General features: G+C 41.2%; 84 protein-coding genes, 1 tRNA gene, 1 other RNA gene and 2 pseudogenes. 72 read left to right on the forward strand and 16 right to left on the reverse strand.

Annotated features, from left to right (window positions below; translation table 11 throughout):
• Window positions 1-82: 82 nt before the first annotated feature.
• Window positions 83-156 (forward strand) — tRNA-Asn (locus H7T97_RS03635).
• Between the two features lie 94 nt (window positions 157-250).
• Here H7T97_RS03635 and H7T97_RS03640 read toward each other — a convergent pair.
• Window positions 251-1,606, reverse strand: coding sequence for an aspartate kinase (locus tag H7T97_RS03640; RefSeq protein ID WP_003010473.1), 1,356 nt, complete (start codon window positions 1,604-1,606; stop codon window positions 251-253).
• A gap of 240 nt (window positions 1,607-1,846) precedes the next feature.
• Between H7T97_RS03640 and H7T97_RS03645 the strand changes: the two genes are divergently transcribed.
• The 13 genes from H7T97_RS03645 (at window position 1,847) to H7T97_RS03705 (ending at window position 12,515) form a co-directional block, all read left to right on the forward strand.
• Window positions 1,847-2,638, forward strand: a complete 792-nt coding sequence (locus H7T97_RS03645) for an enoyl-CoA hydratase (RefSeq protein ID WP_191904617.1) — start codon at window positions 1,847-1,849, stop codon at window positions 2,636-2,638.
• Window positions 2,639-2,734: 96 nt separating this feature from the next.
• The gene (gene fabT / locus H7T97_RS03650) at window positions 2,735-3,169 is read left to right on the forward strand and encodes a fatty acid biosynthesis transcriptional regulator FabT (RefSeq protein WP_003003993.1); all 435 of its coding nucleotides are present in this window, start codon (window positions 2,735-2,737) and stop codon (window positions 3,167-3,169) included.
• Window positions 3,169-4,143 carry a beta-ketoacyl-ACP synthase III gene (locus tag H7T97_RS03655; protein WP_201089454.1) on the forward strand — a complete coding sequence of 325 codons (975 nt, stop codon included), beginning with the start codon at window positions 3,169-3,171 and terminating at the stop codon, window positions 4,141-4,143. Before fabT ends, H7T97_RS03655 begins: the two co-directional genes overlap by 1 nt.
• 58 nt (window positions 4,144-4,201) lie before the next feature.
• Window positions 4,202-4,426, forward strand: coding sequence for an acyl carrier protein (locus H7T97_RS03660; RefSeq protein WP_003003892.1), 225 nt, complete (start codon window positions 4,202-4,204; stop codon window positions 4,424-4,426).
• 114 nt (window positions 4,427-4,540) lie between these two features.
• Window positions 4,541-5,506: an enoyl-[acyl-carrier-protein] reductase FabK gene (gene fabK / locus H7T97_RS03665; protein ID WP_118228673.1), complete on the forward strand. Its 966-nt coding sequence runs from the start codon at window positions 4,541-4,543 to the stop codon at window positions 5,504-5,506.
• Between the two features lie 22 nt (window positions 5,507-5,528).
• Window positions 5,529-6,449 carry an ACP S-malonyltransferase gene (fabD, locus tag H7T97_RS03670; protein ID WP_118228674.1) on the forward strand — a complete coding sequence of 307 codons (921 nt, stop codon included), beginning with the start codon at window positions 5,529-5,531 and terminating at the stop codon, window positions 6,447-6,449.
• A gap of 12 nt (window positions 6,450-6,461) precedes the next feature.
• A complete protein-coding gene (gene fabG, locus H7T97_RS03675; RefSeq protein ID WP_003010456.1) occupies window positions 6,462-7,196 on the forward strand; it encodes a 3-oxoacyl-[acyl-carrier-protein] reductase in 735 nt (244 codons plus the stop codon).
• Between the two features lie 61 nt (window positions 7,197-7,257).
• Entirely contained in the window at window positions 7,258-8,490 is a 1,233-nt protein-coding gene (gene fabF / locus H7T97_RS03680; RefSeq protein ID WP_003010454.1) for a beta-ketoacyl-ACP synthase II, read from the forward strand.
• 3 nt (window positions 8,491-8,493) lie between these two features.
• On the forward strand, window positions 8,494-8,982 hold the full coding sequence (gene accB / locus H7T97_RS03685) for an acetyl-CoA carboxylase biotin carboxyl carrier protein (protein WP_201089456.1): 489 nt from the start codon (window positions 8,494-8,496) through the stop codon (window positions 8,980-8,982).
• On the forward strand, window positions 8,979-9,404 hold the full coding sequence (gene fabZ, locus H7T97_RS03690) for a 3-hydroxyacyl-ACP dehydratase FabZ (protein ID WP_003004019.1): 426 nt from the start codon (window positions 8,979-8,981) through the stop codon (window positions 9,402-9,404). The genes accB and fabZ overlap by 4 nt, the downstream gene beginning before the upstream one ends.
• Before the next feature lie 13 nt (window positions 9,405-9,417).
• Window positions 9,418-10,782, forward strand: a complete 1,365-nt coding sequence (locus H7T97_RS03695; RefSeq protein ID WP_201089458.1) for an acetyl-CoA carboxylase biotin carboxylase subunit — start codon at window positions 9,418-9,420, stop codon at window positions 10,780-10,782.
• A 103-nt stretch (window positions 10,783-10,885) separates the two neighbouring features.
• Window positions 10,886-11,752, forward strand: a complete 867-nt coding sequence (accD, locus tag H7T97_RS03700) for an acetyl-CoA carboxylase, carboxyltransferase subunit beta (protein WP_003003810.1) — start codon at window positions 10,886-10,888, stop codon at window positions 11,750-11,752.
• A complete protein-coding gene (locus H7T97_RS03705) occupies window positions 11,745-12,515 on the forward strand; it encodes an acetyl-CoA carboxylase carboxyl transferase subunit alpha (RefSeq protein ID WP_003012573.1) in 771 nt (256 codons plus the stop codon). Before accD ends, H7T97_RS03705 begins: the two co-directional genes overlap by 8 nt.
• Window positions 12,516-12,557: 42 nt before the next feature.
• Here the strand turns inward: H7T97_RS03705 and serS are convergent, their stop codons facing one another.
• The 7 genes from serS to H7T97_RS03740 form a co-directional block, all read right to left on the reverse strand.
• Window positions 12,558-13,835, reverse strand: a complete 1,278-nt coding sequence (serS, locus tag H7T97_RS03710; protein ID WP_201089460.1) for a serine--tRNA ligase — start codon at window positions 13,833-13,835, stop codon at window positions 12,558-12,560.
• A 217-nt stretch (window positions 13,836-14,052) separates the two neighbouring features.
• Window positions 14,053-14,421: a DUF956 family protein gene (locus H7T97_RS03715; RefSeq protein ID WP_023920226.1), complete on the reverse strand. Its 369-nt coding sequence runs from the start codon at window positions 14,419-14,421 to the stop codon at window positions 14,053-14,055.
• Between the two features lie 78 nt (window positions 14,422-14,499).
• On the reverse strand, window positions 14,500-15,411 hold the full coding sequence (locus H7T97_RS03720) for a PTS system mannose/fructose/sorbose family transporter subunit IID (RefSeq protein WP_201089462.1): 912 nt from the start codon (window positions 15,409-15,411) through the stop codon (window positions 14,500-14,502).
• Window positions 15,412-15,429: 18 nt separating this feature from the next.
• Window positions 15,430-16,233, reverse strand: coding sequence for a PTS mannose/fructose/sorbose transporter subunit IIC (locus H7T97_RS03725; protein WP_201089464.1), 804 nt, complete (start codon window positions 16,231-16,233; stop codon window positions 15,430-15,432).
• A gap of 27 nt (window positions 16,234-16,260) precedes the next feature.
• Window positions 16,261-17,250, reverse strand: a complete 990-nt coding sequence (locus tag H7T97_RS03730) for a PTS sugar transporter subunit IIB (RefSeq protein WP_003010431.1) — start codon at window positions 17,248-17,250, stop codon at window positions 16,261-16,263.
• Between the two features lie 373 nt (window positions 17,251-17,623).
• Window positions 17,624-18,646, reverse strand: a complete 1,023-nt coding sequence (gene adhP, locus H7T97_RS03735) for an alcohol dehydrogenase AdhP (RefSeq protein WP_003003874.1) — start codon at window positions 18,644-18,646, stop codon at window positions 17,624-17,626.
• A 190-nt stretch (window positions 18,647-18,836) separates the two neighbouring features.
• Entirely contained in the window at window positions 18,837-19,649 is an 813-nt protein-coding gene (locus H7T97_RS03740; protein WP_195529441.1) for a Cof-type HAD-IIB family hydrolase, read from the reverse strand.
• Window positions 19,650-19,824: 175 nt separating this feature from the next.
• Here H7T97_RS03740 and H7T97_RS03745 point away from each other — a divergent pair, with 175 nt between their 5' ends.
• The 4 genes from H7T97_RS03745 to lytR all read left to right on the forward strand — a co-directional run bounded on the left by H7T97_RS03745 (window position 19,825) and on the right by lytR (window position 23,610).
• On the forward strand, window positions 19,825-21,246 hold the full coding sequence (locus H7T97_RS03745; RefSeq protein WP_195529442.1) for an NCS2 family permease: 1,422 nt from the start codon (window positions 19,825-19,827) through the stop codon (window positions 21,244-21,246).
• A gap of 178 nt (window positions 21,247-21,424) precedes the next feature.
• Entirely contained in the window at window positions 21,425-21,880 is a 456-nt protein-coding gene (tsaE, locus tag H7T97_RS03750; protein WP_031575203.1) for a tRNA (adenosine(37)-N6)-threonylcarbamoyltransferase complex ATPase subunit type 1 TsaE, read from the forward strand.
• Window positions 21,873-22,403, forward strand: coding sequence for a GNAT family N-acetyltransferase (locus H7T97_RS03755; protein ID WP_155125302.1), 531 nt, complete (start codon window positions 21,873-21,875; stop codon window positions 22,401-22,403). Before tsaE ends, H7T97_RS03755 begins: the two co-directional genes overlap by 8 nt.
• Before the next feature lie 13 nt (window positions 22,404-22,416).
• Window positions 22,417-23,610 (forward strand): glycopolymer--peptidoglycan transferase LytR, encoded by a 1,194-nt coding sequence (lytR, locus tag H7T97_RS03760; protein WP_003010418.1) that lies wholly within the window; start codon window positions 22,417-22,419, stop codon window positions 23,608-23,610.
• Window positions 23,611-23,631: 21 nt separating this feature from the next.
• Here lytR and H7T97_RS03765 read toward each other — a convergent pair whose 3' ends face one another.
• Together H7T97_RS03765 and H7T97_RS03770 are read right to left on the reverse strand one after the other, a co-directional pair.
• Window positions 23,632-23,922 (reverse strand): hypothetical protein, encoded by a 291-nt coding sequence (locus H7T97_RS03765; RefSeq protein WP_195529443.1) that lies wholly within the window; start codon window positions 23,920-23,922, stop codon window positions 23,632-23,634.
• A 12-nt stretch (window positions 23,923-23,934) separates the two neighbouring features.
• Complete coding sequence (locus tag H7T97_RS03770) at window positions 23,935-24,348, reverse strand: HIT family protein (protein ID WP_195529444.1); 414 nt, start codon at window positions 24,346-24,348, stop codon at window positions 23,935-23,937.
• Window positions 24,349-24,415: 67 nt separating this feature from the next.
• On the opposite strand from H7T97_RS03770, the gene H7T97_RS03775 reads away from it, so the two are divergent.
• From H7T97_RS03775 to H7T97_RS03865, 20 genes and pseudogenes are all read left to right on the forward strand, one after another.
• Entirely contained in the window at window positions 24,416-25,147 is a 732-nt protein-coding gene (locus H7T97_RS03775; protein ID WP_070589996.1) for an ABC transporter ATP-binding protein, read from the forward strand.
• Window positions 25,144-26,199: an ABC transporter permease gene (locus tag H7T97_RS03780; RefSeq protein ID WP_201089466.1), complete on the forward strand. Its 1,056-nt coding sequence runs from the start codon at window positions 25,144-25,146 to the stop codon at window positions 26,197-26,199. The genes H7T97_RS03775 and H7T97_RS03780 overlap by 4 nt, the downstream gene beginning before the upstream one ends.
• A 40-nt stretch (window positions 26,200-26,239) precedes the next feature.
• The gene (gene ccrZ / locus H7T97_RS03785; RefSeq protein WP_003003852.1) at window positions 26,240-27,034 is read left to right on the forward strand and encodes a cell cycle regulator CcrZ; all 795 of its coding nucleotides are present in this window, start codon (window positions 26,240-26,242) and stop codon (window positions 27,032-27,034) included.
• Window positions 27,031-27,666: a tRNA (guanosine(46)-N7)-methyltransferase TrmB gene (trmB, locus tag H7T97_RS03790; RefSeq protein WP_024056398.1), complete on the forward strand. Its 636-nt coding sequence runs from the start codon at window positions 27,031-27,033 to the stop codon at window positions 27,664-27,666. Before ccrZ ends, trmB begins: the two co-directional genes overlap by 4 nt.
• 97 nt (window positions 27,667-27,763) lie before the next feature.
• Window positions 27,764-28,243 (forward strand): ribosome maturation factor RimP, encoded by a 480-nt coding sequence (gene rimP / locus H7T97_RS03795; protein WP_201089467.1) that lies wholly within the window; start codon window positions 27,764-27,766, stop codon window positions 28,241-28,243.
• 44 nt (window positions 28,244-28,287) lie between these two features.
• Entirely contained in the window at window positions 28,288-29,430 is a 1,143-nt protein-coding gene (gene nusA / locus H7T97_RS03800; protein ID WP_031575236.1) for a transcription termination factor NusA, read from the forward strand.
• Window positions 29,431-29,444: 14 nt separating this feature from the next.
• Window positions 29,445-29,741 (forward strand): RNase P modulator RnpM, encoded by a 297-nt coding sequence (gene rnpM, locus H7T97_RS03805; protein ID WP_155125296.1) that lies wholly within the window; start codon window positions 29,445-29,447, stop codon window positions 29,739-29,741.
• Window positions 29,734-30,033 (forward strand): YlxQ-related RNA-binding protein, encoded by a 300-nt coding sequence (locus H7T97_RS03810; protein ID WP_045760253.1) that lies wholly within the window; start codon window positions 29,734-29,736, stop codon window positions 30,031-30,033. The genes rnpM and H7T97_RS03810 overlap by 8 nt, the downstream gene beginning before the upstream one ends.
• Before the next feature lie 16 nt (window positions 30,034-30,049).
• Window positions 30,050-30,173: pseudogene (locus H7T97_RS10410) on the forward strand (translation initiation factor IF-2 N-terminal domain-containing protein); the annotation flags it as partial.
• A gap of 95 nt (window positions 30,174-30,268) precedes the next feature.
• Window positions 30,269-32,764 (forward strand): annotated as a pseudogene (gene infB, locus H7T97_RS03815) (translation initiation factor IF-2); the annotation flags it as partial.
• A 73-nt stretch (window positions 32,765-32,837) separates the two neighbouring features.
• Window positions 32,838-33,188 carry a 30S ribosome-binding factor RbfA gene (gene rbfA / locus H7T97_RS03820; RefSeq protein ID WP_003003976.1) on the forward strand — a complete coding sequence of 117 codons (351 nt, stop codon included), beginning with the start codon at window positions 32,838-32,840 and terminating at the stop codon, window positions 33,186-33,188.
• A gap of 450 nt (window positions 33,189-33,638) precedes the next feature.
• The gene (locus H7T97_RS03825; RefSeq protein WP_070594441.1) at window positions 33,639-35,270 is read left to right on the forward strand and encodes a Na/Pi cotransporter family protein; all 1,632 of its coding nucleotides are present in this window, start codon (window positions 33,639-33,641) and stop codon (window positions 35,268-35,270) included.
• Between the two features lie 152 nt (window positions 35,271-35,422).
• A complete protein-coding gene (gene nagA / locus H7T97_RS03830) occupies window positions 35,423-36,580 on the forward strand; it encodes an N-acetylglucosamine-6-phosphate deacetylase (RefSeq protein ID WP_070594461.1) in 1,158 nt (385 codons plus the stop codon).
• Window positions 36,581-36,711: 131 nt separating this feature from the next.
• Window positions 36,712-36,930 (forward strand): hypothetical protein, encoded by a 219-nt coding sequence (locus tag H7T97_RS10275; protein WP_049498094.1) that lies wholly within the window; start codon window positions 36,712-36,714, stop codon window positions 36,928-36,930.
• Entirely contained in the window at window positions 36,927-37,769 is an 843-nt protein-coding gene (locus H7T97_RS03840; RefSeq protein ID WP_070594442.1) for an aldo/keto reductase, read from the forward strand. The genes H7T97_RS10275 and H7T97_RS03840 overlap by 4 nt, the downstream gene beginning before the upstream one ends.
• A 269-nt stretch (window positions 37,770-38,038) precedes the next feature.
• Window positions 38,039-42,457, forward strand: a complete 4,419-nt coding sequence (locus H7T97_RS03845; RefSeq protein ID WP_201089469.1) for a S8 family serine peptidase — start codon at window positions 38,039-38,041, stop codon at window positions 42,455-42,457.
• Window positions 42,458-42,965: 508 nt separating this feature from the next.
• Complete coding sequence (glyQ, locus tag H7T97_RS03850) at window positions 42,966-43,883, forward strand: glycine--tRNA ligase subunit alpha (protein ID WP_002886077.1); 918 nt, start codon at window positions 42,966-42,968, stop codon at window positions 43,881-43,883.
• Window positions 43,884-44,165: 282 nt separating this feature from the next.
• Window positions 44,166-46,202 (forward strand): glycine--tRNA ligase subunit beta, encoded by a 2,037-nt coding sequence (gene glyS, locus H7T97_RS03855; RefSeq protein WP_201089471.1) that lies wholly within the window; start codon window positions 44,166-44,168, stop codon window positions 46,200-46,202.
• 33 nt (window positions 46,203-46,235) lie between these two features.
• The gene (locus tag H7T97_RS03860) at window positions 46,236-46,493 is read left to right on the forward strand and encodes a DUF896 family protein (RefSeq protein WP_003012632.1); all 258 of its coding nucleotides are present in this window, start codon (window positions 46,236-46,238) and stop codon (window positions 46,491-46,493) included.
• A gap of 163 nt (window positions 46,494-46,656) precedes the next feature.
• Window positions 46,657-48,039 carry an amino acid permease gene (locus tag H7T97_RS03865; RefSeq protein WP_049472465.1) on the forward strand — a complete coding sequence of 461 codons (1,383 nt, stop codon included), beginning with the start codon at window positions 46,657-46,659 and terminating at the stop codon, window positions 48,037-48,039.
• 260 nt (window positions 48,040-48,299) lie between these two features.
• Here H7T97_RS03865 and H7T97_RS03870 read toward each other — a convergent pair whose 3' ends face one another.
• A complete protein-coding gene (locus H7T97_RS03870; RefSeq protein ID WP_037599920.1) occupies window positions 48,300-48,479 on the reverse strand; it encodes a hypothetical protein in 180 nt (59 codons plus the stop codon).
• A gap of 150 nt (window positions 48,480-48,629) precedes the next feature.
• Here H7T97_RS03870 and rsmH point away from each other — a divergent pair, with 150 nt between their 5' ends.
• From rsmH to pepC, 13 genes are all read left to right on the forward strand, one after another.
• Window positions 48,630-49,580 (forward strand): 16S rRNA (cytosine(1402)-N(4))-methyltransferase RsmH, encoded by a 951-nt coding sequence (gene rsmH, locus H7T97_RS03875; RefSeq protein WP_070589978.1) that lies wholly within the window; start codon window positions 48,630-48,632, stop codon window positions 49,578-49,580.
• A gap of 11 nt (window positions 49,581-49,591) precedes the next feature.
• Complete coding sequence (gene ftsL / locus H7T97_RS03880; RefSeq protein WP_003003929.1) at window positions 49,592-49,927, forward strand: cell division protein FtsL; 336 nt, start codon at window positions 49,592-49,594, stop codon at window positions 49,925-49,927.
• Window positions 49,920-52,202, forward strand: a complete 2,283-nt coding sequence (gene pbp2x / locus H7T97_RS03885; RefSeq protein WP_155125291.1) for a penicillin-binding protein PBP2X — start codon at window positions 49,920-49,922, stop codon at window positions 52,200-52,202. Before ftsL ends, pbp2x begins: the two co-directional genes overlap by 8 nt.
• Before the next feature lies 1 nt (window position 52,203).
• On the forward strand, window positions 52,204-53,196 hold the full coding sequence (gene mraY, locus H7T97_RS03890) for a phospho-N-acetylmuramoyl-pentapeptide-transferase (RefSeq protein WP_201037378.1): 993 nt from the start codon (window positions 52,204-52,206) through the stop codon (window positions 53,194-53,196).
• 134 nt (window positions 53,197-53,330) lie between these two features.
• The gene (locus H7T97_RS03895; protein WP_023920282.1) at window positions 53,331-54,674 is read left to right on the forward strand and encodes a DEAD/DEAH box helicase; all 1,344 of its coding nucleotides are present in this window, start codon (window positions 53,331-53,333) and stop codon (window positions 54,672-54,674) included.
• Between the two features lie 196 nt (window positions 54,675-54,870).
• Window positions 54,871-55,671, forward strand: coding sequence for an amino acid ABC transporter permease (locus H7T97_RS03900; RefSeq protein ID WP_070506166.1), 801 nt, complete (start codon window positions 54,871-54,873; stop codon window positions 55,669-55,671).
• On the forward strand, window positions 55,671-56,414 hold the full coding sequence (locus tag H7T97_RS03905; RefSeq protein WP_003014934.1) for an amino acid ABC transporter ATP-binding protein: 744 nt from the start codon (window positions 55,671-55,673) through the stop codon (window positions 56,412-56,414). The genes H7T97_RS03900 and H7T97_RS03905 overlap by 1 nt, the downstream gene beginning before the upstream one ends.
• An 81-nt stretch (window positions 56,415-56,495) precedes the next feature.
• Complete coding sequence (locus H7T97_RS03910; protein ID WP_003003995.1) at window positions 56,496-56,723, forward strand: DUF4059 family protein; 228 nt, start codon at window positions 56,496-56,498, stop codon at window positions 56,721-56,723.
• A 58-nt stretch (window positions 56,724-56,781) separates the two neighbouring features.
• Window positions 56,782-57,693, forward strand: coding sequence for a thioredoxin-disulfide reductase (gene trxB / locus H7T97_RS03915; RefSeq protein ID WP_201089473.1), 912 nt, complete (start codon window positions 56,782-56,784; stop codon window positions 57,691-57,693).
• A gap of 139 nt (window positions 57,694-57,832) precedes the next feature.
• Entirely contained in the window at window positions 57,833-59,293 is a 1,461-nt protein-coding gene (locus tag H7T97_RS03920; protein WP_003010364.1) for a nicotinate phosphoribosyltransferase, read from the forward strand.
• Window positions 59,290-60,114: an ammonia-dependent NAD(+) synthetase gene (gene nadE / locus H7T97_RS03925; RefSeq protein ID WP_003010362.1), complete on the forward strand. Its 825-nt coding sequence runs from the start codon at window positions 59,290-59,292 to the stop codon at window positions 60,112-60,114. Before H7T97_RS03920 ends, nadE begins: the two co-directional genes overlap by 4 nt.
• 209 nt (window positions 60,115-60,323) lie before the next feature.
• Window positions 60,324-60,875 (forward strand): GNAT family N-acetyltransferase, encoded by a 552-nt coding sequence (locus H7T97_RS03930; protein WP_031575284.1) that lies wholly within the window; start codon window positions 60,324-60,326, stop codon window positions 60,873-60,875.
• A 67-nt stretch (window positions 60,876-60,942) separates the two neighbouring features.
• Entirely contained in the window at window positions 60,943-62,277 is a 1,335-nt protein-coding gene (gene pepC, locus H7T97_RS03935; protein WP_009732326.1) for an aminopeptidase C, read from the forward strand.
• Window positions 62,278-62,710: 433 nt separating this feature from the next.
• Here pepC and pbp1a read toward each other — a convergent pair whose 3' ends face one another.
• Window positions 62,711-64,825, reverse strand: coding sequence for a penicillin-binding protein PBP1A (gene pbp1a, locus H7T97_RS03940; RefSeq protein ID WP_021154545.1), 2,115 nt, complete (start codon window positions 64,823-64,825; stop codon window positions 62,711-62,713).
• Window positions 64,826-65,419 (reverse strand): Holliday junction resolvase RecU, encoded by a 594-nt coding sequence (gene recU / locus H7T97_RS03945; RefSeq protein ID WP_003010355.1) that lies wholly within the window; start codon window positions 65,417-65,419, stop codon window positions 64,826-64,828. It abuts the gene before it with no gap.
• Between the two features lie 64 nt (window positions 65,420-65,483).
• Between recU and H7T97_RS03950 the strand changes: the two genes are divergently transcribed.
• The 5 genes from H7T97_RS03950 to H7T97_RS03970 all read left to right on the forward strand — a co-directional run bounded on the left by H7T97_RS03950 (window position 65,484) and on the right by H7T97_RS03970 (window position 69,464).
• The gene (locus H7T97_RS03950; RefSeq protein WP_023920293.1) at window positions 65,484-66,011 is read left to right on the forward strand and encodes an SLOG family protein; all 528 of its coding nucleotides are present in this window, start codon (window positions 65,484-65,486) and stop codon (window positions 66,009-66,011) included.
• Between the two features lie 69 nt (window positions 66,012-66,080).
• The gene (gene gpsB / locus H7T97_RS03955) at window positions 66,081-66,422 is read left to right on the forward strand and encodes a cell division regulator GpsB (protein WP_049496141.1); all 342 of its coding nucleotides are present in this window, start codon (window positions 66,081-66,083) and stop codon (window positions 66,420-66,422) included.
• A 16-nt stretch (window positions 66,423-66,438) separates the two neighbouring features.
• An RNA gene (gene rnpB / locus H7T97_RS03960) (RNase P RNA component class B) lies at window positions 66,439-66,804 on the forward strand.
• 66 nt (window positions 66,805-66,870) lie between these two features.
• The gene (locus tag H7T97_RS03965; protein ID WP_151191396.1) at window positions 66,871-68,028 is read left to right on the forward strand and encodes a THUMP domain-containing class I SAM-dependent RNA methyltransferase; all 1,158 of its coding nucleotides are present in this window, start codon (window positions 66,871-66,873) and stop codon (window positions 68,026-68,028) included.
• Between the two features lie 11 nt (window positions 68,029-68,039).
• Window positions 68,040-69,464, forward strand: coding sequence for a cell division site-positioning protein MapZ family protein (locus H7T97_RS03970; RefSeq protein WP_201089475.1), 1,425 nt, complete (start codon window positions 68,040-68,042; stop codon window positions 69,462-69,464).
• A gap of 77 nt (window positions 69,465-69,541) precedes the next feature.
• On the opposite strand, the gene H7T97_RS03975 is transcribed toward H7T97_RS03970, so the two are convergent.
• Window positions 69,542-70,024: an S-ribosylhomocysteine lyase gene (locus H7T97_RS03975; RefSeq protein WP_061455957.1), complete on the reverse strand. Its 483-nt coding sequence runs from the start codon at window positions 70,022-70,024 to the stop codon at window positions 69,542-69,544.
• A 234-nt stretch (window positions 70,025-70,258) separates the two neighbouring features.
• On the opposite strand from H7T97_RS03975, the gene H7T97_RS03980 reads away from it, so the two are divergent.
• The 13 genes from H7T97_RS03980 to H7T97_RS04040 all read left to right on the forward strand — a co-directional run bounded on the left by H7T97_RS03980 (window position 70,259) and on the right by H7T97_RS04040 (window position 84,563).
• Window positions 70,259-71,866 (forward strand): ribonuclease Y, encoded by a 1,608-nt coding sequence (locus tag H7T97_RS03980; RefSeq protein WP_049492366.1) that lies wholly within the window; start codon window positions 70,259-70,261, stop codon window positions 71,864-71,866.
• Between the two features lie 106 nt (window positions 71,867-71,972).
• Window positions 71,973-72,605 carry a guanylate kinase gene (gene gmk, locus H7T97_RS03985; RefSeq protein WP_003003905.1) on the forward strand — a complete coding sequence of 211 codons (633 nt, stop codon included), beginning with the start codon at window positions 71,973-71,975 and terminating at the stop codon, window positions 72,603-72,605.
• Between the two features lie 25 nt (window positions 72,606-72,630).
• Window positions 72,631-72,945, forward strand: coding sequence for a DNA-directed RNA polymerase subunit omega (rpoZ, locus tag H7T97_RS03990; protein ID WP_003010339.1), 315 nt, complete (start codon window positions 72,631-72,633; stop codon window positions 72,943-72,945).
• Window positions 72,946-73,008: 63 nt separating this feature from the next.
• The gene (locus H7T97_RS03995) at window positions 73,009-75,417 is read left to right on the forward strand and encodes a primosomal protein N' (RefSeq protein ID WP_150905428.1); all 2,409 of its coding nucleotides are present in this window, start codon (window positions 73,009-73,011) and stop codon (window positions 75,415-75,417) included.
• 11 nt (window positions 75,418-75,428) lie between these two features.
• On the forward strand, window positions 75,429-76,364 hold the full coding sequence (gene fmt, locus H7T97_RS04000) for a methionyl-tRNA formyltransferase (protein WP_150905430.1): 936 nt from the start codon (window positions 75,429-75,431) through the stop codon (window positions 76,362-76,364).
• The gene (rsmB, locus tag H7T97_RS04005; RefSeq protein ID WP_201089477.1) at window positions 76,354-77,667 is read left to right on the forward strand and encodes a 16S rRNA (cytosine(967)-C(5))-methyltransferase RsmB; all 1,314 of its coding nucleotides are present in this window, start codon (window positions 76,354-76,356) and stop codon (window positions 77,665-77,667) included. Before fmt ends, rsmB begins: the two co-directional genes overlap by 11 nt.
• A 21-nt stretch (window positions 77,668-77,688) precedes the next feature.
• A complete protein-coding gene (locus tag H7T97_RS04010) occupies window positions 77,689-78,429 on the forward strand; it encodes a Stp1/IreP family PP2C-type Ser/Thr phosphatase (protein WP_021154558.1) in 741 nt (246 codons plus the stop codon).
• On the forward strand, window positions 78,426-80,297 hold the full coding sequence (pknB, locus tag H7T97_RS04015) for a Stk1 family PASTA domain-containing Ser/Thr kinase (RefSeq protein WP_201089479.1): 1,872 nt from the start codon (window positions 78,426-78,428) through the stop codon (window positions 80,295-80,297). The genes H7T97_RS04010 and pknB overlap by 4 nt, the downstream gene beginning before the upstream one ends.
• A 116-nt stretch (window positions 80,298-80,413) precedes the next feature.
• The gene (gene liaF / locus H7T97_RS04020) at window positions 80,414-81,109 is read left to right on the forward strand and encodes a cell wall-active antibiotics response protein LiaF (RefSeq protein WP_201089481.1); all 696 of its coding nucleotides are present in this window, start codon (window positions 80,414-80,416) and stop codon (window positions 81,107-81,109) included.
• Window positions 81,106-82,122: an envelope stress sensor histidine kinase LiaS gene (locus H7T97_RS04025; RefSeq protein ID WP_201089483.1), complete on the forward strand. Its 1,017-nt coding sequence runs from the start codon at window positions 81,106-81,108 to the stop codon at window positions 82,120-82,122. Before liaF ends, H7T97_RS04025 begins: the two co-directional genes overlap by 4 nt.
• Complete coding sequence (locus tag H7T97_RS04030; protein WP_155127850.1) at window positions 82,119-82,751, forward strand: response regulator transcription factor; 633 nt, start codon at window positions 82,119-82,121, stop codon at window positions 82,749-82,751. The genes H7T97_RS04025 and H7T97_RS04030 overlap by 4 nt, the downstream gene beginning before the upstream one ends.
• Before the next feature lie 44 nt (window positions 82,752-82,795).
• Window positions 82,796-84,196 carry a bifunctional Cof-type HAD-IIB family hydrolase/peptidylprolyl isomerase gene (locus H7T97_RS04035; protein WP_201089486.1) on the forward strand — a complete coding sequence of 467 codons (1,401 nt, stop codon included), beginning with the start codon at window positions 82,796-82,798 and terminating at the stop codon, window positions 84,194-84,196.
• Window position 84,197: 1 nt separating this feature from the next.
• Complete coding sequence (locus H7T97_RS04040) at window positions 84,198-84,563, forward strand: S1 RNA-binding domain-containing protein (RefSeq protein ID WP_003003962.1); 366 nt, start codon at window positions 84,198-84,200, stop codon at window positions 84,561-84,563.
• Between the two features lie 50 nt (window positions 84,564-84,613).
• On the opposite strand, the gene cysK is transcribed toward H7T97_RS04040, so the two are convergent.
• Window positions 84,614-85,537 (reverse strand): cysteine synthase A, encoded by a 924-nt coding sequence (cysK, locus tag H7T97_RS04045; protein WP_003004014.1) that lies wholly within the window; start codon window positions 85,535-85,537, stop codon window positions 84,614-84,616.
• Between the two features lie 122 nt (window positions 85,538-85,659).
• Complete coding sequence (locus H7T97_RS04050; protein ID WP_021154565.1) at window positions 85,660-86,301, reverse strand: YigZ family protein; 642 nt, start codon at window positions 86,299-86,301, stop codon at window positions 85,660-85,662.
• Between the two features lie 55 nt (window positions 86,302-86,356).
• Here H7T97_RS04050 and H7T97_RS04055 point away from each other — a divergent pair, with 55 nt between their 5' ends.
• The 3 genes from H7T97_RS04055 (at window position 86,357) to hpf (ending at window position 88,941) form a co-directional block, all read left to right on the forward strand.
• The gene (locus tag H7T97_RS04055; RefSeq protein WP_201089488.1) at window positions 86,357-87,655 is read left to right on the forward strand and encodes an ATP-dependent helicase ComFA; all 1,299 of its coding nucleotides are present in this window, start codon (window positions 86,357-86,359) and stop codon (window positions 87,653-87,655) included.
• On the forward strand, window positions 87,652-88,317 hold the full coding sequence (locus tag H7T97_RS04060; RefSeq protein ID WP_201089490.1) for a ComF family protein: 666 nt from the start codon (window positions 87,652-87,654) through the stop codon (window positions 88,315-88,317). The genes H7T97_RS04055 and H7T97_RS04060 overlap by 4 nt, the downstream gene beginning before the upstream one ends.
• A gap of 81 nt (window positions 88,318-88,398) precedes the next feature.
• Entirely contained in the window at window positions 88,399-88,941 is a 543-nt protein-coding gene (hpf, locus tag H7T97_RS04065; protein WP_021154569.1) for a ribosome hibernation-promoting factor, HPF/YfiA family, read from the forward strand.
• The last annotated feature ends 223 nt before the right edge of the window (window positions 88,942-89,164 follow it).

Consider the following 89,164-nt stretch of genomic DNA (forward strand, 5'->3'; position numbering starts at 1 on the left):
CCGAACACAGCAGTTAAGCCCTAGAACGCCGGAAGTAGTTGGGGGTTGCCCCCTGTGAGATAAGGTAGTCGCTTAGCTTGATTCCGCCATAGCTCAGTTGGTAGTAGCGCATGACTGTTAATCATGATGTCGTAGGTTCGAGTCCTACTGGCGGAGTATAGAATAAAAGAGATCAAGTAATTGATCTCTTTTTTACTTTTCATTTTAATGTTAATTAAAGCTCCGTTTAGTTAACGGAGCTTTTCTCTATTTAGTTATTTGGGAAAAATGCTTGATATAAGGCTTTAATTGCTTTTTCTTCTTGATCTTTACTTACAACAAACATGATGGAAACTTCACTAGAACCTTGCGAGATCATTTGAATATTCACTTCATTCTCTGATAGTGCTTTGGCTGCAGTGGCAGTAACCCCCACTTGACTCTTCATTTTCTCACCAACAATCATAATGATGGAAAGATCATGTTCAATTTCGGCTGTGTCAACTTCGAGCTTTTGCGTTAATTGTTTTAAAATTTCTTGTTCTTTGATTGGAGTCAGTTCACGAGAACGCAAAATGATGGACAAGTCATCGATTCCTGTTGGCATATGTTCCCAACTGATATTGAGATCTTCTAAAATTTGAAGGACTTTTCGACCAAAACCGACTTCACGGTTCATAAGGTATTTTGTAGTGTTAATACTAACGAATCCTGAATCACCTGCAATTCCTACAACAGTCACATGATCATTTGAATGTTCCAAAACAATGCGGGTTCCAGGGTGGTCTGGATTATTTGTATTTTTAATAACTAATGGAATTTTACCTCTGTATGCTGGAACGAGTGCTTCATCATGCAAGACTGAAAAACCAGCATAGGCTAATTCACGCATTTCTTTGTAGGTTAATTCGGGAATAGAATGTGGGTGTTTAATAATACCTGGATGTGCTGCAAAGATACCATTTACGTCTGTAAAGTTTTCGTATAAGTCTGCTTTTACACCTGCTGCAATGATCGATCCTGTAATGTCAGATCCACCACGAGAAAATGTACAAATGTCGCCATCTTGAGTAACACCAAAGAAACCTGGAATGACAATCACTTCACTTGAATCTTTTAGTTCTTCAATTTTATCGTAACTAGATGGTAAAATACGAGCGTTGGAAGGTTCTGCAGTGACCGTAATTCCTGCTTCTTTTGGATGGATATATCTTGCTTCTAATCCATTTTGATTGAAATAGGCAGCAATGAGTTTAGCATTGTTATTTTCACCTGCTGCTAGGAATGCATCGTATGTAAATGGATTCCCTTTTTTAGGTAAATTTGTTAAATCATAGATATCTTCAGCAATTTCCTGAATAATAGAATCTTTGAGACCCAATTCCTCTGTAATGGCACGATAACGTTCAATAATCCACTGTTGTGTTTGTGTGACATCCTTATCTGAAGTAAATTCTTTATAATACCGGATCAGAGCGTCTGTTACTTTTGTATCTTCAGCGTTGCGTTTGCCTGGAGCTGATACAACTACAAATCTTCTTTCTGGATCATCTTTAATGATATCAAGTACTTTTTTTAATTGAGAAGCTGATGCTAGAGAACTTCCACCGAATTTAGTTACTTTCATATTTTCTCCTTAATAGTTTCATTAATACATTATACCAAAGTTCAGTTATTGATACAATGTATTTACAGATAGGGCATAAAATAATTGATTCTGTAGAGGAGAGAAATTGTAATTATTCAAATTTTACAATTTTGTTACATCTTATAGATATATTTTACTATTTTACTTTTTTGTGGTATGATATGTTATAATTCAAAAGTTTTAATATCAAAATATTTTATATTTAAACAAAAGGAGTCTGTGATGTTTGAAACAATTTTGTATTCTGTCGAAAACGACCTCGCGACAATCTCTTTAAATCGTCCTGAAGTATCCAATGGTTTTAACATTCCAATGTGTCAGGAAATTTTAGCTGCCCTGGAAGATGCAGAAAAAAATGAGGAAGTAAAATTCATTATTCTATCAGCAGAAGGGAAAATCTTTTCAGTTGGTGGAGATTTGAGCGAAATGAAACGCGCAGTCGATGCGGATGACATCGAGTCTCTTGTTTTAATTGCCGAATTAGTTAATACGATTTCAAAGAAAATCAAGCAATTGCCAAAACCGGTTATTATGGTGGCAGATGGAGCGGTTGCTGGAGCAGCTGCTAACATTGCAGTAGCTGTTGATTTTTGTATTATTAGTGATCGTACTAAATTTATCCAAGCCTTTGTTGGGGTTGGTTTAGCACCGGATGCGGGTGGGTTATTCTTATTAGGAAAAGCTATTGGTATGTCTCGGGCTACTCATTTAGTAATGACAGGTGAAGCTTTGACTGCAGAAAAAGCATTGGAGTATGGCCTAGCTTACCGCGTTTGTGAATCTGAAAAACTTGAGAAAACGGTTGATCAATTGCTTAAAAAATTAAGAAGAGGATCTTCAAATTCTTATGCTGCTATGAAAGAAATGGTTTGGGAAGCCTTCTTGAAAGAATGGGACCAATATGCGAATCTTGAATTAAATTTGCAAAAGAAACTAGCATTTACAGAAGATTTTAAAGAGGGGGTTATTGCCTACTCTGAAAAACGTCGGCCACAATTTAAAGGAAAATAAATTTGTATCTTTTCCATGTTTTGTGAAAAAAAGCTTGCAAATTATTTTCATTTTTGATAAAATTTGACTATCAAAGTAAAATTAGGAGGTGGAGTTTTGAATTACCAATTAGTTAACGACTATTTAACATCCATCTTTAATAATGTTTTGGTTATTGAGGAGTCGAGCCTAAGAGCAAGTCGATTCAAAGATGTTTCTATTAAAGAAATGCATACGATCGATGTGATTGGTTCGACACCGAATGCAACCCCGAGTGATATTTCACGGGAGTTGATGGTGACTTTGGGGACTGTCACGACAAGTTTGAATAATCTTGAGCGCAAAGGGTATATCGAAAGAAGAAGATCGGAAGTTGATCGCCGGGTTGTACACTTGAGTTTAACGAAGAACGGTCGTCTACTTTATCGTCTTCATCAGCAATTCCATAAACGGATGGTCAACCAGATTATTGGAGATATGAGTCCCGAAGAGAAGAAAGTGATGCAAAAAGGATTGCAAAATCTGTATCGTTTCTTGGAGGAAATTAAATAATGGTCTTTGCTAAAATTAGTCAAGTTGCTCATTATGCACCTGACCAAGTCGTATCAAATGATGATTTGGCTGAGATCATGGATACAAGTGATGAATGGATCAGTAGTCGGACAGGTATCCTTCGGCGTCACATTTCAAAAGATGAGACGACAAGTGATCTAGCAACAATTGTTGCACAAAGATTATTAGCAAAAGCAAACTTAGATGCTGAGGAAATTGATTTCATCGTTGTTGCTACGATTACTCCAGACAGCTTAATGCCATCAACTGCAGCCCGAGTACAAGCTAATATTGGAGCTTCTCGAGCTTTTGCATTTGATCTGACTGCAGCATGTAGCGGATTTGTATTTGCATTAGCCACTGCTGAAAAATACATTTCTTCAGGTATGTACCGGCGAGGAATTGTGATCGGTAGTGAGACGCTTTCAAAAGTATTAGACTGGTCAGACCGTTCCACTTCAGTCCTTTTTGGAGATGGAGCTGGTGGTGTCTTGCTTGAAGCAAGTGACCAAAAATCGTTTTTGGCTGAAAATCTTTTTACGGATGGTAGCCGAGGTACTAGTCTTGAGTCTTGCTATTTGGGTCTCTCTTCCCCATATTCAGAGGAAGTTTCTGATCGAAGATATCTGACGATGGATGGACGGGCAGTTTTTGATTTTGCCATTCGTGATGTCACGAAAAGTATTCAAAAAATGATAGCAGACGCCTCTATGGAAGCAGAAGAGATTGACTATTTTCTGTTACACCAGGCGAATGACCGAATGTTAGATAAGATGTCAAAGAAGCTGGGTGTCTCTAGAGAGAAAATCCCAGCAAATATGATGGAATATGGGAACACTAGTGCTGCTAGTATCCCCATTCTATTATCGGAGTGTGTCGAGAATCATCGAATCAAGATGGATGGAAGTCAAAAAATTCTTCTAACAGGATTCGGTGGAGGTTTGACATGGGGCACACTTCTTGTTACAATCTAGTTAAACATGTGGAAACACATTTTAAAAATTTATATATTATTTTTTAAGGAGGCCTATCATGGCAGTATTTGAAAAAGTACAAGAAATTATCGTTGAAGAACTTGGTAAAGAACCATCAGAAGTAACTCTTGAGTCTACATTCGAAGATTTAGAAGCAGATTCATTGGATTTGTTCCAAGTTATCTCTGAAATTGAAGATGCTTTTGACATCCAAATCGAAACTGAAGAAGGATTGTCTACAGTTGGTGACCTTGTCGCTTACGTAGAAGAAAAAACAAAATAATGATAGATGAGAGTATCGAAAGATATTCTCTCTTGTTTAGGTAATAGTTTGAGGCTCAAAGAAACAATCTTTTAAACTCAAACTATTACTTAAGCGAAAAAAGAGGTAGGTATAATGCAAACACGAATTACTGAACTATTGAATATTAAATATCCAATCTTCCAAGGTGGGATGGCATGGGTCGCTGATGGTGACTTGGCTGGAGCAGTATCAAACTCCGGTGGTCTTGGAATCATTGGTGGCGGGAACGCTCCAAAAGAAGTTGTAAAGGCTAACATTGATAAAGTGAAGTCTATTACAGATAAACCTTTTGGTGTAAATATCATGCTTTTGTCCCCATTCGCGGATGACATTGTTGACCTGGTGATTGAAGAAGGTGTAAAGGTTGTTACAACTGGTGCTGGAAATCCTGGGAAATACATGGATCGTTTCCATGAAGCAGGGATCACTGTCATTCCTGTTGTTCCATCTGTTGCCCTTGCAAAACGGATGGAAAAATTGGGTGCCGATGCGGTGATTGCAGAAGGGATGGAAGCTGGAGGTCACATTGGTAAATTGACGACCATGACCTTGGTTCGTCAAGTGGTTGAAGCTGTTTCTATTCCAGTAATTGGTGCTGGAGGTGTCGCTGATGGTGCCGGTGCTGCAGCTGTCTTTATGTTAGGTGCCGAAGCTGTTCAGGTGGGAACTCGTTTCGTGGTTGCTAAAGAATCTAATGCTCACCAAAACTTTAAGAATAAAATCTTGAAAGCGAAAGATATTGATACGGTAGTTTCAGCATCAGTTGTTGGACACCCTGTTCGTGCGATCAAGAATAAATTGGCTTCTGCCTATAACCAAGCTGAAAAAGATTTCTTGGCAGGTAAGAAGACTCAAGAAGAAATTGAAGAATTAGGGGCAGGTGCTCTTCGCAATGCCGTTGTTGATGGAGATGTTGACAATGGATCTGTAATGGCAGGTCAAATTGCTGGTCTTGTGAGCAAGGAAGAAACCTGTGCTGAAATTCTAGAAGATATCTATTATGGTGCAGCCAAGGTAATTCAAAAAGAGGCTGCTCGTTGGGCAGATGTAAACGTCTAAAAACGTCGAAAGGATTAGGATAGTGACAAAACGTGCGTTCTTATTTGCTGGTCAAGGGGCTCAGAAATTGGGCATGGCGAGCGATTTGTATGCGGCTTATCCCGTTGTTAAAGAGACATTTGATACGGCTAGTCGTATTCTAGGTTATGATTTGCGTGAATTGATTGATTCTAACGAAGAAAAACTGAATCAGACACGCTATACTCAACCAGCTATTTTGACAACGTCAGTAGCCATTTATCGTCTCTTAGCAGAAAATGGTATCACTCCTGATATTGTTGCCGGCCTCTCTTTGGGGGAATATTCTGCCTTAGTTGCGGCTGGAGCTCTTTCGTTTGAAGATGCAGTAGCTTTGGTTGCGAAACGTGGTGAATTCATGGAAACGGCAGCTCCTGCTGGAAGTGGGAAAATGGTTGCTGTTATGAATACAGATCCAAGTTTGATCGAAGAGATTTGTCAACAAGCATCCGAAAAGGGTGTAGTAACACCAGCTAACTACAATACGCCAGCACAAATTGTGATTGGTGGTGAGGTTGCGGCTGTGGACTATGCTGTGGAACTATTGAAGGAAGCAGGTGCCAAACGCTTGATCCCTTTGAATGTGTCAGGTCCATTCCACACAGCCTTACTGGAATCTGCTAGTCAAAAATTGGCGGCTGAACTAGAAAAAGTATCATTTAATGATTTTGATCTTCCTTTAGTTGGGAATACAGAAGCGACTATCATGAAGTCAGAAGATGTGAAAGCACTTTTGGCCCGTCAAGTAAAAGAACCGGTTCGTTTCTATGATTCAATTGCTACGATTCAAGACTTTGGTGTAGATGAGGTCATCGAGATCGGACCTGGAAAAGTCTTGTCAGGATTCTTGAAGAAAATTGATAAAACTCTTCCAACTCATAACGTCGAAGATCAGGCTAGTCTAGATGCACTTCTGAATGCTTAAAACGAGGTAAAGATGGAACTTAAAAATAAAAATGTTTTTGTAACAGGTTCAACACGCGGAATTGGATTGGCTGTGGCTCATAAATTTGCGAGTCTCGGTGCCAATGTTGTCCTAAATGGACGTTCTGAAATTTCTGAGGACTTGCTTGCACAGTTTGCTGACTATGGTGTGACTGTTGTTGGTATTTCTGGAGATATTTCTAATGGCGAAGATGCGCAACGTATGGTGGCTGAAGCAATTGAAAAGCTTGGAAGTGTTGATGTTTTGGTCAATAACGCTGGCATTACAAACGACAAGTTGATGTTGAAAATGACTGAAGAAGATTTTGAACGGGTCTTGAAAATCAACTTGACCGGTGCCTTTAATATGACTCAAGCTGTCTTAAAACCGATGTCTAAGGCTCGTCAAGGTGCCATCATCAATATGTCATCTGTTGTTGGTCTAATGGGGAATATTGGTCAAGCGAACTATGCAGCTTCAAAAGCTGGATTGATTGGTTTTACCAAATCCGTTGCGCGCGAAGTTGCGGCTCGTGGCGTTCGTGTGAATGCCATTGCACCTGGTTTCATTGAATCAGATATGACAGACGCTATTCCAGAGAAAATGAAAGATGCCATGCTAGCTCAAGTGCCAATGAAACGAATTGGTCAAGCTGAAGAAGTGGCAGAAGTTGCGGCTTTCTTGGCAGGTCAAGAATATTTAACTGGTCAAACAATTGCCATTGATGGCGGCATGACTATGCAATAATGAATGCTTACTGATCGAAAATCACTTACTTAAATATCCATCCGACAAAAGGAGAATATATATGTCTACAAATCGTGTTGTTGTTACAGGTTACGGTGTAACCTCACCAATCGGAAATACACCAGAGGAGTTCTGGAATAGCCTTCATGAAGGAAAAATTGGAATCAAGCCCATTACGAAATTTGATGCTTCTGAAATTCCAGTCTTTAATGCTGGTGAAATTCAAGATTTCCCATTCGATAAATATTTCGTGAAAAAAGATCAAAATCGTATGGATACTTACTCATTGTATGCAATCTATGCTGCGATGGAAGCTATTGAAAATTCAGGCTTGAACATGGAAGAAGAAGACCGCGATCGTGTAGGTGTGATTGTATCATCTGGTATCGGTGGTTTACAAGAATTGGAAGATCAAATTATCCGGATGCATGAACGTGGGATGAAGAGAATCCAACCAATGTTTATTCCAAAAGCTCTTTCAAACATGGGTGCTGGAAACATCGCACTTAAGATTGGGGCTCAAGGGGTATGTAAATCCGTGACAACAGCTTGTGCTTCTGCTAATGATGCAATTGGTGAAGCTTTCCGTGAGATTAAATTTGGTATGCATGATGTTGTTTTGGCAGGTGGTGCTGAAGCTTCGATTACTAAGATTGGTATCGGTGGTTTCAATGCTCTTACGGCCCTTTCAACAACGGAAGACCCAGAACGTTCCTCTATTCCATTTGACAAAGACCGCAATGGTTTTGTGATGGGTGAAGGTGCAGGGGTTCTTGTCATCGAAAGTTTGGAACATGCTCAAAAACGTGGTGCTAATATTTTGGCTGAAATTGTTGGTTACGGTTCAAACTGTGATGCTTACCATATGACAACACCAACACCAGATGGTTCAGGTGCGGCCAAAGCGATTAAATTAGCGATCAATGAAGCGGGTATCAAGCCTGAAGATGTCGATTATGTCAATGCGCATGGTACATCTACACCTGCCAATGAGAAAGGTGAAAGCGGAGCTATTGTTTCTGTACTTGGTAAAGAAGTTCCTGTATCATCTACTAAATCATTTACAGGACACTTGTTAGGTGCTGCTGGTGCAGTTGAAGCGATTGCTACTATCGAAGCGATTCGTCACAGCTTTGTACCAAAAACTGCTGGTACTAAAGAATTGTCTGACTATATCGAAGCAAACGTTGTTTATGGTGAAGGTCAAGAAGCGGATATTCAGTACGCTATCTCAAATACCTTTGGTTTTGGAGGACACAATGCTGTTCTGGCCTTTAAACGTTGGGAGGGTTAATTCATGAATATTTCTGAAATCAAAGATTTGTTGGCTCAATTTGATGCGTCAACTTTGCGTGAATTCTCATATAAAAATAATGGCGAAGAATTGAATTTGAGTAAAAACCAAACGAGTTCAGTTGTGGCTACACCGGTTGCTCCTGCTGTTGAAGTGGTAGCAACTCCTCAAACTCCTGTAGTAGCCCCTGTTGTTGAAGCAACAGCAACTCCAGCTGTAGCGGCTGAACCAGTTGCTGCTCCAGCTCAGGCTGCAGAAGGTGATGTGGTTGAAAGTCCATTGGTTGGGGTGGCTTACTTGTCGCCAGCTCCGGATAAACCAGCCTTTGTATCTGTAGGAGATAAGGTCACTAAGGGTCAAACACTCTTGATTATCGAAGCCATGAAAGTGATGAATGAAGTCCCAGCACCAAAAGATGGGGTAGTCACTGAAATTTTGGTAACGAATGAAGAAATGGTTGAATTTGGAAAAGGATTGGTTCGAATCAAATGACAATTGATATTAATGCTATTCGTGAGGCTTTGCCGCATCGTTACCCAATGCTTTTGGTGGATCGCGTTTTAGAAACAAGCGAAGATACGATCGTTGCCATTAAAAACGTGACAATTAATGAACCATTTTTTAATGGACATTTTCCACAATATCCTGTTATGCCAGGTGTTCTCATCATGGAAGCTTTGGCACAAACAGCAGGTGTATTAGAGTTGTCAAAACCTGAAAATAAAGGGAAATTAGTCTTTTATGCAGGGATGGACAAGGTGAAGTTTAAAAAACAAGTCGTTCCAGGAGATCAACTGGTGATGACAGCTACTTTTGTCAAACGTCGTGGAACAATTGCTGTTGTTGAAGCGAAAGCAGAGGTAGACGGTAAGCTTGCAGCTTCAGGAACGCTTACTTTTGCAATTGGAAATTAAGAAAGGCCTATCTATGTTTCGTAAGATCTTAATCGCCAATCGTGGTGAGATTGCAGTGCGCATTATTCGTGCGGCTCGTGAACTTGGCATCGAGACGGTTGCGGTGTATTCTACTGCTGATAAAGAAGCCTTGCATACCTTACTAGCGGATGAAGCAGTCTGTATTGGCCCTGCTAAATCAACAGAATCTTATTTGAATATGAGTGCTGTCTTGTCTGCAGCTGTTCTAACAGGAGCAGAAGCTATCCACCCTGGTTTTGGATTTTTAAGTGAAAACTCAAAATTTGCGACCATGTGTGAGGAAGTGGGCATTAAATTTATTGGTCCTTCTGCTAAAGTCATGGATTTGATGGGGGATAAGATTAATGCTCGTAAACAGATGATCAAAGCAGGAGTGCCTGTTATTCCTGGATCAGATGGTGAAGTGTATACTGCTGAAGAAGCTCTCGAGATTGCCGAACGCATCGGTTATCCTGTGATGTTGAAATCATCTGCAGGAGGCGGTGGTAAGGGAATTCGGAAGGTTGAAAAACCAGAAGATTTGGTTGCTGCTTTTGAATCTGCTTCCTCAGAAGCTCAAGCTGCTTTTGGGAATGGTGCTATGTATATGGAGCGGGTGATTTATCCGGCACGCCACATTGAAGTACAGATTTTAGCGGATCAGCATGGACATGTCATTCACTTAGGTGAACGCGATTGCTCTCTTCAACGGAACAACCAAAAAGTTCTAGAAGAATCCCCTTCAATTGCTATCGGAAAAACTCTTCGTAATCAAATTGGTTCTGCTGCTGTTCGGGCTGCTGAATCAGTTGGGTATGAGAATGCTGGAACGATTGAATTCTTGTATGATGAAGGCAAGGGTGAGTTCTACTTTATGGAAATGAATACCCGTGTGCAAGTGGAGCATCCTGTCACAGAATTTGTAACAGGAGTTGATATCGTTAAGGAACAGATTAAAATCGCAGCTGGCCAAGAATTATCCGTTACTCAAGAGGATATTGTCATTAAAGGCCATGCGATTGAATGCCGGATCAATGCGGAAAATCCTTCCTTCAACTTTGCACCAAGCCCAGGTAAGATCACTAATCTCTATCTTCCAAGTGGTGGGGTTGGCTTGCGTGTGGATTCTGCTGTGTATCCTGGTTATACGATTCCACCATACTATGATAGTATGATTGCCAAGATCATTGTCCATGGTGAAAATCGCTTTGATGCACTGATGAAAATGCAGCGTGCTCTTTATGAGTTGGAAATCGATGGTGTCACAACCAATAGCAGTTTCCAGTTGGATTTGATTTCAGATTCACATGTGATCGCTGGTGATTATGACACTGCATTTTTGATGGAACAATTCCTTCCAAATTATAATAAGGAATGATGAAAAAGCCTGGACTTGTGAGGGAAGTATGAACATCATCTTCACAGTTTCAGGCTTTTATAGTAATGCTGCAGATACTGTAGCATATTATAAGGAGTAAGTAATGGCATTATTTTCTAAAAAAGATAAATATATTCGGATCAATCCGAATAGGTCAGCCTGGAAGGAGCCTCAGCCAAAACCTGAAGTTCCTGATGAACTATTTTCACAATGCCCAGGTTGTAAACATACCATTTACCAAAAGGATTTAGGTAGTGAACGGGTCTGCCCGAATTGTGGCTATACCTTCCGTATTTCTGCTAAAGAACGCCTGGCGCTGACAGTGGATCCAGCTAGCTTTGAAGAAATGTTTACAGGAATCGAAACGACAGATCCTTTGAATTTTCCTAATTATAAGAAGAAACTAGCAGCAGTGCGGGAAATGACGGGACTGGATGAAGCTGTGCTAACTGGAACTGCCTTGATTAAAGGGCAAAAAGTTGCGCTTGGGATCATGGATTCCAACTTTATCATGGCTTCAATGGGTTCTGTAGTAGGTGAAAAAATTACTCGTTTATTTGAATTTGCGACAAAAGAAAAATTGCCAGTTGTTCTTTTTACCGCTTCTGGTGGTGCTCGGATGCAAGAAGGAATCGTGAGTTTGATGCAAATGGCAAAAATTTCTGCGGCTGTTCAACGTCATTCTAAAGAAAAATTATTCTATTTGACGGTATTGACAGATCCGACAACCGGTGGGGTAACGGCTTCATTTGCTATGGAAGGTGATATTATCATGGCAGAGAGTCAGGCCTTGGTTGGTTTTGCAGGTCGTCGCGTGATCGAATCAACTGTGCGTGAAAAATTGCCAGATGATTTCCAAAAAGCAGAATTTCTACAAGAACATGGATTTGTAGACTTGATCGTGGAGAGAAGCCAAATCCGAGCAACAGTTGGACAATTATTGGCCCTTCATGGAGGTAAACATGAGTAAAATAACACAGATTATTAAAGAAGCACGTGACCAAGGAAGATTGACTGCTCTTGATTTTGCTCAAGGAATTTTTGATGATTTTATCGAATTGCATGGAGATCGAAACTTCCGTGATGATGGTGCGGTGATTGGTGGGATTGGACGCTTAGGCGATCAAACGGTTACAGTCGTTGGGATCCAAAAAGGGAAAAATCTTCAGGATAATCTAAAACGTAATTTTGGACAACCCCATCCAGAAGGCTATCGAAAAGCTTTGCGCCTCATGAAGCAAGCAGAGAAATTTGGCCGTCCAGTTGTGACCTTTATCAATACAGCGGGTGCTTATCCTGGTGTTGGTGCTGAAGAACGAGGACAAGGTGAAGCCATTGCCCGTAACCTTATGGAAATGAGTGATTTAAAAGTGCCGATTATCGCGATTATCATCGGAGAAGGTGGTTCTGGTGGTGCCTTGGCTCTTGCTGTAGCAGATAAGGTCTGGATGCTTGAGAACTCTATCTATGCAGTCTTGAGTCCAGAAGGTTTCGCCTCTATTCTTTGGAAAGATGGAAGTCGTGCCATGGAAGCAGCAGAGTTGATGAAGATTACTTCTCACGAATTGTTAAATATGGAAATTGTCGATAAGGTGATTCCCGAGCATGGATTTTCAAATGGAGAACTACTGGCTAACGTGAAGAAGGAATTACAGGAAGAGTTAAAGGTTTTACAAGCCTTGCCTCTCGAAGATCTTCTGGAGCAACGCTACCAACGTTTTCGTAAATATTAAAAAACTGAGCTTGCAATTTGCAAGACTCAGTTTTTTTAAACTTTATTTTGGTGCGATGACTTCTACGCCACCCATGTATGGGCGAAGGACTTCTGGAATGGTCACAGAACCGTCTTCGTTTTGGTAGTTTTCAAGAATAGCAGCGACGGTACGTCCGACAGCCAATCCAGAACCGTTCAAAGTGTGAAGGAGTTTTACCTTGCCATCTGCTTCGTCACGGTAGCGGATTTGCGCACGACGAGCTTGGAAATCTTCTGTATTGGAACAGCTTGAGATTTCACGGTAGGTATTTTGTGCTGGGATCCATACTTCTAAGTCGTAAGTCTTAGCAGCTGAGAAGCCCATGTCTCCAGTGGAGAGAGCTACCACACGGTATGGAAGGTTCAGTTTTTGAAGGATATTTTCAGCATTGACAACCATTTTTTCCAATTCATCATATGATTCTTCTGGTTTGGCAAATTTCACCATTTCAACCTTATGGAATTGGTGCAAACGGATCAAGCCACGGGTATCACGACCGGCTGAACCAGCTTCTGAACGGAAAGATGGACTCATAGCGGTGAAGTAGATTGGAAGATCTTTCCCATCAAGAATTTCATCGCGATAGTAGTTTGTCAAAGGAACTTCAGCAGTTGGAATGAGGACATAATTGGTATCGCTAAGCTCAAAAGTATCTTCCTTGAATTTTGGATACTGACCAGTACCAAACATAGAATCATGGTTGACCATGTAAGGAGGGATGACTTCAGTGTAGCCTTCCTTGCCATGTTCGTCTAACATGAAGTTGTAGATAGCGCGTTCTAAGCGAGCTCCAAGTCCTTTGTAGAAGAGGAAACGAGCACCAGTGACTTTAGCCCCGCGTTCCCAGTCAAGGATACCAAGGTCTTCACCTAAATCCCAGTGAGCTTTTGGTTCAAAGCCAAATTCGCGCGGTGTTCCCCAACGGCGAACCTCAACGTTGTCATCCTCATCTGCTCCAACAGGGACACTATCAGCAGGGATATTTGGAAGGGTAGTAGTGAATTCAGTTAATTTGGCATCGATTTCAGCCAATTCTGTATCCAATGCTTTGACTTCTGCAGAGAGGGTTTGCATGGCAGCAATCTTATCATCTGCATTTTCCTTGTTGCGCTTAGCTTGTGCGATTTCAGCAGATACAGTATTACGCTCTGCTTTGAGATTTTCTACTTTGACTAAGATATCTCGACGTTTGGCATCGATTTCTTTCATTTCATTCAAAATAGCTGCATCTACGCCACGTGTTGCCAATTTTTTAGCAACCGCATCAAAGTCTGTACGAATCCGTTTAATATCTAACATAGCTTCTCCTTTAACAAAAAACACACCTGTTAGAGTGTTGGAGTGGCAGAGCCACGGTTCCATCCAACTTCACAGGTGTGCACTTGATTCAATATTGTATTTTAAAGAAACGGTAGAATTTCAATTAAGATTTCTATCTGCTCGCAGCAACCGCAGACTTTCTGAAAGAACCTCTTAACTTACTTATCCGTTTGCGTCTATTATACAAGAAAAGATCCTATTTTGCAAATAGATTTTTAATTTTAGCCGTGATGATTTGGATCAACGTAGGAAGTTTGACAATTTTATCATTTCCCAGATGTTCCCGAGCAATCTTTAAAATTTTTCCAGAGTCTTTTGAAGCAAAGAGAAATTTTGATTCTCTGGTATAGATTTCAAAATGGCGGCTAATTTTACGTCCGGATACATTGGCTCCGATTCGCTCGATTTCTTGCCAGGGAATTTGGATGTAGTCTTCTACATTTGCATCCGCATAAAATTCAAAAGCGGCATTCCCGACTAGGATTTTTCCAACCTTTCCCCCCACTCCAAGGTAAGAAACCCCTGTAGTATGGAATTCAACTGTTTTATTCAAAGATTGAGCCATGAGATCCTCCTGTATTGTTATTCATTCTATTATATCATAATAAAAAGAAGGCCAAAACCTTCTTTTCTTGCACTTTGATTACATCAAGCCCGCAACGTGTGCTAATACACCGATTACAAAGAGGGCGATAATGATAGTGATAGGAGATACTTTTTTCTTCAACAACCACATGCAGGCAAAAGTAAGAAGCAATCCCATCAATCCAGGAATCAATGAATCCAAGTTTTGTTGGAAAGTTGTAACTTTTTCAGGTGTTTGAGATAGGCCTGAACCAACTTGAGCGAAGGCTTCTTGGATACCCTTGTATCCTTCAGGAAGTTTATCCCAGTGGATATAAGCTTTGTCGTCTAATTTGACAGAAGAAACATTAAAGATGAATTTAATAGATACCCAACGTTCTACCAAGACAGCGAGCATGAACATCCCAAGGATAGAAGCTCCTTTAGTGATGTCTTGCAAGATCCCACCAGACATATCTTTGGTAATTTCAGAACCTGCTTTGTAGCCAAGTTCTTGCGTGTACCACAAGAAGGCCATACGAATCGCATTCCATGCGATAAAGAAGATGAGTGGACCAAGGATGTTACCAGACGCAGCAAGTGATGCACCAAGGGCCCCAAGGATAGGACGTACTGTAAACCAGAATACTGGATCTCCGATACCCGCCAAAGGACCCATCATACCAATTTTAACCCCTTGGATGGCAGCATCGTCAATCGCAGCACCGTTTGCTCTTTCTTCTTCAAGAGCAAGTGTTACCCCGATGATAGGAGCGGCAACGTATGGGTGAGTGTTGAAGAATTCCATGTGACGTTCAAGAGCAGCCGCTTGGTCTTCTTTCTTCGTGTAGAGTTTTTTGATAGCTGGGATCAATGAGTAAGCCCAACCCAAGTTTTGCATCCGTTCATAGTTCCAAGAACCTTGCAAGAAGGTTGAACGCCACCAAACTTTTTGACGATCTGATTTAGATAATTGTAATTTTTCAGTCATGATAGTGTCACACCTTTCTTAATAGTCTTCGAGAATGTCGCCGATTGGATCGTTAGAAGTAGTGGCTCCGCCACCTCCATTGCCACCTTTCTTAGAAAGAGTAAGGTAGATCAAGGCAAGGGCAACACCAATTGCTCCAAGAGCGATCAAAGTTAATTGGCTAACGGCTGCAAGAGCAAAACCGATGGCAAAGAATGGCCATACTTCACGGCTCGCCATCATGTTGATAACCATGGCATAACCAACGGCTACAACCATACCACCACCGATTTGCATTCCATCAGAGAGCCATTTTGGCATTTGTTCAAGAGCAGTTTTGACAGTTTCAGCAGGAATCATCAACAAGAGGGCTGCAGGAATGGCGATACGAAGACCTTGAAGAAGAAGGGCCACAAAGTGAGCGCGTTCTACACCTTTGATATCCCCTTTTCTAGCAGCAGCGTCGGCAGTGTGAACCAAACCAACGGAAAGGGTACGGACGATCATGGTCAAGAAAAGACCAGCAACTGCAAGTGGAATAGCGACACCTTGAGCGACAGCGATTCCTTTTGTACTGAAGTCTCCCCCAAGTACCATGATGATGGCAGCAGCGACAGATGCAAGGGCAGCATCGGGTGCAACTGCGGCACCAATGTTTGCCCAGCCAAGTGCAATAAATTGAAGTGAACCACCAAGCATAATGCCAGCAGTCAAGTTACCTGTTACCAAACCGATTAAGGTACAAGCAACAAGGGGTTGGTGGAATTGGAATTGGTCAAGGATACCTTCAAGACCTGCTAAGAAGGCAACAACGACCACTAATACCATAGAAATAATAGACATGTTTAAAATCCTTTCGTAAGTAATCGATTATTGAACGTTAGCTTTGTTAATTAAGTCAAACAAATCTTTCTTAGAGTCATTTGGCACTTTACGGACGTCAAATTCAACTCCAAGATCACGCATTTTTTCAAATGTAGCCACATCATCTTTATCCATTGACAACACATTGTTAACCATGGTTTTACCAGTTGAGTGGGCCATTGAACCAACGTTCAAGGTTTTAATCGGAACACCACCTTCGATGGCGCGAAGAGCATCTTGAGGTGTTTCAAATAAGATCAAAGCATGGGTATTTCCAAAACGTGGATCTTTAGCAACGTCGATCAATTTTTGAATTGGGACAACGTTTGCTTTCACACCATTTGGTGCCGCTTGTTTGATCAATTCCTTACGGAGTTCATCTTTGGCAACAGAATCTGAAGCAACAATGATCCGATCGGCTTTTGAATCAGGTGTCCAAGCAGTTGCGACTTGTCCATGAAGAAGACGTGTATCTAAGCGGGCAAGGTTAATCTTGAGTTTTCCATCTCCGATAACCGTTCCTTCTGGAATAGCAGCTTGGGCTACAGGAGCAGCAGCGGCAGTACTAGCTTCTTCAACAGGATTCAATTCTTCTGGAAGGGCTTTGACACCGTCTTTTGCTTCCTTGATGATGTTTGCAGCGACTTGATCAACGCCGGCATTTGCATCCATCAAACGTTCTGTATAAGCTTGAATCAACATCGGAAGGTTCAATCCTGTGATGATCGCAAATTTACGATCTGGATTTTCTCCCATGACGCGACTTGCTTGGTTAAATGGAGAACCACTCCAAAGGTCAGCCAAAACCAAGACTTCATCTTCTGCATCAAATGCGGCAACAGCTGCATTAAATTTAGCATAGAGATCATCCGGGCCTTCACTTGGCATGAACGTAACCACTTGAACTTTCTCTTGATCCCCAAAGATCATCGAGCCGGATTGGTGGATTCCAGCTGCAAATTCACCGTGGCTAGCAATAATGATACCAATACTCATTATTGACATTCCTCCTTATAAAATTTGTTTGACTTTCAGTTTAAGAAAACTTTAAGCTACTTTATTATAAATCGTTTCCACACTTAAGTCAATTTTTCTATCAAAATCTCGATGTAAAAACATTGATTTATTATATTAAATCATCGTTAGATAGAAAAAGAATGCTCTTGAATGAATTTTGTTTATTACTTGTTGATGCTTAAAAAATCAATAATAGATATGTTTTATAGGATTTTGTTCTCAATGAAAAGTTTCCGAGAATCAAACGATATTCTCGAAAACAAAAATAAATATATAACAAATTGTATATGAGAGTGATTGAGAGCACTCAAAAAGACTAGCCCAGTTGGGCTAGTCCTGTAGGTTCAGTTGTTTAGTTTGTAAAGTCAAGTACCATACGTCCTTGAATGGTTCCGGCTTCCATTTCGTCAAAGACTTTGACAGCATCTTCTACTGGACGTTTTTGAACGACAGGGACTACCAAGCCTTCTGCACCAAATTGGAAGGCTTCTTCCAAGTCTTTACGAGTTCCTACAAGAGAACCAATGACTTGGATACCATCTAATACAGTTTTCACAATGCTGAGATCCATCATTTCAGAAGGAAGACCAACTGCAACCACGCGGCCGCCTGCACGAACAGAATCTACTGCTTGGTTGAAAGCTACTTTAGAAACAGCTGTTACGACAGCAGAGTGAGCTCCACCATTTGTTTTTTCTTTAATCAATCCTGGGACATCTTCAACTTCGCGACCGTTGATGACAAAGTCTGCACCAACTTCTTTCGCCAATTCTAGTTTATCATTGTTGATATCGACAGCGATGACATGTGCGTTGAAGACTTTCTTAGCATATTGAACAGCCAAGTTTCCTAGTCCACCAGCTCCATAGATAACAATCCATTGTCCTGGTTCAGCTTTGGCTTCTTTGATGGCTTTATAAGTGGTAACACCTGCACACGTAATAGAAGATGCTTGGGCTGGATCTAATCCTTCAGGTACTTTCACTGCGTAATCTGCAGTAACGATACATTGTTCAGCCATCCCTCCATCAACAGAGTAACCAGCATTTTTTACAGTACGGCAAAGAGTTTCACGACCAGTTGTACAGTATTCACAAGTTCCACATCCTTCGAAGAACCATGCGACACTGACACGATCCCCAACTTTTAGGCTCTTGACATCTGGAGCAACTTCTTTAACAATACCGATTCCTTCGTGTCCAAGAACACGGCCTGGAACTTTACCGAAGTCTCCGTGAGCAACGTGCAAGTCAGTGTGGCAGACACCACAGTATTCGATTTGAACAAGAGCTTCCCCTGTTTCAAGTGGACGCATGTCTTTGTTTGCAACGATTTCAACACCAGTACCTTCTGGATTTACAACAACAGCTTTCATTTTGTTCCTCCTTAAGTGAACGAGAAGCGGTTTAAAATTTTTGAAAGCGCTTCTTTAATAACTATGTTAATAATATCACAAACCAGATGACGAGGCAATGAAAAAAATGGAAAAAAGGGGCGGTATTGATTAACCGATTAAGGATATGGCGCAGAAAAAGACATGAGGGGATAACTCATGTCTGTTAGTTTTATAAGAATAATTGAATGAGTTGGCGCGCGACACCATCTTCATTATTCGTGAAATCAGTGATGGAGTCTGCATAGGGGAGAAGGATGGAGCTGGCATTTTTCATGGCGTATCCATAACCAGCAAGAGCTAGCATCTCAGTATCATTGTGCTCATCTCCAAAGGCAATCAAATCCTTCTGATCCATATTGAGTTTATCCAGAAGGTAGGTTAGAGCGGATGCTTTGGTCACATTTTTTGGATTGCATTCCAGAATATTTAAGGGACCACCCCAAGTATTGATAGACAGATTGTAGTCATAATGCCGATTCATTTCATCTGCCAGAGCATATTTGTCTTCCGCTTTCGTTTGAAAGAGGATACAGTTTGGGTCGCTCGTTACCCGTTCGGGGTTGAATTGATTTTCTGGTTGGAAAGCCTCAATACCGAATAATTTAGGATCTGCGACGTGCTCATTGGGATCGGTAATAAAGAATTTATTGCGGTATTCGCCTGCTATAAAGTCCGCTTGGATGGTGTCTCGGTTGGCGACCATATCTAGCAGGTATTTTTTATCTAAAGTCAAACATTGTTCATCCACCCATTTTTTCTCTGGGAGATGCGTAAGGGAGCCGTTAAAATTGATCATCGGAGTATCTAGCTCTAGTTGTTTGTAGTAGGTATGTGCCATACGGTAGGGGCGGCCTGTTGTAATAATGACTTTATGGCCAAGAGCACTAATTTTTTTAATGGTCTCAATGGTAAAGTCGCTCAATTTGCTTTCGGAATTCAAGAGAGTGCCGTCTAGATCTAGAGCGATCATCTTTTTATGCATATTTCAGTTCCTTTCGAGAAGAATGAGACCATTATATCAGAAAAATCGGAAAAGCGCTCAAAAATCGAGAAGAGAAGCGGGATTTCTTGAAAGACGAAAGATCTTTTGGTAGAATAGATATAACGTTCGCAAATTGATTGGGAGCGAGAATGATGAAAAAGGAGTTTATTCTGAAATGGATAAGTTTTTTAAACTTTCAGAACATGGAACCACTGTTCGGACAGAGGTTCTTGCTGGTTTGACAACCTTTTTTGCGATGAGTTATATCCTCTTCGTAAACCCTCAAATGTTGTCACAAACAGGTATGCCAGCTCAAGGGGTCTTCCTTGCAACGATTATTGGATCTGTTGTGGGGACCTTGATGATGGCTTTTTATGCCAATTTACCTTATGCACAAGCACCTGGGATGGGCTTGAATGCCTTCTTTACCTTTACTGTTGTATTTGGTATGGGCTACACATGGCAGGAAGCTTTGGGAATGGTCTTCATTTGTGGTGTGATTTCATTGATTATCACATTGACAAAGGTTCGGAAGATGATCATCGAATCGATTCCGACCGCTCTTCGATCTGCTATTTCAGCGGGGATCGGGATTTTCTTGGCCTATGTTGGGATTAAGAATGCAGGATTTTTGAAATTTACGATTGACCCTCATACCTATACAGTGGTCGGAGAAGGAGCAGATAAGGCGAATGCAACGATCTCAGCAAATGCATCTGCTGTTCCTGGATTGGTTGATTTTAACAATCCAGCTGTCCTCTTGGCTCTTGTTGGTCTTGCGATTACTATTTTCTTTGTTGTCAAAGGGATTAAGGGAGGTATTATCCTTTCTATCTTAGCAACGACTGTGCTTGGGATTCTCATCCATGTGGTTGATATCACTAAAATTGACTTTGCAAGTAATCATCTAGGAGCTGCCTTTAATGATTTAGGCACGATCTTTGGTCAAGCTTTGGGATCAAAAGGATTGGGTTCTTTGATTTCCAATACGTCTCGTTTGCCTGAGACCTTAATGGCAATTTTAGCCTTCTCCTTGACGGATATTTTTGATACAATTGGAACGTTGATCGGTACGGGTGAAAAAGTTGGGATTGTTGCGACAAATGGGGAAAACCATCAATCAGCGAAATTAGATAAGGCCCTCTATTCAGACCTTGTAGCGACTTCAGTCGGAGCTATTGCAGGAACTTCAAACGTAACGACGTATGTTGAATCTGCAGCTGGTATTGGAGCTGGTGGACGCACTGGTCTGACAGCCTTGGTTGTAGCGATTTGTTTTGCTATTTCAAGTCTCTTTAGTCCTTTGTTGGCGATTGTACCGACCGCTGCTACAGCTCCAATTTTGATTGTTGTTGGGATCATGATGTTGAGTGGCTTGAAAAATATCCATTGGGAAGATATGTCAGAAGCAGTTCCTGCCTTCTTCACCTCTATCTTTATGGGCTTCAGCTACTCGATTACACAAGGGATCGCTGCTGGATTTATCACCTATAGCTTAGTGAAAGTGGTTAAAGGAGAAGCCAAAGAAGTGCACAGCATGATTTGGATCCTAGATGTTCTCTTTATTTTAAACTACGTTAGCATGGCCTTGAATTAAGTATCAGAAAAGTGCCAAAAAGGAATGGGAGTTGTCTCCCATTCCTTTTTAGATGGATCGAGGGAATTAATGGGGGAGTTTCCTGTTTTCTTTGATTCCTTTTTCTCAAAAACAAACCGGAGTCGAACAATTTCTAAAAGAAAGAGCAGATTTTTAAAAAGTTTGGTATAATAGAGAAATGATTAGTCACAATGAAACGGAGCTGATCGCTCTAGGAAAACAGCTAGGAAAACTCTTAGAAAAGCAAGACGTGATCATCTTATCAGGTGATCTAGGGGCAGGAAAAACGACCTTTACCAAGGGAATTGCAAAGGGGTTAGGGATTGATCAGATGATTAAAAGCCCGACCTATACCATTGTTCGTGAATACGAAGGTCGCTTGCCTTTATACCATTTGGATGTTTACCGGATTGGGAATGATCCAGATTCTATTGATTTAGATGATTTTCTATTTGGAGATGGTGCTACCATTATTGAATGGGGAGAGCTGATTGAGCCGAGTCTCTCGGATGCTTATCTAAAAATTTTTATCCGAAAATTAGAAGATGGGCGAGAGTTAGCTTTTGAAGCTCATGGAGCGCGTGCAGAAGCTTTGCTGGCATCCTTTGAGCAGGTGGAAAAAACCGATGACTAAGGAAAAGGAAGTAACATTAGAAATTCGGCAAGCTGACAGTGCAGACGCGGCTCTTGTCGTTGATTTCTTAAATCAAGTTGGGAAAGAGTCAGATTACATGACGCTAGATGAAGCTGGAATTGGCATGTCTCCAGCAGACATGGAGCAATTTCTGATGGTGCAAGAGATGGCGGAAAACCGGATTTGCCTCTTGCTATTTCTAGATCAGGAACTGGCAGCTTTGTTAAATATCACTGCAGCTTCTCAACGGTCCATTCAGCATATTGGTGATGTCTTTATTGTGGTTCAAAAAGCTTATTGGAATCAAGGGCTTGGACAGATCTTGTTGGAAGAAGGAATTGAGTGGGCGCACTCGACCGGTGTTCTCAGGAAACTAGTCTTGAATGTCCAAGTGCGCAATGAACGAGCGGTTCACCTGTATAAAAAGTTAGGTTTTGAGATCGAAGGTTGCCAAGCTCGTGGAGCTTGTTCAGCTGAAGGAGAATTCTTAGATGTTTACCTTATGGGCAAACTGATAGATTAGAGAGAGATTCTATATGGTTAAAAAAATTATTTTGATGTTTTTGAGCTTATTGACGGTAACAGTGATTGGGATCGGGGCCTATGGCCTTACCATCCTAAACCAAACGACTGGGACTCTCAGTAAGACTTATAAGGGCTTTGGAAATGAGACCAATGTCATTGCAGAAAACAAGCCGATGACCATCCTTTTGATGGGGGTTGATACAGGTAGTGGTTCTCGGGAAGATCCTTGGGCCGGAAATAGTGATACCATGATTTTGGTGACTGTCAATCCTCAAACAAAAGAAACAACCATGACGAGCTTGGAAAGAGATATCCTAACCAATATTACTTCAGATGGCGAAACGGTCCAAGCAAAATTGAATTCGGCTTATGCTCAAGGCGGTGCCAAGTTAGCCATTAAGACCATTCAAGATCTTTTGAATATCCATATTGACCGCTATGTCATGATCAATATGAAGGGATTGGTTCAATTAGTGGATAAGGTTGGTGGCATCACGGTCAACAATCCATTTGACTTCGATATCTCGATCGAGGAAAATGAGCCAGAATATACGGCTAAGATCGCACCAGGACGTCAGGAGATTAATGGGGACCAAGCTCTCGTTTATTCACGCATGCGCTACCAAGACCCAGAAGGAGACTACGGACGTCAAAAACGCCAACGTGAAGTGATCAAAAAGATTGTTGAGAAAGTTTTAAGCCTCAATAGTTTGAGTCACTACAAAGGAATCATTGAGTCTGTTAGTGACAATATGCAAACCAACATAGCGCTTGACAGTAATAGTCTTCTTCAATTGTTAGGATATAAAGATGCCCTTTCAACGATTCATCAGTACCAGCTGAAAGGAGAAGATGCCACCTTAGCAGATGGCGGAAGTTATCAGATTGTCACTTCAAAACATCTCTTGAAAATTCAAAATATCATCCGCAAAGCTTTGGGTCTGAAAGAAATCAAAACATTGAAAACCAATGCTTACCTATTAGATGGAGATGAAGAGTTGAAGAATGCTTCTTCTCAAAGTGATACGCCAGCGGCATCATCTGAGGAAGCACCTGTTTACCAAGAGTTTAACCAACTACCAGTTGTACCATCGACCCAGGATACGGGAGTGGTGACGCCTCAAAGTTCTGTTGCACCAGTGACACCAGTTGCTCCAGCAGCTACAGAGTCGAGCAGTGTGACACCTACGGTACCTTCAGAATAAGAAAAAAACGATTGAGTTTTCTCAATCGTTTTTATTTGGTTTCCAGATGTCTTGAATTTCTTTTAGAGAGGCTGTTGCTTGTTGACTAAATAGTTTGGTTTTGTATTGGAAATCCGTTACCAATTCTTGAAGATTGGTTTTTTGGTCTTGGATAATATCCAGATTGCGTTGGATTTTTGCTAGGTTATCTTGAATTCCCTTAACCAAATGGCTGGATTCAGTCACCTCTGTTTTGATTTCTTTGCGGTTTTTTACTAAGTGGTAGCTAATGCTAGCTCCTGTTGCAAACCAAAAGAGATTTTTGAGTTTCATATGGCCTCCTTTTTAACTGTTTTTGATGGTTTCTGCAAGAACTGCTAGTTGTTCAAAATTAGGCTCGTGTTCAGTAAATGAAATGGCAAGCTCATCTTGATCGGAATAGCGAGGGATAATGTGGACATGTGTGTGAAAAACGGTTTGTCCAGAAACTTCTTCCATGTTGCTGATGACATTCATTCCCTTAGCTTGGGTAGCAGCTTCTACTTTTTTTGCAACTTTAGAGACACGTACAAATAGTTGAGCTGTGGCGGTTTCGTCCATCTCTAAGAGATTGCGAGCGTGTTTTTTTGGAACCACTAACGTATGACCGGGTGTAACCTGAGAGATGTCCAAAAACGCGAGGACTTCCTCGTCCTCATAGACTTTGGAGGAAGGAATGTCGCCAGCTATAATCTTACAAAAAATACAATCGTCAACCATAAATACACCTCATTTAGACTAAATTTTGTTATAATATAAGAACATTATACCAGAAATCGGAGAAAATATGTTAGAAATCAACAAGTTGACAGGGGGCTATGTCAACATCCCTGTCCTGAAAGAGGTGAGTTTTTCAGTTCCGGATGGCCAACTGATTGGTTTGATTGGACTAAATGGAGCTGGGAAGTCAACCACGATTAATGAAATTATTGGTCTCCTGCATCCTTATGCTGGTGAAGTACGGATTGACGGCTTGAGTCTGCCAGAAGCTCCAACGGAATACCGCAAGAAAATTGGTTATATTCCAGAAACCCCTAGTCTATATGAAGAATTAACCTTGAGAGAGCATATCGAGACCGTAGCTATGGCCTATGATTTAGACATGGAGCAGGTCATGGTGCGCGTCCAGCCTTTGTTGGAACGATTTCGTTTGGCTGAAAAATTAGATTGGTTCCCGACCCAGTTTTCAAAAGGGATGAAGCAAAAGGTCATGATTATTTGCGCCTATGCAGTGGATCCAAGTCTTTATATTGTCGATGAACCCTTTTTGGGATTGGATCCTGTTGCAATTGCAGATTTGATTCAGTTATTGGCCGATGAGAAAGCAAAAGGAAAATCGATTTTGATGAGTACCCACGTACTGGATTCGGCTGAAAAGATGTGTGATGGTTTTGTGATCCTCCATAAAGGGCAGATCCGAGCAAAAGGGACCTTGGACGAGCTGCGTTCAACTTTTGGGGATGAGAAAGCAAGTCTAAATGATATCTACATGACCTTGACAGAAGAGGAAACAGCATGAAAGAGTTGATGAAAAAACGGCAAGAAACGTTTCGAACTCAATGTGTAAAATATAGCCGCTATGTTCTCAATGATCATTTCGTCCTCTTTATGCTGATTTTCATAGGATTTTTGGCGGTTCAATACAGCCAATTCTTACAAGATCTCCCCAAAGATACAAGCCTGATCCGCTGGAGTCTCATGATTGGTTTGCTCCTCTTGGTTCCGATAGGCTCTATTGCGACCTACTTAGAGAAGCCCGATGCTTTATTCCTTTTGGTAAAGGAAGAGGAAGTGAAACGTTATATCAAAGGGCAGGCCAAGAAGTCTTTTGTGTTTTGGTTTTTGATTCAAAGTTTTGTCCTTCTATTATTTGTGCCTCTTCTTCTGGCAACGGGGCTGGATAAACTTGCTATTGTAGCCTATATCCTTGTCTTAGGAGTGGCTAAAGGGGCTGTTTTTAGCTGGAAGGAAGCGCGCTTCTACCAGTATGGAAATTTGAATTGGACCTTAGCCATTGCTCGTGAGAATGCAAGGAAACAATTGATTCTTCGCTTCTTTGCCTTGTTTACAACGGTAAAAGGTATTACCAACAGTGTCAAAAGAAGAGCTTACTTGGATGGTTTCTTAGGGCTTCTTCCCAAAACACATGGCAATACGTGGCTTCACTTATATATGCGCTCCTTCCTACGGAATGGAGATCTTTTCTCTATGACTCTCCGACTCTTGGCTCTTTCCATTCTCGCTATCATCTTTATTCCTCAACCTCTCGTAGTGATTGCCCTTGTAGCCTTGCTCAATTACTTGGTTATTTTTCAATTACTGGGGCTTTACAGTGCTTTTGATTACCAACCCTTGACCCTCCTTTTCCCGATGAAACAGGGCAGTAAAAAGGCAGGTTTGAACAAAACGATTCAACTGATCATGGGGATGATAACGGTGATAGAAGGGGGGATTGGCCTGGTCTTTATTTCAGATAAAGTCCTGTTGTTAGGCTTACTGGCTTACACAGTTGCTTTAATCCTACTCTATCTTCCATTTAAGATGGCGCGCTTGGTTGACGAAAGTCGTTAAAATTAGTAAAATAGATTGGAAACTTTTTACGGAGGAAAAGATGGACTCGAATGAAAAAGAGCTAAGCCTCACCCCAATTCCTGGGAAGAGTGGGAAGGCCTACATGGGGACCTACCCAGATGGTGGGCGCGTTTTTGTAAAAATGAATACGACCCCAATCCTTGCGGGTCTAGCAAAAGAACAGATTGCTCCTCAATTATTATGGAGTCGACGATTGCCAGATGGAAATGTGATGAGTGCCCAAGAATGGTTGAATGGGGAAATTCTCACGCCAAATGGGATGTCGAAAAAACAAGTCGTCAATATTTTAACGAGATTGCACCGTTCTAGACCTTTGATGACCCAATTGAAAAAACTTGGCTATCCTGTAGAATCTCCATTAGAATTGCTCAATTCTTGGAGCAATCGGTTGCCAATTGCCCTACGTCAGAACCACTATATCCAATCAGTCGTAAAGAATTTACGTAAGACAGTGCCTGCCTTCCGGGAGGATTATGCGACGATCGTTCACGGGGATGTTCGTCATAGTAACTGGATTGAGACAGAGAGCGGCTTGATTTATCTAGTCGATTGGGACTCTGTTCGTTTGACAGATCGGATGTTGGATGTGGCGCATATCTTGAGTCACTATATCCCAGATTCTAATTGGCGCGATTGGTTAGGTTATTATGGCTACAAGTACAATCAAAAAGTATTTGATAAACTCTATTGGTTTGGTCAATACTCTTTCTTGTGTCAAATTGCTAAATACTATGAAAATAATGATTTAGAAAATGTCAATCGCGAGATCTATGCTCTGCGCAATTTCCGGTTGAAATATGGAAAGGAAATATGAGAGTTAGAAATCGCAAGGGAGCGACTGAATTATTAGAAGCGAACCCGCAATATGTGGTCCTAAATCCAGAAGATGCCAAGGGAAAGTGGCATGAAATTTTTGGGAATGACCATCCTATTCATATCGAAGTGGGTAGCGGAAAAGGGGCCTTTATCACTGGGATGGCCAAGGCCAATCCAGAGATCAACTACATCGGAATTGATATTCAAAAATCAGTCTTGAGTTATGCTTTAGATAAGGTCTTAGAAGCTGATGTTCCTAATATTAAATTGCTTTGGGTAGACGGGGATAGCTTGACCAACTATTTTGAAGATGGAGAAATCGATCAACTCTATCTGAATTTTTCAGATCCTTGGCCTAAGAAACGTCATGAGAAGCGTCGTTTAACATACAAGACCTTCTTGGATACCTTTAAGCAAATTCTTCCAGAACATGGGGAGATTCACTTTAAAACAGATAATCGAGGTCTGTTTGAATACAGTTTGGTAAGCTTCTCGCAATATGGGATGACTTTGAAGGGAGTCTGGTTAGACCTTCATGCTAGCGATTTTGAGGGCAATGTCATGACGGAATACGAGAAAAAGTTCTCCAGTAAAGGACAGGTCATTTACCGTGTGGAAGCACAGTTTTAGCATATTCCTTGCAATCATTGGGGAATCGTGTTATAATACCTTAAATGAATAGAAAAGGAGAGGCGGGGAAATATCTTCGCCTCTTATCTATGAGGAGGTGGCAACCATCGCAACGATTGTTGACTTAGTAACAGAAGTGATTCAGCCAGCTATAAAGGAACCATTTGAATTGGTCGATGTTGAATATGGCAAAATGGGTGGTGACTACGTCTTAAGCATTTTCGTAGACAAACCAGAAGGGATCACACTGAATGATACAGCGGATTTGACAGAAATCATCAGCCCGCTATTGGATCAAATCAAACCAGACCCATTTCCAGAACAGTACTTTTTAGAAGTTACCAGTCCTGGCCTGGAGAGACCATTGAAAACCAAGGAAGCACTCGAGGGAGCTGTTGGCAAGTATGTCAATATCAGCTTGTATAAGGCTGTTGAAAAGCAAAAGGTCTTTGAGGGGAACTTGGTAGGTTTTGAAGAGGATGTTTTGACCATTGAGTATATGGATAAAACACGAAAGAAAACTGTAGAAATTCCTCATAACCTTGTGTCCAAAGCAAGGTTGGCTGTAAAATTGTAACAGAATGAAAGAAAGGATGCCTTTATAGTAGAGGCAAGAAAAACATGAGTAAAGAAATGCTAGAAGCCTTCCGCATTTTGGAAGAAGACAAAGGGATCAAAAAAGAAGATATCATTGAAGCCGTCACAGAATCATTGCGTTCAGCTTATCGCCGTCGTTATGGACAATCAGAAAGTGCAGCGATTGAATTCAATGAAAAAACTGGAGATTTCCGTGTTTATACGGTTCGTGAAGTGGTGGATGAAGTCTTTGATAGCCGTTTAGAAATCAGCTTGAAGGATGCCTTGGCTATTAGCTCTGCTTATGAGTTGGGGGACAAGATCAAGTTTGAAGAAGCACCAGCTGAATTTGGTCGTGTAGCAGCTCAATCTGCTAAACAAACGATCATGGAAAAAATGCGTAAGCAAACGCGCACCATCACCTATAACACTTATAAAGAACATGAAAATGAAATCATGAGTGGAACGGTGGAGCGCTTTGACAATCGGTTTATCTATGTCAATCTTGGTTCGATCGAAGCTCAATTGTCTAAGCAAGACCAAATTCCAGGAGAAGTATTCCAATCTCATGATCGAATTGAAGTATTTGTCTACAAGGTAGAAGATAATCCACGTGGTGTCAATGTCTTTGTTAGCCGAAGCCACCCTGAAATGATCAAACGTTTGATGGAACAAGAAATTCCTGAAGTCTACGATGGAACTGTTGAGATTATGAGTGTAGCGCGAGAAGCTGGAGATCGTACAAAAGTTGCGGTTCGTAGCCATAACCCAAACGTAGATGCGATTGGGACTATCGTTGGTCGTGGTGGATCGAATATTAAAAAGATTACCAGCAAGTTCCACCCAGCTCGATACGATCAAAAATTAGACCGTATGGTTCCGACAGAAGAAAATATCGATGTCATCGAATGGGTTCCAGATCCAGCTGAATTTATCTACAATGCGATCGCTCCTGCAGAAGTGGACCAAGTTATTTTTGATGATGAAGATAGCAAACATGCTCTCGTTGTGGTCCCAGACAACAAATTATCTCTTGCCATTGGTCGTCGTGGTCAAAACGTTCGTTTAGCAGCTCATTTGACTGGTTACCGCATCGATATCAAATCTGCTAGTGAGTTCGAAGAAATGGAAGCAGCTCAGGAAACTTTTGAAGACCAAGTAGAAAGTGACGAAGAGCAAGTCGATTAAGAGAGGGAGGGAAAATGGTAAAAACAAGAAAAATCCCTTTAAGAAAATCTGTCGTTTCAAATGAAATTATTGATAAGCGCGATTTGCTCCGCATTGTCAAAAATAAAGAAGGACAAGTCTTTATCGATCCAACTGGCAAAGCCAATGGTCGAGGTGCTTACATCAAGCTAGACAATGAAGAAGCGGCACTTGCTAAGAAAAAGAAAGTTTTTAATCGTAGCTTTAATATGGAAGTGGAAGAAGCTTTCTATGATGAATTGATCTCTTATGTAGATCATAAGGTGAAGAGAAGAGAGTTAGGCCTTGAATAAGCAAAAGATAAGTAATTTGTTGGGTTTGGCGCAAAGAGCAGGAAAACTCATTTCTGGAGAAGAACTCGTGATCAAAGCAATCCAGGAAGAAAAAGCAAAATTAGTTTTTCTGGCAAATGATGCAGCTAGTAACCTGACAAAAAAGGTGACAGATAAGGGTCACTATTATGAGGTTCAAGTATCTACCGTGTTTTCAACACTAGAATTAAGCACTGCAATTGGACGTTCTCGTAAGGTCGTCGCTGTTGTAGATGCTGGATTTTCAAAGAAAATGAGGTCTCTTATGGAATAGAAGAGGAGGACAGCAATTGTCTAAGAAAAGATTATACGAAATTGCCAAAGAATTGGGCAAGGAAAGTAAAGAAGTCGTCACTCGTGCGAAAGAATTAGGTTTTGACGTCAAGAGTCATGCATCTAGTGTCGATACTGATGTTGCTGAAAAGTTGATCAAGAGCTTTGCAGCGAAAAAAGAAACAGTCGAAAAGAAAGTAGCAGAAGTGGCTGCCAAGACAACGGCTGTCGCAGAGAAAAAAGAAGCAGCGCCTGTCAAAAAAGAAGGAGCAACTGAGACAAAATCAGTAACGCCAGCTGCTAAACCAAAGAGTCGTAACTTTAAAGCGGAACGAGAAGCGCGTGCAAAAGAACAGGCTGAACGTAGGAAACAACAAGACAATCGTCCAAAACGTGATCGCAAAGATAATCAGCGTCATGGTGACAACCGAAATCAACGACCACAAGAGCGAAATGAACAGCGAAATCAAGGTTCTGAGCGTCGCAATAACCGACCAGATCAAAGACGTGGTGCACAGCCCCAAGTGGCACCAAAAGTTGATTTCAAAGCGCGTGCAGCAGCACTGAAAGCTGAACAAAATGCTGAGTACGCACGTGGAAGTGAAGATCGCTACAAACAACAAGCTGCAAAAGCAGAACAAGAACGTCAACAGCGCCGGAAACGGGTAGAAGCACCAGAAGTGAAAGCACCTGTACAGGAGCCAGCTGTTGAGAACCATACAAAACCAGCTGTTGCTGCTGCTCCAGCTCAAGTCGATACACGTCGGAAGAAACAAGCGCGACCAGATAAGAAACGCGATGATTTTGATCGTGAAGAAGATGGTCCAAGAAAACAACAAAGGAATCGAAATAGTCAAAATCAAGTGAGAAATCAGAGAAATAGTAACTGGAATAACAATAAGAAAAATAAAAAAGGAAAGAACAACCGTAATGATGCTCCAAAACCAGTAACAGAGCGTAAATTCCATGAATTACCAAGTGAATTTGAGTATACGGATGGAATGACGGTTGCCGAAATCGCAAAACGCATCAAGCGTGAACCGGCTGAAATCGTCAAGAAACTCTTTATGATGGGAGTCATGGCGACTCAAAATCAATCGCTGGATGGAGATACGATTGAACTCTTGATGGTGGATTATGGAATTGAAGCCAAGAAAAAGGTTGAAGTGGACAATGCCGATATCGAACGCTTCTTCGTTGAAGATGGTTATTTGAATCCAGATGAGTTGGTAGAGCGTCCACCAGTTGTCACCATCATGGGACACGTTGACCACGGTAAAACTACCCTTTTGGATACCCTTCGTAATTCACGTGTAGCAACAGGTGAAGCGGGAGGAATCACTCAGCACATCGGGGCTTATCAAATCGTGGAAAATGGCAAGAAGATTACCTTCTTGGATACACCTGGACACGCGGCCTTTACTTCTATGCGGGCGCGTGGTGCATCTGTTACCGATATTACCATCTTGGTCGTAGCGGCAGATGACGGGGTGATGCCACAGACTATCGAAGCCATCAACCACTCAAAAGCGGCTAATGTTCCAATCATTGTGGCTATTAACAAGATTGATAAACCAGGAGCTAATCCAGAGCGTGTCATCGGTGAATTGGCAGAGCATGGAGTTATGTCAACAGCTTGGGGTGGTGATTCTGAGTTTGTAGAAATCTCAGCTAAGTTCAACCAAAATATCGATGAACTCTTGGAAACGGTCCTTCTTGTGGCTGAAATCCAAGAACTTAAAGCAGATCCAACTGTTCGTGCCATCGGTACTGTTATCGAAGCGCGCTTGGATAAAGGAAAAGGTGCGGTCGCAACCCTCCTTGTTCAACAAGGTACCTTGAATGTTCAAGACCCAATCGTTGTCGGAAATACCTTTGGACGTGTCCGTGCCATGACCAATGACCTTGGACGTCGTGTGAAGGTTGCAGGACCATCTACTCCGGTTTCTATCACTGGTTTGAACGAAGCGCCAATGGCAGGTGACCACTTCGCGGTTTATGAAGATGAAAAATCAGCGCGTGCAGCTGGTGAAGAACGTGCCAAACGTGCTCTGATGAAACAACGTCAAGCAACCAACCGCGTCAGCCTTGAAAATCTCTTTGATACCTTGAAGGCTGGAGAAGTGAAATCCGTTAATGTCATCATCAAGGCCGATGTACAAGGTTCGGTTGAAGCTCTTGCTGCTTCCCTTCAAAAGATTGAAGTGGAAGGTGTGAAAGTGACCATCGTTCACTCAGCAGTTGGTGCCATCAACGAATCAGACGTGACCCTTGCAGAAGCTTCAAATGCCTTCATCATCGGATTTAACGTCCGTCCTACTCCACAAGCACGTCAACAAGCTGAAGCTGATGAGGTAGAAATCCGTCTTCACTCAATCATCTACAAAGTGATTGAAGAAATGGAAGATGCCATGAAAGGTATGTTGGATCCTGAGTTCGAAGAGAAAGTCATCGGGGAAGCAGTTATTCGTGAAACCTTTAAGGTCTCTAAAGTGGGTACCATTGGTGGATTTATGGTCCTTAGTGGTAAGGTTACACGTGATTCCAAAGTCCGTGTCATTCGTGACGGTGTCGTGATCTATGACGGAGCTCTTGCAAGCTTGAAACACTTCAAAGATGATGTCAAAGAGATCACAAATGGTCGTGAAGGTGGATTGATGATTGAAGGCTACAATGATATCAAGACAGATGATACCATCGAAGCCTACATCATGGAAGAAATTAAAAAATAAGAGGCTGACTAGGAAAAAAGAGGACTTTTCTCTGATTTCCTAGTTTTTAAACACAAAGCAGAAAGGAGTTCCTATGGCAAGTCATTTTCGGACAGATCGAGTAGGGATGGAAATCAAGCGTGAAGTCAATGAGATTTTACAAAAGAAAGTCCGTGACCCGCGTGTTCAAGGCGTTACTATTACGGATGTTCAAATGCTAGGTGATTTGTCTATGGCCAAAGTGTATTATTCAATTATGAGTGATTTGGCTTCAGACAATCAAAAGGCTCAGACAGGCCTTGAAAAAGCAACAGGAACCATCAAGCGTGAATTAGGTCGGAATTTGAAACTGTACAAGATTCCGGATCTTACTTTTGTCAAAGACGAGTCTATCGAATACGGTAACAAGATCGATGAGATGTTACGCAATTTGAACAAAGACTAGAGAGGTTGGAAATTTTCCACGCCCAGATTGAAAGACAAAGTCTTCTTAGAAACTTTCCTTAGGTGAGTACGGACGTCAGCGAACTTCTTCGAAGTTCCATGACTAATTATTGAGCCTAAGGTCTCAATAATTCCGAGTACCTGAAACTATTAAGTTTCAGGTACTTTTCTCACGACGAAAAGTTTCAGTAGATGATTGAATCACTCTAACGAGTAACATTTCTTTTTATAGAATTTATTAGATTTATAAAAAAGAATAGTTTGTCTACAGTCTCGGGTTGGAAATTTTCCACCCTCTTTTTTTGGCTCTTAAAACGAGGAAAATAAAACAGAAGGAAAAAACGGTTTCAAAAAATAATAGAAATTTACAGAAATCTCTTGTGTGATTGGAAATTATCCTTTACAATAGGAGAGGAGTTTTATTTCTGATCTCAAATTTGGAGGAATGAACATGTCGATTAACTGGCAGGAAATTGTATTTAACTTTTTGGGAGGCCTGGGGCTCTTTCTCTATAGTATTAAAACCATGGGAGAAGGCTTGCAACAGGCTGCAGGAGATCGACTTCGCTACTATATTGATAAATATACGAGTAATCCCTTTCTAGGGGTTCTAGTAGGGATTGGGATGACTGCCTTGATTCAGTCGAGTTCAGGGGTTACAGTGATTACGGTCGGTCTGGTGAGTGCAGGACTTCTAACCCTCCGTCAAGCTATTGGTATTGTTATGGGGGCCAATATTGGAACGACTATTACCTCCTTTATCATTGGTTTTAAATTAGGAGACTACGCTCTTCCCATGCTCTTTATCGGAGCGGTTTGTCTCTTCTTTACCAAAAATCGTTTGGTTAATAATGTTGGACGAATCGTTTTTGGTGTCGGTGGTATCTTCTTTGCCCTCAACTTGATGAGTGGGGCTATGGAACCTCTTAAAGATTTGCAAGTCTTTCGTGACTATATGGTGCAGTTAAGTAAAAGTCCTATCTTGGGTGTCTTTGTTGGATCAGGCTTAACACTTTTGATTCAGGCCTCTTCTGCAACCATTGGTATCTTGCAAAATCTCTATGCTAGTCATTTGATTGACCTGAAAGGAGCCCTCCCAGTTCTCTTTGGTGATAATATCGGAACGACCATTACAGCTATCATTGCTTCCTTGGGAGCTAATATTGCGGCCAAACGTGTGGCAGGTGCCCATGTAGCCTTTAATGTTATCGGAACCATTATCTGTCTTGTCTTCCTTGTTCCGTTTACCTCTTTGATTCAATGGTTTGAAACGACTCTTCATTTATCCCCAGAAATGACCATAGCCTTTGCTCACGGAACCTTTAATATAACCAATACCATCATCCAGTTCCCATTCATTGGAGCTTTGGCATACTTTGTGACCAAGCTGATTCCTGGTGAGGATGAGGTTGTCAAATATGAACCGCTCTACTTGGATGAAAACTTGATCACTCAAGCGCCTTCGATTGCTCTTGGGAATGCGAAAAAAGAGTTGCTTCATTTAGGTGGGTATGCAGATAAAGCCTTTAGCCTCTCTTATGATTATATTCTTCATCAAAATGAGAAAACAGCTGAAAAGGGTCATAAGACAGAAGAAGCCATCAATACCATTGATGATGATTTGACTCGCTACTTGATTCGTTTGTCAAGTGAAGCCTTGAGTCCGAGAGAAAGTGAAGTTCTCACCAATATCTTAGATTCTTCTCGTGATTTGGAGCGGATTGGAGATCACGCGGAAGCCTTAATTAATCTAACCGATTATTTAATTCGTAAGAAAGTCGTTTTTTCAGAATCAGCCTTGGCCGAATTGGAAGATATTTACAACCAAACCCATCAATTTGTAGAGGATGCTTTGAAATCTATCGAGCACAATGATGTGAGTCTTGCAAATCAACTAGTAGCACGTCACGAGGCAATTGAAAAATTGGAGAAAAGACTTCGGAAAACTCATATTCGTCGTTTGAACCAAGGTGAATGTACGCCACAAGCCGGAGTGAACTTTATTGATATCATTTCTCACTATACACGTGTTGCAGACCATGCCATGAATCTAGCTGAAAAAGTACAAATCGAGCAAATTTAATGAATGTCAAACAGAGTAAGTAGGAAGCTTGCTCTGTTTTTGTATGATTCTATCTAAAAATAGGTCTAGACCATTTACAAATGGAAGTGAAAGCGTTATAATATGTATGAATATAAATGGAACACAGTTCCTACAATGGAAAGGACGATTATATGTCTACATATATTAAAGCAGATCAATTTTATTACCCACATGGAGTTCGCCGTGGAGGTTATTTGGAGCTCGTCAATGGCAAGTTTGGAAAACATGTGGAAAGCTTACCAGAAGGTGCGGATGTGCTGGATTATTCAGGTTACAGTATTGCTCCGGGCTTGGTGGATACCCATATTCACGGTTTTGGTGGAGTAGATGTTATGGATAATAATATCGAAGGCACTCTCCATACCATGAGTGAAGGTCTCTTGAGTACTGGGGTCACAAGCTTTTTGCCTACGACTTTGACTTCCTCTTACGAACAACTTTTGGCGGTAACTGAAAATATTGGTGCACGATATAAAGAAGCAACAGGTGCTAAGATTCGTGGTATTTATTTTGAAGGACCTTATTTTACAGAAAAATACAAGGGAGCACAAAACCCAGCTTATATGAAGGATCCAAGTATGGTAGAATTCCGGGCTTGGCAAAAAGCTGCCAATGGTCTGTTGAATAAGATTGCCCTTGCTCCCGAGCGTGAAGGGGTAGAAGAATTTGTTCGGACCATTACAGGAGAAGGGGTGACAGTCGCTCTAGGACACTCCAATGCAACTTTTGAAGAAGCTAAAAAAGCAGTTGATGCAGGTGCGAGTGTCTGGGTGCATGCCTATAATGGTATGCGTGGTTTGACGCACCGTGAACTCGGTATGGTTGGAGCTATGTATGAGTTGCCTCATACTACAGCAGAGTTGATCTGTGATGGTCATCACGTTGATCCACTAGCTTGTGATATCCTGATGAAACAAAAAGGAAAAGAAAATGTTGCCTTGATTACTGACTGTATGACAGCTGGGGGATTAGAAGACGGGGATTATATGCTTGGGGAATTCCCAGTCGTGGTTGCTGAAGGGACTGCTCGCTTGAAATCAACTGGTAATCTAGCTGGCTCAATCTTGAAATTGAAAGATGGATTAAAAAATGTTGTAGAGTGGGGAATTGCTAACCCTCACGAAGCAGTGATGATGGCCAGCCTCAATCCGGCAAAATCAGTCCATATTGATGATGTTTGTGGTCAAATCCGTGAAGGATATGATGCGGACTTCATCGTACTTGACCAAAATTTGGATCTGGTTGCGACCTATCTCGATGGGGTCAAACGTTACCAGGCGACGAATTAGATTCAAGAATCGAAGATAGAATACTTCCTCTCTAGGTCATACCTAGAGAGGTTTTTGTTTACCAATGGTAGTGCAATTTTGTGAATGCTGTCTTTTCATGCTATAATGGGAATTGAAATGTGAGGTAGCTTATGAAGGCAATTGATATACGTTTTTTATTGATGGGAATTTTTTTCTTGCTCTATGGGATTGTAAGAAAAAATATCTTTATTGTGATCGTTGGTGGGTCATTTTTACTCTATAGTTTTTATAGCAAGAAGATGGAGCCAACCAAGAAGAATATTTTTAAGCCAGAGCTCAAGCTTCGAGGGCCTAAGAAACCGAAGTCGAAGAAAGGAAAGAAGAAATGAATCATTATCGTTTAAATAATGGGGTGGAGATTCCTGTATTGGGATTTGGGACGTGGAAAGCAGCGAATGGAGAAGAAGCCTATCAAGCTGTCTTAGCTGCTTTAAAAGCAGGTTATCGCCATATCGATACAGCTGCGATTTATCAGAATGAAGAGAGTGTGGGTCGGGCCATTAAAGACAGTGGTCTTGCGCGCGAAGACCTGTTTATTACCACCAAACTTTGGAATACTCACCACACCTATGAAGACGCTCAAGCTGCTTTGGAAGAGTCTCTTGAAAAACTAGGCTTGGACTATGTAGATCTTTATTTGATTCATTGGCCAAATCCAAAATCACTTCGAGAAAATGATGCTTGGAAACAACGAAATGCTGAGGTTTGGCGAGCAATGGAAGATATGCTAGCTGCTGGCAAGGTTCGGGCTATTGGTATTAGCAATTTTCTGCCTCATCATTTGGAAGCCCTCCTTGGAACAGCTCGGGTCATTCCGGCTGTGAACCAAATTCGTCTAGCACCTGGGGTTTACCAAAGTGAAGCCATTGCAGCAAGTCGCAAGCATGGCATTTTACTAGAGGCTTGGGGACCTTTTGGCCAAGGAGAATTGTTCCAAAATGAACAAGTAAAAGAAATGGCTACTAAATATGGAAAGACCGTCGCTCAACTAGCCTTGGCTTGGAGTTTGCAAGAAGGTTTCCTTCCATTGCCCAAATCGGTTACACCTGAGCGGATTGCGAGTAATTTAAATTGCTTTGATTTTGAATTGACAGCAGATGATGTGGAACTCCTTCGCCATCTTCCGGTTGAAGCAGGTGCACCAGATCCGGACACCAAAGATTTTTAAAAGGGAATTTCTATTCATTAATAAAAACCGAGGACAGTTTCGTTCTCGGTTTTTAAAATCCTTTCAATGATTAAATAATTTTAAAACTCCAACAAAAACAGATGTTCTATAATACTTCCCCATTCTAATTTACAATTTTCCGAACGAAAACAAATTAATAGCTAGTAATATTCGTAAATGTTACATTTGTGTTACAATTTGTTTTTTGAATGAATTTTCAGACAATTTTGCGTTATAATAGTTACTATTAAAATATAAGGGGAGTTTCTATGAATAGACAAGAACGTTTTTCATTAAGAAAATACAAATTTGGTGTAGCCTCAGTTTTATTAGGGGCTGTTTTGGTATTTGGATCTGCACAAGCGAGTGCAGAAGAACAAGCGGCCAGCCAAACGAGTGCTGGAACACAGCTTGTAGCCACTACTCAACAGGCACCTGCTGAAGAAGAGCATTCACAAGCAACAGAAGCAAATACAGCAGTCGCTAGTGAGAAAGTAGAAGTTGCAAAAGAAGCAACAGTTGCTGAAAAGACAACGAATGCAACAGAAGCAGGTCATGTTGAAAAAATAGAAGCTCCGAAAGAAGCAGCTACTGTTCCAGAAACAAAACCGGAAGTAGCGGAAAAACCTGTAGAAAAAGCAACAGAAGTGGCGACTGCGACAAGTTCTGAAACAACGAATCGCCATGAGGCAGCTGAAAAACCTCAAAGCATCGAAAGTGACGAAATTATTACTGTTCCCCAAACCTGGAAGCAAGGCTATAAAGGGGAAGGGATGGTTGTCGCCGTCATCGACTCTGGCTTGGATGTGAACCACGAGGTTCTTCGGATTACCGATCCTTCAAAAGCTAAGTTTAAAAACCAAGAAGAAATCGAAGCTGCTAAGAAAGCGGCAGGAATCGATTATGGTAAATGGTACAACGACAAGGTTGTCTACGCTTATGACTACTTTGATGGGACCGACAATATCAAAGAGGCCGAAAGAGATTCTCATGGGATGCACGTTACAGGGATTGCAACAGGGAATCCTGATAAAGCAGCAGGAAACGGAGAAAAGATCTATGGTGTAGCACCAGAAGCGCAAGTTATGTTTATGCGTGTCTTCTCAGATCGCCAAAAAACAACGGGATCTGCTCTTTATGTAAAAGCAATTGATGATGCTGTAGCTCTTGGTGCAGATACTATCAACATGAGTCTTGGTTCTACGACTGGTTCTACGGTCAATGCGGATTCAGATATTGTGGATGCCATTAAACGGGCGCGCGCTAAAGGCGTATCTGTCTTAATTTCTGCAGGAAATAGCAATAGCTTTGGAAATGGTTACTCAAGACCTTCTGCTGAAAATCCAGATTATGGTTTGGTCGGAAATCCTTCAACAGTAGAGGACTCCATCTCTGTTGCTTCTATCAATAATAATGTTATTACGACAGAAGTGTTTGAAGTCAAAGGCCTTGAAGGCAATGCGGAAGCGGATAACGGTAAGTTTGATTACAGTAAATCTGCTGCAGACGCTGATTTTGAAAAAGGCAAAGAGTACGAATATGTGTCAGTTGGTCTTGGAAAAGAAGATGATTTCAAAGATCTGGATCTTACCGGTAAATTAGCCTTAATCCAACGCGGGGAAATTCCATTCTCAGAAAAGATTGCGAATGCCTTCCATCATGGTGCAGCAGGAGCTTTGGTCTACAATAATGTGGAAGGATCGAACCTTGGAATGGCAATTGAAGGAGATGCGAAAAAGATCCCATCTGTCTTTATTTCAAAACGTTATGGGGAAGCTCTTAAGGCAGGTTCCTACAAAATTGTCTTTAACAATACTATGGCCAACCGTCCATCTCCAGAGGCAGATCAATTGTCTGATTTCTCAAGTTGGGGAGTAACAACAGATGGTCAGTTGAAACCAGATGTCACAGCACCTGGTGGAAATATCTTTTCTTCTTTGAATGATAATACCTACGGAGATATGAGTGGTACAAGTATGGCCTCTCCTCATGTAGCAGGTGTGGCAGCTTTGGTCAAAGAATACCTTGTGAAGAACCACCCAGAATTGACTCCAGAACAAGTTTCTGAAACTGTCAAAGCCTTGATTATGTCTACGGCTAAACCACATGTTAATAAAGAAACCGGTGTTTATACTTCTCCACGTCAACAAGGAGCAGGGGTTGTAGACACAGCTGCAGCCGTTTCAACAGACTTGTATGTGACTGGTGAAAACAACTATCCAAGCGTTACTCTTGGAAATGTTGGAGATAGCTTTACCTTTGATGTGACGGTTCACAATATTTCAGATACCGATCGTACCTTGAAAATGTTGGTGAATACTGACACAGATGAAGTGAAGGATGGTAAATTTACCCTCCGTCCACGTAAATTGACTGAAACAGCTTGGCCTGAAGTAACCGTGAAAGCACATAGCTCTGAAACGGTTACGGTGAAAGTCGATACAAGTAAATTCACAGAAGAGTTGAGCAAAGAAATGCCGAACGGCTATTTCCTTGAAGGATTTGTTCGCTTTGTAGATCCGGCAGATGATGGGGATGTGGTCAGCTTGCCGTTTATGGGATTCAAGGGAGAATTCCAAAACCTTCCAGCTGTTGAAAAACCAATCTATGATTTGGTTCGCGAAGGAAAAGATGGCTTCTACTATCATGTTCCAAAAGATTTGAATATCTCCTCTAGTGCCAATGTTTCTGCGCTTGTTACCCTGCAAAATGACCTTCTCCTCACACAAGGAAAACGAGATGGTCGTCGGATTACAGTTCTTGGTATTGAAGAAAATGCGGAAGGTACACATTCTCTTCAATTAGATGAGAATGGGAATGTTCGCATTGCCATTTCGCCAAATGAAGATGGAAATAAAGACCTCGTTGAATACAAGACAGTCGCCCTTAGAAACATTGAAAACCTTCGTGCAACTGTTTATGCAGCAAGCGATACGGAACATAAAAATCCACTGTGGGAAGGAACTCCATCTGATCATCGTAAGAACTTCTTCAACGGTGACCAAAAGAACCCACGCAGTTACACACTAGATAACACTGCTTGGAATGGTATTGATGCGAATGGGAAAGCAGTAGCAGATGGTCTATATGATTATGTCATTCGTTATACACCAATGGTTCCTGGTGCTGAAGAGCAATCAACGACCTTTAAGGTTCAAGTTGATACCCAAAAACCAGTGATCACATCAGGATATATCCGTTTCAAAGATGGGGCTCAACAGTTTGTAGCACGTAAAGCCAAAGATGTTGGCGATGGCGGTATCTTAACTGAAAAACTCGTCTATGTGACTCCATTTGATGATCAGGGGACAATGGTCCAAACCAGTGAAGATAAGAATGGTACACGTGCGCTTGAAAATTACCATGTGATCAAGGCCAATGCAGATGGTAGCTTCGATCTTCCTGAAAACATCGATAAGAAGAATATCTACTACTATGTAGAAGACTTTGCGGGGAACGTAGATTATGTTTCACTAGCTGATTTAGTTCGGGATCAAAATAGTGGTCGGGTTCAAATTGCAGTTCGTGACGCTAAAACGAACAAAGATTTGGATACTATGTATGTTTACCGAATCAAAGATAGCAAGGGCCAATACGTGTCAGTTGATAAGACAAAAGATATTAACTTCTTGAACTTTGGTCATTATACTGCTGAAATCTTTACGTATGATCGTACAGAAGTGAAATTTGTCAGCAGCTTGACGCAAGAATTTGATTTGACAGAGGATAATAGTTTCCAAACGATTGCTTTTCTTGCCAATACTTTAGAATACGCGCCAGTTAGCATCAGCTTTGATCAACCGGTTTCAAAAGCAGCTACGATCGTATTAAAAGGGGCAGATGGTGAAAACTTTGTCTTGCCAGCTGAAAAATATGGTAAAAATGGCTTTGGTAAATCTGTAGCAACTGGTCAATATACCTTGGTTGCAACTCTTCCTACAGGCTATGAACTAGCTGAGGAAGCACCAGTGATCTCAGTTGTCGCAGGACGCAACAACAATTATCGTATTGGAGTGATCTCAAAAGTGGATCTCTTAGCTGCTTTGAACAACCAAGCAGATATTACAAAGACAGCGCAATACTTCAATGCCAGTGCGGATAAGAAGGAAGCCTATGATCAAGCCTTGCAAGCGGCCCAAGCAGCCTTGACCAACAAGGTTAGTCAAGAGCAAGTCAACCAAGCTCTAGCTAGTCTTGAAGCTGCCAGCCAAGCTTTGGATGGGAAAGATTCAAACGTTGCGGCCTTGAAAGAAGCTATGCAGGCTTACGATGCTACGACAAAAACTGGTCGTTATGCCAATGCCAAAGAAAAAGTACGTCGCGACTACGATCGTGCTTTCCAAACAGTAGCCTTGCTTGCAGTTGATCCAACTGTGAAACAAGAACAAATCAATCAAGCACTTGCTGAGCTTAGCCGTGCAGAAGGAAAATTAAACGGGAAAGCAACTGATTTTTCAAGTCTTGAAAAATACATCAAGGAAGAATTGAAGTTCCAAGAAAAGAATGCTAAATTCATCTATGCTGGAAATAAAGAAAAAGAAGCTTACCTAGTGGCTTTCAAGGATGCACAAACCATCCTTTCAAATCCAGGAGCAAGCCAACAAGATGTAAAAGATGCTTTGACAGCCTTGAAGAATGCCAAGAAAAAACTTCATGGTAAAAAACCAAAAGCTGCGAGACGTCCATAAGAAAAACAACCTTGTTTGTTAGCCAAAAATCCGTATGAAACGATTGTTTCATACGGATTTTAATTTACAAGTACCTAAAAATCTGCTATAATACTAGTCAAGAAAGAAGGGCTTACGGCGTTTTTCTAGCGAGCTTGGGATAGTGAGAGCCAAGTAGAGCAAAGTAAGCAAGTGGCGCTTTCTCTCAGTAAAAAGCTGAGTAAAGTAAAATAAAATGAAGTAATAAATTAGGGTGGAACCGCGTTTCTGACGCCCCTAGGTCATAGACTTAGGAGCGAAGACACGGTTCTTTTTGTATCCTGAGTCACAAGAAATTTTATGAATAAGGAGTATTCAATGTCAAAAAAACTAACCTTTCACTGCGTTAGTGGCAGATACCTCCTTACAGTCGGACTGCCCCAAGCTCAGGCACCCTGGTGCCTGAGCTAGACGCAGTACTAACTCGTCTTGCTTCGTAAAATCGACGAGGCAGACTCATGTCGCAAGAATTTATAAAAAGGAGAAGAAGATGTCAAAAAAACTAACCTTCCAAGAAATTATTTTGACTTTGCAACAATACTGGAATGACCAGGGTTGTATGCTCATGCAGGCTTATGATAATGAAAAAGGTGCGGGAACCATGAGTCCATATACCTTCCTTCGTGCCATTGGTCCTGAGCCATGGAATGCGGCTTATGTAGAACCATCACGTCGTCCAGCGGATGGACGTTACGGGGAAAACCCAAACCGTCTTTACCAACACCACCAATTCCAAGTGGTGATGAAACCATCACCATCAAACATCCAAGAGCTCTACCTTGAATCATTGGAAAAATTGGGGATCAATCCTTTGGAACACGATATTCGTTTCGTTGAAGATAACTGGGAAAACCCATCAACTGGTTCAGCTGGTCTTGGTTGGGAAGTTTGGCTTGATGGTATGGAAATCACTCAGTTCACCTACTTCCAACAAGTTGGTGGATTGGCAACTGGCCCAGTAACTTCTGAGGTCACTTACGGATTGGAACGTTTGGCTTCTTACATCCAAGAAGTTGATTCTGTTTACGACATCGAGTGGGCTCCCGGCGTTAAATACGGAGAAATCTTCCTTCAACCAGAATATGAACACTCAAAATACAGCTTTGAAGTTTCTGACCAAGATATGCTTCTTGAAAACTTCGAAAAATTTGAAAAAGAAGCAGGACGTGCTTTGGAATTGGGCCTTGTTCACCCAGCCTATGACTACGTTTTGAAATGTTCGCATACCTTCAACTTGCTTGATGCTCGTGGTGCTGTATCCGTTACAGAACGTGCCGGTTACATTGCCCGTATCCGTAACTTGGCCCGTGTCGTAGCCAAAACCTTCGTCGCAGAACGTAAAAAACTTGGTTACCCACTTCTCGACGAAGCCACACGCGCCAAACTCCTAGCAGAAGAGGAAGAATAAAAAGAGTTACAAGAATGGAAAATGGGCAAACAAAGTGAGCTCACATGGCTACCCAGAGGCAAGTCGAAGACTTGCTAAAGGGATAGGCACCGCCGTACTGCTTGATGGGGATTTTTGAAACGTTAGGTTCAAAAATCAGTTGGCTAAATCCACTTTGATGAGACTGTTGGAAATCGATGTCAAGGAGACAGAAGATTTCCCTACAGCCTCACAAAGTTAGTTAGCGACGTCCCCGGTACCTAAGGTGCCTATCAAAAAGAAGAATTTTGTAAAGGAAAAAACATGACAAAAAACTTATTAGTAGAACTTGGACTTGAAGAGTTGCCAGCCTACGTTGTCACACCAAGTGAAAAACAACTCGGTGAGAAAATGGCAGCCTTCTTGGATGACAACCGACTTTCATACGAAAGCATTCAAACCTTCTCAACACCACGCCGTTTGGCTGTCCGTGTCATTGGTTTGGCGGATCAACAAACAGATTTGACCGAAGTTTTTAAAGGACCTTCTAAGAAAATCGCCTTGGATGCAGATGGAAACTTCTCAAAAGCGGCCCAAGGATTCGTCCGTGGGAAAGGTTTGACGGTTGACGATATTGAATTCCGCGAAGTCAAAGGGGAAGAGTACGTTTATGTTACAAAACATGAAGCTGGAAAACCAGCTAAAGAAGTTTTGGCTGGCGTTCCAGAAGTGCTTGCTTCATTGATCTTCCCTGTCAGCATGCACTGGGCTAACAACACCTTTGAATACATTCGCCCAGTTCACACCTTGATCGTTCTTTTGGGCGACGAAGCTCTTGACCTTGATTTCTTGGATATCCAATCAGGTCGTGTCAGTCGTGGACACCGTTTCCTTGGACATGAAGTGGAAATTACCAATGCGGATTCTTATGAAGAAGACCTTCGCACGGTTTACGTGATTGCGGATAGCAAAGAACGTGAAACCATGATTCGTGAGCAAATCAAGGCTATCGAGGCAGATCAAGGTGTTCAAGTTCAAATCGAAGAAGGCCTTTTGAATGAAGTCTTGAACTTGGTCGAATACCCAACTGCCTTTATGGGAAGTTTTGATACTAAGTATTTGGATGTTCCAGAAGAAGTTTTGGTGACCTCAATGGAAACGCACCAACGGTACTTTGTTGTACGTGACCTTGATGGTCAGCTCAAACCAAACTTCATCTCCGTCCGTAATGGTAACGCTGAGCACTTGGAAAATGTTATCCGAGGAAATGAAAAAGTCTTGGTGGCACGTCTTGAAGACGGTGAATTCTTCTGGCGTGAAGACCAAAAACTTAAGATTGAAGACCTCGTTGCTAAATTGGCGAACGTGACCTTCCATGAAAAAATTGGTTCTCTTTCAGAACACATGGCGCGTGCGGGTGTTATTGCAGCGTCACTAGCTGAGCAAGCTGGTTTGACTGCTGAAGAAACGACAGCCGTTGCTCGTGCAGCTGAAATCTACAAATTTGACCTCTTGACGGGTATGGTCGGAGAGTTCGATGAATTGCAAGGAATCATGGGTGAAAAATACGCCCTCCTCGCTGGTGAAGATGCTGCGGTTGCGACAGCTATCCGTGAGCACTACCTTCCTGATTCAGCAGACGGAGCTCTTCCAGAGACTAAGGTTGGTGCCATTCTTGCGCTTGCAGATAAATTGGATACCCTCCTTTCCTTCTTCTCAGTTGGCTTGATTCCATCAGGTTCCAATGACCCTTATGCGCTTCGTCGTGCAACACAAGGGATTGTTCGTATCTTGGATGCCTTTGGTTGGCATATCCCTATGGATGAGTTGATCGACAGCCTTTACGCCCTTTCATTTGATAGCCTTTCATATGACAATCAAGTAGAAGTGCTCAACTTCATCAAGGCGCGTGTGGACAAGATGATGGGACGCACACCAAAAGACATCAAAGATGCTGTTCTTGCTGGTTCAAACTTTGTCGTGGCTGATATGCTGGAAGCAGCTGAAGCTCTTTCAGAAGCTGCGAAGACCGATGGTTATAAGGCGGCTGTTGAGTCCCTCTCTCGTGCCTTTAACTTGGCAGAAAAAGCAGATGCTTCAGTAGCAGTCGATGCCAGTCTCTTTGAAAACGATCAAGAAAAAGCCCTTGCTAAAGCAATTGAAGATCTTGAATTGACTGGTTCAGCTAGCGACAAATTGGCTCAACTCTTTGCTCTTAGCCCAGTCATTGATGCTTTCTTTGACAATACCATGGTTATGGCAGAAGATGAGGCTGTTAAAAACAACCGTTTGGCCCTTCTTGCAGGCCTTGTAGCGAAAGCTAATGCTGTTGCAGCCTTCAACCAATTGAACACAAAATAAGTACCTGATGACAGGTAGAAAGTAGGTTTTATTATGACACCTGAAAAAATCGCTCGGATCAATGAGCTGGCTAAAAAGAAAAAAACAGAAGGTTTGACTCCTGAAGAAGCAGTGGAACAAGCAAAACTTCGTGAAGAATACATTGAAGGTTATCGTCGTTCGGTTCGTCACCACATCGAAGGGATCAAAATTGTGGATGAAGAAGGTAACGATGTAACCCCTGAGAAACTACGCCAAGTGCAACGTGAAAAAGGTTTGCATGGCCGTAGTCTCGATGATCCTAATTCATAAGCAAAAGAGTGCTGGAATAGACTCCAGCACTCTTTTGTATCTTTAAAATTCAGAATATTCTGGACCAGATTGACCAATTTTTAAAAACATGGTATAGTAGATTGTGTGAAAATTTGAAGTATACTTTTCTGAAAATGTACAGAAAAAGAATTGGAGTAATCATATGTCAAAAAAACATCATCCTAGTCAAGAAACCGAAAATGGGATGGTTCGTGGTCTGCAAAATCGGCATGTTCAGCTGATCGCTATTGCAGGAACCATCGGGACAGGGCTCTTTCTTGGAGCTGGTCGTTCCCTTTCTTTGACAGGTCCCTCTATTATTTTAGTCTATATGCTGACTGGCGCCTTCATGTACTTGATGATGCGGGCGATCGGAGAAATGCTCTATATGGACCCTGATCAACACACCTTTATCAACTTTATCACCAAGTATCTAGGAAAAGGTTGGGGTTATTTTTCAGGATGGTCCTATTGGGTCTCCTTGGTATTTTTGGGAATGGCAGAGATCACCGCTGTTTCCAACTATGTCCAGCTTTGGTTTCCAAATTGGCCAGCCTGGCAGATTCAAATTATCTTTTTAGCGCTTTTGAGTTGTGTAAACTTGATCGCTGTGAAGGTTTTTGGAGAGGTTGAATTCTGGTTTGGAATGATCAAGATTGTCACGATTTTAGCCTTGATCGCAACAGGGATCTTTATGGTGACGACGAATTTTGAAACACCAGCTGGACACGCTAGTTTAACCAATATTACTAGTGGTTTTCAAATGTTTCCAAATGGTTGGGTCAAGTTCGTCATGGCCTTCCAAATGGTCTTCTTTGCTTATCAAGCGATCGAGTTTGTTGGAATTACTACTTCTGAAACAGCTAATCCCCGCCAAGTATTGCCAAAAGCCATTAAAGAAATTCCAATCCGAATTGTAATCTTTTATGTAGGGGCTTTGTTGGCGATTATGGCTATTTTCCCTTGGCAACAGCTTCCCGTCAATAAATCACCATTTGTAACGGTCTTTCAGATGGTTGGAATCAAGTGGGCAGCAGGATTGATTAATTTTGTTGTACTGACAGCTGCTGCATCTTCCTTGAATTCCACCCTCTATTCAACAGGGCGTCACTTGTACCAGATTGCAAAAGAAACACCAAACAGCAAAGTGATGAATCGTTTGAAACTGAATAGCTTATCTCGTATGGGGATTCCAAGTCGCGCGATTATTTTTTCTGCGATTGTGGTTGCTGTTTCTGCCTTTATCAATGTCTTGCCAGGTGTCTCAGATGCCTTTGCCTTGATTACGGCCTCTTCTTCTGGTGTCTACATTGCTATTTACATTTTGACCATGCTTGCCCATCTTAAGTACCGTAAATCGAAAGAATTTATGCCAGATGGTTTTGTCATGCCAGCCTATAAAGTGTTGAATCCATTGACCATTGTTTTCTTCCTCTTTGTATTCGTTTGTCTCTTCTTGCAAGAATCAACATACATTGGAGCGATTGGAGCAACCATCTGGATCATTCTTTTTGGGATTTACAGCAATTGGAAACATAATCAATAAACCGCAAGAGAGTGGGACAGAAATCGGTAATTCGTTAGAATTCGATTTCGTCGTCCCACCTCCGCACAGTTGAGTAGGGCTGTAAAAGCTGATAAAATCAGCGTAGTAGAGCCCACTCAACCACTGCGTCTTGCTCGACAATCCAAAAATAATTGAGAGGCTAGGACTTTTGTCCCAACCTCTTTATTATTTCAGAGCTAGTTTGCTTTTTTTTAAGGAATTACTTGGAGGGAATAAAAGTAAAACAGAGGTGGAAGAAATTATTTTTCTTCCATCTCTGTTTTTTGTCCTTGAATGGCTTTTTTGAGCCACCAAAGTGAGCCGGCTAGGATCAGGGCAGCAAGCCAAAAAATCCAAGCCTCAATAGTGGTTAGAAAAAAGTAGAGAGCGATAGCATCGACCAATAAAAGTGGGATGAGAATCTGTTTTCTTATTTTCATAAGAATATTGTATCATAAATCCTAGAGGAAACAAATAAAATCAAGTCTTTCTAGGTATTTTGTAGGATCCGAAAAGGTCCGATAGGATTAGTTAGTGAATTTTCTTTCAGGAGTGCATCTTGGTCCCATTTGTGGTAAAATAGTAAAGATATGAGTAAAGAATTTCATCATGTAACGGTTTTGCTTCATGAAACGATCGATATGCTGGATGTTAAGCCAGATGGGATCTATGTAGACGCCACATTGGGTGGGGCAGGCCACAGCGAATATTTGTTAACAAAATTAAATGAATCGGGCCATCTTTATGCCTTTGACCAAGATCAGCATGCAATTGAGAATGCTAAGATTCGTTTAGCTCCATTCATCGAGAAAGGCATGGTGACCTTCATTAAGGATAACTTTCGTCATTTGAAGGAACGTCTAAACGAATTGGGTGTGACTGAAATTGATGGAATCTGTTATGACCTAGGTGTGTCTAGTCCTCAGTTAGATGAACGGGAACGTGGATTTTCTTACAAGAAAGATGCGCCACTGGACATGCGGATGAATCAAGAAGCTTCCTTGACAGCCTATGAGGTCGTAAATAGCTACGATTACCATGATCTAGTCCGTATTTTTTTCAAATATGGAGAGGACAAATTTTCCAAGCAAATTGCGCGGAAAATTGAGCAAGCACGAGCAATTAAACCGATTGAAACGACGACTGAATTAGCAGAGATTATTAAATCTGCTAAACCAGCTAAGGAGCTCAAGAAAAAGGGCCATCCTGCTAAACAGATTTTCCAAGCCATTCGTATCGAAGTCAATGATGAACTGGGAGCTGCAGATGAATCAATTCAGCAAGCCATGGATTTGTTGGCCCTCGATGGTCGTATTTCTGTGATTACCTTTCATTCGTTAGAGGATCGATTGACCAAACAATTGTTTAAAGAAGCTTCGACGGTTGAGGTTCCAAAAGGACTTCCCTTTATTCCGGATGATTTGAAACCAAAGATGGAGTTGGTCAACCGGAAACCTATTTTGCCAAGTGAAGAAGAGCTTGAGGGAAATAATCGATCCCATTCAGCAAAACTACGGGTTGCTCGAAAAATACACAAGTAAGAGGAATTGATATGGCAGCAAGAGATGAGAGAACAAGAACACAGGTACTGCAAGATCGCTTTCGCCGTTTCTCTAGAGTAGAAAAGGCTTTTTATGGGTCGATTGTCCTAACAGCTGTGATTTTAGCCATTAGTATTGTCTTTATGCAGACACGGATTTTACAAGTTCAGAGTGAATTGACTGATTTGAATACGGAACTAGAAGCCAAAAAGACGGAATTAGCAGATGTTCGTCAAGAGGTCAATGAATTAACACGTTATGACCGCTTATCACAGTTGGCTAGCTCCCAAGGAATGAAGCTGCAAAAAGAAAATCGAAAAACAGTGAGTGCAAGTAGTGATGAATAAATTCAAAAAATTTTTGATCGGGTATTCGATAAAGAAACGTCGCTTGCCGGATCAGAATCGAAAACAAGTTGGGAAAAATCTCAGTGTACTGGCGATTTTCCTCTTTTTTCTCTTTCTGATTAATTTTGCAATGATCATTGGGACTGACAAAAAATTTGGTGTAACCTTATCGGATCAAGCCAAAAAAGTCCATGAGCAGACGGTCATTGTTCCTGCAAAACGTGGAACGATCTACGACCGAAATGGAGCAGTAATTGCTGAAGATGCTACGACCTATAACGTTTATGCTATTATTGATAAAAAGTACAAATCAGCAACTGGGAAAATCCTCTATGTAGAAGAGAGCCAATTTAAAAAAGTAGCAGAAATCTTTAAGCAGTACTTAGGGATGGATGAGGATTACGTCATTCAACAGTTGTCGCAAAAGAAATTGAAACAGGTTTCTTTTGGCTCGAACGGAAACGGCATAACTTATAGTAATATGACAGCCATCCGTGAGGCCATGGAAGCGGCGAAGATTGAAGGGGTTGCCTTTACAACCAGTCCAAATCGAAGCTATAAAAATGGAGTTTTTGCTTCTCAATTTATAGGTCAGGCCTCTCTTCAAGAAGATAAAGAGGGGAATAAAACTCTGAAGGGGCAATCAGGGATGGAGAAATCCCTCGATCGTATTCTCGCTGGTCAAAATGGGGTTATCACCTATGACAAAGACCGAAACGGCAATATCGTTCCTGGTTCAGATAAGGTTTCTGTCAAAACAGAAGATGGAAAAGATGTCTATACGACCATTTCAGCAGAATTACAAACCTACCTTGAGACGCGAATGGATGTTTTCCAAGAAAAAGTAAAAGGAAAGTATGTTAGTGCGACTCTTGTGAGTGCAAAAACTGGAGAAATCCTGGCTACAACGCAACGTCCATCCTATAATGCGGATACCAAACAAGGGTTGGATCTGAAAAACTTGAAAACCTGGAATACCATCCTTTATCAAGATCAATATGAACCGGGTTCAACGATGAAGGTCATGTTATTAGCTTCGGCGATTGATCATGGAACCTTCCCAGCCTATAATGAAGTATACTACAGTAACGAACTACAAGTAAAAGATGCGACGATCCGTGACTGGGATGTCAATATGGGACTGTCTGAAGGTCGCTATATGAATATCGCACAAGGCTTTGCTTACTCAAGTAACGTGGGGATGACCCGCTTGGAGCAAAAGATGGGAAATGCTGTCTGGATGGACTACCTAACCCGCTTTAAATTCGGTCTTCCGACCCGTTTTGGAATGGGAAATGAAGCTTACGGGGGTCTTCCAGGGGATAACTATGTCAGTCAGGCCATGTCTTCCTTCGGTCAAGGGATTTCCGTCAGTCAAACCCAAATGTTACGGGCCTTTAGTGCCATCGCTAATGATGGACAAATGTTGGAGCCGAAGTTTATTAGTGCTATTTACGATAAAAAATCAGACACAGCCCGCAAATCAAAAAAAGAAGTTGTTGGAAAACCAGTTTCAGGATCAGCTGCACAACAGACACGGAACTATATGATCACCGTCGGAACAGATCCAGAGTATGGAACCTTGTACAGTGATGGACCCATCATTCAGGTACCCGGTCAAAACGTTGCGGTGAAATCAGGGACTGCCCAAATGGCGACAGATCAAGGATACTTGCAAGGAGAAAATGATTATATCTACTCGGTTGTAGCCATGACACCTGCAGAAGATCCTGAATTCATCATGTATGTGACGGTCCAACAACCAGAAGTGAAATTCTCATTCACCAGCTGGGAAGAGCTGGTCAATCCTATTTTGGAAGATGCAGTTGCTTTAAAAGACGAATTGCATCTAACATCAGAGGCACCAACTTTGGATGATGTGACCAAAGAAACGACCTACAAAATCCCTTCAGTAGAAACTCTCTCTAAGGAGTTGAATCTGAAACAAAATCTGAGCCCAGGTGCTTATTCAGAGGAATTGCGTCGCAATTTGGTGCAACCAATTGTCCTAGGAACCGGGAAAAATATCCGCAAGATGTCTGTGGATGTAGGCTCTAAAGTCAAAGCCAATCAGCAAGTATTGTTATTGACAGAAGACTTTGATGCGGTTCCAGATATGTACGGTTGGACAAAGAAAAATGCGGACATCTTTGGAGAATGGACTGGAATTGAGATTACCTATAAAGGTAGTGGAAAGAAAGTAACCAAACAAAGTGTCAAAATGAACACCTCACTTAATAAAACTAAAAAGATTACGTTAACATTAGGAGACTAAGATGTATATTGCTACGATCCTTGTATCGTTTCTATTAACAGTGGCTGCTATTCCAGCCTTTATTCGATTTTACCATCGTGCTCATATTTCTGGGCAACAAATGCATGAAGATGTGAAACAACACAAAGCGAAAGCTGGCACTCCGACAATGGGTGGAGTTGTATTTCTCATTACAGCCGTTCTAGTTAGTTTTGTCGTTACCGTATTGACTGGAAATTTCACGCGCTCTGTTCAACTGATTCTATTTATCTTGATTCTTTATGGAATTGTTGGATTTTTGGATGACTTTTTAAAAGTTTTTCGTAAGATTAATGAAGGTCTTAACCCAAAACAAAAATTGGCCCTTCAACTTGTTGGTGGAATCATCTTCTATATTTTTTCTGAACGCCACGGTGCAGGAAGCCTTTTGAATGTTTTCGGATATGAACTTTACTTGGGCCATTTCTACATTCTCTTTGCTTTATTTTGGTTGGTTGGTTTTTCAAATGCTGTCAATTTGACAGATGGGATTGATGGATTAGCCAGCATCTCCGTTGCCATTAGCCTGAGTGCCTATTCCTTTATTGCCTATATGCAAGGGAAATGGGACATTCTCTTTGTCACCTTGAGTATGATTGGGGCCTTGCTAGGATTTTTTGTCTTCAACCACAAGCCAGCTAAAATCTTTATGGGAGATGTCGGTAGTCTAGCTCTTGGAGGGATGCTTGCAGCCTTGTCAATGGCTTTGCATGTCGAGTGGACGCTGCTCCTGATTGGTCTGGTCTATGTCATTGAAACAGGTTCTGTGATGCTACAAGTGACCTATTTCAAATGGACCAAGAAACGCTACGGAGAAGGACGTCGGATTTTCCGAATGACTCCTTTCCACCATCATTTAGAACTGGGTGGTCTTTCTGGAAATGGCCAAAACTGGTCAGAATGGAAAGTGGATGCCTTTATGTGGTCCATTGCCTTGGTAACAAGTGTCGTGACTCTAGTCCTTCTCTACCTATAAAACGACGGTGGGCTTGCCCATCGTTTTTTTACTGACTCAGAGAGACTTCGCTGGTTAGGAAAAATGACTCATAAGAGAAGCAAGAAGACAGCTTTTCTGATATAATAATAGAGATCATGAAAGGAACTGAGAAAATGAAATTTACAGAGTTTAATTTTAAGCCCTATATTCAAGAGGCGCTGAAAGAAATCAATTTTAGAGAAGCAACCGAAGTACAGGAAAAACTAATTCCGATTGTCTTAGCTGGAAATGATTTGGTGGGAGAATCAAAGACAGGTTCTGGGAAGACCCATACTTTCCTCTTGCCGATTTTTCAAACCTTAAATGAAGACAGCCAACAAGTTGAAGCGGTCATCACGGCTCCTAGTCGGGAGTTGGCGACGCAAATTTACCAAGCTGCTCGTCAAATCGCTAGTCATTCTGAAAAAGAGATTCGGATTGTAAATTACGTTGGAGGCACGGATAAAAGCCGTCAGATTGAAAAATTGCAGGTCAAACAACCACATATCGTTATTGGAACTCCAGGCCGGATCTATGATCTGGTTGCATCGGGTGATCTGGCTATTCATAAGGCCCATACTTTTGTAGTAGACGAGGCAGATATGACACTGGACATGGGATTCTTGTCTACCGTGGATAAGATTGCTTCAAGGCTTCCGCAACAACTGCAATTTTTAGTTTTTTCAGCCACCATTCCGCAAAAACTGCAGCCTTTCTTGAAAAAATATCTCTCAAACCCAGTCATGGAGCAAATTAAGACTAAGACGGTGATTTCAGATACCATCGATAATTGGCTGGTTTCCACCAAGGGTCGGGATAAAAATGAGCAAATTTACCAATTGACCAAGACCTTGCAACCTTATTTGGCCATGATTTTCGTTAATACCAAAACGAGAGCAGATGATCTCCATGCCTATTTGGTGGCTCAGGGATTGAAAGTGGCAAAGATTCACGGAGATATCCCACCACGTGAACGGAAACGGATCATGAATCAGGTTAAAAATCTTGATTTTGAGTATATTGTGGCCACAGATTTAGCGGCTCGTGGAATTGATATCGAAGGGGTGAGTCATGTCATCAATGATGCTATTCCACAAGATCTTTCTTTCTTTGTCCACCGTGTCGGTCGGACAGGACGCAATGGTCTACCAGGTGTCGCTATTACTCTTTATCAACCGAGTGATGATTCAGATATCCGTGAACTAGAAAAAATGGGAATTCGTTTCGTACCTAAAGTCTTGAAAAATGGGGTTATTGAAGATACTTATGATCGGGACAGACGGGCGAATCGTGAGAAAAAGCAAGAGAAACTCGACATCGAAATGATTGGTCTGGTGAAGAAGAAAAAGAAAAAAATCAAACCAGGCTACAAGAAAAAAATCAAATGGGCAGTTGATGAAAAGCGGAGAAAAGCTAAGCGAGCTGAAAACCGTGCGCGTGGTCGGGCGGAACGTAAGGCCAAACGCCAAACTTTCTAACCCCTTCTTTCACATGTTCAGAAGAAAACATAGATTTTCTTTAGGAACTCCATAAAGAAAAACTATTAGGAACTTGTCTAAAATTATGATAGACTAAATTTGAGTAGTCTATCATTTTTCTATTTCTGTAGCAATTTTTGGAATTCCGATAGTGAATGTGATAGAATGTTTATGTTCGAGAAAGGAAGTAACAAAAATGTTTACAACTAATCTTTTAGCTGCCAACTGGTATGCTGACTTTTTAAAACACGTTCCAGATAGCAAGCTGTTTAGTTTGAGAGCCGTATTGGATGCATTTCCGTCTGTCATAGGAAAATTGCCTGTGACGATTTTACTAGCCCTAGGAGGCGCATTTTTTGGGATTATTTTTGCCATGATTTTTGCTCTGGTCAAAATTAATCGTGTACGAATTCTTTACCCGATTCAAGCTGTTTTTGTCAGTTTTTTACGGGGGACTCCTTTGTTGGTTCAGTTGATGTTGACCTATTATGGGATTCCTCTTATTTTAAAAGCGATCAATCAGTCTTATGGAACAGCTTTTAATATTAATGCCATTCCAGCTGAGTTATTTGCAATTGTGGCTCTTGCCTTTAATGAGGCGGCTTATGCGAGTGAGACCATCCGGGCAGCCATTTTATCAGTGGATCCTGGTGAAATTGAGGCAGCGCGTAGTCTTGGAATGACCAATCGTCAAGTTTATCGCCGGATTATTATTCCCAATGCAGCAGTCGTTGCAACTCCAACCTTAATCAATTCTCTCATTGGCTTGACCAAGGGGACATCGCTAGCCTTTAGTGCCAGTGTGGTTGAAATTTTTGCCCAAGCACGGATTATTGGGGGGAGCGATTTGAAGTACTTTGAACGCTTTATCACGGTATCGATTGTTTACTGGATTGTGAACATTCTCATTGAAATACTAGGCCGTCACATTGAACGTCGACTGGATATTGAGACTCCCGTAGCAATTGATTTACCAGATCAGGAGGTCCGGATCTAATGATTTATATTTCAGAATTATCAAAGACATTTTCAGGTCAAAAGGTTTTAAATAATCTAAGTTTGGAAATTCAAAAAGGGGAAGTCGTGGCCTTAATCGGGTCTTCGGGAGCTGGTAAATCAACCTTCTTACGCAGTTTAAACTATTTGGAAGCACCAGATAGCGGTAGAATTAAGATTGATGATTTCGAGGTTGATTTTGAGCACATTAGCCAAGATCAAATCTTAACCTTAAGAAGAAAATTGGCCATGGTGTTCCAACAGTTTAATTTGTTTGGTAGAAAAACAGCCCTTGAAAATGTGAAAGAAGGGCTCATTGTTGTGAAGGGCTTATCCGACCAAGAAGCAACGAAAATTGCTCGAGAAGAACTGGCAAAAGTCGGCTTATCGGATCGTGAAAATCACTATCCTCGTCACCTCTCAGGTGGACAAAAACAACGGGTGGCTTTGGCCCGTGCCTTGGCCATGAAACCAGAGGTTCTTTTGCTGGATGAACCGACTTCGGCCTTGGATCCAGAATTGGTTGGAGAAGTTGAAAAATCCATTGCCAATGCAGCAAAATCAGGACAAACCATGGTACTGGTCAGCCATGATATGTCTTTTGTAGCGCAAGTAGCAGATAAGGTCCTATTTTTGGATAAAGGACGGATTATTGAATCTGGAACACCAGAGGAAATCATGCAACATCCAAAAGAAGAACGGACAAAAGAATTCTTTGCTAGTTACAAACGGACCTATGTTTGATATAATAGAGGAGAGGTAAGACTCAGCTGGCGACGCTAGCTGGGTTTGTTTTCTGAAAATGTAAAAATATTTGGAGTCGTGATGTTAAATAAATTATTGTCCTTATATTTACAAAGTTTAGTGACGACAACGATTTTAGTTGGGATCGCTTCTTGTATTTGGATTGGCTACCGTGCCCTTAAGAAGAAAGATAAAACAGCCAAGCAACGACAAGCCCATTTGTATGATATCCTCTTAATTGATATCATGACGATTCCTATTTTAACCTTTGCGGTCATAGGGATTTTGTTTATCTTTCAAGCACGATAATTGCAAAAAGATCGTGTTAGAATTATAATAGTTACAACAAAACAGAAAGAGGTTGAGTATGTTTGATACAGTGATTATTGGAGCAGGTCCTGCAGGGATGACTGCTGCCCTTTATGCAGCACGAAGCAATTTAAAGGTCGCATTGATTGAGAGAGGAATTCCAGGTGGTCAAATGAACAATACGTCTGACATCGAAAACTATCCTGGCTATGCGAATATTAGTGGCCCGGAGTTGGCTGAAAAAATGTTTGAGCCTTTAGAAAATCTTGGCGTGGAACATTTGTTTGGTCAGGTAGAGCGTATCGAAGACCTCGGAGCAACCAAAAAGATTGTCACAGATGATGGGGAATTTGAAGCTAAAACCGTGGTGATTGCAACAGGGTCTAACCATCGTTCATTGAATGTCCCTGGTGAAGAGGAGCTAAATAGTAGAGGGGTTTCCTACTGTGCTGTTTGTGATGGAGCTTTCTTTAGAGACGAGGATCTCTTGGTCGTTGGTGGTGGCGATTCTGCGGTAGAAGAAGCTGTCTTTTTGACTCAGTTTGCAAAAACAGTGACCATTGCCCATCGTCGTGATCAATTGCGTGCCCAAAAAGTTCTTCAAGATCGTGCCTTTGCCAGTGATAAAATTCACTTTGCTTGGAATACGGTTGTTGAAGAAATTAAGGGTGAACAAAAAGTAACGTCTGTCCTTTTAAAAGATGTGAAGACAGGAGAGGTTAGAGAGCAGGCCTTTGGTGGTGTCTTTATCTATGTTGGTTTAGATCCTGTCAGTGATTTTGCGACGGAACTTGGTATTTTAGATGAAAATGGCTGGGTGGTGACGGATGATCATATGAGAACCACAGTCCCAGGTATTTTTGCGGTTGGTGATGTTCGTCAAAAAGACCTACGTCAAGTGACGACAGCCGTCGGAGACGGTGCGATTGCTGGCCAAGAAGTTTATAAATATATCACAGAAAACTTTTAATCTTTTAAAAATCTGAGGTTTGTGTCTCAGATTTTTTTTGTGCTTTCCTTTCAGTATTCAATGGGGCTGAAATGTGCTATAATGGTACTAATTTTATGGTAGGAATTCATAGAACAAATCTAAAAAAAGAGGTATTCATATGTATCCAGATGACAGTTTAACCTTGCATACTGATTTATACCAAATCAACATGATGCAGGTCTATTTTGATCAAGGTATCCACAATAAACATGCTGTATTTGAAGTGTATTTTCGTCAACAGCCTTTTAAAAACGGCTATGCTGTATTTGCTGGCTTAGAGCGAATTGTGAAATATTTGGAAAACTTGAGTTTTTCTGAGAGCGATATTGCCTATTTAGAGTCACTTGGTTATCATGGAGCCTTCTTGGAATATCTCCGTGATCTTAAATTGGAACTGACAGTACGCTCGGCTCAAGAAGGTGACTTAGTTTTTGCCAATGAACCAATTGTTCAGGTAGAAGGTCCTTTGGCTCAGTGTCAATTGGTGGAAACAGCCCTTTTGAATATCGTCAACTTTCAAACCTTGATTGCAACAAAAGCTGCTCGTATTCGTTCGGTCATTGAAGATGAGCCTTTGATGGAATTTGGAACACGTCGTGCGCAAGAAATGGATGCGGCCATTTGGGGAACTCGTGCAGCAGTCATCGGAGGGGCCAATGGAACTAGTAATGTTCGTGCAGGAAAACTCTTTGGAATCCCAGTTTTAGGAACCCATGCCCATTCTCTTGTACAAGTATATGGGAATGACTATCAAGCCTTTAAAGCTTATGCGGAAACCCATAAAGATTGTGTCTTCCTCGTCGATACCTATGATACGCTTCGTATTGGGGTACCAGCAGCTATTCAGGTAGCGCGTGAAATGGGAGATAAGATCAATTTCCTAGGCGTCCGGATTGACTCAGGAGATATTGCTTATATTTCTAAAAAGGTTCGCCAGCAATTAGATGAGGCTGGGTTTACAAATGCTAAAATCTACGCTTCTAATGACTTGGATGAAAATACCATCCTCAACTTAAAAATGCAAAAAGCAAAAATTGATGTTTGGGGTGTAGGAACCAAGTTAATTACAGCTTACGATCAACCAGCGCTTGGAGCGGTATACAAAATTGTCTCTGTTGAAAACGAAGCAGGAGAGATGATCAATACCATCAAGCTTTCCAATAATGCAGAGAAAGTTTCTACACCAGGTAAAAAGCAAGTCTGGCGGATTACCAGCCGTGAAAAAGGTAAGTCAGAAGGGGACTACATCACTTACGATGGAGTAGATGTTTCACAACTGACAGAACTTAAAATGTTCCATCCAACTTATACCTACATTAATAAAACAGTCCGAAACTTTGAGGCGATTCCTCTTTTAGTGGATATTTTTAAAGAGGGTCAATTGGTTTATCAACTGCCAACATTATCAGAAATTCAAGAATATGCTCGTAAAAATTACGATCAATTATGGGATGAATACAAGCGCGTTCTCAATCCACAGCATTACCCAGTTGACTTGGCCAAAGATATTTGGCAGGATAAGATGGATCTGATCGAGGAAATGCGTAACAAGGCCAATGGAGAAGGAGAAGCAAAATGAGTTTGCAAGAAGAGATTATCCAACAATTGGGTGTCAAGCCTAGCATTGATCCTCAGGAAGAGATTCGCCGCTCGGTTGATTTCTTAAAAAGATATCTAAAAAAACATCCCTTCTTGAAAACATTTGTATTAGGGATCTCAGGAGGACAAGATTCAACTCTTGCTGGACGATTAGCTCAATTAGCCATGGAAGAAATGCGTGCAGAAACAGGAGATGCCTCCTATCAATTTATTGCCGTTCGTCTTCCTTATGGGGTACAAGCAGATGAAGCAGATGCACAAAAAGCATTGGCCTTTATCCAGCCGGATGTTAGCCTGGTTGTGAATATCAAGGAGTCTGCTGACGAAATGGTACGAGCAGTAGAAGCGACTGGAACAGAGGTTTCTGATTTTAACAAAGGCAATATTAAGGCTCGCAGTCGCATGATTGCTCAGTATGCTCTAGCTGGAGCACGCAGCGGAGCGGTGATTGGAACGGATCATGCTGCAGAAAATATTACTGGTTTCTTCACAAAATTTGGAGATGGTGGTGCAGATATTTTACCCCTTTTCCGTTTGAATAAACGCCAAGGAAAACAATTGCTTAAAGCCTTGGGAGCTGATCCTGCTCTCTATGAGAAAATCCCAACTGCAGATTTGGAAGAAGAAAAACCAGGAATAGCAGACGAAGTAGCGCTGGGTGTCACCTATAATGAAATCGATGATTACCTAGAAGGCAAACAAGTGAGCCCAGAAGCTCAAGCCACTATTGAAAAATGGTGGTACAAAGGCCAACACAAACGCCACCTGCCAATCACAGTATTTGATCATTTCTGGGAGTAAAAAGGTCCACTGGACCTTTTTAGCCCGAGTCTTAAAATAGGAAAACGAGACAGAAATCGGTAACTCGCAGAGTTCGATTTCGTAGTCTCACCATACAATATTGTGAAAAGCATCAAAAAGAAGGGCGATTTCATCCGTCCTTTTCTTCTAGATTAAAGTAACCAACTTGCAACGTTCAAGTTGCATGAAAAAATGAAGGGAGACAATCTATGAATCATCTTGGAAGTCTTGTCATAGAGACAGAGCATTTATACTTGAGGCCTTTCGTTTTGGAAGATGCACCAGCGATGTTTGAAAATTGGGCTTCGGATCCTGAAACCCTGAAATATGTCACTTGGGATGCCCATGCATCTACTGAGAGAACCAGAGAATCGATCAAAAGATGGATCGAACAGTATCGTAAACCAGATACTTATAAATGGGCGCTTTGTTTGAAAACATCACTGGATCAGGTAATTGGAGATATTAGTGTGGTTTCTCAAGACCAGGAAAGTCAATCATGCGAGCTAGGTTATATCCTTGGCAAGAAATTCTGGGGGCGGGGATTCATGACAGAAGCCGTCATAGCTGTTTTGGATTTCTTATTGAACAAAGTCGGATTTAAAGAAATCAAAGCCACTTATGTCAGTTTAAATCCTGCTTCAGGGAAAGTCATGGAAAAGGCAGGAATGCAGTATGTAGAAACCATCCCTCATGCCATTCAACGCAAAGGATATTGCGGGGATAAAATCATCTATTCTAAACAGAATCCCTCTCTATAGGGTGATTTTTACTTGAAGATTCTGCTCAAAGGATTATAATAGTAAATAATGAAAAAAGGAGATTGCTATGTCAGAATTAACGAAAGAATTTACAGACCAGCTCTATGCTAATTATGAAGCAAATGTGAAATATGCGGCTCTTGAAAATGCTGTTACCCACAATGGGATCCATGCATCGCTTGAAACGCGCAAGAGTGCAGTAGAAAATACACCAGTTTTTTCACTTGATTTGACCAAGGATAAGGTGACAAACCAAAAAGCATCTGGACGTTGTTGGATGTTTGCGGCTTTAAATACCTTCCGTCACAAGATGATTTCAAGCTTCCAATTGGAGGATTTTGAATTGTCTCAAGCACATACTTTCTTTTGGGATAAGTATGAAAAATCAAACTGGTTTTTGGAGCAAGTGATTGCTACAGCAGATCAAGAATTGACCAGCCGTAAGGTGGCTTTTCTCCTACAAACCCCACAACAAGATGGTGGTCAATGGGATATGGTGGTATCCCTCTTTGAGAAATACGGAGTGGTTCCAAAATCAGTTTATCCGGAATCGATTTCTTCAAGTAATAGCCGGGAATTGAACACCTACCTCAATAAACTCTTGCGTCAAGATGCGCAAATCTTGCGTGACTTGATTCACTCAGGCGCAGATAGTGAGGCAGTTGCGAGCAAGAAACAAGCGTTGTTGCAAGAAATCTTTAACTTCTTGGCTATGTCTTTAGGATTGCCTCCGCGTGAATTTGACTTTTCATACCGTGATAAGGACAACCAATTCCATACCGAAAGTGGCTTAACTCCACAAAGCTTCTACAAAAAATATGTAGACCTTCAATTAGACGATTACGTCTCCATTATCAATGCCCCAACTACAGATAAGCCATATGGAAAATCTTACACCGTAGATATGCTGGGCAATGTGGTTGGTAGCCGTCCAGTCCGCTACCTAAATGTTCCAATGGATCGATTGAAAGAATTAGCTATTGCTCAAATGAAAGCAGGAGAAACTGTCTGGTTTGGTTCAGATGTAGGCCAAGTCAGCAACCGTAAAGCCGGAATCCTGGCAACAGATGTCTACGATTTTGAAGCAGGCATGGACATTCATTTGACACAAGACAAGGCGGGTCGCTTGGACTATGCAGAAAGTCTCATGACACACGCTATGGTCTTGACAGGGGTTGATTTAGACGAAGCAGGTCAGCCTCGTAAATGGAAGGTTGAAAATTCATGGGGAGACAAGGTCGGTACAGATGGTTACTTTGTGGCTTCTGATGCTTGGATGGATGAATATACCTATCAAATCGTGGTTCGTAAAGAATTCCTAACAGCAGACGAATTAGCAGCCTATGAAGCAGAACCAATTGTCCTAGCACCGTGGGATCCAATGGGAGCTTTAGCAAAATAATGATATAGAAAAGAGCCGAAAGGCTCTTTTCAGATTGAAGACAAAATATCTTAAAAACTTTCCTTAGGTGAGTACGGACGTCAGCGAACTTCTTTAAAGTTCCATGACTAATTATTGAGTCTAAGGTCTCAATAATTCCGAGTGCCTGAAACAATAACGTTTCAAGCACTTTTCTCACAGCGGAAAGTTTCAGTATTTTCTTAAATCGATTTAAATATTGGAACTCAATTTTGTTTTTTGCAGAATCACTTAACTTATTTTGCTTTAAAATAGTTTGTCTACATTCTAATAAGAGCCGAAAGGCTCTTTTTTTTTATATACTCAAAAATAAAAAAGCTGGGAAGTCTAACTAAATAAATCAGATTTTATTCGTTCTGGTTTTTTAACCATTGTTTTAAAAAAAGCCGGGCAAAAGCCCGACTTCTCCATTCTATTATTCGTTATGATTGTTAGAGTCTTGCGAAGAAGGCTCAGATGGTTTAGATTGATTTTCTTCGTTCGAAGAGCTAGACGATGGTTCTTCATACGAATACTGATCAGTGGAATAACTTGGCTCATAGTAGTAGTTATTGTAGTTGTTCTTACCATTGTTTAAGTAGAGATAAGAACCACTTCGATACAGTCCACTTGGTTGCGTCCAATCCGTATGACCAGAGTTATTATTATTAGCAAGATAGAGCATCATTTGACGGTAGACATCCGTTGCGACCTGTATTCCATTATCCAATACTGGTGTAAAGCGATTGGAATAACCTGTCCATACTGCCATGGCATATTCAGGAGTGTAGCCTACAAACAATTCATCCGGTGTTACAATATTTGAATAAGCATTTTTTGTCAATTTACCGATTTCGTTATCAGCATAGTTTGATGTACCTGTCTTACCAGCTTGGTAGATTCCCGAAATGGCAGCATTTGTACCGGTACCAGACAAGAGAACTGTCTTCATCATATCTGTCATCATGTAGGCAGTTGTTGCTTTCATTGCACGAGTTCCTTCGGACTCAAATTCCTTGGTTGTGCCATCACTAAAGACAACCCGACTAACATAGGATGGTTTGTAATAGGTACCGCCATTGGCAAAAGCAGCATAGGCAGCTGCCATTTTCTCACTGCTGGCTCCGTATTTGTTGCTAGAATCGCTAGTGTTACTCGAGATAGCGTTGGCGTAAACCATTTCTGGGTAATCGATCCCTAATCCATTGAGGAATTTCTTAGCTTGTTTAAGACCAACTTTTTCCAGGGCCTTCACCGCAGGCACGTTACGAGATTGTTGAATTGCGTAGGTAATGGACATGCTACCATAGTATGAACGGTCCCAGTTGTAGACAGGCGTTGATGAATGAGGGAAGTTGTATGGCGCATCTGTTGTAGTAGCTGCTGTAGAGGTATATTCCTCATGTTCAAGAGCTGGTGCGTAATCTGTGATTGGTTTCATTGTTGAACCCCAGTCACGGTTCGTTTCAACCGCTTGGTTTGTACCAAAGGAAACATTGCTGGATTGGTGACGAGAACCCAGCTGAGCAATGACTTTACCAGTATTGACATCAATAACGGTAGAAGCTACTTGCATTTCATCATCCGGGTAATTGACATATTCATCTGTATTGTAGATATCCCATAGTTTCTTTTGAGCTTCTGTATCCACGTTTGTATAGACATCCATTCCGGTTGTCAACAAATTGTAGCCCGTTTCTTCTTCGACTTGCTCGATCACTTCTTTTAGGTAATTATCCATATAGGCTGGGTAACTGCTTGAAGAACTGAGACTTTGCAGACCATCTGTAACAGGTGTATTGACCGCTGCTTCGTATTGTTTGTTAGAAATGGTCTTCATATCGAGCATTTCTTTTAATACTAAGTTTCGGCGCTGTTGCGCTGCTTCAGGATGGGAGTATGGATCGTATTGGTTTGGTGCTTGGGGCATCCCCGCAAGGAGTGCCAATTGAGGGAGCGAAAGATCTTTTAGATCTTTTCCGTAATAACTTTTCGCAGCTGTCTGCATTCCGTAGTTCCCATTCGCCATAAATACTTTATTGACGTAATAGGTCAAGATTTCTTGTTTGGTTGCTTTCTTTTCTAGTTGGGTTGCTAACCAAGCTTCTTGGATCTTACGAGAGAGGGTACGGTCAGAGGCTGAAGTGGAGAAATAGGTTAACTTGATCAATTGTTGCGTCAAGGTTGACCCACCTTGACTTCCTCCTCGTAAGTTGTGAAGGAAGGAACCGCCGATCCGAATGATGTCGACCCCACGGTGATTGAAGAAACGGTGGTCTTCAATCGCAACGATAGCATTGACCAAATCAGTAGGGATTTCATTGGCTGTGACATTGATTCGTTTCTCAGCTCCCAAATCCGCGATCAAGTTATTTTGGTTGTCATAGATCTTACTAGATGTTGTTGCAACCAAATCTTTTTCAGACAAGGTTGGTGCTTTCATAGCATAGTAACTAAATATCAGTCCACCGAGGACAAATAAAAGTAAGAAAAATGAAATGGCTGCGATGGCAACATATTTCAACCATTGAATGACTGTTTGTTTATTCATTTAAATACCGCCTAGAAGTTTCTGTTCGATAATATCAAGATAAGGAACGCTTGGAAGACGATTCTTATCTACTAGAAAGCCGTGCTCCTGAATATAGGAGAGGGGCATGGATTTACTACCATGATCGATGTTGTAATAGTGAATTAATGCAGGAGCAGGAAGTAAGTAGGTTTCACTCAACTTTGCAAAATGCAAGAGAACGAAACAGATACCGCCTTGCTGAACAACTGCCTCCATATGATCGATTTGATGTTGATGAAAATTTTTCATCGGCATGGATTGCTTTTGCTGTGTTTCCTTCGCTTCAAAATCGATATAGCGTCCCTTGTATACTCCAGAATAGTCCGTCGTTGAGGCTTGCCTGAAATAGGCTTCAACAATCTTTGCCCGACTGCGACGTGGATAATCCACTTTCACGATTTGAATCGGTGTTGGTTTTTTATGGATGACTGCTAGACCTCGAGAAAGATAGTATTGATTGCTTTCATTGATCATTTTTTCAAATGTCATCCCACGATTCGCAAAGTCGACTGGATGTTTCCTTTGTGTAGAGACCAAGGTTTTTTTGGCTACTTTATGTGGATAGTTGACCATAGTTCTCCTTATTGGTACAATTACATCACTCTATTATATCATAAATTAGAATAATGAGGAAAAAATGAATACCATACTTGTTGCAGGTTATAAGAGTTTTGATGTGGGAGTCTTTTCCAATAAAGACCCTCGACTGACCATTATCAAAAAAGCCATTGAAAGAGATCTTCGTCGTCTATTTGAAGAAGGAGTGAAATGGCTGGTCTTTTCTGGTAATTTGGGATTTGAGGCTTGGGTACTAGAGGTCGCCTTTGCATTAAAAAAAGATTACGATTTTCAAATGGCGACGATCTTCCTATTTGAGAATGTTGGCGAAAATTGGAATGAAAGCAATCAGGAATTATTAGCACGCTTCAAACAGGTGGATTTCGTGAAATATGCCTATCCACACTATAGCAATCCGGGTCAACTAAAAGAATACAATCAGTTTTTGATAGATAACGCGGATGGAGCTTATGTTTTTTATGATCCAGAAAATGAAACCAATTTAAAATATCTTTACAAAATGATGGTAGAAAAAGAACCATTTTATGTCAAACAATTAAGTTTTGATGACTTAAATGAACTTGCTGAAAATTTTTACGAAAACTAAGTGTTATACCTTGATTTTTCTTACCATTTTTTTATATAATTGAGATGATGAACTAGATTGGAGAGAGTAATGGCGAGTATTATTTTTACTGCGAAAGATATTTTTGATCAAGATTTCAAACGAGAAGTTCGTGGTTATAATAAAGATGAAGTAAATGAATTTTTGGATGATGTCATAAAAGACTATGAAACCTATGCTGCTTTGGTGAAGGAATTGCGTGAAGAAAACGCACGCCTTCGTGAAGAACTTGCCCAAAAAGCACAGGAAACACCACAAACATCTCCGATTGCTAGCACTGCTACGCAAGAATACCCGCAAGTGACAACAGCGACGAACTTTGATATTCTCAAACGTCTCAATCGTTTGGAAAAAGAAGTTTTTGGGAAACAGATCGTAGATCGCGATTATTAATCCCATAGATTGTGCAATTTTTGGATAATCGCGTGAGAGAATATTCTCATGAGGAAAGTCCATGCTAGCACAGGCTGTGATGCCTGTAGTGTTTGTGCTAGGTGAATCCATAAGCCTAGGGACTTGGTATTCAAGTTACGGCGAGTGAAGGAGCTAAGTCTAAGGATAAGCTCTAGTAACTCTGAAAGTGCCACAGTGACGTAGTTTTTAGGGAAACCTAAAAAGTGGAACGCGGTAAACCCCTCAAGCTAGCAACCCAAACTTTGGTCGGGGCATGGAATGCGTGGAAACGAACATAGCATTCTGACTGGAAACAGTAGACAGATGATTATCAAAGGAAATGGTACCTAGTCATTTCTGGAACAAAACATGGCTTATAGAAAATTGCATATAGGTTGATGAGGTGGAGAGAGATCTCAACCTCCTTTTTTAAAGTGATAGGAATAAGATGAAAAAACAATTTGAATTGATTGCAACGGCCGCTGCTGGCCTAGAGGCTGTTGTTGGTCGAGAACTACGCGATCTTGGCTACGATTGCCAGGTTGAAAATGGACGGGTTCGATTTCAAGGAGACCGTCGAGCAATCATAGAAACCAACCTCTGGTTGCGAGCGGCTGATCGAGTGAAAATTGTGGTTGGGACTTTTCCAGCCAAAACCTTCGAAGAACTCTTTCAAGGTGTCTTTGCTTTGGATTGGGAAAATTATTTGCCTTTAGGAGCACGTTTTCCTATTTCTAAGGCTAAATGTGTCAAATCAAAACTTCATAATGAACCTAGCGTTCAGGCCATTTCGAAAAAAGCAGTGGTTAAAAAGTTACAAAAACATTATGCCCGGCCAGAAGGTGTTCCTCTCATGGAAAATGGGGCAGAGTTCAAGATCGAAGTATCGATCCTTAAAGATCAAGCCACTGTCTTGATTGACACCACTGGTAGTAGCCTCTTCAAACGTGGTTATCGGACTGAAAAAGGGGGAGCCCCTATTAAGGAAAATATGGCAGCGGCAATTCTTATGCTGTCAAACTGGTATCCAGATAAGCCCTTGATTGACCCGACATGTGGTTCTGGAACGTTTTGTATTGAGGCGGCGATGATTGCGAGAAATATGGCACCTGGTTTACGTCGGACCTTTTCTTTTGAAGAATGGAACTGGATGGATGATCGCTTGATTCATGAAGTCCGTCAAGAAGCAAGTAGAAAAATCAATCGCGAGATCGAATTGGATATTATGGGAACTGATATCGATGCACGGATGGTTGAGATTGCCAAAGAAAATGCCCAGAAAGCGGGCGTTAGCAGGGACATTACTTTTAAACAAATGCGAGTTCAAGATCTTCACTCAGATAAGATCAACGGGGTGATTATCTCCAACCCTCCATATGGAGAACGATTATCTGATGATGAAGGTGTGACGAAATTGTATACTGAAATGGGGCACGTATTTGCACCTCTCAAAACCTGGAGTAAATTTATCTTAACCAGTGATGAAGGTTTTGAATCTAAATTCGGTAGTAAAGCAGATAAAAAACGAAAACTTTATAACGGAACCCTAAAAGTTGATCTCTACCAATATTTTGGGGAACGAGTAAAACGGCAGATAAAGGCATAGAAAGGATTTTTATGACAGAGAAGGATAATAAGCCATTAGAGCAAGAAACAGAATCAATTTTAGATTTTGAAGATGCTAAAGAGATGACGATTGGGCAGGCCAATCGAAAGGCAGAAGAAATCGAAGCAGGTGTAACGGAAGGTGATAATGTCTTAGACAAATACATCAAACAACACCGAGCAGAAATTGAAGCTGAAAAATACGATACAAAAATTTTGGCCAAAGAAGAATTGGCTAAAGCTGAAGAGTTGGCAGCTTCAGAAACAGTTGCTGAAGTAGCTGAAGCAGTGGAGGCGCCGGAAGTAACGGAAACAGTCTTGGAACAAAGGCCTGAAATGGATGCTATCTCAACTGAATTACCTGCTAAGATTAAATTTGGCCCCACACCAACTGAACCAATTGTAGAAGCTGAGGAACTTCCTGAGGAAACACCAAGCAATGCGGGCAAACGAATCAAAGCGGTTCTATACTCTGCCTTAGGTCTTGCGATTGTCGGTTCGGCCATTTTTGTGACCTATAACTGGATGCACAGTCGTGGAAAATCTGGTGGTACAACTGTTGTATCGTCTTCATCTAGCAAGTCATCTTCTACTTCTAAATCAAGTAGCAGTGAAACACAGGCTCAAAAATTGGAAGAGTTTACCAAAGCCTACGATGCCTTTTTTGTAGATGAATCAAAAAGTGCTCTTAAAAATGATAAATTCGGAGACTTGGAAAATCTGAAGAAACTGCTGGACAAATTAGAAGGAAGCAGTGATTATAATGCGGCTAAAACAAAATATGAAGACCTTGTGAAGCAAGTTTCTGCCATTCAAAAAGTGAATTCTCAATTTAGTTCTCCAGTCATCAAAGATGGAGTTCTTGATGCAACTGCCAAAGCGAAAAGTGATGCGACCTTTGCAGAAACAAAGACAGGCAATGAAAAATTAGATAGCTTATTGAATGAGGCGGTTGCGCAAGGACGTTCACAACAAGTTGCGACACCGGCACCAGTGACAGGGACAGGTGGTACAGATACTTCTAATGCAACTCCAGCCCCAGCTCAAGCAGCAACGCCTACGGCCCCAGCTGTCAATGCTGCTACAGGTAGTGCAGGAACGGCAAACCCAGGCTATTCAGGGTACGGTCTTCCAAGCGATGGTGTCCCACTTCAGCGGAACTTGAGTCGTGTGCCATATAACCAAGCAGCTATCAATGATGTCAATAACCCAGCTTGGGTATTTGGTGATGGGATCCTTGAAAAAGTATTGAATATTGCTCGTAAACGTGGACATATCACTGGCAATCAATACATTTTAGAGCGTGTCAATATCATTAACGGTAATGGCTATTACAACCTCTTCAAACCAGATGGAACCTATCTCTTTAGTATCAATGCCAAAACGGGTTATTTCGTAGGAAACGGAAAAGGTCATTCAGATGCTCTGGATTATTAATGCTTGATCAGACATCCCCTTTTTGGGAAAAATGACAATAAAAAAGGATGAACCAGAGGTTCATCCTTTTTTTAGTCTTAAACAAGATGACGTTCAAACGGATCGTCAGAAATTCCTTGGTCTAGAATCAAGCGACACCATTCTTTGGCTGAGAAGAGGCTGTGGTCCTTGTAATTTCCACAAGACTCAATGGTTGTGCCTGGGACATCCTCCCAAGTGCTGACTGATGAAATTTCTTCTAAAGATTCTTTAATCACTTTAGCAATTTCCGTACTCGAATGCTGTCCCCACATGATCATATGAAAACCGGTGCGACATCCAAATGGGGAACAATCAATCATACCATCGATGCGTTTGCGAATAAGCATCGCAAGAAGGTGCTCGATCGTGTGGAGCCCTGCAGTTGGAATCGCATTTTCATTGGGTTGCACCAAACGGATATCAAAGTTAGAGATGATGTCTCCTTTGGGTCCAGTTTCTTCCCCAATCAAGCGTACATAGGGAGCCTTCACCGCCGTGTGGTCCAATTCAAAACTTTCAACAATTACTTCTTTTGTCATACTCAAATCCTTCTTTGTTTTTCTTGATTATAGCATAAAAAAACAGATTCAACAAAGTGGAAATAAATGAATTCCTCACAGATGTTCCATGAAAGAAAAGACGATAAAAGAATAAGCGTTAAGCAAAAATATAAAAGGTTTTTCCTGTTTTTTTAGATTGTTAATTTTAGTAATTTATGGTAAAATGTAAAAGAATTTTTAATTCAACTAATTAAATAGATTTGGGGTAAAAGCATGAATTTTGTTATTACAGGTGTTTTTGCCGCGGTCATTGGTTTAGTCATTGGATATGTGGGAACTGCTCTTAAAATGAAAGCTTCAAAAGAAGCTGCGGAACTCACCCTTTTGAATGCTGAACAAGAAGCAACGAATTTACGTGGACAGGCTGAACGCGAAGCCGATTTGATTTTAAAAGAGGCGAAGCATGAGTCAAGTTCACTTAAAAAAGAAGCACTTTTGGAGGCAAAGGAAGAAGCCAGAAAATATCGTGAAGAGGTCGATGCTGAGTTTAAGTCAGAACGACAAGAATTGAAGCAATTAGAAAGCCGTTTGGCAGAACGTGCTAGCAATCTTGATCGCAAAGACGACATTTTAACAAGCAAAGAACAGTCTCTTGAACACAAAGAGCAAAGTCTTACAGATAGAACTAAACACATTGATGCGCGTGAACAACAGCTGGAAGAGCTTGAACACAAGAAAGTAGAAGAACTGGAACGTGTCGCTGCTCTAAGTCAAGGAGAAGCGCGTGACATTATTTTGAGTCAGACGGAAGAGCAACTTTCAAAAGAAATTGCCTCACGGATTCGTGATGCTGAATTGGAAGTGAAAGAACGTTCTGATAAAATCGCAAAAGACATTCTCGTGCAAGCTATGCAGCGAATGGCGGGTGATTTTGTTGCTGAGCAAACAAACTCAACCGTTCATTTGCCGGACGATAGTATGAAGGGTCGGATTATCGGTCGTGAAGGTCGCAATATTCGTACCTTTGAGAGTTTGACAGGTGTCGATGTGATTATTGATGATACGCCTGAAGTGGTGACCTTGTCAGGGTTTGATCCGATTCGTCGTGAAATCGCCCGCATGACAATGGAGAGCCTTCTCAAAGATGGTCGGATCCATCCAGCCCGCATCGAAGAGCTGGTTGAGAAGAACCGCCAGGAAATTGACAACCGGATTCGTGAATACGGTGAGGCGGCTGCCTATGAAATCGGTGCGCCAAACCTCCATCCAGATTTGATGAAAATCATGGGACGGTTGCAATTCCGTACTTCTTATGGTCAAAACGTTTTGCGTCACTCCATTGAAGTTGCTAAACTTTCTGGTATTATTGCTAGCGAGTTGGGTGAAAATGCTACCTTGGCACGACGTGCAGGATTCTTACATGATATCGGTAAAGCGATTGACCGTGAAGTGGAAGGAAGTCACGTCGAGATTGGAACTGAATTGGCACGGAAGTACAAGGAACACCCAGTGGTGGTCAATACCATTGCCAGTCACCATGGGGACGTGGAACCAGAAAGTGTCATTGCAGTCATTGTCGCTGCGGCGGATGCCTTGAGTGCAGCTCGACCTGGAGCACGAAGTGAGTCACTTGAAAGCTACATCAAACGCTTGCAAGATCTTGAAGAAATTGCAAATAGTTTTGAAGGAGTTAAGACAAGTTTCGCCCTTCAAGCGGGTCGTGAAATCCGTATTATGGTTAGCCCTGAGGCAATTAAGGATGATAAAGTGACGATCTTGGCTCATGATATTCGTGAGAAGATCGAGTCCAATCTTGAATATCCTGGAAACATTAAGGTTACCGTTATTCGAGAATTGCGTGCAGTCGATTACGCAAAATAAACAAAAAGCTTGAGATCTAGCATCTCAAGCTTTTTGAATGAAAAAATCAGTTGAAAATTAGGCCGATTTTTGTTACACTAGATAGAAAGACATTGAAGGAGAAATCATGGCGGATCGTGGCTTATTAATCGTATTTTCTGGCCCTTCGGGGGTTGGAAAAGGAACGGTTAGACGAGAAATTTTTGAAAACTCGGACAATCAGTTTCAGTATTCTGTATCGATGACGACGCGTGCACAACGTCCAGGTGAAGTGGATGGTGTCGACTATTTTTTCCGTACACGTGAAGAATTTGAAGATTTGATCCGTCAAGGGCAAATGTTGGAGTACGCTGAGTACGTTGGAAATTACTATGGGACTCCTTTAACCTATGTGAATGAAACCTTGGACAAGGGAATCGATGTATTCCTTGAAATTGAAGTTCAGGGTGCACTTCAAGTAAAGAAGAAAGTTCCAGATGCAGTTTTTATTTTCCTAACTCCGCCTGATTTGGATGAATTGCAAGATCGATTAGTGGGTCGCGGGACAGATAGTGCAGAAGTCATTGCGCAACGGATTGAAAAAGCAAAAGAAGAAATCGCCATGATGCGTGAATATGACTATGCCATTGTGAACGACGAGGTTCCTCTTGCTGCAGAGCGTGTCAAACGTGTGATCGAAGCAGAGCATTTCCGTGTAGACCGTGTCATTGGCCATTATCTGGATATGTTACCAAAAACACAAACTATTGTGAAGAGATAAATAATTAGAAATTAGGTATAGGAATATGATGTTAAAACCTTCTATTGATACGTTGCTTGACAAAGTACCATCAAAATATTCATTGGTCATTCTTGAGGCAAAACGGGCCCACGAATTGGAAAGTGGTGCAGTGCCAACTCAAGAATTCCAATCAGTTAAATCAACATTACAAGCGCTTGAAGAAATCGAGTCTGGGAACGTAGTTGTTCACCCGGATCCAGAAGCAAAACGTGAAGCGCTTCGTCGTCGGATTGAAGCAGAGCGGATTCGCAAAGAAGAAGAAGAGCGCAAAATTAAGGAACAAATTGCCAAAGAAAAAGAAGATGGTGAAAAAATTTAAGGTTGGGGCTTCTCAATCTTATTTTTTGCTATTTAAAGGGTTCCGTGATAAAGTAAAGCTCATATGATAGAGGCTGGAGGTGAAAAAGTGATAGCAAAAGTCATCGTAGATGTCCCATTGATGCAGACAGATAAACCCTATTCGTATCAGATTCCATCAGAATTTGAGGATATGGTAGAGGCAGGTATGCGAGTTCATGTCCCCTTTGGTAAAGGGAATCGCCTCATTCAAGGGATTGTGGTAGGTGTTTTAGAAGAGGCAGACACAAGCGAGGAATTAAAAGCAATTGTGGAGGTCTTGGATTACACTCCGGTCTTAAATCAAGAGCAGTTCTGGTTGGCAGATCAATTACGAAAAAGTGTTTTTTCATATAAGATTACGATTTTAAAAACCATGCTTCCTTCTCTCCTCAATTCAAGTTATGATAAGATTTTGTATCCTCAACCTTCTTTAGATCCCACTCTCAAAGTGAAACTTTTTGGTGAAAAAAATGAAGTTTCTTTTTCTTCTCTAGATGCGGCCGATCAAGCCCAAGTGATGCGGTTGGTCAGAAAAGGAGATTTGCTACTTGAATACAAGGCCAAGGATAAGAAACAAATTAAAACAGAAAAACGGTATCGCGTTAACCTGGAAGGATTAAAAGAACTTCAACCATCAGAGAGAGCTAAAAAAAGGCTCGCATTGAAAGAGCGCCTGTTACTAGAGCAAGGGGAGCAACCCTTAGCAGGATTGTATCAGGAATTTTCACGAGAAGTAGTGGCTTATTTTATTGATCAGGGTGTTTTAGAAATAACAGAACGAGAAGTGAATCGGGCGGCTGCATATTATGAAGGCAAAGAACAGACCCAGGCTCTGCTTTTAAATTCAGAGCAAGCAAAAGCTGTCGAAACAGTAGTTTCTCAAATTGGGAAAACATCAAAGCCTTTTTTATTAGAGGGTGTGACTGGAAGTGGGAAAACAGAAGTTTATCTGCAGATTATTCAGGAAGTTCTAAATAAGGGAAAAACAGCTATCATGTTGGTCCCTGAAATCTCCCTGACACCACAGATGACAGACCGTTTTATCTCGCGTTTTGGTCAGGAAGTAGCCATTCTACACTCGGGCTTATCAAATGGTGAGAAGTATGATCAATGGCGGAAAGTTGAACGTGGGGAGGCTAAGGTAGTCGTTGGAGCGCGCTCAGCAATCTTTGCTCCTTTAAAAAACATCGGAGCCATCATCATTGATGAGGAGCACGAGGCATCCTATAAACAAGATAGTAATCCGCGCTACCACGCAAGGGAAGTCGCGGTCCTAAGGGCTCAGTACAATCAAGCAGTTTTGCTTCTTGGATCGGCCACCCCAAGTTTGGAATCGCGAGCTCGTGCAACAAAAGGGGTTTATGAATTAATTCGTCTAACCCAGCGGGCCAATCCGGCAGCCAAAATTCCAGAAGTTAAAGTCGTTGATTTCCGTGATTATATTGGCCAAAATGAAGCTGGTAATTTCACTCCGGTTCTAGTGGAAGCTATTGCTGATCGCTTGCAGAAAAAAGAGCAGGTTGTCTTGATGTTGAACCGCCGTGGTTATTCCAGCTTTGTCATGTGTCGCGAGTGTGGAACTGTAGATACTTGTCCCAATTGTGACATCTCACTGACCCTCCACATGGATACTAAAACCATGAACTGTCATTATTGTGGCTATAGTAAAGCGATTCCTCGACACTGTCCAAATTGCCAAAGTCCTTCTATTCGTTATTACGGGACAGGAACGCAAAAAGCCTATGATGAATTACAAGAGATCTTTCCTGAAGCTAAAATTCTGCGCATGGATGTGGATACCACCCGAAAAAAAGGGAGCCACGCAGCAATATTAGATGCTTTCGGGAATGGAGAAGCGGATATTTTGTTAGGGACGCAAATGATTGCCAAGGGGTTGGATTTTCCAAATGTGACCTTAGTGGGTGTCTTGAATGCGGATACTTCTTTAAATTTACCGGATTATCGATCCTCTGAGAGAACCTTTCAACTCTTGACTCAGGTGGCAGGAAGGGCCGGACGAGCAGAGAAAGAAGGAGAGGTTATCATTCAAAGCTATAACCCCAATCATTATGCGATTCGATTTGCCAAAGACCAAGATTATGAAGGTTTTTTTGCCTATGAAATGCAGATTCGCCGGCAGCTGGGCTATACGCCTTATTACTTCACAGTTGGGTTAACCCTATCCCATAAGAGTGAGGAAATTGTGATGGAGAAGTCACATCAGGTCATGGAAATTCTCCGATCTGGCTTATCTGATCAGGTCCAAATCTTAGGACCAACACCTAAACCAATTGCACGCACACATAATTTGTATCATTATCAAATCATTGTGAAATATCGTTTCGAAGAAGGCATGACTCAGGTCTTGAATCAAATCTTAGAATTTACACAAGAAAGAGGCAACCAAGATCTACGTGTCAGTATTGATAATGAACCTCAAAGTTTTATGTAAGGAAGAAAGAAATGACAAAATTAATTTTTATGGGAACGCCTGATTTTTCAGCGACGGTTTTAAAGGGATTGTTAGCAGATTCGCGCTATGAAATTTTGGCAGTTGTGACGCAACCAGACCGTAAAGTAGGTCGCAAAAAAGAGATTCGAATGACCCCGGTGAAGCAGGTAGCTTTGGAACATCAACTACCGGTTCTTCAGCCGGAGAAATTATCGGGTAGTCCAGAAATGGAAACTCTCTTATCACTAGATGCAGATGGAATTGTGACCGCTGCTTTTGGACAATTTTTACCGACAAAATTGTTGGAGAACTTCCAGTTTGCGGTGAATGTCCACGCGTCTTTATTGCCTAAATATAGAGGTGGAGCTCCCATTCACTATGCCCTGATCAATGGTGACGAAGAAGCTGGGGTTACAATTATGGAAATGGTCAAGGAAATGGATGCCGGAGACATGATTGCAGCTCGTTCTCTCCCAATTTTAGATGAGGACAATGTGGGAACTTTGTTTGAAAAATTGGCACTCCTTGGACGTGACTTACTCTTAGATATTTTGCCAGCTTACCTGGCAGGGGAGATCAAGCCAAGTCCACAAGATCCAAGTTTGGTCACGTTTTCACCGAATATTTTACCGGAAGAAGAGGTTTTGGACTGGACAAAAACCAATCGCCAAGTCTTTAACCAGATTCGGGGGATGAATCCTTGGCCAGTCGCTCATACGTTATTAAATGGTCAACGCTTCAAAGTCTATGAAGCAGAGCTATGCGAAGGAAATGGAAATCCAGGAGAAGTGATAGCTTTGAGCAAAAAAGAGTTGCTGGTCGCTGCAGGAGAAGGCGCGCTATCCCTCAAAGTTGTGCAGCCAGCAGGAAAACCAAAAATGTCCATCACAGACTTTTTGAATGGCGCTGGCCGTCAATTGAAAGTAGGAGATCACTTTGGAAGTTAAACAAATGAATGCGCGTGAACAGATCGTTCGAGTGTTAGAAGAGGTTTTTGAACAGGGAGCTTATTCTAATATTGCCCTAAATCAAGCGCTAGAACACTCTCAACTTTCAGATAAAGATAGAAGCTTTGTTACGGAAGTTGTATACGGTACTGTCGCACGGAAGATAACACTCGAGTGGTATCTCGCCCACGTAATTGAAGACCGGACGAAATTAGATCCTTGGCTCTATTATCTTTTGATGATGAGTTTGTATCAACTTGTCTATTTAGACCGAATTCCCGATCATGCCATCGTCAATGAAGCCGTCCGGATAGCAAAACGTCGTAAAGAAGGCAGTGAGAAGTTTGTCAATGCTATTCTTAGAAAGCTCCTCCGCGAGGGGCTACCAGCTGTTGATACGATCAAGCGAAAGAACAAACGTTATTCGGTAGAGTATTCCCTACCTGTATGGTTGGTCAAAGCATTGATCGAAGAATACGGTGAAGAACGTGCTTGCGCTATTTTTAAGAGTCTCTATCAGCGTAATAAATCCAGTATTCGTGTGATTGATCTGGACGAAAAAGAAGAGTTGGCTCAGCTGTTCGAAGCAACCTCCTCTCTACTTGCTTCGTCCGCTCTCGTGAAAGAGCAGGGACATTTTGCGGCGCATTCCTTGTTTAAAGAAGGGCGCATTACTATTCAAGACGAGTCCAGTCAATTGGTGGCACCGGCTTTGGATTTGCAAGGAGATGAGTGGGTTTTAGATGCCTGTGCGGCGCCAGGTGGAAAGACGACTCACCTGGCTTCTTATCTCACAACTGGGAAAGTCACAGCCTTGGATCTCTATGACCATAAGCTCAAATTGATTCAAGAAAATGCTAATCGGCTCCATGTTGCGGACAAAATTTTGACAAAGAAGTTAGATGCGACAAAAGTCTTTGAAACATTTGGACCTGATGCTTTCGATAAAATTTTGGTGGATGCGCCTTGTTCAGGGATTGGTTTGATACGGAGAAAGCCTGATATCAAGTACAATAAAGAGAGTGCAGATTTTGTATCTTTACAAGCTATTCAATTGGCCATTCTGGATAGTGTTTGTCAAAGTGTGCGTAAAGGTGGTATAATAGTGTACAGTACGTGTACAATTATGGGCAAAGAGAATTTTGAAGTAGTGGACCAATTTTTGAAAGACCATCCAAATTTCGAACAAGTCCCATTGGATCACGAAAGAAAAGATATTCTTAAAAATGATTGTATTCTTATTACACCCGAATTATATGGAAGCGACGGCTTCTTTATCAGTCGTTTTAAGAGAATCTCATAATATCAGGAGGAAACTGACAGTATGGATATTACGATCTTAACCGATGTAGGTCAAAGACGGACAAATAACCAAGACTATGCAAATCAATATAAAAACAAGGCAGGAAAATCTATGGTTTTACTTGCTGATGGTATGGGAGGACACCGTGCCGGAAATATTGCTAGTGAAATGGCAGTCACAGACCTAGGTGCGGCTTGGGTTTCTTCTGAGATCGAGACGGTTAATCAAGTACGGGAATGGTTTGCAGAACATTTAGAAGCTGTGAACCGTCGGATCCATTTAGCTGGGCAAGATGATGAGCACAAAGGAATGGGAACGACATTGGAAGCCTTGGCTTTTGTAGAAGGGCAAGTGATTTATGCCCATGTTGGAGATTCGCGGATTGGCCTCATTCGTCAGGGCGAATATCAGCAGTTGACCAGTGATCATTCTCTTGTAAATGCTCTTTTGCGAGCAGGTCAAATCACAGAGGAAGAAGCAGCCCATCATCCTCAACGTAACATCATCACTCAGTCCATTGGCCAAAAAGATGAGTTGGAGCCGGATTATGGTTTGGTGACGGTTGAAGCAGATGATTATATTTTGATCAATAGTGACGGTTTAACTAATATGATTGGTCCGGATGAAATCAGAGATATTGTCTTGAGTGATGTTTCACTGGAAGAAAAAGCTCAAACCTTGATTCGTTTTGCCAATAATGCTGGAGGCTTGGATAATATCACTGTTGTACTGCTCCACTTTACTGAGGAGGACGCAGCATGATTCAAATCGGCAAAATTTTTGCCGGGCGATATAAAATCATCCAACAAATTGGACGCGGCGGGATGGCAGATGTTTATCTTGCGCGTGATTTGATTTTAGATGGGGAAGAAGTTGCAGTCAAGGTACTGCGTACGAATTACCAGACGGATCCCATTGCGGTTGCGCGTTTTCAGCGTGAAGCAAAGGCGATGGCAGAGCTGGACCATCCAAATATCGTTCGGATTACAGACATTGGCGAAGAAGAAGGACAACAATACCTTGCAATGGAATATGTTGCAGGTTTAGACTTGAAACGCTATATCAAAGAAAATGCTCCTTTATCAAATGAAGAAGCTGTTCGTTTGATGGGGCAGATCCTTCTAGCTATGCGTCTTGCCCATACGCGTGGCATTATCCATAGAGATTTAAAACCACAGAATGTTCTCTTGACACCAGATGGAACAGCAAAAGTTTCAGACTTTGGGATTGCAGTGGCCTTCGCAGAGACTAGTTTGACTCAGACCAACTCGATGTTGGGGTCGGTTCATTATTTGTCCCCTGAGCAGGCGCGCGGTTCAAAAGCTACGGTGCAAAGTGACATCTACGCGATGGGGATCATTTTCTATGAGATGTTGACAGGACACATTCCTTATGATGGAGATAGTGCAGTCACAATTGCTTTGCAGCATTTTCAAAAGCCACTCCCATCTATTCGTGAAGAAAATAAGAATGTTCCACAAGCTTTAGAAAATGTAGTGATCAAAGCGACAGCTAAAAAACTGACGGATCGCTATAAATCAGTGGCAGAGATGTATGTGGATCTTTCAAGTTGCTTGTCCTATGAGAGAAGAAATGAGAAAAAACTGGTTTTTGAAGACCAAGCGAAAGCTGATACAAAGACTCTTCCAAAAGTGAGTCCAACTCCAAAAACGGCTCCTGTTCCAATCTCTGAAGTACGCAGTGAAATCAGTTCAGTAGATCCTAATCGACCATTATCTGATCAGCAGACAATGGCGCCAAGTAAAAAGCCAAGAAGACGTTTGCGGGCGCGCTACAAGGTCTTGTTTGTTGCCATTGCTCTAGTTCTTGCAGCCTTTACTTTCTTGTTGTATATGAGCCCAGCCAATAAAACCGTTCCAGATGTTTCCGGCAAAACCATTGCCGAAGCTAGAGCGGTTATTGAGGGACAGGACCTTCAAGTCGGTGAAGAGAAAGAAGAGTACAGTGATTCGGTTGCAGAAGGCTATGTCATTCGAACCAATCCAAATGCAGGGGCCCAAAAGAAAGAACAAAGTCGAATTGATTTGATTGTTTCAAAAGGACCAAACAGCTTTGAAATGCCAAATTACGTGGGTGAAACACGGGCAAAAGCAGAAGAAGATTTGAAAAATACTTATAAAGTATCAAGCAAAATGATCACGATTGAAGAAGTTGAGACCTTCGATTATACTGCAGGGACAGTTCTTGAACAAACTCCAGCTCCAGGAGAGCAATATTCTCTGAATTCAAAAACTAAGATTGTTTTGAAAGTAGCGAAAGAAACGACTTCAATTGAAATGCCAAACTATGTTGGATCAACTTATGATTTTGCTAGAAGTAATTTGATTGAGATCTATGGTATTAAAGAAGCCAATATCGAATTAAGAAAAACGGAACATCTCCCTGATGGGGTAGTTGTTTCTGCCGGTCAAATTGTCAGTCAAACTCCAGAAGTTTCGAGTACGGTGGATATTAACCGAACACGAATTGTTTTGACTGTATATGAGCCTAAAGTGACGGCTTCTTCAAGTACGAAAGCCTCATCAAGTTCAGATACATCTAGTTCATCTTCTGCTGAACGATCAGATACAGAAAGTTCTAGCAGTAGTGCAACTGGTGGAGATTCATAAATCAGTCTAAGACTCAGATGGATTTCTGAGTCTTTTTGATTGTCTGCTATTATCCAACCACAGACGGAAGTCAAATGAGGAAAAATTTGATAAAATAGGAAAAGATGAGGTAGACTATGTGGAAAATACAAATTTTTATTTTCGTTGAAGCCATTTTGTTAACATTAGCAGCAATCACCATTTTATCAATCGATTTTTCCAGATTTGTTGTCTTGATGGTTCTCTTTTTGCTCCTTCTGTATTACTATTTTGGCAAACAAAAAGCTAATTTTCTATTAATCGCACTGAGTGTGCTTCTATTTTTTATCGTGATGCTGAATCCTTTTGTGATTGCAGCCATTTTATTTGCGGTGGTTTATGGTTTATTGATCGCCTACCCTTATATGTATAAGGAAAATGAAGCAGTTGTGTTTGATGTTGAAGAGGATACGAAAATTCGTCAGGAAAAAACTCGATGGATTGGTGATTTACAACATTTTTCAAAGCAAAGTCAAGGGTATCGAGATCTGAATGTGATCCGAGTTTTTGGGAATGACACCCTCCATTTAGAGGAGGTAGCCATTTGCAATTGGGACAATGTGGTGATCATCCGGAAAGGTTTTGGACATACTAAAATTATCTTACCGATTGATTTAGAGTTGCATTTACAAATTAACACCCTTTATGGAGATCTGAAGTTTTTGGATCTTCCTGTCCGTAAAATGAGGAATGAAACCATAGACATTGAAACGGCACATTATCGGAGGTCGCACCGTTCTATAAAAATTGTCTTAGTTGGTGTTGTTGGGGATGTTGAGGTGATTCGCGCATGAAGAAATTAGACTATCTCCTCTTGTACTTCTATTCCCTAATGGTGGTTGCGGTCATTTGTCATACTATTTTCCATTTTGTTGGTTTTCAGTGGGGCAAACTTCTCTCAGATCTTTCCTTGCTTCAATCATTCCTATTTTTGGTTTTTAGTCTGACGCTTGCATTGACGGCTTTGGTTGTCTTAATTATCAAAATCACGCAATTTGTAACGGTCCATGCAGTACAACAAAAGGTAGAATCTATCCTGACTGCTTCACAGCGAAAAGAAATTGCCCCAAAAGAATTGAATCAACAGTTAGATTTATTGGACAGCAAATTGCTTCGACTAGAAGAAAATTTACAAAAAAGTGAAAATCGTGTGATGCGAAATGAGGAAGAAATTGTGGAAATCGAGCGTAAGAGAATTGCGCGTGATCTACATGACACGGTTAGTCAAGAATTGTTTGCAGCCAATATGATTTTATCTGGAGTGGCAGCACAGGCCCTTGAGTTAGAGAAAAGTCAGATTGAGCAGCAACTAAATGGTGTGTCAGATATTCTAGGTACAGCCCAAAATGATTTGCGCGTCTTGCTCCTACATCTTCGTCCTACAGAATTGGAAGGAAAAAGTTTGGTAGAAGGGATGGAGATGATTTTTAGAGAATTGAAGGAAAAGAGTAACCTAACAGTTGTCTTCCATCATAATGACGTGAGCATTCCAAAAGAAATGGAGGAACATCTATTTCGGATCGTCCAAGAAATTGTCAGCAATACCTTGAAACACGCTAGAGCTCAACAAATGGATGTCTTTTTGCATCAGGAAGGAAAACAACTTCATTTACGGATGGTAGATGATGGAATCGGCTTTGAGCAGGAAAAATTGGAACGATTGAGTTATGGGTTGAAAAATATTCAAGAACGTGTAGAAGACATGGCGGGAACCATTAAAATAAGAACGAGTCCTCAAAAGGGAGTGGCTGTAGATATTCGAGTTCCCCTCCTTGTAAAAGAGAAAAATGAAAAGGAAACTGTATGAAAGTATTATTAGTAGACGACCATGAAATGGTCCGATTGGGATTGAAAAGCTTTTTGTCCATGCAAACCGATATTGAGCAAGTCTTAGAGGCGAAAAATGGGCAAGAAGGGGTGGAGTTGGCGCTGAAAGAAAGACCAGACGTCATCATCATGGATATTGTGATGCCAGAGCTAAATGGAATCGATGCGACTCTAGCCATCCTAAAAGAGTGGCCGGAAGCTAAAATTGTCATTTTGACGTCTTATTTAGATAACGAAAAGATTTACCCTGTCTTAGATGCCGGTGCAAAAGGGTATATTTTAAAGACCTCGTCAGCAACTGAGATCTTACAGGCTGTCCGGAAGGTTGCAAAGGGAGAATTTGCGATTGAGACAGAAGTTAGTCGAAAAGTTGAGTCACGAAAGAACCATGCTGAATTGCATGATGATTTGACAGCTAGAGAACGAGATATTCTGGCTTTATTGACGAAAGGATATGAAAATCAACGAATAGCAGATGAACTCTTCATTTCTTTAAAAACAGTGAAGACCCATGTCTCCAACATCTTATCCAAATTGGAAGTCAGTGATCGGACGCAAGCAGTCGTCTATGCCTTTCGACACCATCTGGTGAATCAAGAAGATTTTTAAAAGGAAACATGCTATAATAGAGCATGATCATAAGGGGGAGACAAGTGGACGCAAAATTACGTTATAAAGCCAAAAAAGTTAAAATCGTCTTTTTTGATATTGATGATACATTACGTGCAAAAGAAACTGGATTGATCCCAGAATCTGTCAAAGAAGTCTTTCATCAGTTGAAAGAAAAAGGAATCCGAACAGGGATTGCAACCGGTAGAGGGATTTTTGGTGTTGTTCCTGAAATCATGGACTTAAAGCCTGATTTTCTAGTAACCTTAAACGGTGCCTATATAGAAGATACAAAAGGAACTGTGATCTACCAATCACCAATCAATGAAGCAATCGTTTCTTCTTTTGTAGATTGGGCTAAAAAATCCGAGATTGATTATGGGTTAGTGGCTAGTCATCAAGCTGCCCTGTCTAATCGGACACCCTTGATCAGTGATGCTATTGACATCATTTATCCCAACTTACCTGTAGATCCAGATCTGCATCTGAAAGAACCTATTTTCCAAATGTGGACCTTTGATGAACAGGATAGTGAGCTAGAGTTGCCCCCTTCTTTGCAAGAGGATTTGCGCCTAGTTTCGTGGCATCCCCATTCGTCAGATGTTGTTCGCTTTGAAGCTTCAAAAGCTTCAGGAGTTTCTCATCTTGTAAATCATTTGGGCTTGAAGCCAGAGAATGTTTTAGTATTTGGGGATGGATTAAATGATCTAGAACTGTTTGATTACGCTGGAATTAGTATCGCAATGGGAAAATCTGCTCCAGAGTTACAAGAAAAAGCTGATTATATCACTAAGAATTTAGAAGAAGATGGCATATTCTATGCCTTAGAGGAGTTAAATATGGTTGAAAAAGAATTGACATTACCACAGTTAGAACTTGCTACGGTTGACGGTCCTGTCGCTGTGATCAAAACCAATCACGGTGAGATGAACATTCAATTGTTCCCGGATCAAGCGCCAAAAACAGTTGCAAACTTTGTAGCTCTTGCTAAGTCTGGCTATTATGATGGTGTCATTTTCCATCGGATTATTAAAGATTTTATGATCCAAGGGGGAGATCCTACTGGTACAGGTATGGGTGGTGAATCCATCTATGGTGAGAGCTTCGAAGACGAATTTTCAAAAGAACTGTACAATATTCGCGGAGCCCTTTCGATGGCAAATGCTGGACCAAACACAAATGGTAGCCAATTCTTTATTGTACAAAATCAACATCTCCCATATTCGAAAAAGGAATTGGTCCGCGGTGGCTGGCCTGAAGAAATTGCTGAAATCTATACGACAGAAGGAGGAACTCCTCACCTAGATCAACGCCATACCGTATTTGGACAATTGATGGATGAAGCTTCTTTTGCTGTGTTGGATGAGGTCGCGGCTGTTGAGACAGGGATGATGGATAAGCCGGTAGAAGATGTCGTGATTGAAACCATCGAAATTGAGGACTAATATGAAAATTGGAGATAAGTTAGAAGGAACCATCACAGGAATTCAACCTTACGGCGCCTTTGTCGAACTAGAGTCGGGTGTGACGGGCTTGATTCATATCTCAGAGATTAGAAGTGGTTATGTAAGTAATATTCAGGATATTCTGTCGATTGGGGAGAAGGTCTTTGTTCAAGTCATCGATGTTGATGAATATACCAACAAAGCTAGCCTCTCTCTGAGAACGCTTGAAGAGACCCCGCAACGAAGCATTCGACACCATCGCTTTTCTAATGACCGTCACAAGAGTGGTTTTGCCCCCTTAGCTCAACAGATGCCGACCTGGGTCAAAGAAGGAAAGGTATTCTTTAGCAAACAAGAAAAAAAATAAAAACTTCGATAGGTTGATGAAACCTATCGAAGTTTTTTTGATATAGAGAATTATTCAAATTCGTAAAGGGTAGTAGAAAGGTAACGTTCTCCATTATCTGGTGCAAGAGCAAGAACTTTTTTACCGCTACCTAATTCTTTTGCGACTTCAATAGCAGCATAGATAGCAGCTGCACTTGAGATACCGACTAAGAATCCTTCAGCTCCACCGATAGCGCGTGCAAGTTCGAAAGCTTCTTCTGAAGATACACGACGAACACCATCATATGCGTTAGTGTCTAAAGTATTTGGGATAAAGCCTGCTGAAATCCCTTGGATTTTATGTGGTCCAGGTTTTTCGCCAGAAAGGACTGCAGATTCATTGGCCTCAACGGCATAGACTTTGACAGCAGGATTATTCTTTTTCAAAGTATGAGAAATACCAGAAACAGTACCACCAGTACCAACACCTGCGACAAAAGCATCTAAACCATCTTTTCCAAAGGCATCAACGATTTCTTGTCCTGTTGTTCTTTCATGTACCTCTGGGTTAGCAGGGTTTTCAAATTGAAGAGGAAGGAAGCCATTTCTTTCTGCAGCGATTGCTTCAGCTTTAGCGATGGCACCTTTCATTCCTTCACTTCCAGGAGTCAAAACGAGTTCAGCTCCATAGGCTTGGATGATTTTACGACGTTCCACACTCATGGTTTCAGGCATGACAATCACAACTTTGTAGCCTTTAGCTGCGCCAACCCATGACAAGCCAATCCCTGTGTTTCCACTAGTTGCTTCGACAATGGTATCACCTGGTTTGATCAAGCCATCCGCTTCAGCTTTTTCAATCATGCTCAAAGCAATCCGGTCTTTAACAGATGACCCAGGGTTGAAAGCTTCGAGTTTGACATAGACATCTGCAGCTCCTTCAGGAACAAGACGATTCAATTTGACAATCGGAGTGTTCCCAATTAATTCTGTAATATTTTCATAAATAGCCATAATATACCTCAGTTCTAGGTTTTCTTGATACTAACAAGTATAGTCTCTTGCGAGAAGAATGTAAAATATAGAAATTTTATGGGTGTGATAAAAAAAAACTATCGTTGCCGATAGTATTTTAATTATTTTTCTACAGAAAGTAGGGGTACTTCAACCTCACGAATTCCTTGGTCCTCAATAATGACTTTGCCATTGTAAAATTCGACTAAAGCTGCTGTGATAGAATTTGTGTTTTCTTTATCTACAAAAATAGTTGTCATCACCTGATCTGTGAACATCGGATCTTGTTCTGCCAATTGATGGTCTTTTAAGAAATTAGCAAATTCTTGGTATTGGGAATAAGAAAGTGTGATCCCAAGAACCACTTGCTCTTTGATTTCTACCAGTCCAATTTCTCGAACTGCTTGTGCAACACTTCCAGCATAAGCACGAATCAGACCGCCAGCGCCTAATTTAATACCTCCGAAATAGCGGGTAACCACGACACAACTATTAGTGATGCGATGATTCTCCAAAACTCCTAACATCGGTACCCCAGCTGTTCCACTAGGCTCTCCATCGTCACTGGTCCGTTTGATATCACTTTGTTCTCCAATGATGAAAGCAGAGCAGTTATGCGTAGCCTTATAGTGTTCCTTTTTGATGGCGTTGATAAAATCTCTAGCTTCCTCTTCAGAGGAGACTCGCTTGACATGACAAATGAATTTTGATTTTTTGATTTCTTCTTGAACAGTGCCGTTCTCTTTAAATGTAACATATTCCATATTCTTATTTTACAAAAAAAGAACGATTTTCTCCAACTTTTGCGAATTAATAAGTATGAAGATAGAAGATTCTTATGGAAGACTCTTAACGGAGAGTCAAATGACAAATGATTTAAAAGAAATTGCCCAAGAACTTCCAGCTATGGAAAAACAGAATGGAAGGTACCAATGCTTTCGATGTGGCAGTTTGATTGATCAAAAGCTGTGGAAGTTGAGTGAAGAGGTACTGTATTGTAGAGACTGTATCCAATTGGGGAGGATCCGGAGTGATCAAAAACTTTATACTATTGCACAGCGAGACTTTGAAGGTCAAGAGGTGCTAAACTGGAAAGGGACCTTGACTTCCTATCAACAAGAGGTATCTGAAGGACTTATCCAAGCAGTTAAAGCAGGAAAACATGCCTTGGTACATGCTGTGACAGGAGCTGGAAAAACGGAAATGATGTATCAGGTTGTAGCAACAGCGATCAAGGCAGGAAAAGCAGTCTGTATTGCTACCCCAAGAATCGATGTCTGTATAGAATTGTACGGAAGAATGAAGGAAGATTTTTCCTGCCCCATCTCTTTGCTTCATGGAGAATCGGAACCCTATTTTAGAACACCTTTGGTGATCGCTACAACCCATCAATTGCTAAAGTTTTATCAGGCCTTTGATCTCCTTATTATAGATGAAGTAGATGCGTTTCCCTATGTGGACAATCCAATCTTATATAAAGCAGCTCAGAATGCGATAAAAAAAGAGGGGAACACTCTATATTTAACAGCAACCTCTACAGATGAGTTAGATAAAAAGGTCAAGAAAAAAGAAATCATTCGTTATAGTCTTCCAAGAAGATTTCATGGGAACCCACTAGTGGTCCCTGAAATAAAATGGGTGCCGAAAATGAGAGAAAAAATAGAAAAAGGAAGAATCCCTTACCAACTATTGCAACTGATCAAGAAACAAAGACAGACTCACTACCCATTGTTAATCTTTGTATCTGAAATAGAATTAGGACAACAATTCACCGAGAACTTAAAAAAATACTTTCCAAAAGATACAGTAGGTTTTGTATCCTCACAGACAACAGACCGTCTACGAATGGTAGAAGAGATTAGAAACAGAGCCATAACTATGCTAGTCTCGACAACTATTTTAGAAAGAGGAGTGACCTTTCCGTTTGTAGATGTTTTTGTTTTAGAAAGTAATCACAAATTATTTACTAAAAGTGCCCTCGTACAAATTTCAGGGAGAGTCGGTCGAAGTAAAGAAAGACCAACAGGTGAACTACTTTTTCTATCAGATGGCATAACACGAGAAATGAAGAAAGCGATTAAAGAAATAAAGGAAATGAATCAGGAGGCTGGATTTTGAAAGAATGTCTGCTTTGTACGAAAGAGTTGAAAACTGGTGAACATTTCACAGACCTTATTTTTATGAATAAACAAGAAGAATGGATTTGTAAAGAATGCAAAGAAGACTTCGAACAAATTGGCGAAATCCATTGTCCTAGATGTTATAAAGATAAAGAGGAGAAAGTATGTAAAGATTGCGAATACTGGATACAAAAGGGGAATATAGTAGAACATGAAGCATTATATAGATATAATGCAGCAATGAAGGACTATTTCAAGCGATATAAATTTGAAGGCGATCGTTTATTAGGAATGGTATTTACATGTGACATCAAAAAAGCCTTGAAAAAGTATAAAAGCTATACGATAATACCGACTCCAATCAGCCATGAAAAAAAGCAGGAGAGAGGATTCAATCAAGTATCGACTATACTAGATTTTGTAGAGATAAAGTATAACAGTCTATTCCAAAAAGAAGACACTTTAGCCCAATCAAAAAAAACAAGAGAAGAACGATTAAAAACCTCTCAAAACTTTCAATTAAAAGGAGAAGTTTCAAAAAAGCAGAAATATCTTATCTTTGATGATGTCTACACAACGGGCAAAACAATCGAATTAATGAAGCGCCTACTAATTGAAAAAGGTGTGAAAGAAATAAAGACATTTTCAATAGCAAGGTAAAAAAAGATTTGCAAAAACTTTATGAAAGCGTTATAATATACATATAAATAAAAACATAATGTTTAGAAAGTAGGTACTAATATGATTAAATATAGTATCCGTGGTGAAAACCTAGAAGTAACAGAAGCCATTCGCGACTATGTCGTTTCTAAACTCGAAAAGATTGAAAAATATTTTCAGGCAGATCAAGAGCTAGACGCTCGAGTAAACTTAAAAGTTTACCGTGAAAAGACCGCAAAAGTAGAAGTAACCATTCCGCTTGGATCTATCACACTTCGTGCAGAAGATGTCTCTCAAGATATGTACGGTTCAATTGATCTAGTTGTAGATAAAATTGAACGTCAAATTCGTAAAAATAAAACAAAAATCGAAAAGAAAAATCGTGTTAAATCTGGTGCAGGTAAATTGTTTACCGATGCAGTTGTAGAAGAAGCAGCAACCACAGAAAAAGTTGTTCGCTCAAAAACAATTGATCTAGAACCAATGGATTTAGATGAAGCGATCCTTCAAATGGATCTATTAGCACACGATTTCTTCATTTATCGTGATGCAGAGGATAACACAACAAATGTGATCTACCGTAGAGAAGATGGAGATATTGGTCTATTGGAAGTAAAAGAATAGAGATCAAAAAAAGAGATTGAAACCATCAATTAAATTATAGAGGAATCAGGAGCATTTATGCTCCTGATTTTTTTATATAAACCAAAAAAGTAAAAAAACTTTCAAAAAAATAAAAAATTTTAAAAAAAAGTGTTGACAGTAAGGTAAGGTCATGATATACTAATATAGTTGTCGCGCGAGAGCGACAAAGACCTTTGAAAACTGAACAAGACGAACCAATGTG

Source organism: Streptococcus parasanguinis (assembly GCF_016648925.1).
GTDB lineage: Bacteria > Bacillota > Bacilli > Lactobacillales > Streptococcaceae > Streptococcus.

What these genes read in the sequence shown, in the direction of transcription:
- H7T97_RS03640 (WP_003010473.1), bottom strand. Translation starts at nt 1,606, where the DNA reads ATGAAAGTAACTAAATTCGGTGGAAGTTCTCTAGCATCAGCTTCTCAA.
- H7T97_RS03655 (WP_201089454.1), top strand. Translation starts at nt 3,169, where the DNA reads ATGGTCTTTGCTAAAATTAGTCAAGTTGCTCATTATGCACCTGACCAA.
- H7T97_RS03660 (WP_003003892.1), top strand. Translation starts at nt 4,202, where the DNA reads ATGGCAGTATTTGAAAAAGTACAAGAAATTATCGTTGAAGAACTTGGT.
- fabK (WP_118228673.1), top strand. Translation starts at nt 4,541, where the DNA reads ATGCAAACACGAATTACTGAACTATTGAATATTAAATATCCAATCTTC.
- fabG (WP_003010456.1), top strand. Translation starts at nt 6,462, where the DNA reads ATGGAACTTAAAAATAAAAATGTTTTTGTAACAGGTTCAACACGCGGA.
- fabF (WP_003010454.1), top strand. Translation starts at nt 7,258, where the DNA reads ATGTCTACAAATCGTGTTGTTGTTACAGGTTACGGTGTAACCTCACCA.
- accB (WP_201089456.1), top strand. Translation starts at nt 8,494, where the DNA reads ATGAATATTTCTGAAATCAAAGATTTGTTGGCTCAATTTGATGCGTCA.
- fabZ (WP_003004019.1), top strand. Translation starts at nt 8,979, where the DNA reads ATGACAATTGATATTAATGCTATTCGTGAGGCTTTGCCGCATCGTTAC.
- H7T97_RS03695 (WP_201089458.1), top strand. Translation starts at nt 9,418, where the DNA reads ATGTTTCGTAAGATCTTAATCGCCAATCGTGGTGAGATTGCAGTGCGC.
- accD (WP_003003810.1), top strand. Translation starts at nt 10,886, where the DNA reads ATGGCATTATTTTCTAAAAAAGATAAATATATTCGGATCAATCCGAAT.
- H7T97_RS03705 (WP_003012573.1), top strand. Translation starts at nt 11,745, where the DNA reads ATGAGTAAAATAACACAGATTATTAAAGAAGCACGTGACCAAGGAAGA.
- serS (WP_201089460.1), bottom strand. Translation starts at nt 13,835, where the DNA reads ATGTTAGATATTAAACGGATTCGTACAGACTTTGATGCGGTTGCTAAA.
- H7T97_RS03715 (WP_023920226.1), bottom strand. Translation starts at nt 14,421, where the DNA reads ATGGCTCAATCTTTGAATAAAACAGTTGAATTCCATACTACAGGGGTT.
- H7T97_RS03720 (WP_201089462.1), bottom strand. Translation starts at nt 15,411, where the DNA reads ATGACTGAAAAATTACAATTATCTAAATCAGATCGTCAAAAAGTTTGG.
- H7T97_RS03725 (WP_201089464.1), bottom strand. Translation starts at nt 16,233, where the DNA reads ATGTCTATTATTTCTATGGTATTAGTGGTCGTTGTTGCCTTCTTAGCA.
- H7T97_RS03730 (WP_003010431.1), bottom strand. Translation starts at nt 17,250, where the DNA reads ATGAGTATTGGTATCATTATTGCTAGCCACGGTGAATTTGCAGCTGGA.
- adhP (WP_003003874.1), bottom strand. Translation starts at nt 18,646, where the DNA reads ATGAAAGCTGTTGTTGTAAATCCAGAAGGTACTGGTGTTGAAATCGTT.
- H7T97_RS03740 (WP_195529441.1), bottom strand. Translation starts at nt 19,649, where the DNA reads ATGCATAAAAAGATGATCGCTCTAGATCTAGACGGCACTCTCTTGAAT.
- H7T97_RS03745 (WP_195529442.1), top strand. Translation starts at nt 19,825, where the DNA reads ATGGATAAGTTTTTTAAACTTTCAGAACATGGAACCACTGTTCGGACA.
- tsaE (WP_031575203.1), top strand. Translation starts at nt 21,425, where the DNA reads ATGATTAGTCACAATGAAACGGAGCTGATCGCTCTAGGAAAACAGCTA.
- H7T97_RS03755 (WP_155125302.1), top strand. Translation starts at nt 21,873, where the DNA reads ATGACTAAGGAAAAGGAAGTAACATTAGAAATTCGGCAAGCTGACAGT.
- lytR (WP_003010418.1), top strand. Translation starts at nt 22,417, where the DNA reads ATGGTTAAAAAAATTATTTTGATGTTTTTGAGCTTATTGACGGTAACA.
- H7T97_RS03765 (WP_195529443.1), bottom strand. Translation starts at nt 23,922, where the DNA reads ATGAAACTCAAAAATCTCTTTTGGTTTGCAACAGGAGCTAGCATTAGC.
- H7T97_RS03770 (WP_195529444.1), bottom strand. Translation starts at nt 24,348, where the DNA reads ATGGTTGACGATTGTATTTTTTGTAAGATTATAGCTGGCGACATTCCT.
- H7T97_RS03775 (WP_070589996.1), top strand. Translation starts at nt 24,416, where the DNA reads ATGTTAGAAATCAACAAGTTGACAGGGGGCTATGTCAACATCCCTGTC.
- H7T97_RS03780 (WP_201089466.1), top strand. Translation starts at nt 25,144, where the DNA reads ATGAAAGAGTTGATGAAAAAACGGCAAGAAACGTTTCGAACTCAATGT.
- ccrZ (WP_003003852.1), top strand. Translation starts at nt 26,240, where the DNA reads ATGGACTCGAATGAAAAAGAGCTAAGCCTCACCCCAATTCCTGGGAAG.
- trmB (WP_024056398.1), top strand. Translation starts at nt 27,031, where the DNA reads ATGAGAGTTAGAAATCGCAAGGGAGCGACTGAATTATTAGAAGCGAAC.
- nusA (WP_031575236.1), top strand. Translation starts at nt 28,288, where the DNA reads ATGAGTAAAGAAATGCTAGAAGCCTTCCGCATTTTGGAAGAAGACAAA.
- rnpM (WP_155125296.1), top strand. Translation starts at nt 29,445, where the DNA reads ATGGTAAAAACAAGAAAAATCCCTTTAAGAAAATCTGTCGTTTCAAAT.
- rbfA (WP_003003976.1), top strand. Translation starts at nt 32,838, where the DNA reads ATGGCAAGTCATTTTCGGACAGATCGAGTAGGGATGGAAATCAAGCGT.
- H7T97_RS03825 (WP_070594441.1), top strand. Translation starts at nt 33,639, where the DNA reads ATGTCGATTAACTGGCAGGAAATTGTATTTAACTTTTTGGGAGGCCTG.
- nagA (WP_070594461.1), top strand. Translation starts at nt 35,423, where the DNA reads ATGTCTACATATATTAAAGCAGATCAATTTTATTACCCACATGGAGTT.
- H7T97_RS10275 (WP_049498094.1), top strand. Translation starts at nt 36,712, where the DNA reads ATGAAGGCAATTGATATACGTTTTTTATTGATGGGAATTTTTTTCTTG.
- H7T97_RS03840 (WP_070594442.1), top strand. Translation starts at nt 36,927, where the DNA reads ATGAATCATTATCGTTTAAATAATGGGGTGGAGATTCCTGTATTGGGA.
- H7T97_RS03845 (WP_201089469.1), top strand. Translation starts at nt 38,039, where the DNA reads ATGAATAGACAAGAACGTTTTTCATTAAGAAAATACAAATTTGGTGTA.
- glyQ (WP_002886077.1), top strand. Translation starts at nt 42,966, where the DNA reads ATGTCAAAAAAACTAACCTTCCAAGAAATTATTTTGACTTTGCAACAA.
- glyS (WP_201089471.1), top strand. Translation starts at nt 44,166, where the DNA reads ATGACAAAAAACTTATTAGTAGAACTTGGACTTGAAGAGTTGCCAGCC.
- H7T97_RS03860 (WP_003012632.1), top strand. Translation starts at nt 46,236, where the DNA reads ATGACACCTGAAAAAATCGCTCGGATCAATGAGCTGGCTAAAAAGAAA.
- H7T97_RS03865 (WP_049472465.1), top strand. Translation starts at nt 46,657, where the DNA reads ATGTCAAAAAAACATCATCCTAGTCAAGAAACCGAAAATGGGATGGTT.
- H7T97_RS03870 (WP_037599920.1), bottom strand. Translation starts at nt 48,479, where the DNA reads ATGAAAATAAGAAAACAGATTCTCATCCCACTTTTATTGGTCGATGCT.
- rsmH (WP_070589978.1), top strand. Translation starts at nt 48,630, where the DNA reads ATGAGTAAAGAATTTCATCATGTAACGGTTTTGCTTCATGAAACGATC.
- ftsL (WP_003003929.1), top strand. Translation starts at nt 49,592, where the DNA reads ATGGCAGCAAGAGATGAGAGAACAAGAACACAGGTACTGCAAGATCGC.
- pbp2x (WP_155125291.1), top strand. Translation starts at nt 49,920, where the DNA reads ATGAATAAATTCAAAAAATTTTTGATCGGGTATTCGATAAAGAAACGT.
- mraY (WP_201037378.1), top strand. Translation starts at nt 52,204, where the DNA reads ATGTATATTGCTACGATCCTTGTATCGTTTCTATTAACAGTGGCTGCT.
- H7T97_RS03895 (WP_023920282.1), top strand. Translation starts at nt 53,331, where the DNA reads ATGAAATTTACAGAGTTTAATTTTAAGCCCTATATTCAAGAGGCGCTG.
- H7T97_RS03900 (WP_070506166.1), top strand. Translation starts at nt 54,871, where the DNA reads ATGTTTACAACTAATCTTTTAGCTGCCAACTGGTATGCTGACTTTTTA.
- H7T97_RS03905 (WP_003014934.1), top strand. Translation starts at nt 55,671, where the DNA reads ATGATTTATATTTCAGAATTATCAAAGACATTTTCAGGTCAAAAGGTT.
- H7T97_RS03910 (WP_003003995.1), top strand. Translation starts at nt 56,496, where the DNA reads ATGTTAAATAAATTATTGTCCTTATATTTACAAAGTTTAGTGACGACA.
- trxB (WP_201089473.1), top strand. Translation starts at nt 56,782, where the DNA reads ATGTTTGATACAGTGATTATTGGAGCAGGTCCTGCAGGGATGACTGCT.
- H7T97_RS03920 (WP_003010364.1), top strand. Translation starts at nt 57,833, where the DNA reads ATGTATCCAGATGACAGTTTAACCTTGCATACTGATTTATACCAAATC.
- nadE (WP_003010362.1), top strand. Translation starts at nt 59,290, where the DNA reads ATGAGTTTGCAAGAAGAGATTATCCAACAATTGGGTGTCAAGCCTAGC.
- H7T97_RS03930 (WP_031575284.1), top strand. Translation starts at nt 60,324, where the DNA reads ATGAATCATCTTGGAAGTCTTGTCATAGAGACAGAGCATTTATACTTG.
- pepC (WP_009732326.1), top strand. Translation starts at nt 60,943, where the DNA reads ATGTCAGAATTAACGAAAGAATTTACAGACCAGCTCTATGCTAATTAT.
- pbp1a (WP_021154545.1), bottom strand. Translation starts at nt 64,825, where the DNA reads ATGAATAAACAAACAGTCATTCAATGGTTGAAATATGTTGCCATCGCA.
- recU (WP_003010355.1), bottom strand. Translation starts at nt 65,419, where the DNA reads ATGGTCAACTATCCACATAAAGTAGCCAAAAAAACCTTGGTCTCTACA.
- H7T97_RS03950 (WP_023920293.1), top strand. Translation starts at nt 65,484, where the DNA reads ATGAATACCATACTTGTTGCAGGTTATAAGAGTTTTGATGTGGGAGTC.
- gpsB (WP_049496141.1), top strand. Translation starts at nt 66,081, where the DNA reads ATGGCGAGTATTATTTTTACTGCGAAAGATATTTTTGATCAAGATTTC.
- H7T97_RS03965 (WP_151191396.1), top strand. Translation starts at nt 66,871, where the DNA reads ATGAAAAAACAATTTGAATTGATTGCAACGGCCGCTGCTGGCCTAGAG.
- H7T97_RS03970 (WP_201089475.1), top strand. Translation starts at nt 68,040, where the DNA reads ATGACAGAGAAGGATAATAAGCCATTAGAGCAAGAAACAGAATCAATT.
- H7T97_RS03975 (WP_061455957.1), bottom strand. Translation starts at nt 70,024, where the DNA reads ATGACAAAAGAAGTAATTGTTGAAAGTTTTGAATTGGACCACACGGCG.
- H7T97_RS03980 (WP_049492366.1), top strand. Translation starts at nt 70,259, where the DNA reads ATGAATTTTGTTATTACAGGTGTTTTTGCCGCGGTCATTGGTTTAGTC.
- gmk (WP_003003905.1), top strand. Translation starts at nt 71,973, where the DNA reads ATGGCGGATCGTGGCTTATTAATCGTATTTTCTGGCCCTTCGGGGGTT.
- rpoZ (WP_003010339.1), top strand. Translation starts at nt 72,631, where the DNA reads ATGATGTTAAAACCTTCTATTGATACGTTGCTTGACAAAGTACCATCA.
- H7T97_RS03995 (WP_150905428.1), top strand. Translation starts at nt 73,009, where the DNA reads ATGATAGAGGCTGGAGGTGAAAAAGTGATAGCAAAAGTCATCGTAGAT.
- fmt (WP_150905430.1), top strand. Translation starts at nt 75,429, where the DNA reads ATGACAAAATTAATTTTTATGGGAACGCCTGATTTTTCAGCGACGGTT.
- H7T97_RS04010 (WP_021154558.1), top strand. Translation starts at nt 77,689, where the DNA reads ATGGATATTACGATCTTAACCGATGTAGGTCAAAGACGGACAAATAAC.
- pknB (WP_201089479.1), top strand. Translation starts at nt 78,426, where the DNA reads ATGATTCAAATCGGCAAAATTTTTGCCGGGCGATATAAAATCATCCAA.
- liaF (WP_201089481.1), top strand. Translation starts at nt 80,414, where the DNA reads ATGTGGAAAATACAAATTTTTATTTTCGTTGAAGCCATTTTGTTAACA.
- H7T97_RS04025 (WP_201089483.1), top strand. Translation starts at nt 81,106, where the DNA reads ATGAAGAAATTAGACTATCTCCTCTTGTACTTCTATTCCCTAATGGTG.
- H7T97_RS04030 (WP_155127850.1), top strand. Translation starts at nt 82,119, where the DNA reads ATGAAAGTATTATTAGTAGACGACCATGAAATGGTCCGATTGGGATTG.
- H7T97_RS04040 (WP_003003962.1), top strand. Translation starts at nt 84,198, where the DNA reads ATGAAAATTGGAGATAAGTTAGAAGGAACCATCACAGGAATTCAACCT.
- cysK (WP_003004014.1), bottom strand. Translation starts at nt 85,537, where the DNA reads ATGGCTATTTATGAAAATATTACAGAATTAATTGGGAACACTCCGATT.
- H7T97_RS04050 (WP_021154565.1), bottom strand. Translation starts at nt 86,301, where the DNA reads ATGGAATATGTTACATTTAAAGAGAACGGCACTGTTCAAGAAGAAATC.
- H7T97_RS04055 (WP_201089488.1), top strand. Translation starts at nt 86,357, where the DNA reads ATGAAGATAGAAGATTCTTATGGAAGACTCTTAACGGAGAGTCAAATG.
- hpf (WP_021154569.1), top strand. Translation starts at nt 88,399, where the DNA reads ATGATTAAATATAGTATCCGTGGTGAAAACCTAGAAGTAACAGAAGCC.